This is a genomic window from Pontibacter diazotrophicus (genome assembly GCF_003367245.1).
Classification (GTDB): domain Bacteria; phylum Bacteroidota; class Bacteroidia; order Cytophagales; family Hymenobacteraceae; genus Pontibacter; species Pontibacter diazotrophicus.
In genome coordinates, this window is the sequence record NZ_QRGR01000005.1 from 173,015 (window position 1) to 265,393 (window position 92,379).

85 protein-coding genes (1 of these 85 running past the window's edge) are annotated in these 92,379 nt (G+C 48.7%); 56 read left to right on the forward strand and 29 right to left on the reverse strand.

Translation table 11 applies throughout. The features are described 5' to 3' along the window. The 7 genes from DXT99_RS05835 to DXT99_RS05865 all read left to right on the forward strand — a co-directional run. On the forward strand, nt 1-957 hold the final stretch of the coding sequence (locus DXT99_RS05835; RefSeq protein WP_115564599.1) for a ThuA domain-containing protein. Its footprint begins 2,472 nt before the window's first position; 957 of the gene's 3,429 nt are visible here — the last part of the coding sequence; its start codon lies off the left edge, out of view; its stop codon occupies nt 955-957. A 150-nt stretch (nt 958-1,107) separates the two neighbouring features. Then, entirely contained in the window at nt 1,108-1,887 is a 780-nt protein-coding gene (locus DXT99_RS05840; RefSeq protein WP_246000466.1) for a glucose 1-dehydrogenase, read from the forward strand. A 65-nt stretch (nt 1,888-1,952) separates the two neighbouring features. Continuing rightward, nucleotides 1,953-2,591: a DsbA family protein gene (locus DXT99_RS05845; RefSeq protein ID WP_115564688.1), complete on the forward strand. Its 639-nt coding sequence runs from the start codon at nt 1,953-1,955 to the stop codon at nt 2,589-2,591. A gap of 189 nt (nt 2,592-2,780) precedes the next feature. Continuing rightward, nucleotides 2,781-3,140 carry a DUF1801 domain-containing protein gene (locus DXT99_RS05850; protein ID WP_115564601.1) on the forward strand — a complete coding sequence of 120 codons (360 nt, stop codon included), beginning with the start codon at nt 2,781-2,783 and terminating at the stop codon, nt 3,138-3,140. A gap of 386 nt (nt 3,141-3,526) precedes the next feature. Beyond that, nucleotides 3,527-4,198, forward strand: coding sequence for a response regulator transcription factor (locus tag DXT99_RS05855; RefSeq protein ID WP_115564602.1), 672 nt, complete (start codon nt 3,527-3,529; stop codon nt 4,196-4,198). A 9-nt stretch (nt 4,199-4,207) separates the two neighbouring features. Then, complete coding sequence (locus tag DXT99_RS05860) at nt 4,208-5,590, forward strand: sensor histidine kinase (protein WP_115564603.1); 1,383 nt, start codon at nt 4,208-4,210, stop codon at nt 5,588-5,590. A gap of 146 nt (nt 5,591-5,736) precedes the next feature. Continuing rightward, nucleotides 5,737-7,302 (forward strand): SulP family inorganic anion transporter, encoded by a 1,566-nt coding sequence (locus tag DXT99_RS05865; protein ID WP_115564604.1) that lies wholly within the window; start codon nt 5,737-5,739, stop codon nt 7,300-7,302. Between the two features lie 180 nt (nt 7,303-7,482). Here the strand turns inward: DXT99_RS05865 and DXT99_RS05870 are convergent, their stop codons facing one another. Together DXT99_RS05870 and DXT99_RS05875 are read right to left on the reverse strand one after the other, a co-directional pair. Then, nucleotides 7,483-8,094, reverse strand: a complete 612-nt coding sequence (locus DXT99_RS05870; RefSeq protein WP_115564605.1) for a porin family protein — start codon at nt 8,092-8,094, stop codon at nt 7,483-7,485. 219 nt (nt 8,095-8,313) lie between these two features. Beyond that, complete coding sequence (locus tag DXT99_RS05875) at nt 8,314-9,291, reverse strand: SWFGD domain-containing protein (RefSeq protein ID WP_115564606.1); 978 nt, start codon at nt 9,289-9,291, stop codon at nt 8,314-8,316. Nucleotides 9,292-9,802: 511 nt separating this feature from the next. Here DXT99_RS05875 and DXT99_RS05880 point away from each other — a divergent pair. Then, on the forward strand, nt 9,803-10,204 hold the full coding sequence (locus DXT99_RS05880; protein WP_115564607.1) for a hypothetical protein: 402 nt from the start codon (nt 9,803-9,805) through the stop codon (nt 10,202-10,204). A gap of 116 nt (nt 10,205-10,320) precedes the next feature. Here the strand turns inward: DXT99_RS05880 and DXT99_RS05885 are convergent, their stop codons facing one another. Next, nucleotides 10,321-12,774, reverse strand: coding sequence for a type IA DNA topoisomerase (locus DXT99_RS05885; protein ID WP_115564608.1), 2,454 nt, complete (start codon nt 12,772-12,774; stop codon nt 10,321-10,323). Nucleotides 12,775-13,012: 238 nt separating this feature from the next. Here DXT99_RS05885 and DXT99_RS05890 point away from each other — a divergent pair, with 238 nt between their 5' ends. From DXT99_RS05890 to DXT99_RS05940, 11 genes are all read left to right on the forward strand, one after another. Further along, nucleotides 13,013-13,843 (forward strand): metallophosphoesterase family protein, encoded by an 831-nt coding sequence (locus DXT99_RS05890; protein ID WP_115564609.1) that lies wholly within the window; start codon nt 13,013-13,015, stop codon nt 13,841-13,843. 9 nt (nt 13,844-13,852) lie between these two features. Continuing rightward, nucleotides 13,853-14,461 carry a hypothetical protein gene (locus tag DXT99_RS05895; protein ID WP_115564610.1) on the forward strand — a complete coding sequence of 203 codons (609 nt, stop codon included), beginning with the start codon at nt 13,853-13,855 and terminating at the stop codon, nt 14,459-14,461. Nucleotides 14,462-14,566: 105 nt separating this feature from the next. Next, a complete protein-coding gene (locus DXT99_RS05900; protein ID WP_115564611.1) occupies nt 14,567-14,788 on the forward strand; it encodes a DUF2905 domain-containing protein in 222 nt (73 codons plus the stop codon). A gap of 155 nt (nt 14,789-14,943) precedes the next feature. Further along, the gene (locus DXT99_RS05905; protein WP_115564612.1) at nt 14,944-15,708 is read left to right on the forward strand and encodes a YdcF family protein; all 765 of its coding nucleotides are present in this window, start codon (nt 14,944-14,946) and stop codon (nt 15,706-15,708) included. 125 nt (nt 15,709-15,833) lie between these two features. Continuing rightward, entirely contained in the window at nt 15,834-16,553 is a 720-nt protein-coding gene (locus DXT99_RS05910; protein WP_181885041.1) for a TIGR04282 family arsenosugar biosynthesis glycosyltransferase, read from the forward strand. Between the two features lie 194 nt (nt 16,554-16,747). Further along, the gene (locus tag DXT99_RS05915; protein WP_115564614.1) at nt 16,748-17,083 is read left to right on the forward strand and encodes an arsenosugar biosynthesis-associated peroxidase-like protein; all 336 of its coding nucleotides are present in this window, start codon (nt 16,748-16,750) and stop codon (nt 17,081-17,083) included. A gap of 3 nt (nt 17,084-17,086) precedes the next feature. Further along, on the forward strand, nt 17,087-18,154 hold the full coding sequence (arsS, locus tag DXT99_RS05920) for an arsenosugar biosynthesis radical SAM (seleno)protein ArsS (RefSeq protein WP_115564615.1): 1,068 nt from the start codon (nt 17,087-17,089) through the stop codon (nt 18,152-18,154). A 121-nt stretch (nt 18,155-18,275) separates the two neighbouring features. After that, nucleotides 18,276-18,788 (forward strand): rhodanese-like domain-containing protein, encoded by a 513-nt coding sequence (locus DXT99_RS05925; protein WP_115564616.1) that lies wholly within the window; start codon nt 18,276-18,278, stop codon nt 18,786-18,788. Further along, nucleotides 18,781-19,377 (forward strand): TIGR04282 family arsenosugar biosynthesis glycosyltransferase, encoded by a 597-nt coding sequence (locus DXT99_RS05930; protein WP_115564617.1) that lies wholly within the window; start codon nt 18,781-18,783, stop codon nt 19,375-19,377. Before DXT99_RS05925 ends, DXT99_RS05930 begins: the two co-directional genes overlap by 8 nt. Nucleotides 19,378-19,840: 463 nt before the next feature. Continuing rightward, nucleotides 19,841-20,521: a DUF2461 domain-containing protein gene (locus tag DXT99_RS05935; protein ID WP_115564618.1), complete on the forward strand. Its 681-nt coding sequence runs from the start codon at nt 19,841-19,843 to the stop codon at nt 20,519-20,521. A gap of 83 nt (nt 20,522-20,604) precedes the next feature. After that, nucleotides 20,605-21,288, forward strand: coding sequence for a DUF4919 domain-containing protein (locus DXT99_RS05940; RefSeq protein WP_115564619.1), 684 nt, complete (start codon nt 20,605-20,607; stop codon nt 21,286-21,288). A 75-nt stretch (nt 21,289-21,363) separates the two neighbouring features. Here DXT99_RS05940 and DXT99_RS05945 read toward each other — a convergent pair whose 3' ends face one another. From DXT99_RS05945 to DXT99_RS05955, 3 genes are read right to left on the reverse strand one after another with little or no spacing between them, the layout of a single operon-like run. After that, on the reverse strand, nt 21,364-22,722 hold the full coding sequence (locus DXT99_RS05945; RefSeq protein WP_115564620.1) for a glycosyltransferase 87 family protein: 1,359 nt from the start codon (nt 22,720-22,722) through the stop codon (nt 21,364-21,366). Between the two features lie 3 nt (nt 22,723-22,725). After that, the gene (locus DXT99_RS05950; protein ID WP_246000467.1) at nt 22,726-24,198 is read right to left on the reverse strand and encodes a cellulose synthase family protein; all 1,473 of its coding nucleotides are present in this window, start codon (nt 24,196-24,198) and stop codon (nt 22,726-22,728) included. Between the two features lie 15 nt (nt 24,199-24,213). Then, complete coding sequence (locus DXT99_RS05955; RefSeq protein WP_115564622.1) at nt 24,214-24,906, reverse strand: glycosyltransferase family 2 protein; 693 nt, start codon at nt 24,904-24,906, stop codon at nt 24,214-24,216. Nucleotides 24,907-25,040: 134 nt separating this feature from the next. On the opposite strand from DXT99_RS05955, the gene DXT99_RS05960 reads away from it, so the two are divergent. Further along, the gene (locus tag DXT99_RS05960) at nt 25,041-25,544 is read left to right on the forward strand and encodes a peroxiredoxin (RefSeq protein WP_115564623.1); all 504 of its coding nucleotides are present in this window, start codon (nt 25,041-25,043) and stop codon (nt 25,542-25,544) included. A 69-nt stretch (nt 25,545-25,613) separates the two neighbouring features. Here DXT99_RS05960 and DXT99_RS05965 read toward each other — a convergent pair whose 3' ends face one another. The 5 genes from DXT99_RS05965 to DXT99_RS05985 all read right to left on the reverse strand — a co-directional run bounded on the left by DXT99_RS05965 (nt 25,614) and on the right by DXT99_RS05985 (nt 30,386). Continuing rightward, a complete protein-coding gene (locus DXT99_RS05965) occupies nt 25,614-26,183 on the reverse strand; it encodes a hypothetical protein (protein WP_115564624.1) in 570 nt (189 codons plus the stop codon). A 57-nt stretch (nt 26,184-26,240) separates the two neighbouring features. After that, nucleotides 26,241-27,203, reverse strand: a complete 963-nt coding sequence (locus DXT99_RS05970; RefSeq protein ID WP_115564625.1) for an alpha/beta fold hydrolase — start codon at nt 27,201-27,203, stop codon at nt 26,241-26,243. A gap of 11 nt (nt 27,204-27,214) precedes the next feature. Continuing rightward, entirely contained in the window at nt 27,215-28,264 is a 1,050-nt protein-coding gene (locus DXT99_RS05975; protein WP_181885042.1) for a patatin-like phospholipase family protein, read from the reverse strand. Nucleotides 28,265-28,363: 99 nt separating this feature from the next. After that, a complete protein-coding gene (locus tag DXT99_RS05980) occupies nt 28,364-28,600 on the reverse strand; it encodes a hypothetical protein (protein ID WP_115564627.1) in 237 nt (78 codons plus the stop codon). Nucleotides 28,601-28,994: 394 nt separating this feature from the next. Further along, nucleotides 28,995-30,386, reverse strand: a complete 1,392-nt coding sequence (locus tag DXT99_RS05985) for a neutral/alkaline non-lysosomal ceramidase N-terminal domain-containing protein (protein ID WP_246000469.1) — start codon at nt 30,384-30,386, stop codon at nt 28,995-28,997. A 406-nt stretch (nt 30,387-30,792) separates the two neighbouring features. On the opposite strand from DXT99_RS05985, the gene DXT99_RS05990 reads away from it, so the two are divergent. The 6 genes from DXT99_RS05990 (at nt 30,793) to DXT99_RS06015 (ending at nt 38,562) form a co-directional block, all read left to right on the forward strand. After that, the gene (locus DXT99_RS05990) at nt 30,793-33,054 is read left to right on the forward strand and encodes a Tex family protein (protein ID WP_115564629.1); all 2,262 of its coding nucleotides are present in this window, start codon (nt 30,793-30,795) and stop codon (nt 33,052-33,054) included. 405 nt (nt 33,055-33,459) lie between these two features. Then, complete coding sequence (locus DXT99_RS05995) at nt 33,460-34,623, forward strand: PQQ-dependent sugar dehydrogenase (protein ID WP_181885043.1); 1,164 nt, start codon at nt 33,460-33,462, stop codon at nt 34,621-34,623. A gap of 197 nt (nt 34,624-34,820) precedes the next feature. Beyond that, nucleotides 34,821-35,489: a porin family protein gene (locus DXT99_RS06000; protein ID WP_115564631.1), complete on the forward strand. Its 669-nt coding sequence runs from the start codon at nt 34,821-34,823 to the stop codon at nt 35,487-35,489. Nucleotides 35,490-35,633: 144 nt separating this feature from the next. Next, nucleotides 35,634-36,383, forward strand: a complete 750-nt coding sequence (locus DXT99_RS06005) for an SRPBCC family protein (RefSeq protein ID WP_115564632.1) — start codon at nt 35,634-35,636, stop codon at nt 36,381-36,383. Nucleotides 36,384-36,426: 43 nt separating this feature from the next. Beyond that, nucleotides 36,427-37,596 carry a zinc-dependent alcohol dehydrogenase gene (locus DXT99_RS06010; protein WP_115564633.1) on the forward strand — a complete coding sequence of 390 codons (1,170 nt, stop codon included), beginning with the start codon at nt 36,427-36,429 and terminating at the stop codon, nt 37,594-37,596. A 372-nt stretch (nt 37,597-37,968) separates the two neighbouring features. Beyond that, nucleotides 37,969-38,562 carry a hypothetical protein gene (locus tag DXT99_RS06015; protein WP_115564634.1) on the forward strand — a complete coding sequence of 198 codons (594 nt, stop codon included), beginning with the start codon at nt 37,969-37,971 and terminating at the stop codon, nt 38,560-38,562. 243 nt (nt 38,563-38,805) lie between these two features. Here DXT99_RS06015 and DXT99_RS06020 read toward each other — a convergent pair whose 3' ends face one another. Together DXT99_RS06020 and DXT99_RS06025 are read right to left on the reverse strand one after the other, a co-directional pair. Further along, nucleotides 38,806-39,339 (reverse strand): hypothetical protein, encoded by a 534-nt coding sequence (locus tag DXT99_RS06020; protein WP_147294177.1) that lies wholly within the window; start codon nt 39,337-39,339, stop codon nt 38,806-38,808. Between the two features lie 26 nt (nt 39,340-39,365). Further along, the gene (locus DXT99_RS06025; protein ID WP_115564636.1) at nt 39,366-40,781 is read right to left on the reverse strand and encodes a sodium:solute symporter family protein; all 1,416 of its coding nucleotides are present in this window, start codon (nt 40,779-40,781) and stop codon (nt 39,366-39,368) included. 200 nt (nt 40,782-40,981) lie between these two features. On the opposite strand from DXT99_RS06025, the gene DXT99_RS06030 reads away from it, so the two are divergent. The 8 genes from DXT99_RS06030 (at nt 40,982) to DXT99_RS06065 (ending at nt 47,615) form a co-directional block, all read left to right on the forward strand. Then, nucleotides 40,982-41,926: a M48 family metalloprotease gene (locus DXT99_RS06030; RefSeq protein ID WP_115564637.1), complete on the forward strand. Its 945-nt coding sequence runs from the start codon at nt 40,982-40,984 to the stop codon at nt 41,924-41,926. A gap of 122 nt (nt 41,927-42,048) precedes the next feature. After that, entirely contained in the window at nt 42,049-42,759 is a 711-nt protein-coding gene (locus DXT99_RS06035; RefSeq protein ID WP_115564638.1) for a head GIN domain-containing protein, read from the forward strand. A 19-nt stretch (nt 42,760-42,778) separates the two neighbouring features. Next, nucleotides 42,779-43,360, forward strand: a complete 582-nt coding sequence (locus tag DXT99_RS06040) for a hypothetical protein (protein WP_115564639.1) — start codon at nt 42,779-42,781, stop codon at nt 43,358-43,360. 275 nt (nt 43,361-43,635) lie between these two features. Then, the gene (locus tag DXT99_RS06045; RefSeq protein WP_115564640.1) at nt 43,636-43,848 is read left to right on the forward strand and encodes a hypothetical protein; all 213 of its coding nucleotides are present in this window, start codon (nt 43,636-43,638) and stop codon (nt 43,846-43,848) included. Between the two features lie 58 nt (nt 43,849-43,906). Beyond that, nucleotides 43,907-44,821, forward strand: coding sequence for a M28 family peptidase (locus DXT99_RS06050; RefSeq protein ID WP_115564641.1), 915 nt, complete (start codon nt 43,907-43,909; stop codon nt 44,819-44,821). A gap of 379 nt (nt 44,822-45,200) precedes the next feature. Continuing rightward, nucleotides 45,201-45,887 (forward strand): outer membrane beta-barrel protein, encoded by a 687-nt coding sequence (locus DXT99_RS06055; protein ID WP_115564642.1) that lies wholly within the window; start codon nt 45,201-45,203, stop codon nt 45,885-45,887. A gap of 124 nt (nt 45,888-46,011) precedes the next feature. Next, the gene (locus tag DXT99_RS06060; protein ID WP_115564643.1) at nt 46,012-47,034 is read left to right on the forward strand and encodes an SDR family NAD(P)-dependent oxidoreductase; all 1,023 of its coding nucleotides are present in this window, start codon (nt 46,012-46,014) and stop codon (nt 47,032-47,034) included. A gap of 65 nt (nt 47,035-47,099) precedes the next feature. Beyond that, nucleotides 47,100-47,615: an NUDIX domain-containing protein gene (locus DXT99_RS06065; RefSeq protein ID WP_115564644.1), complete on the forward strand. Its 516-nt coding sequence runs from the start codon at nt 47,100-47,102 to the stop codon at nt 47,613-47,615. 68 nt (nt 47,616-47,683) lie between these two features. On the opposite strand, the gene DXT99_RS06070 is transcribed toward DXT99_RS06065, so the two are convergent. Continuing rightward, nucleotides 47,684-48,397, reverse strand: a complete 714-nt coding sequence (locus DXT99_RS06070; protein ID WP_115564645.1) for a hypothetical protein — start codon at nt 48,395-48,397, stop codon at nt 47,684-47,686. 62 nt (nt 48,398-48,459) lie between these two features. Then, nucleotides 48,460-50,334 carry a glycoside hydrolase family 3 protein gene (locus tag DXT99_RS06075; RefSeq protein WP_115564646.1) on the reverse strand — a complete coding sequence of 625 codons (1,875 nt, stop codon included), beginning with the start codon at nt 50,332-50,334 and terminating at the stop codon, nt 48,460-48,462. Nucleotides 50,335-50,611: 277 nt separating this feature from the next. Here DXT99_RS06075 and DXT99_RS06080 point away from each other — a divergent pair, with 277 nt between their 5' ends. From DXT99_RS06080 to DXT99_RS06095, 4 genes are all read left to right on the forward strand, one after another. Next, the gene (locus tag DXT99_RS06080; protein WP_115564647.1) at nt 50,612-51,442 is read left to right on the forward strand and encodes a rhomboid family intramembrane serine protease; all 831 of its coding nucleotides are present in this window, start codon (nt 50,612-50,614) and stop codon (nt 51,440-51,442) included. Further along, a complete protein-coding gene (locus DXT99_RS06085) occupies nt 51,435-52,286 on the forward strand; it encodes a TVP38/TMEM64 family protein (RefSeq protein WP_115564648.1) in 852 nt (283 codons plus the stop codon). Before DXT99_RS06080 ends, DXT99_RS06085 begins: the two co-directional genes overlap by 8 nt. 408 nt (nt 52,287-52,694) lie before the next feature. After that, complete coding sequence (locus DXT99_RS06090; protein ID WP_115564649.1) at nt 52,695-53,222, forward strand: RlpA-like double-psi beta-barrel domain-containing protein; 528 nt, start codon at nt 52,695-52,697, stop codon at nt 53,220-53,222. A 326-nt stretch (nt 53,223-53,548) separates the two neighbouring features. Beyond that, complete coding sequence (locus tag DXT99_RS06095; RefSeq protein WP_115564650.1) at nt 53,549-54,115, forward strand: HD domain-containing protein; 567 nt, start codon at nt 53,549-53,551, stop codon at nt 54,113-54,115. A 160-nt stretch (nt 54,116-54,275) separates the two neighbouring features. Here the strand turns inward: DXT99_RS06095 and DXT99_RS26820 are convergent, their stop codons facing one another. Next, complete coding sequence (locus DXT99_RS26820) at nt 54,276-54,503, reverse strand: hypothetical protein (RefSeq protein WP_147294178.1); 228 nt, start codon at nt 54,501-54,503, stop codon at nt 54,276-54,278. 22 nt (nt 54,504-54,525) lie between these two features. On the opposite strand from DXT99_RS26820, the gene DXT99_RS06100 reads away from it, so the two are divergent. Then, complete coding sequence (locus tag DXT99_RS06100) at nt 54,526-55,107, forward strand: nitroreductase family protein (protein ID WP_115564651.1); 582 nt, start codon at nt 54,526-54,528, stop codon at nt 55,105-55,107. Between the two features lie 64 nt (nt 55,108-55,171). Here the strand turns inward: DXT99_RS06100 and DXT99_RS06105 are convergent, their stop codons facing one another. Then, nucleotides 55,172-55,864 carry a TIGR02117 family protein gene (locus tag DXT99_RS06105; protein WP_115564652.1) on the reverse strand — a complete coding sequence of 231 codons (693 nt, stop codon included), beginning with the start codon at nt 55,862-55,864 and terminating at the stop codon, nt 55,172-55,174. Between the two features lie 209 nt (nt 55,865-56,073). Between DXT99_RS06105 and DXT99_RS06110 the strand changes: the two genes are divergently transcribed. The 4 genes from DXT99_RS06110 (at nt 56,074) to DXT99_RS06125 (ending at nt 62,733) form a co-directional block, all read left to right on the forward strand. Continuing rightward, on the forward strand, nt 56,074-58,632 hold the full coding sequence (locus tag DXT99_RS06110) for a M14 family zinc carboxypeptidase (RefSeq protein WP_115564653.1): 2,559 nt from the start codon (nt 56,074-56,076) through the stop codon (nt 58,630-58,632). A gap of 172 nt (nt 58,633-58,804) precedes the next feature. Then, a complete protein-coding gene (locus DXT99_RS06115; protein ID WP_115564654.1) occupies nt 58,805-59,341 on the forward strand; it encodes a DinB family protein in 537 nt (178 codons plus the stop codon). Nucleotides 59,342-59,526: 185 nt separating this feature from the next. Continuing rightward, the gene (locus DXT99_RS06120; protein ID WP_115564655.1) at nt 59,527-61,086 is read left to right on the forward strand and encodes an FG-GAP repeat domain-containing protein; all 1,560 of its coding nucleotides are present in this window, start codon (nt 59,527-59,529) and stop codon (nt 61,084-61,086) included. 207 nt (nt 61,087-61,293) lie between these two features. After that, nucleotides 61,294-62,733, forward strand: coding sequence for an SLC13 family permease (locus DXT99_RS06125; protein WP_115564656.1), 1,440 nt, complete (start codon nt 61,294-61,296; stop codon nt 62,731-62,733). 582 nt (nt 62,734-63,315) lie between these two features. On the opposite strand, the gene priA is transcribed toward DXT99_RS06125, so the two are convergent. Beyond that, nucleotides 63,316-65,847 (reverse strand): replication restart helicase PriA, encoded by a 2,532-nt coding sequence (gene priA / locus DXT99_RS06135; RefSeq protein ID WP_115564658.1) that lies wholly within the window; start codon nt 65,845-65,847, stop codon nt 63,316-63,318. A 302-nt stretch (nt 65,848-66,149) separates the two neighbouring features. Between priA and DXT99_RS06140 the strand changes: the two genes are divergently transcribed. After that, nucleotides 66,150-66,932 (forward strand): endonuclease/exonuclease/phosphatase family protein, encoded by a 783-nt coding sequence (locus DXT99_RS06140; RefSeq protein WP_246000471.1) that lies wholly within the window; start codon nt 66,150-66,152, stop codon nt 66,930-66,932. Nucleotides 66,933-66,981: 49 nt separating this feature from the next. On the opposite strand, the gene DXT99_RS06145 is transcribed toward DXT99_RS06140, so the two are convergent. From DXT99_RS06145 to DXT99_RS06165, 5 genes are all read right to left on the reverse strand, one after another. Further along, nucleotides 66,982-67,968: an ABC transporter ATP-binding protein gene (locus DXT99_RS06145; RefSeq protein WP_115564660.1), complete on the reverse strand. Its 987-nt coding sequence runs from the start codon at nt 67,966-67,968 to the stop codon at nt 66,982-66,984. A 125-nt stretch (nt 67,969-68,093) separates the two neighbouring features. Beyond that, complete coding sequence (locus DXT99_RS06150; protein ID WP_220273353.1) at nt 68,094-68,354, reverse strand: type II toxin-antitoxin system PemK/MazF family toxin; 261 nt, start codon at nt 68,352-68,354, stop codon at nt 68,094-68,096. Then, nucleotides 68,347-68,580, reverse strand: a complete 234-nt coding sequence (locus DXT99_RS06155) for a hypothetical protein (protein WP_115564661.1) — start codon at nt 68,578-68,580, stop codon at nt 68,347-68,349. The genes DXT99_RS06150 and DXT99_RS06155 overlap by 8 nt, the downstream gene beginning before the upstream one ends. Nucleotides 68,581-68,770: 190 nt before the next feature. Then, nucleotides 68,771-70,075: a M20/M25/M40 family metallo-hydrolase gene (locus DXT99_RS06160; protein ID WP_115564662.1), complete on the reverse strand. Its 1,305-nt coding sequence runs from the start codon at nt 70,073-70,075 to the stop codon at nt 68,771-68,773. A 127-nt stretch (nt 70,076-70,202) separates the two neighbouring features. Continuing rightward, complete coding sequence (locus DXT99_RS06165) at nt 70,203-70,766, reverse strand: GNAT family N-acetyltransferase (protein WP_115564689.1); 564 nt, start codon at nt 70,764-70,766, stop codon at nt 70,203-70,205. 358 nt (nt 70,767-71,124) lie between these two features. On the opposite strand from DXT99_RS06165, the gene DXT99_RS06175 reads away from it, so the two are divergent. Next, nucleotides 71,125-71,655: an RBBP9/YdeN family alpha/beta hydrolase gene (locus DXT99_RS06175; protein WP_115564664.1), complete on the forward strand. Its 531-nt coding sequence runs from the start codon at nt 71,125-71,127 to the stop codon at nt 71,653-71,655. A 108-nt stretch (nt 71,656-71,763) separates the two neighbouring features. Here the strand turns inward: DXT99_RS06175 and DXT99_RS06180 are convergent, their stop codons facing one another. From DXT99_RS06180 to fabG, 4 genes are all read right to left on the reverse strand, one after another. Continuing rightward, nucleotides 71,764-72,438: a pseudouridine synthase gene (locus DXT99_RS06180; protein WP_115564665.1), complete on the reverse strand. Its 675-nt coding sequence runs from the start codon at nt 72,436-72,438 to the stop codon at nt 71,764-71,766. 28 nt (nt 72,439-72,466) lie between these two features. Beyond that, entirely contained in the window at nt 72,467-73,075 is a 609-nt protein-coding gene (locus DXT99_RS06185; protein WP_115564666.1) for a GNAT family N-acetyltransferase, read from the reverse strand. A gap of 83 nt (nt 73,076-73,158) precedes the next feature. After that, nucleotides 73,159-75,243, reverse strand: a complete 2,085-nt coding sequence (locus DXT99_RS06190) for a VWA domain-containing protein (RefSeq protein WP_115564667.1) — start codon at nt 75,241-75,243, stop codon at nt 73,159-73,161. Nucleotides 75,244-75,543: 300 nt separating this feature from the next. Continuing rightward, a complete protein-coding gene (fabG, locus tag DXT99_RS06195; RefSeq protein ID WP_115564668.1) occupies nt 75,544-76,290 on the reverse strand; it encodes a 3-oxoacyl-[acyl-carrier-protein] reductase in 747 nt (248 codons plus the stop codon). 373 nt (nt 76,291-76,663) lie between these two features. Between fabG and DXT99_RS06200 the strand changes: the two genes are divergently transcribed. Then, nucleotides 76,664-77,908 (forward strand): peptidoglycan DD-metalloendopeptidase family protein, encoded by a 1,245-nt coding sequence (locus DXT99_RS06200; protein ID WP_246000472.1) that lies wholly within the window; start codon nt 76,664-76,666, stop codon nt 77,906-77,908. Between the two features lie 64 nt (nt 77,909-77,972). Here the strand turns inward: DXT99_RS06200 and DXT99_RS06205 are convergent, their stop codons facing one another. Beyond that, nucleotides 77,973-78,500, reverse strand: coding sequence for a tetratricopeptide repeat protein (locus DXT99_RS06205; RefSeq protein ID WP_246000478.1), 528 nt, complete (start codon nt 78,498-78,500; stop codon nt 77,973-77,975). Between the two features lie 286 nt (nt 78,501-78,786). Here DXT99_RS06205 and lpdA point away from each other — a divergent pair, with 286 nt between their 5' ends. The 9 genes from lpdA (at nt 78,787) to DXT99_RS06250 (ending at nt 90,046) form a co-directional block, all read left to right on the forward strand. Continuing rightward, entirely contained in the window at nt 78,787-80,181 is a 1,395-nt protein-coding gene (gene lpdA / locus DXT99_RS06210; protein WP_115564671.1) for a dihydrolipoyl dehydrogenase, read from the forward strand. 466 nt (nt 80,182-80,647) lie between these two features. After that, a complete protein-coding gene (locus DXT99_RS06215; protein ID WP_115564672.1) occupies nt 80,648-81,760 on the forward strand; it encodes a fatty acid desaturase family protein in 1,113 nt (370 codons plus the stop codon). 185 nt (nt 81,761-81,945) lie between these two features. Next, nucleotides 81,946-83,064 carry a fatty acid desaturase family protein gene (locus DXT99_RS06220; protein ID WP_115564673.1) on the forward strand — a complete coding sequence of 373 codons (1,119 nt, stop codon included), beginning with the start codon at nt 81,946-81,948 and terminating at the stop codon, nt 83,062-83,064. A 285-nt stretch (nt 83,065-83,349) separates the two neighbouring features. Then, nucleotides 83,350-83,871, forward strand: a complete 522-nt coding sequence (locus tag DXT99_RS06225) for a GNAT family N-acetyltransferase (protein ID WP_115564674.1) — start codon at nt 83,350-83,352, stop codon at nt 83,869-83,871. An 86-nt stretch (nt 83,872-83,957) separates the two neighbouring features. Then, nucleotides 83,958-84,941 (forward strand): YpdA family putative bacillithiol disulfide reductase, encoded by a 984-nt coding sequence (locus DXT99_RS06230; protein WP_115564675.1) that lies wholly within the window; start codon nt 83,958-83,960, stop codon nt 84,939-84,941. Nucleotides 84,942-85,123: 182 nt separating this feature from the next. Then, on the forward strand, nt 85,124-85,768 hold the full coding sequence (locus tag DXT99_RS06235; RefSeq protein WP_115564676.1) for an NAD(P)-dependent oxidoreductase: 645 nt from the start codon (nt 85,124-85,126) through the stop codon (nt 85,766-85,768). A 499-nt stretch (nt 85,769-86,267) separates the two neighbouring features. After that, entirely contained in the window at nt 86,268-87,596 is a 1,329-nt protein-coding gene (locus DXT99_RS06240) for a DEAD/DEAH box helicase (protein ID WP_115564677.1), read from the forward strand. A gap of 198 nt (nt 87,597-87,794) precedes the next feature. Continuing rightward, nucleotides 87,795-88,901 carry an AI-2E family transporter gene (locus DXT99_RS06245; RefSeq protein WP_115564678.1) on the forward strand — a complete coding sequence of 369 codons (1,107 nt, stop codon included), beginning with the start codon at nt 87,795-87,797 and terminating at the stop codon, nt 88,899-88,901. Between the two features lie 137 nt (nt 88,902-89,038). Continuing rightward, nucleotides 89,039-90,046, forward strand: a complete 1,008-nt coding sequence (locus DXT99_RS06250) for an MBL fold metallo-hydrolase (protein WP_115564679.1) — start codon at nt 89,039-89,041, stop codon at nt 90,044-90,046. An 83-nt stretch (nt 90,047-90,129) separates the two neighbouring features. On the opposite strand, the gene DXT99_RS06255 is transcribed toward DXT99_RS06250, so the two are convergent. Further along, complete coding sequence (locus DXT99_RS06255; protein ID WP_115564680.1) at nt 90,130-91,056, reverse strand: DMT family transporter; 927 nt, start codon at nt 91,054-91,056, stop codon at nt 90,130-90,132. Between the two features lie 71 nt (nt 91,057-91,127). Here DXT99_RS06255 and DXT99_RS06260 point away from each other — a divergent pair, with 71 nt between their 5' ends. Further along, complete coding sequence (locus tag DXT99_RS06260; RefSeq protein ID WP_115564681.1) at nt 91,128-92,288, forward strand: AI-2E family transporter; 1,161 nt, start codon at nt 91,128-91,130, stop codon at nt 92,286-92,288. Nucleotides 92,289-92,379: the final 91 nt, after the last annotated feature.

The window sequence follows — 92,379 nt, forward strand, 5'->3', positions numbered from 1 at the left end:
AAAGTAACTGACGAAGACGGCACAGTAGACGAGAGCAACCTGTTCGTTTCTGCGGATTATGTAGAAGGCACAGACATGGCGGGGGCCTCTATGGGCCACCAGGTGGTGTCGGCAGAGATGCTGGGTAAAAACCTAATGCTGAGTTCTGACTGTAAAGCGTGCCATGCGGTAAATGAGAAATCTATCGGGCCGACATACATGCAGGTAGCGCAGAAATACCAGAAAGACAGGGATGCCATGCAGCACCTGACAAATAAGATCATCAAAGGTGGAAGCGGTGTATGGGGCGAGGCAGCGATGCCGGCTCACCCGAACATGCCTTCATCAGATGCAAAACAGATTGTGCAGTGGATACTGTCGTTGGGTAACACCGCAAATGCACGTAAGTCGCTGCCGGCAAGCGGGCAGGTCGTGCCAAAGCTAGACCCGCAGCAGAAAGACAATACCGTGCTGAAACTTGTTGCTACTTACACCGACCAAGGTGGTACAGGCATTAAGCCATTGGCCGGTACTGACGCCGTCTACCTCAGAAACAATGCGATGGATGCGGCTGACTTCGCTTCTGTCAATGGGTTCAATAAGGTTGAATTCGAAGGCGCTACTTACCTGATTTTCCCGGGCACCACAGGCTGGGTGAAAGGAGAAAAGTTAGACCTGACAAATATCGGCAGCATCGAACTCACAGCCATCGGCAACGGCGAGGAAAGCCAATACACTGTGGAAGTGAGATTGGACAAGCCGGACGGTACTAAAATAGGAGAAGGACAAATCAGCCTGGCCGGTGAAAGACAGGTAACTCCTGCCACGATATCCTTACAAAATGTACCTGCTAACAAGCAGCAGGATGTGTACATTGTGGTGAAACATGCCGGTGGTGAAACAGGCCAGAATCATGTGTTGAAGACGGTAAAGTTTGTACCTAAGTCAGGTACAGAAACAGCCATGAGCAAAAGATAGGTTTCTTACGCTACCATTATTTAAAAGAGGCTCCCTTGGTAAGGGAGCCTCTTTTTTTTTGAAGAATCGGCCAGGCACAAAGGTGGTTCTGCACCTGATAGAGTAACAGGTAAGGTGCTTCTGCCCGTATTCATTAGAAACTTTATGATTATGAAAGATTATTATACCTCTAAAGTAGTGCTTATCACCGGCGGCGGGCAGGGCATCGGTCTTGGCATGGCGCAGGCTTTTGCTGAGGCAGGCGCAAAGGTTATTATAGCAGACGCAGATGCGGAAGCAGGGCAGGAGGCGCTGGCCCGGCTGAAGCAACAGGATTTGCAGGTAACGTTTATACCCTGCGATGTAGCCCTGGAAGAGCAGGTGCAGGACCTGATGAAGCAGGTAAGTAAGGAATATGGGGTGTTGGATGCCCTGACCAATAATGCAGGTATCGCCGATCCTTTTGTGAAGCCACTGCAGGAAATGCCAATAGATGTCTTTGACCGGGTGTTGGCCGTGAACCTGCGGGGGCCGCTATTATGTAGCAAGTATGCACTGCCCCTGCTGCAGAAAGCAGCACACCCTGCCATTCTGAATATTTCCAGTACCCGTGCCTTTATGTCAGAGCCCAACACCTTTCCATATTCCGCCTCTAAAGGTGGGTTAGAGGCACTCACACATTCCTTAGCTGTAAGCTTAACAGCGGAGCGCGTTCGGGTGAATGCCATTGCGCCTGGCTGGATTGAAGTAGGAGAGTGGGAAAAAGAAAGGCAGCGGTACACGCCGCAGCATAGCAAAGAAGACAAAGAGCAGCACCCGGTCGGTCGGGTGGGCATGCCCGAAGACATAGCAGAAGCCGCCCTGTTCCTTTGCTCCGACAAAGCGGGGTTTATTACTGGGCAAAGCCTCACGATTGATGGCGGCATGACCGTGAAGATGATCTATAAGTAATTTAAAACTCTTAGCTGGCCCCTGCGGTAAAAGAAGAGTCAGTAATAGAGTCAGTAATTATGCCTATGGTAAACGCTCCACATGCTCCTGTTTTATTATATGTAACCAACCCTATGTGCCCCTGGTGCTATGGATTTACACCGGTTGTGCGCCGCCTGCGGGCGCTCTGGCACGGCAGACTGAACGTAAAGGTTCTGCTGGGCGACATGTGGGCCCATACCACTGAACCCCTACAGCAGGAAGAGAAGAGTAAGCTTGCAGTAAGCTGGCACCAGATACAGGAACACACATTTCAGCCTTTCGATTATCGCTTCTTCAGGCAACGGGACTATGTATACAACACAGAGCCTGCCTGCCGCGCGCTGCTGTGCGTGCGTTTGTTGCGGCCCGCACTCCTGCTGGAGGTGCTACGGGCTTTTCACTCTGCCTTTTTCGTGGATGGCCAGGACCTGAAAGACACGGGAGTGTTAGTCCGTCTTGTTGGCCTGTTCGGGATCAGGGAAAACCTTTTTCTAGCCCTTTTTGAGTCGGAGGAAATTATGCAGCAGATGGAGGAGGAGTTCAGCTATGTAGATAGCATTGGGGCTACTACTTTCCCAAGCGCCCTGGTGCAGACAGGGCAGGGAATAGAGAAAATTGCGCATGGCTATATGGCCTTAGATCAGTTAGAGCAGCGCCTGTTGCAGGTGCTGGAGCAATCTTAAACGATTTTGCTGCCTTACCAGCCATAATATGCTGTTCTGCAGCCTAATGGGGAATTCTTAAAAGAAAGTATTATCTAAATATTCTAATAAAAAAATATACAAAACCTAAACTTTATAGGAGGTTATGGTGTATATATTAAAATATTAGTATATTTAAGATATTATCTCCTACAAGAGACATACACCTATATGAGAAGCAGAGCGACAACCAATCAAGTAGACGAGTACATCGAATCCCTGACACCTGAAAAACAGGAATTGGCAAAAGAAGTCCGGCGCATTATCACTTCATCTGTGGCCCACCTGGAGGAGGCTGTACGATGGGACTGTGCCTGCTATTTTTTCTATGGTCCAGTTTGTTACATTGCCTCCTCCCGCAGTGGTATCCATTTCGGCTTTTTCCGTGGTAAAGAGCTTTCTGATCCAAAACGCCGCCTTGTAAGCCGCAACGGCCAGCACCCACACGTAAAGGTGCGCTCTTTACAGGATATTGATAAGGCTTATTTTGGTGACCTTATCCGCGAGGCGGTACAACTAAACCAGAACTAATCCTTTTTACTAACTCTTCAGGCTACAAGCGTTTTTTCAGAATAGCAGTGCTGTCTTTCATGAGATAGTGCTGCTATTTTGTTTTATATAATTTGAATAAAACCTCATGCCACTCCTTTTTGCTCACAGAAGTTTCTTTGGAGTCTCTATCTGCTGCATTTTATGTCAGGTGCTTTACATTTACCTGATATGTCGTTCGGGCATAGGGCTTAAAGCCTTATAACTGCCCTCGTCTTCCTTCTCTACATCCATCAAAAAGTGAATGAATACGCAGTGTTATCTTGCTGCTGTTGTTTTGATGTTGTGTTGTACCTTTACGGATAACGTTAATGTCGTTTTACTTTCGTAACATAACACTCAGAACAAATTCCGGTTGACACCTGGCTATGAGAATACTGCTGATAGAAGATGAACCCAAAGTAGCCTCCTTCATAAAGAAAGGCCTCGAAGAGCAGACGTATGAGGTAGACCAGGCTTATGACGGTACTTTCGGGGTAAAGCTGGCACTGCAGAACGACTACGACCTGGTGATACTGGATGTTATCCTGCCTAATATGAACGGGCTTGACGTGTGCCGTGAGATTCGTAAACAGAATAGAAGCGTCTGCATTTTGATGCTGACAGCATTAGGAAGCACGGATGACAAAATTGATGGCCTGGATGCCGGTGCGGATGACTACCTGACCAAGCCCTTTGAATTTAAGGAGCTACTGGCCCGCATCAGGGCACTGTCCCGCCGTGGTACGGAAAGCTTGCCCGGTGAAAAACTGCGCATAGCTGATTTGGAAATGGATGTGGTGAAAAAGACAGTGCACCGGGCGGAAAGGCCTGTTAACCTCACGGCACGAGAATTTTCGCTGCTGTATTACCTGTTGCGAAACCAGGGCAGGGTGGTGTCGCGGGTAGATATAACAGAGCAGGTGTGGGAAACATCCTTCGACACAGGCAGCAATGTAATAGACGTGTATATTAACTTTCTGCGTAAGAAGATAGACAAAGGCCACCCCACCAAGCTAATCCATACCCTGGTAGGCATGGGGTATGTGCTGAAGGAATAGGAAGACCAAATGAAAATCAGAACCAAGCTTACGCTGCAGTTTGCCAGTATCTTAGCCCTGATACTTCTCCTGTTCTCGCTGGTCGTCTATTATTTTACCTCGCTGTACCGGCAAGACGATTTTTACAACCGCATCGACCGCAGGGCCTCTATTGTGGCCAGCCACCTTCTGAAGGCAGATGAAGCAGACCCCAGGCAACGCCGCAGCAATGAAATTAACTACTACCAGGAACTTCCTTACGAGGCTATCCGGATTTTCAGGGCTAACGGCGACCCGGTTTTTGCCAAGGGAGACGGCTTCCTTGGGGTAACTCCGAAGCGGCTGGAAAAAATAAAACAGCAGAAGAGGGTACAGTATGAGCAGGGGGTGCGACAGGTGGTAGGTGTTTATTACCCCGACAATCAGGGCGAGTTTATAGTGTTAGCCTCTTCTGTGGATGCGTACAGCCTGCGCATGCTCGAACACCTGGAGGTAATCCTGATTGTGGGCTTTTTGGGTTCGATGGTGCTGGTGCTGGTGGCTGGCTGGGTCTTCTCGAAACAGGCCATGCAACCGATTACAGAAATAGTACGGGAGGTAGAGCGTGTGAGCGTAAAGGACCTGCACCTGCGTCTGAGCAAGGCAGACGGCAAAGATGAGGTATCGGAACTGGCACAGACATTCAATAAGATGCTGGACCGCCTGGAACTCGCTTTTGAGATGCAGCGCACCTTTGTGTCCAACGCCTCCCATGAACTACGCACTCCCCTTACCGTGATGATGGGGGAGCTGGAGGTAGCCCTGATGAAGCCCCGGGAGCAGGAGGAGTACCAGCGCGTGCTACAGTCTGCCCTGGAAGATGCACGCCTGCTGGCCGAACTCCTGAACGGGCTGCTGCACATCGCACAGGCGAGTGTAGATCCCTCTAAGATAGAGAAAACCTACCTTCGCTTTGACGAATTGGTTTGGATGGCCCGGGACCAGGCCCTGAAGCGGCAGCCTGATGCCCGCATCAACATTGATTTTGCTAACTTCCCTGATGATGAGGACCGTCTTCTGGTAAAAGGAAACGAAGCACTACTGCTCATCGCTGTACTGAACGTGCTGGAAAACGCCATTAAGTTTAGTCCATCGGGTAAAGTGGCGACAGGTCGTATTGTAGTGCAGAAGCAGGAAGTTTGGCTGGAGGTAACGGACCGCGGTATTGGTATTTCTGAAGAAGACTTGAAACATGTTTTCGTTCCCTTCTTCCGGGCTGAGAATGTACGCAGTATCACAGGGCACGGTATCGGGCTGCCATTGGCAGAGCGGATTTTAAAGCTGCACCACGGTACCATCATCGTAAATTCAAAAGTGCACGAGGGCACCGAGGTAATCATAAAGCTCCCGCAGGCATACCTGTTTATTCCCTAGCACTTCGTTTTAATCTCGTTTTAATCTGATTTTAATTTCAGCTTAATGTTGAAATTGTAAGTTTATAAATTCATCAGGTGAAGTGTGAGCAATGCGCCCGCCCCTGATGTGGAATGGACCTAAAATCAGAATTTTCCGAGCTTACAATGAAAAGAGACCCTAATGATTTAACAGCCAACTTAAGCAAGGATATACCCGCTGGTTTAGTTGTGTTTCTTGTTGCACTCCCGCTTTGTTTAGGTATAGCCCTGGCGTCGGGTGCGCCGCTTTTCTCCGGCCTTATTACCGGTATTGTGGGTGGCGTTGTGGTAGCCTGGCTGAGTGGGTCTAACCTGGCTGTGAGCGGACCTGCTGCAGGTCTGACAGTTATCGTACTGAATGGACTTGAAACACTGGGTACGTTTGAGGCCTTCCTGCTGGCAGTGGTTATTTCCGGTATTCTACAGTTGGTATTAGGATTTGTGAAAGCCGGGGTAATTGGTCTTTATTTTCCTTCTTCTGTTATCAAGGGGATGCTTGCCGCTATCGGTCTTATTCTTATTCTGAAGCAGATTCCGCATTTTATGGGTGCTGACGAAGACTTTTTCGGTGAAATGAATTTCTTTCAACCGGATGGCCGCAACACCTTCTCTGAAATTGGTTATGCTTTCTCCTCCATACAAACAGGAGCTTTAATTGTGGGCATCATCTCTCTGGCTATATTGATTGGTTGGGATAACGAAAAGCTAAAACGCTTTAAGTTCTTTAAATTTGTGCCTGGAGCCTTGGTTGTGGTATTGCTTTCTATATTGATAAATGCCATATTCATCAATTACTTTCCAGAACTGGCTATTGCAGATTCGCACCTCGTGAGCATTCCAATCATGGAAAGCACTCAGGAGTTACAAAACGAGCTAAGTATGCCTGATTTCGGAGCTTTCGCTAATCTTGATGTATATGTTGTTGCTTTCACATTAGCCATTGTAGCCAGCCTCGAAACGCTGTTGAGTATAGAGGCGATAGATAAACTGGACCCGCATAAGCGCCGAAGCGATCTAAACCGCGAGTTAAAAGCGCAGGGTGTGGGTAACATAGTGGCTGGTATGATTGGTGGCTTACCAATGACTGCTGTAATTGTGCGCGGTACTGCAAACGTGTCCTCAGGTGCTCAGACAAGGGTTTCATCTTTTGTGCATGGCGTGTTCCTTGTACTGGCGGTATTTTTCTTAGCAGGCTTCCTGAACCAGGTGCCACTTTCTGCCCTGGCTGCGGTGCTGTTGGTAGTGGGGTATAAACTTACCAAGCCTGTGCTTTATAAGAACCAGATTAAACTGGGCCACGAGCAGTTTGTACCTTTCATTGTTACAATTCTTGCCATACTCTTCACTGACTTGCTGATTGGCATCTGTATAGGTCTGGCAGTGGGTATATTCTACATTCTGAAAGCAAATTACAATTCTCCATACTTCTTCCAGAAGGAGGAGTCTGCAAACCGTGATATCATCCGCATAAAATTGAGCGAGCACGTGTCATTTTTGAATAAAGCAAGCATTATCATGACGCTGGATCAATTGCCTCACAACTGTCACGTTATCATCGATGGTGAGAAAACAGAGTATATTGATTATGATGTGCTGGAGGCAATTCAGGAGTTCAAAAAGACAGCGCATGAGCGCGACATCGTTGTTGAGGTATTTAATGTCAAAGAGGTGAGTGTGATGGAGATGCACTAAACCCAATGCTGGTTGAACTTCTTTTTTTGCAGCCAATGTATGAAGGTCAGGCAGCTTTGCAAATGAGATTATGATTTGTACTGCATAATGTGCTGAATTAAATCGTTGACAGATTAACTATAAAACAAGAGGCCCCTGCCAAAAGCAGGGGCCTCTTGTTTTATAGTATTTTTTGAAAGTTTAGCGGCCTACAAAGTAGCTCAACATCAGGCCGAAGCCAGCGTTACGGCGCTCTCTGCCAGCAAACGGACCTTCATCATCAACTTTCTTAAGCCCTCCGTTATATCTTAGCTCCAGGCCAAGCCCATTGTCTGCACGGTAACCGATACCTGCTGCATAGCCAAAGTCTATTGTATAAGGATGGTCTGTGATGTCTGTTTTAGAGGAAGTGGTGGTGCTTCCGGAGGTAACTTCACGCACCTGGCTAGCTTTAGCGATGAAGGATGCCTGTGGGCCTAAATCAAAAAACAGACCACCGGCAGAAACGTGAAACAAAACAGGCACGTCAACATAATTCAGCCGGAAAGACTCTTCTACTTCGTTGCTGCCGGATTTGGAAGCCGTTTTTGCACCCTTCGCTGTATACAGGGCCTCTAACTGGACGCCTATCAGATCGGTGATATGCCGCTGAAGCACCAGACCTGCCGTATATCCTACACGATACTCATAATCCCGGGTATCGTTGCCTGTAAATGTTGTGTAGGTTGCGCCCGCTTTTACGCCAAGGCTTTGCGTGTATCCTGTGGTTGCCGCCAGCGCCAGCACGAAAAGCAGCGTTATCTTTTTCATCATCTTTAAATTCTAGTTTTTTAATAAGGTTGATTTAGTTTCTACCCGGAAAAAGGTAAAATTTCTATATATGGCTGCTAATATAGAAAACATAGCTTAAGTTTCAGCACAAATAAAAACCCCGCTGCAAATAACAGCGGGGTTTCTTGTGGAGTTACATCCACTATCCTCAGGTAGTACTATCCTTGGAAGCCGTAAGAATGCGGCCGCCTATAGGAGTCTCTACCATTCATAGTCTCTGCGAGAAGATGATCCGTAAGAGTAGGGAGGTCCGTTATAGGTGTTTCCTGTTGCAGTGCTCCCATAATTGTCGCTGCCGTAATCGCGGCTGCGGTCACGGGCTTCATCCCTTCTTCTTCTGCGTTCGGCTTCATCATCGCCAAACCATGACTTCACCTCGTCACCGGCTTTGTTAAAGAAACCACGGTCATCGTCTCTATTTCTGCCGTAGTCGTTTCTGTTGTTGTTAGATGAATAACGGTTTCTGTCATTGTCTGATGAATAGCGGTCTCTGTCAGAAGATCCGTAGGATGAGCCATAGTTTGATGTGGTATAGCCTGTGCCATAACCAGCATTATTACCCATAGAAGAGCCAGAACCATATCCTGTGGCACCTGATGATCCGGAACGGTAACTATTGGAAGACCCATAGTCATTATCAGAACCATAACGTCCTGAGTAACTTGAACCTGAGTCATATCCTCTTCCGGAAGAGCCATAGTTTCGGTTTCTGTAGTTATCGTTATCGTCGTCGCCTGTTACTCTGTCCCAGGCATTCGATACTTTATTTTTAGTGTTGTCCCAGAAGTTGTCATTATCCTGGCGGTTTCTGTCATTACCATAGCGGTTACTGGAGCCATAATTAGATGAACCCCAATCAGAACCGGAACGGCCTCTGTCACTACCATAGCGGTTGCCCATTGAACCGGAGCCATAATTATAATTATCGTCAGAATTACGGAATTCTCCTGAGCGGCCGAAGTTGGAATTGGAAGTAGAACCTCCAAAGCCAGAGTTAGAAAAAGTATCCCGGCCTGAGCCTAATCCGCTGTTGTCGCGGCTGGTATTTATGCGCGAGCTACCGCGGTCCTGGTTTGTTATATCATAGTCATTAGAGTAATAGTTCCTTGCGGATCCCCTTGTTTGAGACCTGTCGTTACTGTTGTACGGGTTATAGCCCGAGTTTTCATAGCTTCTCATGGTTTATAGGTTTTAAGTTAAAAAAAATTAAATATCGGATGCCGCAAAATGCAACATTCGACATGTTTTTTTACGGCTATAAACGCTATAAGTTATCAACTGCGCACCTGCCTGGAGGCAAGACTGCATCACATTTCCCATATAAGAGCGCTGTTTATACGGCGTTTTTTCAGTACAATCAGTGCCCCCTTTTATGCCTGCTTGAATGGGTTTGATAAAAATTATATAATTGCATTTTAATTTATAATTTTTATTGCAGTTTTATCGTTGTATCAGGCATGTAGCCGTGTATGTGTTTGATGTGCAATGTTGTAAGCCAGTTTTTAATAATTATGTTCGGCTATATAATATATTAAGAATTGTAAATTTTTATGAAGGAACTCTTTGACTTTCAAACAATGTTTTTAAACTTGCATCATGCTTCCGGTGAGGGTCCCGCCGGAGGTTAGAGTCAAAGGAGTACAAATTTTTGCTACCGCCAAAGGTAGTTTTACAACTTTTAGCCAATATTATGAAATTTAAAACAATGCTAGCCTCTATGGCAGCCGTTTGTATGCTAACGGCGTGTGAGGATTTGTTCGAGGACGGAAGCTTGCAGCCAGATGGATCTGTTCCAAGCTTAAAGGTCAACAGTCCCACTAAAAACCCTACTGTTACAGCTGCACAAGGTCTGCAGGTTTATGTAACTGTAGTAGACAAGGATAAAGTAAATAATATCGACTTTGCAGTGCTCGGTGCTGGTGGTGAAAAGCCACTGATTGACTTCAGCAAAAAACCTAACAAATCTGTTGTAGAGTTTGATACACTGGTATCATTAAAAGGCATAGTGCCTGGTGATTATACCCTGAAGATAAGTGCCAAAGACATGCGCACGAACTTAACAGAACAAGAGGTTAAGTTTACTGTTGAGTAAACAGGAATCTGTTTATGAGGAGCGGCAACTGTAGCATTACAGTTGCCGCTTTTTTATGATTGTAGATACCCTGTAAGGGAATTAGAAAAGTGCCAGTAGAGAAGCGTCAGTTAATGTCAAAACTGGTAAACCACCTGCCATTGCTCATTCAGTTTTAAGGCGGCATCAAAAGGCTCCCCGGTTTTCTCAGAGGTGAAGCCTTTTATCTTTGGTGTTTTACCTTTTAGAAGGAGAGCAGCTATTTGCTTGTCTGTTAATTGCCTGCCGCCCATTTCGAACGGTACCAGGAAACGGCATCCTTCCCGGAAGCGGCTGCAACCATAGGCTGTGTTGCCTTTTAGTAATTTGCCTTGTTTGCAGCGCGGGCACTGTTCGAACGGATCTGCTGCAGGTGTCTTCTCTACTTTTTCCAGCACCAGTTGCATTGCTTTGTCTAATTTCAAAACCGCATCAAAGCTCTCGCCCTGTTCATCTTTGAAGCCTTTTATAGCAGGCGTTTTGCCTTTGCTGAGTAAAGCCTGCACCTGCTTCTCCGTTAGTTCCTTGCCTTGCTGCTCAATCGGGATGAGAAAACGGCAACCCTCCTTATAACGGATGCAGCCGTACGCTTTGGAGCCCTTGAGAATATGACCTTCTTTGCAGGCGGGGCAGGAGCCAAGACCGGCCGCTGCCGGAGCAGTTTCTTTCACTGTCTTTGAAGCCGCCGCCGCTTTCTTCTGGGGCTTCACCTGTTTCGTATCCTCCTGCTGTGGCTCCAGGGTAACGGTGGCGGCATGGTCGTACTTTACCTCCTGCACCAGGCTGATAACGAACTCCTGCAGTTCCTGCAGAAAGGCTTCTGCCTTAAATTCGCCGCCTTCTATCTGGCGCAGCTTGCGCTCCCATTGGCCCGTCATCTCCGCCGATTTCAGCGTCTGGTTTCGGATTACGCCAATCAGGTCGATACCCATTTGCGTGGGTACAATCTTCTTTTTCTCCTTGCGGATATACTGGCGCTTGTAAAGGGTTTCAATAATGGCGGCCCGGGTAGAGGGGCGGCCGATGCCGTTTTCCTTCAGCGCCTCTTTCAGCTCATCGTCTTCCACCTGACGGCCGGCTGTTTCCATGGCCCGTAGCAGTGTCGCCTCTGTGTACTCCTTCGGCGGGTTTGTCATCTTCTTTTCCAGCAACGGCTCGTGCGGACCGTGTTCCCCTTTTTCGAAATTGGGCAGCACTCCGGCAGCTTCCTCTTCTTCTTTGCTCTCACCTTCTTTGCCTGCAGGTGCATCCGAAGACTTTACATCATCGGCTCCGTACAGCACACGCCAGCCTGGCTCCAGAATCTGCTTGCCCCGCACCCGGAAGGTGTAGCCTGCTGATTCGGCCATCACGGTGGTGTTGCTCACGATACAATCCGGGTAAAAAGCGGCGATGAATCGGCGCGTGATGATATCGTACACATCCGCCTCCCGGCCATACAGGCTTCCAGCCGATGCGCCGGTAGGGATAATGGCGTGGTGGTCGGTTACTTTATTGTTGTTGAAAACTTTTTTCGTTTTCCGGATTTTGCTTTGCAGCAGCGGTGCCACCTCCTGGCTGTAGTTGCTCAGGCCCTGCAGGATGCCCGGAATCTTGGGGTAAATGTCATCCGGCAGGAAAGTAGTATCCACGCGGGGATAGGAGACCACCTTTTTCTCATACAGGCTCTGTACCGTCTTCAGCGTCTCATCCGCGGACAGGCTTAGCTTGTTGTTGCACTCAATCTGCAGCGAGGTCAGGTCAAACAGTTTGGGTGGGGACTCGGTACCTTTCTTTATCTCTACATCCGTTATGGTCAGTTCTGCCTGCCGTATGGCATCCAGTATCTTCTGCGCCTCTTCCTCTTTCTGAAAGCGGCCGTTGGTGCTGGAGAAAGTCGTGTCGCGGTAAACCGTCTTGAGTTCCCAGAAAGGCTGCGGCACAAAGTTGGCAATTTCGTGGTGGCGGTTTACCAGCATGGCCAGCGTAGGCGTCTGCACTCTGCCTATCGACAGCATCTGTTTGCCGTTTGCGTACTTCAAGGTAAAGAGGCGGGTGGCGTTCAGGCCCAGCAGCCAATCGCCGATGGCGCGGCTCTTGCCGGCCTGGTACAGCGAGTCAAACTCAGAACCGTCGCGCAGCCCTGCAAAGCCCTGCCGGATGGCATCTTCGGTGAGTGAGGAGATCCAGAGGCGCTTGAACGGTTTGCGGTAGTTTGCCTCCGTAAGTACCCAGCGCTGAATAACTTCACCCTCCTGGCCGGCATCCCCGCAGTTAATAACCTCCTCCGCTTTTTCCAGGAGTCTCTTGATGATATTGAACTGCTGCTCTACGCCTTTGTTTTTGATGAGCTTGATGCCGTAGCGTTCAGGCAGCATCGGCAGGTCATACATGCTCCAGCGCTTCCACTCGGGGCGGTAGTCGTCTGGCTCACGCAGGGTGCAGAAGTGGCCGAAGGTCCAGGTTACCTGATAGCCGTTGCCTTCATAATAGCCGTCCTTTTTCGATTTTGCGCCTAGTACCATGGCTATCTCACGGGCTACACTCGGTTTCTCAGCAATGCAAACTTTCAAGTAAATCAGAATTTAGTGGTTCCTACAGAAGTCAAATTTAACGCTTTTGGCGCTTAAATCCGAGTGGAAGGAGACGCCTCTGTTTTAAACAAAAAGGTAAGACGGAGGTTGGCGCAGAAAGAAAACGCATAGAAGGTATCGCTGTTATTACGTATGCAGGTATAATGATATGCAGATGTCAATAAATAATTGTTAAAACTTTATCTTTACTTTAAAGTATAGTGCCGGGTAGCAAACCATGTCAATTAACAAAACAAACTTATCTGCCAGGGTAGCCCTTGCTGCAGTCTTTTTACTAGTGCTTGCGCTTGTCTTGCAGTCTTGCAGCAAGTTTGAATACAGCCCTTATGAGGTGCGGCTGAAGGAGGATGAAAAGCATATCAACCAACGGAATGTAGCGCGCATAGAGGCGCTTGACATAGGCTCAGCCGATACGCTGCGGTTTATCCTGACGTCCGATACGCAGGGTTTCTATCAGTCCAACGAGGACATCGTGCACCACATCAATGGCCGCCGTGATGTGGATTTTGTGCTGATAAGCGGTGACCTGACAGATTTCGGATTACAGAAGGAGTTTGTGCTGGTGCATGATAGCTTCAAGAAACTGAAGGTGCCGTACATTGCTGTAATTGGAAACCATGATGCCATTGATAACGGCAAGCAGGTGTATAGGGCCATGTATGGTGATTTTGACTTTAGCTTTGCGGTTGGAGGAAGAAAATTCATTCTGCTGAACACGAATAACCTCGAATTTAAAAAACAGGCGCCTGACCTGGAGTGGCTGCAAAAGGAGCTTGCTCAAAGCACAGGCTATGACCACACGTTTGTTGTGTCGCATATATCGCCTACCAGCTTTGGTTTTGGTAAGGAAAAGGCGCAGCGTTATGGGGATCTGTTAAGCCAGCACAAGGTAAGCTATTCCCTTCACGGCCACGACCATAACTTCAAGCATTACTTTCCTTTTGATGAAAGTGTCCCTTACCTGCATACCGGCACCACAGATCAGCGGGAGTACATAGTATTCACAGTGGTAGCCGATACAGTTACCTTTGAGCGTGTTAAATTCTAGCGTCCTCCTATGAAAACAAAACTACTGCTATGGGTGCTGTTCATGCTGCTGTTTGCACTTCCATTTCATTCTAAAAGTCAGGGAACTGATAGCCTTGCCCCTAAGAGATGGTACCAGCCTGATGGGGTGGTGCTGCAGTATGCAGGCAATATGGGGTTCTTATCTTTTGGGCCCAGTTACAGTTTAGCTAAAAATAAGTTAAACGTAGAACTGCTATATGGTTTTGTGCCTAAACATGACGCGGAGGAGGTTCTACATCTGCTGACCCTGAAAGGTGTGTACCTGCCAATCAAAGAAGTAAAGTTAAACAAAGACTATACCCTTACACCCCTGCGTGTCGGCTTAGGGGCCAGCTATTATTTTAATGATCAGTTCCCGCTTACCTGGAAAGATGGAATACCTGCAGGCTATTACTGGTGGTCGAGTGGTGTGCGTGTGCTGGGCTTTGCCGGGGCAGGCATCAACCGCAACTTCGGCAATGACAAAACAATAAAAAGGTTAAGCCTGTACAGCGAGATCGGTACCTACGATCTCATCTTAACCTCCTGGGTAAAAGACGAGCGCCTGACATTATGGGAGATTGCAAACCTGTCGTTAGGTGCTCGGGTAAAGTTTTAAGTGCCAAAGGAGAGAAGGTTACAACAGGAGGGGAAGTAGCGTTTTTCAGGGTTCAATGCGTGTACAGCATCCGAAAAAAAACTTAACATTAAAGAGCAACAGACCATGCAGCCAATCGGGAAAACTATTGTCATTATAGGTGTGCTAGTGGTTGTGGTAGGGCTGGTTATATGGCTGGCTGGCGATAAGTTCAGCTGGTTTGGCCACCTGCCCGGCGACATACGCGTAGAGAAGAAAAATATGCGCTTCTACGCCCCTATCACTAGTATGATTCTGCTCAGCATCCTGCTTTCGCTCCTGATGTGGTTGTTCCGGAAATTCTTTTAGCCGCGTGCTTTTTATGCTTAGGCCATAATGCCTAAATTGCCTTCGCCAAAGGAGTTCCTATTCTGATGAAATTAAGCTGCACAAAGATGTAATTGCCATCCTGACGATGGGGCTTTTTTTCTTATTGCTTTGGCTTTTCTCTTAAACGCAGGGCAATGTTTTTCATCCTTTCCAAGACACTACACTTCTTTCTGATGCCCTTTATCTGGGTACTCGTCCTTTTACTGCTGGCGGTGTTCCTGAAATCTTTTAGGTGGAGACGCATCAGTCTGCTGGCAGCAGTGGGAATACTCCTTGTCTTCTCTAATCCTTTTCTGGCGAATGAAGCCTGGCGGGCATGGGAGGTAAAGGCCACTCCGGTAAGTGAACTGGAGCATTATGACCTAGCCGTTATCCTGACCGGCGTAACAGCTTACAGAGAGGATATTCCGGACAGAATTCATACGCATAAAGGAGCTGACAGATTCCTGCACCCCTTGCAGCTCTATCGTATGGGTAAGGTGGATGCGTTTCTGATTACGGGCGGTAGCGGGCGCGTATTGGCGGGGGCTGTGCCAGAAGCAGAGCAGGTGGAGAAAGTGCTGCTGATGGCTGGTGTGCCAGAGGAGGATATCAGGACAGAAGGTAACAGCCGCAACACCCGTGAGAACGCTGCGAATACAGCCGCGCTTGTCGCGCAAAACCCGGAATGGCAAAATCTGCTGCTGGTGACCTCTGCCTTCCATATGCGCAGGTCGGCGGGCTGCTTTGATAAAGCAGGTGTCAATACCACTTCCTTCAGCACTGACTTTTATGCTTCTGAGCGGCGCTTTACACCAGACGAAACCATTATCCCGAGCATCCACGCCTTCAGCAACTGGCACCTGCTCATACATGAAATGACAGGCTTTGTAGTCTATAAAATTTTGGGCTATTGCTAAGGTGATTTTATACCTATAAGCGTATTGGTTTTAATGTATTTAGGAGAACTCTGTTCCAGCTTTCGCGAATATTGCAACTAAATGTACTGTAGCAGGTAAAAGAAGATATATAGTAGCCACTGTTGTTGAGTACACCCTCCGATACCGCCATCCTTCTGTTTGCACATGCAGCGGAGCATGAAGTGAAATCTAAAACTTTTTCTTCGTGGCACAGCGTGCATGTAAACCAAAAAATTGCGAAAGTCCTGCTAAAGCACACGCTCAGGACAATCAAAAAGTCTGGTATACCGTGCCTTACTGTCTACACAGAGCAGCAGAAGGGGAGGACTTTTGGCGAACGTTTAGCCAATGCTTTCCAGGATGCCTTTCAGGCGGGGTATCAGCGGGTGATATGCGTGGGAAGTGATTGCCCTACCCTGTCTCCGGCCGACCTTCAACAGGCAAAAGCTGCCTTACAAGGGCATCGTATGGTGGTAGGCCCCGCCTCCGACGGAGGAGCCTATCTTATCGGGCTGCACATCGATAACTTTAATCCTGAGGCCTTTGCAATGCTTAACTGGCAAACGGAGCAGGTCATGCAGGAACTGTCTATATACGTTTTCCGGCAGGAGGCTCGCCTGGATGCTTTTGAGCTGTTGCAGGAGAAAGCAGATATTGACACGAAGGAAGACCTGAGTCTTATCCTGCAACAGCTGCCAGTTCTGAACAGGCTTAAAAGGCAGATACTTTTCATATTAACAAAAAAAGCAGCAAAAGAGCATGTGCTCCGGGGTTTACTTCAGCATCGTTTAGGTAAGCACCTCCATAACCTGCTGTTGCGGGCACCTCCATTCCAACCGCTATAACACGCACTGTTTTTCTGAACAATGCAGCACCTGACAGGTTGCTGCTGTAGGCGCTTTTGCACTTGCAGCCAAGGTTGTAAGAGGCAAAGCGTATTCATTTTACCTCATCAGCTAATAATAATATAAATGGCAGGAGCAATCTTTTTGCTACTGACCTGCTACTATGTTTTCTAAATTATATAAAATAACATATCATGGATAAGACTTACTACAACCCGGCTGATCTATCGAAGTTTGGCAATATTTCAGAATTGCAGCCGGAAATGGGGCGCAAGTTCTTCGACTACTATGGCGAGGTGTTTAAAGAAGGTGCTCTGACGGAACGTGAGAAGGCGCTGATTGCCCTTGCTGTGTCGCATGCGGTGCAGTGCCCTTATTGCATCGACGCCTACAGCACCGATTGCCTGGAGAAAGGAGCCGATGAAAACCAGATGATGGAGGCCGTGCATGTGGCGGCAGCCATAAAGGGCGGTGCGGCCCTGGTGCACGGGGTGCAGATGATGAACAAGATTAAAGAGCTCTCGATGTAGCCTATGGGATCTACCGTAAAATCACTCAAAGGGCGGCAGCATGAGCTGTCTGATTCTTTATTTCAACTGAATGTGCTGCAGGCGCCAACACAGCACGGGGAGCAGTTTCCTGCTTTTGCCAGGCGCCTGCAGGAGCACGACCTTTACCCGCTGAAGCCCACAGGTACTACCATCCTGCAGGTGAACATGGGCAAAATGTGTAACCAGACCTGCAAGCACTGCCATGTAGATGCCGGCCCGGACCGCAAAGAAATCATGACGCGGGAAACTATGCAACTATGCCTGGATGCGCTGCAGCAGTCACCTGGCATAACCACTGTGGACCTGACAGGCGGTGCCCCGGAGATGAACCCGGACTTCCGCTGGTTTGTGGAGGAACTATTCAAACTGGGGCGGCAGGTGATGGTGCGCTGTAACCTCACCATTATACTGGCCAATAAAAAGTATCACGACCTGCCGGAGTTCTTTAAAAAGCATGGGGTGCATGTGGTGTCCTCATTGCCTTACTTTCAGGCTTCGCGCACGGATGCCCAACGAGGCGATGGCGTGTTCGAGAAGTCCATCAAGGCACTGCAGATGCTCAACGGGGTCGGGTATGGGCAGGAGGGCAGTGACCTGCTCCTGGACCTGGTGTATAATCCATCCGGGGCTTTCCTGCCGAGTGCGCAGGCATCGCTGGAGGCGGAGTTTAAGCGTAGGCTGCGCAGCGGCTACAGCATCGAGTTCCACAACCTGTTCTGTATTACTAACCTGCCGGTGAGCCGCTTCCTTGATTACCTGGTGCAGAGCGGCAACTACGACAGCTACATGGAGAAACTGGTGAACGCGTTCAACCCAGTGGCGGCAGCGGGTGTGATGTGCCGCAATACCATCTCTGTTGGCTGGGACGGCTACCTCTACGACTGTGACTTCAACCAGATGCTGGAGCTGAAGGTGGAGCAGGGTTCTCCCCAGCACATCCGCGATTTTGACGCGGCAGCCCTGGATGAGAGAAACGTCGTACTGAACCAACATTGCTATGGCTGCACAGCCGGAGCCGGCTCAAGTTGCGGTGGCGAAACGGTGAAGTAAAAGTCGTTATTTGTTATTTGTTGTTCGTGAAGAATGAAGCAGTCATACTGAAGCAGTCATTAAATCTATTTCGTCCTTTGTCTTTCATCCAACAATCCTTTGTCCTTTTGCCCTGAAATAAATGAAGAAACTATACCTGGCGTCGGCTACGGTGTGGCTGCTGATTCTGCAAGCCTGCGGGCAAACAACAGGCAGTGCCTATGCCCTTATGTTAAAAGGTTTGTACAGCCATACAATACCGCAGCTAAAGCCGGAGCAGTTGTATCAGCAACTACAAAAAGCAGAAAACAAACCGCTTTTGCTCGACACCCGCACTGCAGCGGAGCATAAGGTGAGTCATTTGAACGGTGCCAGGTTCATTGCCTACGAAAACTTTAGTCTTTCTCTGCTGAAGGATGTACCGAAAGATACGCCCATCATTGTATACTGCTCCGTTGGTTACCGCAGCGAAAAGATAGGGGAGCAGCTGCAGCAGGCGGGCTTCAACAACGTGCACAACCTGTACGGGGGTATTTTTGAATGGATAAACCAGGAATACCCGGTTTACAACAAAGCGGGCCAAACAAACAAGGTACATGCTTATTCCAGCACATGGGGCATTTGGCTGGAGAAAGGAGAGAAAGTATATGAATGATAAAAAGCTGTTAATGCTGTTTGTGCGCAATCCGGAGCTGGGCAAAGTAAAAACTAGGCTGGCAGCATCCGTAGGACCAGAGAAGGCCCTGGAAGTTTACCTGCAGTTGCTGCAGCACACTCGTAAAGTTACCAGTGAGATCCCTGTGGAGAAACTGGTGTATTATTCTGATACCGTGGACACAAACGACCTGTGGCCCAATGAGGAGTACCAGAAGCGGGTGCAGCCGCCAGGCGATTTAGGAGAGAAAATGGAAGCTGCTTTTGCCGCTGCTTTTGAGGAAGGACATACTGCTGTGGTGATTATTGGCAGCGATTGCCTGCAACTGACGCCTGAAATCGTTTTGCAGGCATACCATAAGCTGGAGCAGCATGACGTGGTGATTGGCCCTGCGTTGGACGGTGGCTATTACCTGCTGGGTATGAAAAGGCTGCACCCCGGGCTCTTCCGAAACAAACGCTGGAGCACGGAGCATGTTTTTCCGGATACACTCCAGGATGTGGAGCGCCTGCAACTTTCCCACGCTCTCTTGCCCCGCCTTTCTGATGTGGATTACGTGGAAGACTTGGATACGCGCTTCCTGGACTGATGCTGGGACTTTGCCTTGGCTTCACCTGTCCTGCAGTATAAAATTGTCAGGAGATTTATAATAGCCCTATTCTTTTTACAAATAGGCTACCGTTACGCCTAAGGCAAGTCCCAGCGGGACGCACTGTTGATAGCCAATATGGGATAGGAACACCTATAGCTCCAGAGGAGCGGCCTGTTCAATATCTATTACAGACCGCTCCTCTGGAGCTATATCAATTGAAGCCTGATTTCTATCGACAGTGCGTCCCGCTGGGACTATAACTGAACAATCAATTTTGTGTGGAATAATATATTACTAACATGCCCTGTTTTCTGCTTCATCGGAGCAAACAAACAGCCGATAAAAGTAGTTAAATGTTTTTGCCTCAATTTGCAGGTATGGTATCGCGTATGGGCGCAACAGGCCATGCCTGTACTAGTAGGGGCATAACCAACCAGTACAAAAGAAGTATATACATTCCATGTCATCTATTATACAGAAATCTACCCTACAATTTTTAGCGGAGCTAGCAGCACATAACACCCGTGAGTGGTTTGCGGAGCACAAAAGTCGTTATGAAGATGCCCGCAAAAACTATATCAGCTTCCTGGATGAAATGCTACAGGAAATGCAGCATTTTGAACCGGCAGCACGCGGGCAAAGAGGCAAAGATCTGGTGTTCCGGATTTACCGCGACGTACGCTTCTCAAAAGACAAAAGGCCTTACAAAGACCACTTCGGAGCTTATGTGGCGGAGGGTGGAAGGAAATCGACTTTACCGGGTTATTACCTGCACCTGGCGGGTAACAACAACTCATTTGTTGCCGGAGGACTCTGGATGCCGCCGGCCGATCAGCTAAAGGCAGTGCGGCAGGAGATTGACTACAATTTAGACGCATTCAAAGGCATCGTCGAGTCTACGGATTTCAAGAATCGCTTCGGAGAATTGCAGGGGGAGCAACTTAAAACCACGCCCAAAGGCTATGACAGAGAGAACCCTGCCATTGATTACCTGCGCCACAAAAGCTGGAATGCCATAATGCCTTTACCGGATAACGTGGTGCTACAGGATAACTTTATGCAGGTGGTGCTGGACGCTTTTCAGGCCCTGAAACCCTTCAACGATTTCCTGATGCAGCCGCTGCAGGATGTGGAAGAGTAGAAAAACTAAATAAAATTTTATTTTCTCTATATATTGTTTAGATTGTGTAACACAAGCTCACGTTCCACTAAAAGAATAGAGAAATGAAACAGGTCCTGCTTATTCTTTTTATACTTCTTAGTATGCTCAGTGGGTATGCGCAAAGTTTCTATTTTGAGAAGCCGGATTATAAAGAAATAGAAAAAGCCATAAAGGTTAAAGGCTCTGACTACTATTACTCTGCGCTGATGGAGCGGTATCACCGGGCAGATACAACCATGACCTTAGAAGAGAAGAGGCACCTGTACTATGGCTATTCTTTTCAGCCAAAGTATTCGCCTTACGACACGCCGGATTTTGCTGACAGCCTGCGCGCAGTACTACAGAAAGACCAACATAGTGATTCAGAACTGAAGCGCATCGTGAAGTATGCTGACTTACTTTTAGCTGATAACCCGTTTGATTTAAGAGCTATCAACTACCAGCTATACGCCCTAGAAAAGCTTGAAAAGCAGGAAGCCTTCAGGAAAAGATTAAACCAAATGAATATAACCATAGAAGCCCTTTTAAGCTCAGGTGATGGCCTGAAAAAAGAGTCTGCTTTCTATGTTATTTATACTACGCACGAATACGACCTGCTCGACATTCTGGGCTTTCAGTTTGGAGGGCAGCAAAGTTTAATCGAGCATTATGATTACCTGAAGGTAGCAGAAAACCCAAGTCAGGTAGAAGGCATGTACTTCGATGTCAGCCCGTGTTTGAACTCGCTGAATAAAATGTTCAAGTAGCCCTGCACTGCAGGCAGTTGGAGCCTGCTTCTTTGCATGTGTCACTAGGCACAGTTTCCCTTTATCGAGTCAAAGCTAAGCTTTACCTGTTTTATCACGCACTTCCTCTTCTGTTATTAAGTGCCGCTTGCGCTGCCGGTAGAGGTAGAGTTCTACAAGTAGCCAAAGAAAAACGAGCGTATACTCCAGCATGATGAGTCCCATGTTTTCGGTGTTAGAAGTAGTTTGGTAAGCGGCATACGACAGAATGGCCAGACCCGACCATACCACGGCAAAGCGAAAGCGGCTCATGGTAGTAAGCGCCAGGAGCGTAGTAAGGTACCAGGGGTGCACCGTGGTAGCCAGGAATAGATAGATAGTAAGAGCGGCTGCCATGTAGCCCACAAGCCTGCGGATGGAGCCCAGCCTTCTTTTAGCGGCTAACCAAACAATAATGAGCAGAGTAGCCAGAGAAAGCAAAGGTCCCAGTATCCAGATGATATTAAAGCCGGCAAGTTTATACCCGATCCAGCGCAGGAGGAAATAGATGCTGGCGTTGAACTCGAACTTTTGAAAATACAGGTCCAGGCTCTGGAAAATATGCCGGATCACCTCCATGGACAGGAGCGGGTAAAACACTGCTACGACTGTTCCCCCTGCAGCTCCACCGAACAGCAGGAATTTTCTCGGGCCCAGCCTGCGGAGCAGGAAAGGCAGAAACATGAGCGGCACTAGTTTGGTGCCGATGGCCAGGCCAAAGGCAATGCCTGAAAATACATAGCGCTGGTAATAGAGCTGGAGCAGAGAGAGAAGCAGAAAGAAGATTATTAGCGCTTCAAAATGTAGGTTGCCCACCAGCTCCAGTATTACCAGCGGATTAAGGGCATACAGCAGCACGTGCTTATCCGGGAGGGCCATTTTACGAAGCAGCCGCAGCAGCAACAGCATACTTCCTGCCTCTGCCAATAATAGCACCACCCGCATCACCACCACACTGGCCCACAGGTTGTTAGGGAAGAGCTCAGCAGAAACCCAGAAAACAGCTTGTGAAACAGGCGGATAAATACTGTAGTAGTGGGGGGAATTCAGCTGCTGGTATAGTGCTGTGGTGAGACCGGCCACAGGCGGCGCATCACCGGAAATAAATGACTGCGGCAGGTGCAGGTAAGGATTTACACCAGCGGCTAACAACCTGCCATCCCATATAAAGCGGAAATAGTCATCTGACAGTGCCGGGGCAGCAAAAAGGAACAAGAGCCTGAACACGACCGCTGCCCCAATGCCGTACCAAACAGGGAAGCGGGAGTTGATTAGGTAGAGGTAACAGCCAAAAGCCACTGCAAATAGCACCAACAACTGTGTGAAATCAGTGCGTGGCGTAGTATAGGCCAAAGCCAGATAAGCCAGTGCCGAAATCCCTGTTACGATGTATGTAGCTGTGTTACTCTTCGTCATACTTTAAGCACGTCTGCTATGAAAGAGAGAGTAAAAGAACACGGTGCCAAACCCGAAGGCCAGCATGATATGGAAAGGCAGTTGCCCATAATCCTGTAACCGGAAAGCCGCGCCAATCCCAAATGTAAAATAAAGCGCCAGCAACCCCTCCAGTATGGTGAGCGGGCTCATACTTTTCATGCCATACCCCTGTTTTCGCCACGAGTCCTTGGCGTTCCTAATGTTGTATTTCGGCGTCCGGACAAAAGGTGTTTTTTTGCCAAAGTATCCTTCCAGCACGGCAATGCTGTTGTGCAGCGAAAGCCCCATCGAGATGGACAGGAACAGGATAAATTCAGGCACAAACCGCACCGTGGTGCGCCAGGCGGAGGCGCTGTGGGCATCGTGTGCTGTCCAGTAAAAAGCAATTAGCGCAGCTAAGCTCAGTAACAGGGCATACCCCAGCTTAAAAAAAGGTGCTAGTTCCGGTGCATTATTTTTGAGGAACAGCACAGGCACACTTAAAATTGCCGTGAGCAGCACACAAACAAAGATGGCGCTGTTAAGTAGATGAAAGAAGGCGTGCAGCTTTGTAGAAAGAGATACATTAGAGCGCATCACCCGGCCTAAATGTTTACGTGCGGTTTCTGCAGCTCCTTTTGTCCAGCGGAACTGCTGCGATTTTAGCGCACCCATGGCGGCGGGTAATTCTGCCGGTGCCTCCACGTCTTCTAAATAAAGAAATTGCCAGCCCCGTAGCTGCGCCCGGTAGCTGAGGTCGAGGTCTTCGGTCAGGGTGTCAGCCTGCCAGCCCCCGGTATCCAGGATACAAGCCTTCCGCCAGACACCCGCCGTGCCGTTGAAATTCATGAAGTGGCCCCCGCTGTTGCGCCCTGTCTGCTCCACGGTGAAATGCGCATTCAGCCCGAAAGCTTGTAGCCTCGTCAGCAGGGAATAATCGCTGTTCAGGTGGCTCCAGCGGGTTTGCACCACACCTATCTGCGGATTGGTGAAAGCGGGGATTGTCTGCTTCAGGAAATCAGGTTTGGGTAAGAAATCCGCATCAAAAATGGCAATGTATTCTCCTGTCGCCTTTGCCAGCCCGTGCTGTAAGGCTCCGGCTTTATACCCGGTGCGTTCAACCCTGCGGATGTGCTGTATGTTCAGGTGCGGGTAGACTTTGAGTTTGTCTTCGATAATCGCCGTTGTATCATCCGTAGAGTCATCGAGGATTTGAATCTGCAGGCGGTTGTGGGGGTAATCGAAGGCTGCCACTGCCTCCAGCAGGCGAGCCACCACATACCGCTCATTGTAAACGGGTAGCTGTACGGTTACGGCTGGCCAGTTCTGCTGCTGCGTGTAAGGTGCTCTTTGGTGTTTGCGGCGGCTCCTGCGGCGCAACCAATAGAGAATTGTCAGGTGCAGTTGTGCCATGCTATAGCAGAAGATGAAGGTAAGGCATAGCGCATACACAACCAACATCAATCCTTCTGCCATACTCATACCTGGGTTTTATAGATATTTAAATATAGTCAGAATGATTTTATAACCTGCCATCACAGTGCCCTTTACAGTGCCGGATACTTTAGAGGTGCCTATTCGCTTGCGGTAAGTTACAGGTACTTCGGTGTAACGGATCTTTTGCCTGGCCGCTTTCGCCTGCATTTCTACTGTCCAGCCATAGGTGCGGTCGCGCATAGAGAGCGCCAGCAGCGTATCCAGTTTAATAGCCCTGAAAGGACCCAGATCGGTAAAGCGGGCGCTATAGAACAAACGCAGCAGGGAAGTCGCAAGCCAGTTCCCAAAAATCTGCTGGGGCAGCATGGCACCCGCTGCCCGCTTACCCAAAGCCCTGGAACCAATCACCATCTCTGCCTGCCCCTCCACAATGGGTTGCACCAGCTGTGGCATCTCCTCCGGATAATCGGAAAAATCACCGTCCAGGAAAACAATGATATCAGGGCGGCCAGTAGCGGGTTTGGCAGCGGCATAGGCTATTCCTTTGAGGCATGCGTTTCCGTATCCCGGCGTTGGTTCCTCCAGCACGGTAGCACCGGCAGCGGCGGCTACTTCGGCTGTGCGGTCACTGGAATTGTTGTTGACCACAATCACCTCCTCTGCAAAACCTGCTGGTATAGCCTGCAGTACTTTGGCAATAGATCGCTCCTCGTTATAAGCAGGAATGATAACGTTGATTCGGGGCATAATTTGTTTGTGGGCACAAAGATGTTCAAATTCTTTTTCTGATGCTATTATTGGTTTCCTTCTTTGGAGTTCTGCCATAACATAAGTTACCTTTGCAGCCTGAATTTCTGCATGAAGTTTGTTGTTAGTTAGTTATGATACTTGAAGCACTTATAAATGAGGACGCGGTGAAGGAGGGAGATAAGGCTCCTGACTTTGAACTGCAAAGGCAGGATGGTGGTTTGTTCCGCCTGCATGACCTGCTGAAGGAGAAGAACGTGGTGCTATACTTTTACCCAAAAGACAGTACCCCAGGCTGTACAAAGCAGGCCTGCGAATTCCGCAACCAGTATGAAGTATTTAAAGAGTATGACGCTGAAGTGGTTGGGGTGAGTTCTGACAGCCTGCAGTCGCACAAAAAGTTTGAGCGGGTGCATCACCTGCCTTTTACCCTGCTCAGCGACAAAGGTGGCCAGATACGGAGTATCTATGGGGTGCCGCGCCAACTGGGTGTGTTTCCCGGGCGAGTGACCTATATCATAGATAAATCAAAAACGGTTCGCGCTATCTACAAGTCTATGTCTAAGCCACTGGAGCACATCAGTACAGCGATAGAGGTATTGCGTAGCATCAACGAAGAACAAGACTCTCCAAAGTAAACGGATGTTTCACCATCAAGTAAAAGGCCTCCTGTGATATCAGGAAGCCTTTTTTAATTTATAAGCTTATCAGGAAGGCCTCTGTTGCAGTACTCTGCCGTCGTTGAATTCTATACTCAAAAAGCCAAATTCTTTATTGTACAGAATGCGCCTTACACCTCCATCGTCGGTGCTGTTTGTTATTACCTCATACACATTGTTGTATGCTCTTCCATTTATCTCATGGCTTTCAAAGGTTGGTGGCGCCTCATTATTTATTTCCCAAATACCATGGTCGGCTACACTCAGTTCTACCTGCAGGTTGTCAGGTTGGCGCAGGATGCGCGTGCTTAGCGCGGGCTCTACACCCGCTACATCTTCCATTAAGGTTCTAATCTGCACATTAAAGCTTCCAATGCATTCGTCTGTGGCGGTAAATCCCTCGCCTGGGAACTCCTGGGCAAAAATGCCGGAGCGGGTATATACAACAGGTTCACCTGTATTGGTTTCAAACATGATGCTGTCATTTTGTCTGTAAACAAGCCACTCTGCATCTGCCGCGGTTGGCTGGTTAAGGGTTACTTCGCCGCACTTTTCGCAGGATGTGAGCACGGCGGTTGCCAGGAGTAATACAAAAAAGTAACGGAGGCTTATCTTCATCTTTTTATGAGTACAATTATTTTTTAAATGCTGAATGGTTTTTATGAAAGAGCCGGCTTATGTAGCTTCCCTACTATGACTCTGCTTTTCCTCTGTTAGTTGCACCTGCCCGAACTTCCTGAACCACTTTACAACCATAGGAAAATGATCGCGCACCGCATCCTTGTGCGTCAGGATGTCGATATGGTCATAGTCGTGCAGATGGCCGTTGGCCTTTCCCAATACCCGGAAAGCGGCTTGTTCGCTCCCTGTTTCCAGCAGTAGTTTTTCTACATCCACCGGGTTGCCCAGCACATTGTCTTTGGCACCGGCCAGATAAAGCGTAGGCGGCACCTCCATTTGCTGCAGCGCTGCGGCATAATCGAACTTGTCGTGCCAGTGGAGCCAGGGCTTTTTTACCACCCAATCGTTTGTTTGCCGGTGGGTGAGGCGGGTTTCACGGTCGGAGCCCATCTTTAGCTTTTCAGCTGGCAGAGCACCCGTTACAGCCACGGCTGTTTTGGCTACCCAGTTCCACATCACGTCTATCATAAAGAACTTCTTTGGGCTCCAGATGCTGATGCGGCGCTTGCTTGCGAAGAAGGCCATCGCCTGCACCTTTACCGGCACAGTGGGGCGTGCCAGGTAGGCCAGCATGAGCACGCCGCCCCATGAGTGCGCCCCCCAAAATTGTGGCACATCCCCCTTCAGTTCTTTTATCTTGCTAATAAACGCTGGAAAGTCTTCTTCTAAGGTATGGGTTAAGCCAAAATCTGAATCACCGGAAATGGAGGGCTTGCTTTTGCCCCGGCCCCGCAGGTCAGCCACAAACACATCGTAGCCCTGCTGCGCCAGAAAAGGAGCAAAGCCTTTTCCAGACTTAGAATAAAAAATGCGCCCGTTTTCGATGGAGCCATGCACCAGCAGCACCGGCGGCCCCTGCTTGTTTATGCTGAAGCGTTTCAGGTGCAGGGTATCGGTGGCGGTAACAGGTATATAAATGGATGCTGTTTGCAGGTGAGAACTAGCAGTTTCTGCCATGTAGGGGAATTTTAATTAGGATACATAAACGCCTGAACGCCTTTCTGGCCGCTTTTGAGCAGGGCTGTTTTATCATCTTCAGTTAGTTTACGCACACGGGGACTATAGCCGGCTGTGCTCACGGAGATAGTGCGTGCCCAGTCATGTGACGTTAGTCCCTGCCGGTTCAGGTTCTCTTTCACGATAGCATAAAAGGCGCCCATATAGTCTCCAAACTTATCAATTTTATAAGGTGCAAGACCTGCCTGTTTCCTGTCATAAGCAATTTGCTCGTCGCGGTCCAGGCGCAGGCCCAGCGTTTGCGGGTTGTGGAACCTGCCGGCGGCATCGTAGTTCTCCGGTCGTGGCTGCGATTCGTGCAGGTATTCCTCCTTGTCAAATACGTCCAGCGGAAAGTTCGCCAGCACACCACCGTCTACCAGCACATCCACATCCTGCCCTTTCTTTGGCTTTGTTACCACCTTGCCCTGCTGGTCGAGCAATACCGCGCGGTAGTATAAAGGCACCGACATAGAAATGCGCACCGCGTGTTTTACCTGAATGTCAGGGTAAGTTTCGTGTGAGAAAACGACCGTGCACTGGTCTGTCAGGTTGGTTCCGGTCACATACAAATCACGGAAGTTCTTTTGCGGGTTTAATGCATGCAGTTCTGCGAAGGTGATGTCAGCGTTGCCTGTTTTCGCTTTCAGTTGTTCTCCCAGCCACTCTGTAAATTTGTCGCCCCGATACCAGCCGTATTGTTTAAACAGGCGGTTGGTGCCGCCGAAGAAAATGAACCTGCCGTCGTTAAACTGCTGCACCGGCGTGCGGAAGGTAATGTCAGTGATCTCATCGGGGGTATAGCCTACTGCCAGCAGGGCAGCCTGTATGGCTCCGGCCGATGTGCCTGCCACCCGTTTGATGCCCGGTAAGATGTTTTCCTCTTCCAGTGCCTTTAAGGCACCACCATAGGCAATACCGCGTATGCCGCCTCCCTCTAATGCCAGGTTATAATATTGGGTTTGACCAGAAACAGCTGTGCCAACCAGCAGGCAAAGTAACAGCAGAATATTTTTTATCATGAAAGGCATCACCTTGAGGTTCTGTTATCTTCAAAGATAAAAAAATAGCCGCTATACCTTAGCCGGAGGTTGGCACTTTTATTTCGTATTATGAAGTGCTTAATTTCTTCTGACCGGAATTGGCTGTGGTTTCAGTTTTGGTCTTAGCACCAGCCAGGCCAGGGTGCCAAAGATGGTACCGGAAAAGAAGGCAATTGCTGTAATGAGCAGTCCGTTCACTCCCCGCTGCTCTGCATCATGATACACCCATGTCAGGATAAACACGAGCAGCATCATGTACACGCCTATAATTGTTAAGAAAATAAAATTTGGTAAATCTATCGGTATCAGTTCCATATCTCTTTTGCTGTTTTGTACTAAATCGAAAGTGTAAATCACTTACCTATAGTAATATAAACTGTTATAGCGGGAGTAATGTTTATGATTTTATCAAGAATGGCATTGCAATATTAATTATAATCAGGAAGTTGGTTGCATTTTACTGGCCATACAGCCGTGCAAGCAGCAACAGTAAATTGTATTGCCGCAGAGATGTGGTATTTCGGAGGTATTAAATGCTAAATAGATTTAAAATTGCACGCTTCAAAAAGCAGTGTCACAGACAAAAAGAGGCTACCTGTTTCAGGCAGCCTCTTTTCATGTATGGTATATTCTGGTGGGATAAGTGTATAGATGCTACGGGTACTTTTAAATCACCAAGGCATTGCCATATACTTTTGCTGATATAAATTTAATTTATCTCTGTAGGCGGTAAAGCAGGGCCAGCAGTAGCATGCTGGCGCAGCAGTAGTTGAAGCATCTCCGTTAGATAGTTTCCACTGTGGGGACCGTAGAAACTCATACTCCGGGTTTCATACTTATCCAGGTTGTAGTGTTCTGCTGGCGTAACATAGCCAATATAGCCTCCATTAAAACTGGTGGCGATAACCTCTAAACCCTCCTTTGCAGCGGCAGACTCCAACTCGTCCATAAATTCACCGGAATAATCAGCAGGGGCACCTACCAGCACAATGTCGCCTAACTGAAGGCTGGTAACATAAGCCGGGTGCTTCCCAAACAACCAGTTGAACAGCATGGGTGCCAGGCGCAGGTTTTCAGAGATGCGCCACTGTGGCTCCGGTAACAACAGGGGGACTCGGTTATAGCCAAGCGTATAAATATAGTCAGTTTCTACCTGGTGCAAATCATGCCGCAGGATAGTAGCGAGACGTTCTCCCACTTCCTCCATACCCCCAAAGGGAGCCTCCTGAAAGTGAACAGCACTGTGGCTGCCTACAGCGCCTGCCGAAAAAGCGGCAAATTCTATTCTTTCCTCCAGGGCGTCTACCAGCACGCCGGGATAGTCGCGGGAGAGGATGGGCTGCATAGAGGGGAGGGTAGTGGGATGCGCCGAGAAAAAAGAAAGCACGGCAGTAGTGCCATCCGGGCGCTCAAACTTCAGGAAGCGCAGTTCTGTGTCCCTGTCTTCCCTTGATTTGGTGAGGCGGTTTCTAACCATACTGGCCGCATTGGCGCTGCCGTATCCTACACGGGTGGGGGTGAGGTTCTGCCGCGCCAGCTGTATACTTTGCACTATCTGCTGCGTCAGTTGCTGTACAATTTCTTTTTCAAACTCTCCTGATAGAAGCTTCACGCCAATTTTCCGGCCCCAGCCACCAAAGCTGGTATGGCTGTGGGTGGCAGAAAGGTATACCTGCTCCGGCTTCAGGCCCAGTGTCGGGTATTGCTTCTCCAGTTCCTGCAGCACCAGCATGGGTACTATCAGCAGGTCCAGGGAAACGAAATAGGCTTCTGTCTGGCCGTTATCAAAAGCGAAGGTGCGTACCCAGGCGGTATCGTGCACTTCCTCATAGTCCATGCCCAGCCGTTTGCCGTAGCCCGCGAGTGGCGCAGGTGCAGGCGGCGTGATGTTTACTTTTGCCCAGCCAACCTCCAGCGTGTCGCCGGTTGTGATGGTGGCCGGGTGGCTGTTCAGGCTGGCAAGCGTCTCCTGGTAATAGTCAGTTTGCTGGTAAGGCGTACGGTCTATGCGCTGTACCATGCAGGCAGGCAACAATAGGAGCAATAACAGCCAGTACCAGCTTCGGGAGGTTTTCTTTTTAGATGCAGTGGCAGTGTTCAATCCTGCGTAGTTTATGAATTGGGTGATTTTATGAATGCGGTATTTTGCTAAGGCAGTATGGCTAAACAACATATAACCGATTTGTGTTAGCAAATGCTTCAAATATTTTACAATGCTACAATCTCATCAGGTTAATCTTTCTAGTTATGGCAATATACTTTAAATTTGACGTTTCTATAACCTAGGTAATTCAGCACATGTTCAGGAGAGCGACAGCAGGGCAGGGACTATATCTTCCTTTCTTCAGGCATATCAGCAGGAATGCGGCATAGATTTCAGGATGCTGCTTCTCTTACTTTACTTAAATAGCAGTACCCTGATGTCAGTTTATTCTATGCAGCAAGTCCTGTGCCTTCTCTCATGAGACCTGTGCGTCTTTCAATTGTCTTTAGTATCTAAAAAATATATGGAACAGAACATTGACCATCTTTTAAAGGTCGCCTCCGAACTTACCATCACCATCAAGCAAGTGGAAGCTACGTCCACTTTGTTAGATGAGGGAGCGACAGTACCTTTTATTTCCCGTTACCGCAAAGAAGTGACCGGCTCACTGGACGAAGTGCAGATTGCCGCTATCCGCGACAGGATGGAGCAACTGCGCGAGCTGGACAAGCGCCGCGAGAGTATCCTCAAATCCATCCGCGACCAGGAGAAGCTGACGCCGGAGCTGGAGGCACGTATAATGGCTGCCGAAACAATGGCCGCCCTGGAAGACATCTACCTGCCTTATAAGCCGAAGCGCCGCACCCGTGCCACCATCGCCCGCGAGAAAGGGCTGGAGCCGCTGGCCGAGCGTATTTTCCAGCAGGAGAACTTCGATGTAACCGCGGAGGCTGCCAACTACATCTCTGAAGAAAAAGAGGTAAAAGATGAAGCCGAAGCGTTGGCCGGTGCCCGTGATATTATGGCCGAGTGGATGAACGAGAATGCCGAGGCACGTGCTGCTATGCGACAGCTCTTCGAGAAGAAGGGGGTATTTAAAAGCCGCGTGATGATGGGCAAGGAGGAAGAAGGCCAGAAGTTCAAGGATTATTTTGAGTGGGATGAGGCGATTGAGAAAGCCCCTTCGCACCGCATACTAGCCATGCGCCGCGGCGAGTCCGAAATGGTGCTGATGCTGAGTGCGCAACCGGAGGAGGAAGCTGCCCTGGCGAAGCTGGAGGATATGTTTGTGAAAGGCAATAACGCTGCGGCAGAGCAGGTGCGTCTGGCAGCGAAAGATTCTTACAAGCGCCTGCTCAAGCTGAGCATGGAAACAGAAGTTCGGCTTAGCTCTAAGAAGCGTGCCGACGAGGAAGCCATTCGTGTGTTTGCCGATAACCTGCGCCAGTTGTTATTATCCTCCCCGCTGGGTCAGAAAACAGTATTGGCGCTGGACCCTGGCTTCAGAACCGGCTGCAAGCTGGTGGTGCTGGACAAGCAAGGCAAGTTGCTGCACAACGAGACGGTTTACCCACACACCGGCCAGCACAAGGCGCAGGAAGCAGGGCAGAACGTGAAGTACTTGGTTGATAAGTTTAATGTAGAAGCCCTCGCCATCGGAAATGGTACGGCCAGCCGCGAGACAGAAACGTTTGTGAATAACCTCAACCTGCCCAAAACTGTACAGGTGGTGATGGTGAATGAAAGCGGTGCATCCATCTATTCTGCTTCGGACGTTGCCCGCGAGGAATTCCCTGATCAGGATGTGACGGTGCGTGGTGCCGTGTCTATCGGGCGCCGCTTGATGGATCCGCTGGCAGAGCTGGTGAAAATAGATCCCAAATCGATTGGCGTTGGCCAGTACCAGCACGACGTGGACCAGTCTGCCCTGAAGCACACACTGGATGATGTGGTGATGAGCTGCGTGAACGCTGTGGGTGTGGAAGTAAACACCGCCAGCAAGCAGTTGCTGACCTATGTGTCGGGTCTTGGCCCGGCGCTGGCGCAGAACATTGTAGAGTACCGTAACCAGAACGGACCTTTCCGCACGCGCACGGAGTTGAAAAAAGTAGCCCGCTTAGGTGATAAAGCTTTCGAGCAGGCAGCAGGATTCCTGCGTATCCGCGATGCAAAGAACCCGCTGGACGCTTCTGCGGTGCACCCGGAAAGTTACCCGATTGTGGAGCAGATGGCAAAAGATCTGGGCGTAACGGTGCAGGACCTGATTAAGAATGACGAGCTTCGCAAGAAAATTGAGCTGAAGAAGTATGTAACCGACACAGTAGGTTTGCCAACGTTGAAGGATATTGTGAGCGAACTGGCAAAACCAGGCCGTGACCCACGCGAGACTTTTGAGGCATTTAGCTTTACAGAAGGCGTGAATGAAATGAGAGATCTCCGTACCGGTATGAAACTGCCAGGTATCGTGACCAACATTACCGCCTTCGGTGCTTTCGTAGACATTGGGGTGCACCAGGACGGACTTGTACACGTGAGCCACCTGTCTGACCGCTTCATAAGCAACCCGCACGATGCCGTGAAAGTGGGGCAGAAGGTAGAGGTAACCGTGCTGGAGGTGGATGAGAACCGCAAGCGTATCTCACTAAGCATGAAAAGTGATCCTGCTGCTGCCAAACCAGCAGGTGGTGGTGGTGCTAGAAAAGGCGACGCCAGAAAAGAAAAGGAGGCCGAGCCGATGAATGATTTCCAGGCGAAGCTTGCCCAACTGAAAGGCAGGTTCAAGTAAAAGCAATCACATTTAAATAGAGAAGGGCCCTGTACGTAATTCGTGCAGGGCCTTTTGCTTTCCTAAATTGGTATCTCCTCACTGGCGCATGTTTTCAAACTTGTGTCCAAAAATGATATCGAGCCTGTAATTCGACTGGGCAGGGACTCAAAAATGTATATAAGAGCGAGGGCGTTTAAGCAAAGTGTGGCACTGCAGCTTATTACCCCGAAGAAAAGACTTCTTCGAAGGGAGACTTTCTCATAGTACCTATACTTAACATCAGTTACACATAAACAGCAGTAAACTATACAGTGGTTTTACATCCACCATCTTTTGCTTTAACATGCCCTAACACACCCATTGCCACTGCGATGCCGTATGATTTGCTATACAATTCTGTTAAAAAATCAAATGAGCACCTATATGCGATTATTTAATTTAAACCACCTGCTGGTCATGCTGTTGCTGCTAGGCTGTGCACAACCTGCCGACGCGCAGTATGAGCTGCAGGAGGCATACCCCAATGTTGAGTTCGATGGCCCGGTAGAGGCGGTTTGGGTGAACGAGGGCCAAGGCCGCTTGTATGTGGTTGATCAGGAGGGGAGAATCTTCTGGCTTCCGGGCAGCGAGAATGCCGCTACAAAACAAAACCTTTTCCTCGATATCTCCGACAGGGTAGTGTCAGGGGGAGAGATGGGCTTGCTTGGCCTGACATTTCACCCCGATTTCCAGAACAACGGCTACTTCTACGTCAACTATACCTCCGGCAGCCCGCTAGAGACCAGGATATCTCGGTTTAAAGCAGCGGCAGGTAACACGGGGCAGGTTGACCCAGGTAGCGAAACAATACTCCTGACGTACCGGCAGCCTTACCGCAACCACAACGGGGGCAAAGTAACATTTGGGCCAGACGGCTATTTATACATAGCAGTAGGCGATGGCGGCAGTGGCGGCGATCCGCAGAACAATTCCCAGGACAGGTCGAAACTGCTTGGCAAGATTCTCCGCATCGACGTAAATAACACCTCGGGCAACCGCAACTATGGCATTCCGGCTGATAACCCATTCGCCAATAACACGCAAGGCTACCGGGAGGAAATCTACGCCTACGGCCTTCGCAACCCCTGGAAGATTTCCTTTGATGAGGAAACCGGCCGCCTATGGGCAGCGGATGTGGGGCAGAACAGGATAGAGGAAATAGACATCATCGAGAACGGTGGTAACTATGGCTGGCGGGTAATGGAAGGGTCAGACTGTTTTAACCCAAAATCCAACTGCGACGAAACAGGTCTTATTAAACCTGTGCATGAGTATACGCATGCTGATGGTGTTTCTATTACAGGCGGCTTTGTATACCGGGGAACGGCAATGCCGGAGCTGCAGGGCAAATACATCTACGCAGATTATGTCAGCGGCAAGGTATGGGCCTTAACAGTAAACCAGAATGGCACAAAGGCTGACAATACCTTGCTTCTTACCACCGGCTTTCCTGTTTCTTCTTTCGGGCAGGATCAGAACAATGAGCTGTTGGTGCTCAGTTATGGCAGTGAGGGCAAGTTGTACCGGCTGCATCGGCAGGTGCAATAACAGAGTAGCAGTATAAGAGCAAACAATTACAAGCAACAGGCCCGGTTATACTTTAGCCGGGCCTGTTGCTTGTAATTGTTTCAGAAAAATAGCGCAACTGTAAGTATGGCGCTGTTGTTACAGTTTTAACAGGTAAGAAATTTATAGATATTTTATTATATATAATTATTTGTTATAACTTCGGAAAAAGATATAACATGAAAACAAACTTATTTATAATTGCAGCAGCGGCATTAGGCTTTTCTTTTGCTGCCGAAGCACAGACCATAGCTGTAGGTCCCCGTGCGGGAGTCAATATTGCCACACAATCGCTTCCGGATTTTGAAAACGATGATGCAAAAGAACAGGCAAAAGAAGCAATTGATTACTATACAGGCACTCAGTTTGGTGCTGTGTTGAACTATGGCATAAACGATATGTTCTCGCTGCAGCCTGAACTGCTGTATGTGCAGAAAGGCTACCAATTCGATATGTCAGCATTTGAAGGTGGTGTTTTTCCAAGTGGTAATCATACCATTTACAGGAAACACAATTACCTGGAGATTCCTGTATTGGCTAAGGTATCTATTGGTGAGGGCCCCTTTAGGGGATTTGCCACTGCTGGTCCAACATTAAGCTACTTAATGAGTGGCAAAATAGTGGCAGATGGAGACAACTATGAAATTGACTTTCACGGACAAGTGAATCGCTTCGAGCTAGGTGCAAGTGTAGGTATCGGTGTTAGCTACGATATGGGCCCGGGAGCGCTTAACTTTGATGTGCGCTATGGTCATGGATTTACAAATATAGACAAAAACAGAGGGGGCGGTAGCGTGAAGAACAGAGGCTTTGGTATTTCGCTGGCCTACCTGTTTAGAGTAAAATAATTACATACTTCAACAACTTAAAGCGTTTCAGACTCATGCCTGGAACGCTTTTTTATGTATAAAGAAGTGAATGCTGTAATTTAAATAGTAATAAAAGCAACTTCAATAGTAAATGAATGCGTATCCATTAGAAAAACAAAAGATATGGATACTTACAAATCAAAAATGTCTGATGTGCTTGATACGCAGCATATCCTGCCGCCAGCCACTGGATCCAGCCACATGAACGTAGGAACAACAGAGCGTATCGCTTCTGTGGTGGGAGGTGCTTTGATGGCCTACTATGGCTTGCGCAAGCCTAATTTTGGTGGTTTGATCCTGGCTGCAGCCGGGGGCGCTTTGCTCTACAGAGGCTCTACGGGCTATTGCCCCATGAACAGCATGGTTGGTCGTGATACGGCAGACGAGCAGGACATTTCCATCGATATTACCCGCAGCCTCACTATCAACAGGCCCCGCAGCGAAGTATACCAGTTCTGGCGCCAGCTCGAAAACCTGCCGCAGTTTATGCAGCACCTGCAGGATGTCCGCCAGCAGGGCCCGAAACGCTCCCATTGGGTTGCCAGGATACCAAAAGGCGTGGGTACAGTGGAGTGGGATGCAGACGTTGTTCAGGAGGAAACGGATACACTTATTGCCTGGCGCTCGCTGCCTGGCTCTGATGTGGATAACGCCGGGGAGGTTCGGTTTATGGATGCACCTGCCGAAAGAGGCACCGTTGTGCAGGCCACTATTTCCTACAGGCCACCTGCTGGTGCAGTGGGAGGGCAATTAGCCAAACTGCTGAACCCTGCCTTTGAGCAGATGGTGAAGAACGACCTGCACCGCTTTAAGCAACTCATGGAGACAGGAGAAGTGACCACCACTGAAGGCCAGCCAGCAGGAGCGCGCTAAGAAAGCGCGGTGATTTATATTCTATCAATCTAAAAATAAAACTATGAAAGCACTTTGTTGGAACGGCATCAACGACCTTCGGGTAGAACGTGTGCCAGATCCGTCTATCTTGAATCCGGGCGATGCCATTGTGAGAGTAACTATGTCGTCGGTTTGCGGGTCTGACCTGCACCTGCTCGATGGCTATGTACCCACAATGAAAGCGGGGGATATTATCGGGCATGAGTTTATGGGAGAAGTAGTAGAGGTTGGCCCCGGCGTAAAGAAATTAGTGAAAGGCGACCGCGTGGTTGTAGGATCGGTGCTGGGCTGTGGCGGCTGCGAATTCTGCCAGACAGACCAGTGGTCGCTTTGCGATAACTCAAACCCAAACCCGGAGATCCTGGAAAAAGCCTACGGCTACTCCGGTGCAGGTATCTTTGGCTATTCCCATGCCTTTGGCGGCTATGCCGGCAGCCATGCAGAGTATATCCGGGTGCCTTATGCGGATAACGGTGCCTTTAAGGTGCCGGAAGGCGTAACAGACGATGCCGCTGTCTTCACCTCCGATGCCTTCCCGACCGGGTTTATGGCAGCAGACATGTGCGGTATAGAGCCCGGCGATACGGTAGTGGTATGGGGTGCTGGCGGTGTAGGCCAGATGGCGATGCAGAGTGCCTGGCTCTTAGGTGCCGGACGCGTTATCGCCATCGACCGGTTCAGGGATCGACTGGCAAAAGCCAAACAGTTTGCCAAAGCGGAAACACTGAACTACGAAGAGGTGGACATACTGGAGGCGCTGAAAGAAATGACCGGCGGGCGTGGGCCGGACCGCTGTATCGATGCCGTGGGCATGGAGGCACACACCACCGGTGTGGAGCAGTACTACGACAAAGCCAAACAGACACTTCGCCTGCAGACAGGTAGACCAGCAGTCCTGCGACAAGCCATCATGGCCTGCCGAAAAGGCGGTACGGTATCCATCGTGGGGGTATATGGTGGCCTGCTCGATAAATTCCCCATGGGAGCAGCTATGAACAAGGCGCTAACATTAAGAATGGGGCAGATGTTTGCGCAGAAGTACATTCCGCAGCTCTTAGACAGGGTTGCGGCTGGTGAGGTAGACCCTTCCTACATGCTCACACATAAGTGGGGCCTGGACCATAGCCCTGAAGGATATAAGATGTTCAAGGAGAAAACAGACGATTGCATGCGGGTGGTGTTCACACCCTAAGTAATTGATTGAGAATCGGGCCTAAGAAAGCAGCCGTTATTATTCAGAAGACGAAACAACGGCATAATTTCTACGCTTTCAGTAAATCCTGGCCATAAAAAGGAGTCATCCGCACAGATGGCTCCTTTTGCTTTATGCCAGAATATAGCATGTGCGGAACCGTCTCCTGACCTGGCGCGGGAATCTATCCCGTGACGTATAGTGGGTAAGAGTCTCCAGACTCGCTTTCACAAAACTGTACCTTGTCATCTACCAGGGGGAGGAGAGAAGGCAGAACAAAAGAAGGTATAAATCTTTTCTCCTGATATTGGTGATCCATTCTTTGGATGGTGCGTAATTTGCTTAGTAAGAGGGGAGTTAAAGATTAGGAGGATGAGAAAATACAGTTTTATCTACAGCCTGCTTCTGGCAGTGGTTGTGCTGTTTTCTGGATGCAAGCAGGCCAGCGATTTAAAGGCATTTACAGAAGCAAACTATAGCTTGCAAGAGGTGCACGACCTGCAACTGAACGGTGTGGACGTAATGAAGAAGCGCGGACCGAATGACTTTACCACCAGCGAAGGCGACAGTCTGTTAGCGTCTATCTCAAACAATACGCTGCGTGCCAGCACCACCTTATACCTGCAGGTACAAATGCAGGAGCCGGAAGAGGTGCGGCAAATGACCATTACAGAAATGAAGTGGCAACTGCTGGTGGATGGCGAAGAAACGCTGCAGGGCGTAGTGCAGGAGCCCATGCACCTGCACGATGGCCTGAACGAGCTCCCGATTCAGACGTCAGTCCTAATGTCAGAGGCAGAAGGTATGCGAAACTACGAAGGCCTTTCCAAACTGATGACGCTGCTTTCCCAGAAAAGGGACCTGCGCCAGAACTTAATCTTCCAGATAAAGCCCACTGTGCAGACGCCGGTAGGGGAGGTGGAACTGCCGAAATATATTACAGTGTCCGGACCCAGGAGTAGTTAGTATATAGGATTAAGGGAGTAACTTTTTATTCCTGTTTAAAAGAAAGTAGGTTAGATGTGCAATAGCCGATAGAGTAGAAGAGTTGCATAGCCCTTACGAACTACTGATGACCTCCTGTCGAATCGTATGGGGCAGATAATTTAGAGAAGTAAAAGAATAGTCCCTGCAATTGCTTTTTTCCTTCTCTAATCTAGAAATTATTATTAACAGAAAAAAAGGTAGCTAGCAACGGTAACTAAAGCCTCAGAAACTGGCCCTACCCTCCGATGAAGTAACAGCAGAAACCGCTGCAGTACGAAAAACCGTAGCCTCCGTATCCAGAAACCAGGCATGAGCACTTGGGACATCCCCGAAAAACTGCATTTCAAAAGGAAATACGTCTCTGGCTTTGTCCATCATGTCTTCCAGAATGATTTTGCTGTGCAGGTCCTTCGGTTCAATAATCGCCATTTTCCTGATGCAGGAACCTTTTGCAAGCAAGGGGGCAGATACTTCATTCGCCCATATCTGGTCTGCTGGCGTAATGATTCCGCCCTCCCGGTTGTTCACCAGCCAGAAGAGCAACTGCTCTTTTATGGCAATTTCGGTAGCGAGGGAGAGGCCTTGGCGGTAAATATCACTTGGTACAACGCCAGAAGCCTGTAACACGATAAATTTAAGGGAAGTATTGGAGTATACTTTGAGTTCTGGTGTGTCGAGATAAACAGTTGTTTCCTGAGTTGTTTCCAATTGCTGTAGGCGGATGTTGACAAAGTGGCAACAAGATACTGCTTTCATGCTTAACCTGCAAAAGCCAGGTGCTATCAAAAAGCTCCTGGCTCAGCCATACTCTTGTGCCTTTCTTTCATTGCACTTTTCTGACCCACAACCTGCCCCAGCAACAAACCAGCTATACTTCCAGCCAGTCCATACAGCATTGGGTTCACCTCGGGTTCAAAGTATAGCGCCAGCAGCCATACGCCCATTCCGGCCAGCATAGAACCAATTGCAGCAGCCGAATTTGTTTTGCTCCAGAACATGCCCGCCACCAGCGGCACAAAAAGACTCACCAGGCTCAGCGCCGACGATTCGCTCACCAACTCATAGATATTGCTGCGCAGCAGCGCCATCGACAGCGAAACAGCCGCCACCACTAACACACTGAAACGGGAGAGGCGCAGTAGCTGGGTATCCGTCACGTTTTTAAGCAGCGGGCGCAGCATGTTCTCACTCATAATAGAAGCAGGAGCCAGAATGCCGCCGCTGGCCGTGCTGATAATGGCGGAAATAAGTGCTCCGAAGAAAAGTACTTTTACGAGCATTGACGACGACCGCAGGATAAGCCCCGGCACCAGCAACTGTGCGTCCTGCTGCATTAGTCCGGGGTACAGATGTTTAGCATAGAGGGCCAGCAGCAGCGGTATAAAAGCCACCGTCAGGTACAGGAACCCGGCACTAACGGAAGCCGCCACCGCCACCCGCTCCGATTTAGCCGACATCACCCGCTGAAATACATCCTGCTGCGGAATAGAGCCAAGCCCGATGGTAATCCAGAGGCCGAAGTAATTGAGCCAGCTGACAGCGCCACGCTCATCGGGTACAAAACGGAAGAAGTTATCCGGCAGCCCTGCTGTTACCTCCTGCAGCGGTACCTGTCGCAGCAGGTCCCAGCAGATAAATATCAAACCGCCGATGATCATCACCGTTTGTACAAAGTCGGTGATGGACACAGACCACATACCGCCCAGAAAGGTATAGCCGATAACGATGCCGCTGCCTATCAGGATGCCCGCTACGGTGGAAATGCCAAACACCTGGTTCATCACAATACCTAATGCCACCATCTGCGCCGCAATCCAGCCGAAGTAGGAGATAACCATGAAGAAGGCGGCAATCTGCTCGGTGGTTTTGTTGAAGCGTATGCGGTAATAGTCGCCCAGTGTGAGCAGGTTCATGCGGTAAATCCGCTTAGCGAAGAAAAGCCCCACCAGCACCAGGCACAGCGCGGCTCCAAACGGATCTTCGATGACACCGAGTAAGCCATGCGACGCAAATTCAGAGGAGGCACCCAGCAACGTTTCGGAACCAAACCAGGTTGCGAACACAACGGTAGTGGAAATGTAAAACGGCAACCGGCGGCCTGCCAGCAGGAAATCAGTGGTGTTGTGCACACGGCGCGAGGCCCAGTAGCCAATGCCAATGTTAAAGAGCAGGTAGAGCAGCACAAACAGGACGAGCATAGCAAAAGGATTTTCCTGCTAAAATAGAAAGGAATGCTGAAAGAGAGGGAAACCCTGAGATCCGGAGCCGGGAAAATACATTAAAAAGGGGATTAGTGGATTAGAGGAACATTTTGGCAAAGTACTTGCTATTAAAATATCAGCTGCGAATTACCGTTTTACATTTACAGCGCACGTACTTTATTCAAGAAAACCAACCTATGATAAACATAAAGAAATTTGCCGTAATGATGGGCCTGGTGCTAGCTCCGGTTTTGGGACAGGTAGCCACTGCCGCTACCGTTGCTGCTCCGGTTACTGATGTTACAGCCCCTGCTGATACCCGCGACATTGTGCAGGAAATTATTAATGTGGTGGGGCTGAAACCCCGCTTCGAACTTAGAGCCGCAGATATAGACAATGCCGCTGCTGTCGTTTATAACGGCAAGCGCTACATCCTGTACAGCGACAGCTTTTTGTCTAAAATCAACAACGCTGTACATACCGACTGGGGTGGCGTAAGTATCCTGGCACACGAAATTGGGCATCACCTGAACGGGCATACTATGTCCAGAAGCGGTAGCAACCCGGAAGATGAACTGGAGGCTGATGAGTTCTCAGGTTTTGTGCTGCGCAAAATGGGCGCAAGTATGGCTGATGCGCAGGCCGCTATTGACCTGCTTTCAGAAGAAGAAAACTCCAGGACACATCCTGGCAAAAGATACCGTTTAGCAGCCATCAGCAAAGGCTGGAAAAGCGCAAACGACCAACTGCTGGCAAGTGCCCAGGGGCCACAGCCAGACCAGCGTGCAATTGTGCCGCGTACAAGACCGGCAGCAGAACGCCAGATAGCTTCTGCACAACAGCAACGGCCTGCTGCCACACAGCGTCAGGCAGCAAGTACGCAGCGTGTGTCGATGGATAGCCGAAGTGTGCTGACCCGTGTGAACTTTACCAAAGCTCCCCGTGAGCAGTTTTATGTGACCACAAGGCTGAACCTGGTGCATATGACGGAAGACGGTGTAAGAGTGATTGGGAAGCTGGCTAAAACAAACAACCCAGATTACCCTTACTATTTCCAGAGCAAGATGATGGATACTGTCTTTGTAACCGAAGAAGGTTATCTGGTGAACAAGCGGGGACAACGTGTAGGGCACCTCTCTTAAACCCTCTTTTATAATTTAAGGCCACACCTACTAAGAGGTGTGGCTTTTTGTTTTATGGGTTATATGTATTTTTTTCGATATATTGCTACTTAAACCATTTTTTTGCCTAAAATAGTAGCGCTATGCAATATTCAAGGTTACTTCTCCTCCTGCTGCTTTCCCCATTATTCATTTCCTGCGATGGCGGAGGAATGTGCCTGAAAGGTGAAGGAGACGTAGAAACACGCTCTGTGGATGTAGCGGCTTTGGAAGGGATACGTGTTGGGGGCAGTTCGCGGGTGTTTATACGGAAAGGTTCTCCGCAGCGGGTAGAGGTGAAGGGGCAGCCTAATGTGCTGGATGAACTGCAAACAGAAGTTCGGAATGGTGTCTGGGAAATTGACTTTAACCGCTGTTTGCGTGACCATGAGCCAGTGCAGGTATACCTTACCACACCAGAACTTAACACAGCAAGCGTAGGAGGCTCCGGTTATGTGGAACTGGAGGATGTGTTTGAAAGCGACGAGTTTGATGCCAGCGTTTCCGGCTCTGGTGACATAAAGCTGCGGCTGGCGGCTAACCGCCTGAAGTCCCGCATTAGTGGCTCTGGCACAATTACTGCAGCTGGAGTAGCAAGCCGGCACGATGTATCCATCTCCGGGTCTGGCAGAAACAATAGCTTTGATCTGACCACAAGGGAGGCTGACGTAGACATCTCCGGCTCCGGTAGGGCAGAGCTGAATGTTGAAGATCGGCTGGATGTTGATATCAGTGGCAGTGGGCGCGTATATCATCAGGGTAATCCGTCTATCAATGCCGATGTTTCCGGATCTGGTAAGGTTGTCAGAAAATAAAGAAGAAAGAAAATAGAGTATGATAAGGAAGTACGGAAATTATGCGCTGGTGCTGGCCCTGTTGGTGTTCAGCTTTGCGTGTAAAACCAAGAATGACGTAGAGGCATTTAAGGAGGCAGAGTACAGCCTGCAAAGTGTGGACAGGGTAGAAGTAAATGGCGTGAATCTGCTACAGAAGAAAAGCCCGCAGGATTTCTCTTTCAGTGAGGCAGCAAAGTTGTTTTCGGCTTTTTCTGACAATAACCTGAATGCCACCTCAACCCTTGGCCTGAATGTAGCCCTGGGCGAAGGCCAGGAGGATCGCACTATGACGGTAACGCAGCTCAAGTGGCAGTTGCTGGTTGATGACCAACAGGCGATGAGTGGCCTGGTGAGTGAGCCTGTAGAGTTAAGGAATGGCTTAAACACCGTTACACTGCGTTCTCCCCTGAAACTGACAGAAGAAAATGGCCACCCTAACCTGAATAACCTGCTGCAACTGGCAACGCTCCTGAACCAGGATAAAACAGCCCGTCCGAAAGTAACGTTGCAGATAAAGCCTACCATCCAGACGTCCTTAGGTCCAATCGAGCTCCCTTCTTACATCAACATAAAAGAGTAGCAAAAAGCCAGACATTAGTGCCGGCTTTCTTATATGCTGTAATTGTGCTTTAGAGGTATCAGTATGTTTAGCTTCCTAAAGAAACAGATAGTGTAACAAATTTCCACAGAGTAGATTGTGTATTACGGATGTGCTCTTATAAATCTTTACTGCTTTCCTGTCTTTCAGGAGGGTAAAAATCAGAGTAACATTATTTTAGATATACCGTAGCTGGCATGCTCCTTGTATAAGTTAGATCATCTATTTTAGTTAAAGGTTATAACGAAAGCAAGAAGATGAAAGATAACGCAAAGCAATATAATGGCACTCAGGTACAGTCGAATGTGCCCCGGACTTTTATACGCCAGGGTTGGATTCCTACCGTCGTACAAATACAAAATAAAGAAAATAGAAACTGGCAGATGGAGCATCAGCCGATGCAGCACCAGAGGCTAGGCAGCAGAAACATAAGAAGAAAGCAGAACTGGGTAGCCTGGCCACAAATCTAAGGCGAAGCTTATGGCAAATACAGCCACTAATACTACTTTAGAGTTTTAGAGAACAATTATGAAAAAAATCCTTGCCCTGTCTATTATAGTTGCCATGCCCCTGTTAAGTGTGGCACAGCGCCCAAAACTGAATAAAGAACAGCTGTTAAAAGATGTAGAAGTGCTTTCTTCAGACACATTAGAAGGGCGCCTGAGCGGCACAGAAGGCAATAAAATGGCACAGGCGTATATTCAGCAGCGCTTTAAGCAGATAGGCCTTACGCCGTTCGGGCAGGATTATAAGCAGCACTTCCGGCTGGAGTCGAAGCGGCTGGTGGTGGAGCAGGCAACTAACCTAGTGGGCTATATCCTGGGAAAGTCAGATAAAGCCATTGTTGTGACCGCACATTACGACCATGTGGGGCAACGGGATGGAGAAATCTATAATGGCGCCGATGACAATGCCTCCGGCGTTGGGGCCTTGCTGGCCGCTGCTTCGCATTTTTCTAAAAGCAGACCGGAGCATACCCTGATTTTTGTGGCGCTTGATGGGGAAGAACTAGGCTTGCAGGGGGCAAATGCTTTTCTGGAGACCCCACCCGTGCCTCTGCAAAACATGCTGCTGAATGTGAACATGGACATGCTGAGCATTAATGACAAGGGAGAGCTTTATGCCAGCGGTGCCTATAACAACCCGCAGCTAAAGCCATACCTGGAGCAGGTGAAGCCGCAGCCGCAGGCAAAACTGCTGCTGGGCCACGACCAGCCCGAGCAGGGCCACGATGACTGGACCTCGCAGTCTGACCATTACCAGTTTCATAAGCGGAACATACCCTATGTATACTTCGGTGTAGAAGACCATCCGCATTATCATAAACCCACAGATGATTATGTGAACGTTAACACAAAGTTTTACCCGGATGCTGCAGCCCTCGTGATTGATTTTATCAGCCTGATGGATGCTAATTTAGATAAGCTGGCACTCCGTAAGTAGAAGAGAAACATAAAAGGCAGGCATCTGCTCTTTCAGGAGATTGGATGTCTGCCTTTACTATTTGCTGAGCGATATATAATTAAAGTATAGTTGCCTGGAGCTACCCAGGAAGTCTGTGTCCGGAAGAGCGGCGGGTTAGTTTTTACTATTAAGGTTCTAAAGGATAATGAGTTAACCTCTGCCTTCCTGTTTGAGTATAAAGGCAGATAATTTTTACCTCCGAATTGAGTTAAACGTAAAGGTAAATATAAAGATAAGTTCAGCGGGACAATACGCTTACATACACAATCCACCCTTACCTATGAATAGTAAATTTTACCCTTTTCTCTTATTATGCTGCTTAACGCTATTTAGCCTGAGTACTGCTGAAGCCCAGACTATGTTGAATAAGAGGAGAGCAGTTAGCAAAGTGCCTGAAAAGCGTGGTATAATTCTTTCTATGGGCGGTGGTTTGGCTGCTGTCAGAAGTGATATATGTGGCAGGCCAGAATGCAACACGTTCGGACCGAACGTAAGTGTGGGGGCGCTTTATTACCTGACGTCTTACCTGGGTGTTAGCGGCAACATCGATTATTTGCGCTTAGGTGCAACGGAACGCTCTCCGCTTCGTCCTCTAAATGTTTCCTTTCGGTCCGAAGTGGTTGAAGTGACAGGAACTGTAGTGATTAACCTGTTGGACAGCTACGCTGGCAGCGCAGGCTACCGCTCCTTGCGTAAGCGCTTTCTGGTGCCTTATATTCGGGCTGGCGCTGGTTTAATATATTATACAGCTACCTCGTACCCGGGCCAGGGCAGGTTAAACGACTCACAGATTACTTATGAACCGGCGCGCAAGTATCCTGCCATTGCCGCTGTCATTCCCTTCGGAGGAGGTTTGCGCTTTCGCCTTAACGACGAGTTCAGCATCGCACCCGAGCTCATTTACCACATCACCACCACCGACTATTTAGATAATATCGATCCAGAGCTGGGAAACCCTAATGGGAGGGATGACCATTATGGCATTGCCGCCGTGAAAGTGCTTTACACACCCGTGCTCCGTAACAAGCTCTTCTCCCGTAAATAGCACGGGAAGCAGCTTCTTCAACAACTTTAGTTTTAACTACTCTGCTTTGGCTGCCGTAGAGAAAAGGCAGGAGCCGCTGCCTTTGCGGGGGTGGCCTTCCTGACTACATCTAAACAACCTCAAAATGAAAGCAGACAACAAAAACAAGCTGTGGTGGCTGGCAGCTGGTGCAGGCGCCCTGATGGCAGCGAGAGCCGTTATAAGAAAACTAGGTGCCTACGATTTTAATCATAAAGTAGTACTCATTACGGGTGGTTCGAGAGGCCTTGGCCTGGTGATGGCACGGCAGCTGGCTGCAGAAGGTGCCCGACTGGTGCTCTGCGCCCGCGACGAGTTTGAACTGGAAGATGCCCGCATGGAACTGGCAGGCAATGGTGCTGATGTGCTGGTGCAGAAATGCGACGTAACGGTGGCGCAGGAAGTAAACGATATGATTACGAATGTGCAGAACGAATTCGGCCCTATTGATGTGCTCATCAACAACGCGGGCATTATAAATGCTGGTCCGGTAACCGAAATGACTTTGCATGATTTTGATGAAGCAATCAACATATACTACTGGGGCCCTATACATACCATTATGGCGGTGTTGCCTGGTATGAAAGCGCGCGGCGGAGGCCTTATCCTAAATATATCTTCTATAGGCGGTAAGATGGGTGTGCCGCATCTTGTACCATACAGTGCCGGCAAGTTTGCGCTGACGGGGCTGTCGGAAGGGCTGCGGGCCGAGCTGATGAAGTATAACATAAATGTAACCGTTGCTACACCAGGTCTGATACAGACAGGAAGCCCGCGCCATGCCTTTATAAAGGGCCAGCATAAAAAGGAATATGCGCTTTTCAAAATAATGGATTCCAGCCCGTTGACTTCTATGAGTGCTGAGGCGACGGCCAAAAAAATACTGGATGCCCTGCGCTTCGGGGATGCGCAGGTAACTACTACACTGCCTGCTAAACTTGGTGCTATGCTGCACGGCCTGTCACCGGAACTGATGACGAATATATTTGGCATGGTGAACAAATTCCTGCCAGGCGAAGGTGGCATTGGGAAGAATAGGGCGAAAGGCTACGAGAGCGAAACAGACCTGTCGATGTCACCGTTGACGGAGCGGACGCAGCAGGCAGCACAGCGCAACAACGAGTTGTAGCTTTGATAATCTTATATGTTTAAAATACTGTCAGAGCCATACCCTTGGCAAGACACAGGAAAACGATGGAAATCAAGAAAAGAGAAAGAGCCTACGACGGCTACTTTAAAATCAATAAACTAACTGTAGAGCAGGAAGGGCAGACGTTTACAAGGGAGCAGTTTAATCGCGGAAATGCTGTATGTGCCCTGGTTTATGATACCGAAGCACAGAAATACATACTTACAAAGCAGTTCCGGATAGGGGCTGAGTCGGAGTTGGTAGAAATTGTGGCAGGTATGATAGATGAAGGAGAGGCGCCGGAGCAAAGCATCAGAAGAGAGATAGAAGAGGAAATCGGCTACCATGTGAACAAGCTGGAGCACCTGTATACTTTTTACTCTTCACCGGGTGGCGCAACAGAAAAAGTAACGTTGTTCTATGCAGAGGTGTCGGAGCAGCACGCAAAGGGTGGCGGAAGCGCGCATGAGAACGAGTACATAGAGATAGTGCGGTACGAAGCGCAGGAACTGGTGAATTTAGAGACTTATGATGCTAAAACCATTATCGCGCAGCAATGGCTAAAACTGCAACAGCAATAAGAAGCTAACACTTCAAAATATAAAAAGCTGGCTCTATGCCAGCTTTTTATATTTTGAAGTGTTAGGGATTACCTCTCAGTGTTGCCCTGCAACATATCCATTGTGTCGGCGCTTCCCTCCAGTGCCAGGTACTCGGCCTGTAAAGTGCGAATCTTTAATCTATCGCTGGTTCGCAGCTGGCCTTCCAGTTGGCGGCGGCGCTGGTTAAGCTGGCTATACACATAGTCTACGTAGTCCCAGTCGTCCTGTGACCAGTTGCGGCGCTTGGCTCTTACTTCACCCATAAAGGTGAGGTATGCCTCCCGGATGTTCTCAGGCTGAATGTTGTTTAAGTTGTCATACTCATCCAGAAGCTGGTCCTGCCACTGATTTACTTTAGCTGGGTCGAGCGGTTGTTGCTGGCGGCGTTCCTGCCGGTCTTCCCAACGCTCGTAACGGCTCTGTAACGTTTTGAACTCTTCTTTCGATTGTTCCGAAAGGCTGTCAAACTTCTGCTCCAGCCTCGTGTTGCGTTCGCGTAGCTCTTCCCGGACCTGCGGCCATTCGCTACGAATAGCGGTGTCTCCCCGTTCCGTCTGCCTGTTTAACCAGGCCCTGAACTCCTCCAGTTCATCTTCCGCTGTGTTACCGGTTTTTATTACCCGGGCTGTGTCTTCACTTTCTGCTGTATCCACGGTTATCTCTTCCGTTGTTTCGACCTCCCGGCGGCTTTCGCAACTCCAGAGGGCAAAGCTTAAGCAGAGTATAGCTGTATATCTTAATGTTGGTTTTAAAGTATCCATAGTTTTTCGAGTAAAAGAAAAATTCTTCTGACTTATGTACGAAAAGAGCTTCTTTTAGATAGTTAACGGATAGCTATGGGATTTAGCGCCGGGATAATCGGTTTATCTTTGCTGATGCCGTCGCCATAGGAGTAAAACTCATTCACGGTAACAGGTAGCTTACCCCGTGCCGGTATTTTGCCGAAGATGAGCTTTGCAGCTGCCTCCTGCGCATGGAAGTGTGGCTGGTAAGCCAGTATCAGGCCCTGGCTTTTTTCAATGCCCGGAAACTGGTTCAGCGCATAGGCATTATCGAAGAGTGTGACAACAGCCTTGTTGGAGCTTGCCAGTTGTTGCACCAACTCCACCGCCGCTTTGGAATAGCCCAGGTTATTGCTCGGCCGGATGCTCGGGCCGTACAGTCCTACCAGCACCACATCATACTGCCGTAGTTTCTGCCAAAGTTTCCTGGTTTCCTTTGCCTTGGCTTTCCGCGAGATAATAAAATCAGTGGTCGTGGCGCGTTCCTTCACTTCCCGCTGAAAAGCCATCGTACGCCTGGCTCCGATAGCGACAGTAGCAATACGAAGGCCGCGCTTTTGCCTCAGCGGTACTATATTCTTCTTATTGTTCAGCAGGGTTAAGGCTGCTTCGGCAATGGCACGGTTTGTACTGTCGGCTGCCGCAGGGTTCAGGTCCTGGTACAGGTTGTTGAGGTCAATGGGGGTATAGTTATCCAGGCCTACCCATTGTTTGGCTGTTAGTACGCGCTTGCAACGGCGGTCTATTTCATCCTGGGTAATTTCGCCGCGGCCAATGGCTGCCTGTATCGCTTTGATGGCTCTGGGTACACTGTTCAGGCGTTCTATTACATCGTTGCCAGCCACGAGGGCACGTGCTTCCGCCACACCGGGCTCAAAATACTTGGTCACACCTTTCATCACCATCGCATCAGTAAAAATGAGCCCTTTGAATCCCAGTTCCTCTTTTAGCAGCCCTGTTACAATAGGTTCAGATAAGGTGGAGGGTAGGTTGGCGCTGGAATCAAGCTGCGGGATGTGCATGTGGGCCACCATCACGCCACCCACTCCCTGGTTGATCAGCTCCTGAAACGGGTACAGCTCCATGGAGTCCAGGCGCTCCCGGTTAAATGGAATAACAGGCAGGTCAAGGTGCGAGTCTACATCCGTATCGCCGTGCCCCGGAAAGTGTTTGGCCACGGCAATGATATCGTTTTCCTGCATGCCGCGCGTAAAAGCCAGGCTTTTTGCCGTTACATCCAGCCGGTTTTCCCCAAAGGAGCGGTAGCTGATAATCGGGTTGTTAGGGTTATTATTGATATCGGCAACAGGGGCGAAGTTTACATGCATGCCGAGCCGCCTGAACTCATTGGCCACCTGTGCTCCCATACTATGAATCAGGCCATTGTCGGCCACGGCACCCAGCATTTGCTGGAACGGGTACTGTACCGTGCTGTCGAGCCGCATCCCAACCCCTGTTTCGGCATCCATTGAGATCAGTAAGGGCACTTTAGAGGCTGCCTGGTACTTGTTCGTGAGGATGGCCTGTCGCACCGGCCCTCCCTGAAAGAAGATAATTCCCCCTACCTTGTACCGCTCTACTAAGTTCAGCACATCAGCCTCGTATTTAGGCCCCTGATCCGAAAATGCCTCTATCACGATTAGCTGTGCAATGCGCTCTTCAGGGGTCAAGGTGTTGAAAACAGAATCGACCCAGTAAGAGGAGGAGTCCTGCAAGGCGGTAATCAGGGAAGTTGGTCGCACATACGCTTCCCGCTCTGCAGGTCGTTCTACAGGGAAGAATGCGCGCTGCTCCTCAGCATATGTCTGTTGGCCGGTATCTGCACTTTCGCAGGCAAACAGCAACAGCGGTAGCAATGCCAGCGTTAGCCAGCATAACCTACGTTTAGCAGGATATAATAAATCAAACCTATACATCTTAACTCTTTAACGCCAGTTGCTCCTATTTAACTCCACCTGTTACTACTATCTTTTACAATGTATTGTATTGGTACTGCTTGTATTGATACTGCGCTTAAAGCTAAAACTAAAACAAGTGCGTTGGACAACAACGCCCATTTTAAGCGTACAAAAAGCCAATACAGTACGTAAGATTACAGTAATAGGTAAAGTGAATTGTACTGTTTTTTGTTCATTAACTTTATCTTTCAGAAAAATACCGGAGTTGTTACACTCCTTCATTTATTAATTTTCTATGCCAACACTTCTATCTGAAAGAGATACCTATGATGATTTGCAGGATCAGGAGGTGCATTTCGGCTACAGCTTTTTGCCCGGCATTTTGTTTGTGGCGCTTATGGCACTTATTAGTCTGTTGAGTTACCTGACAAATGCCAGCCTGAGCTGGCTTGGGGTACTGCCGCGTAGTTTCTTTGGATTGATTGGCGTGGTAACAGGGCCGCTCATTCACAGTGGCCTGCTGCACCTGCTCTCCAACGCTTTTCCGCTGGTGCTGTTGTCTGGGTTCATCCTCTTTCTGCACCGCCGGACAGCTCCACGGGTTATACTCCTGATATATGTGCTGAGCGGCATCCTGACATGGTTCATTGGCCGGCAGGCGTATCATATAGGAGCGAGTGGGGTAGTATATGGGCTGGCGGGCTTCCTGCTGTTTAAAGGTTTCCTGCAGCAGAACCGCAGCTCCATGGCGGTTTCGCTGGCAGTGCTCTTTTTGTATAGCGGCCTGTTTTACGGACTGTTCCCGAACGAGGAGCATGTGTCGTGGGAGGGGCATATAGCCGGTCTGATAGCCGGTCTGGTAGCGGCCATTGTATACTCGGAAGGCAATAAGCAGCCAGCAGACCAGAAACCCATAGAACCTGGAATTGTACAGCGGCATATGAGCAATACCATGGGAGCACACTACCACTATTTTGGGATTCATTATGCGGTCCGGGAGCAGAAGAAGCAAACAATCACTTATACGTATATCCTTAATGCTGCAACAGGTGCTGCAAATATGCCAACCAAGCGTGCTGCTGTTTCGTCTAACAAATGGAAATCAGGGATCAAGAAGCATGACTGAAGAGGAAAAAAAATTTCAAGACAACCTTAAAAAAGTGGCGTCGCAGCATACAAACGGACACAGACGGGGAGACTATAAACATCCACAACCGGAGAAGGAGCCTGTTAAAGAGGATAAGGACAAGCAGGAAGGTGAGGGCAAGCACCAAGGTAACGATGAGGATGAGTTTAAGCAGAGCAAGTGGCCACTGGTTATTACAGGTATACTCATTGCGGCACTGATAGCCTCTTATTTTATTTTCCCGGGCTTTCAGCAGGAGGTGAATAATGGGTGGGATGTGCTGACAAGTGGTGATGAGCAGCGCATCTCAGAATGGGTAAGCCAGTTTGGATTCTGGGGCCCCTTCTTTATTATACTAGCCATGGTGGCCCAGATGTTCCTGCTGGTCATTAATGCAGTGGCCCTTATGCTGGTAGCCATTATTGCTTACGGATCCTTCTGGGGATCTATTATAGCCATTGCGGCAGTGGTGGTAGCCTCTACCATCGGCTACTGGATAGGGCATGCCTTGGGAGAGGCTGGCGTTAGCAAACTGATTGGCCGTAAAACAGAGAAGAAAGTAATTAAATTTGTCGATGATTATGGTATTTGGGCTGTTGTCATAGCCCGCATATCCCCTTTCCTGTCGAATGATGCAGTTAGCTTTGTGGCAGGACTGGCCCGAATGGGGTATTTTAAATTTATTGCGGCCACACTGGCAGGCATTGTGCCCCTCACTATTCTGCTTGCCTGGCTCGGGGAGAACAACGAGCGTTTAAGGACAGGTTTGATATGGGTCTCTGTTGTCAGCCTCGCTGCTTTTATAGGATACATTGTCTACGATAAGTATATCAAGAAGAAGTAAAGAGGGCGTACAAGCCTGAATATAAATCGCGCCTGATCAGTATATCTCCTTTTATTCTTTCTCATTTGCCCTCATTACGCGTCAGGCTATGGCTATCACCTCTATTAAAAAAGGTGATAGGAGCTTGTATGTGTTCCACAGATATAGCCGTAAATTAGGCTATACTTTATACCCAAACCTACCCAACTGCTTTCACTTTTATATAGGATTAATCTGAAGCAGGGGCTTCTATATAGGATTGTTCTATTGTATGGTTTATATAAAATATTATTAAAATAATAATGTAGGGTGATAATGCTTAAAAAGCCATTCTGAGGCATCTGTCACGGCATAATATAACCATTCTTTTTTCCTGTCGTTAAAGCGGGTTGTTGATATAAAAATCGATGTTCCACGAAAAGGATAAATATGTTTAGAACAAAATTACTCGCCGCTTTATTCTCTATTGTGTTGGCTGTGGCTGAAGAATTTTCCTTCTTTAACGAGGCATCCTCTGCACCGAAAATCGAAGAAAATGAGCAAAAGCTCACATGGCATTTAAAAGCACCCGAACGCACAGTCACAGAAATTGAAGTACCAGTAACAGAGGAACCACCGCTTGAAACTTTCACTGTTTCCGCCTCCATTTATCATCCTGTTCCAGGCCAGACGGATTCTACACCATTCATCACCGCAGATGGCTCCCGTATTAACAAGAACAATCCTAAGAAGCACCGCTGGATAGCTGTTTCCCGCGACCTGCACAGCCGTTGGGGTGGAGATATCCACTTCGGCGATTCACTTCAGATTACCGGAGTCTCCGACGAACTGGATGGCTTATATATAGTGCGTGATGTAATGAACCAGCGCATCCGCAACCAAATAGATATACTGGTGGGGGAGAAGGATAAAGTCATGGGCTTCTGGAAGGATGTTGAGATAGCTAAGCTTAATTAGATTTCAGCAGTACGTATTCCTAACTAACTGTCTGCTTTCCCGTAACACCAGAAATACGTATGCGCTGCCAGCCATGTATGGATTTGCTTTGTCAATCATTTTACGGCCACCTGCCACATTTTTCTATAGATTGGGGCACCTGTAGCGAAAAAGCAAAGTAACAGGAGCAAAAAAGGTAAAGGCCCTGCAGCAGGAGAGGAACTGCAGGCGGGGCTGGATGAACAGGATGAGCATTTGCCACATCACCCCATCAGAAGATAACTGCAAATTTGACGGCTTTAGAAGATTGCTTAATTTTGGTTTTTACAGACTGAATAATCCTGCGCATGACACACGAAGAAGCCGTAGAAATACTAAACAGCATGACTAAGAGCGAAAGCCTCCTGCGCCACGCCCGCACAGTGGAGCTGGTGATGCAGGCCTACGCCACTAAGTTAGGAGAGGATGAAAATAAATGGGCAATTGCAGGCCTGCTTCACGATGCTGATTATGAAGCTCATCCGGATCAACACCCCAATGTAATTGTAAACCTGTTGCGGGAGCAGCATGAGGAGGAAATAGCACACGCTATCTCGGCGCATTACACCCACTGGGGAGTAGGCTACGATACCTTACTGGACAAAGCCTTGATTGCCTGCGATGAGATTACGGGTTTTGTAGTGGCCTGTGCGCAGGTAAGGCCCGACCGCCTGCAGGGCCTGGAGGTAAAGTCGGTGATAAAGAAGCTGAAGCAGAAAAGCTTTGCGGCCTCCGTAGACCGGGAGGAAGTTCGGAAAGGAGCTGAGTTATTCGGGGTAGACCTGGCCGAGCATATCGGCTTTATCATTCAGGTGCTACAGCAGCACCAGGAGGAACTCGCGCTTCAGCCCCAGGCCAGCAGCACACAAAATTAATGAGCAGGGGCAGCTACTGATTTAGTTACAGTAGCTGCCCCTTTTGCTTTGCATGTCCCGGATTTATATATCCGCTGCTGTAGCAAAGTCTGCTCGTTTCTGTACCTGTTAAGCCTTTGTTCCTTCATCATTTGCTTATGTATCGATTCTGAGGGAGGTACTATTTTGTCGTACTGCCATTTCCTGAGAAGCTACCAACCTTGACTATCATCCCTGTTTCTCCGGCCTTACCAGCTTGTTTCCATACTTCTCTTCCCGAGGTAATAAAAGCGGAACAAATACTATAAAAGTGATGTTGTGTTTGTACATTAAATGTATATACATTTAATTTGTGTTCCAGTACCGTATAAGGAAAAGAGGCGTCAGCATTTTGCGCTTTTGTTTTCAATGAAATTTAAAGAGATAAAACTATGATATCAACAGAGAAGAAAATTGCAATACATAACCTGATTGAGGAGCGTTGGAGCCCCCGCGCTTTTGAAAACAAATCAGTAGGCGAAGAGCAACTGAAAGCGCTCTTCGAGGCAGCACGCTGGGCACCATCTGCCATGAACGAGCAGCCATGGCGTTTTATATACGCCGTTAAAGAAGATAAAGAAAATTTCGATCGCCTGTTCAGTTGCCTGGTAGAGGGAAACAGCTGGGCTGAAAATGCATCTGCCCTGTTCATTAGCGTGGCTAAAAAGAACTACGATTATAATGGTAACCCCAACAGCGTTGCGCTGCACGACTTAGGGCTGGCCACTGGAAACCTGTTGTTACAGGCCACTGATTTAGGATTGCACGTGCACCTGATGGGAGGCTTTAAGGCAGATAAAGCACGCGAGGTACTGGGAATACCTGAAGGCTTTGAGCCTGTGTCAATGGGTGCTGTCGGCTATGCAGGTGATCCGGAAACCCTCCCTGAAAATTTGAAAGCACGGGAGGTGGCCCCCCGTAAGCGTAAGCCCCTGAATGAAATTGCTTTTAAAGGAGAATGGGAGCAGAAGTAAAGATAAAGAGTAGTGTTTTGTGATTGTGTAAGAGCGCCCCGGCAAATGTCAGGGCGTTTCTGTTTTAGCGCAGGTGCCGCATCACCGCAAAGGGCAGTGGTGCCCATAAAGCGGCTTCTATACCCGCTGCTTTCAGCCCCTGGTTTACCCAATTGTTACAGTTCTTGAGGATATAGAATTTACCGTGTGCCTCGTAAAAAGTGTCCAGGCCTGTATAGCCTGAGTTTGGAATATGCTTGTACTGCCCGCTCTCCTGCTGAAAGGAGGCATCAATGTACTGCACCAGGTCCTGGTAATCTTCCGCAGAAAGCAGAACGGGCTGCTGCCGTTTAGTGGGCGTTAATTGGGACGCAATATACTCCACATGCATGGCCGATGGAGTAGGCCAAAGTGTAGCACGTAAAGCCACGCCAAGTGTCAGGTCACTCCATTCAGGTGTTTCCATGTAGAATTGGCGGTCGCCCCAGCCAAAGGCCAGGTACTGATAACTGCTGTCAGCGCTTTCGAAGTGGTGCAGTGGAATTTTATTCCGCCAGTCGATGGTGGGAGTTACAACAGGCACCACAATATCAGTGTGCACCCCGTTGGAGGTAACATAAATCTCTACAGGGGCGGCAGGTGGCGACTGGGCAACACTGCTGTTCACGGGTATGCTGCTCAGTACAAAGGCTGAAAAAATGAAAAGCACGGCCAGGCCAGCCACTGTAGCTATAAACCACAGCACAAAAGACAAGATTCTGATGATTACACGCTTCATACTATATCATACGGCGGGTATCACTGAAAATTTACCAGGAATAAACAGCATAGCCTGTAGCGGTTACAGCAGAGCGCTTATTTGCCATACTCAGCAATTTTGCGGAAATTGTACTTCTTTTCAACTAAACGCCTGTTTAGGCTTTATTTTGTCACCTTTGATAACAAAGTTTAACAGGCTCTTAAAAAACTCATATACTTAAAAACAACATGATGAACACGCTAAAGCGAAACATCGCTTTGTTGCTGGTGCTGCTTTGTATGCAGGTGGCTGTGGCGCAGGAGCGCCTGCAGTCCCCCGAGCAATTTTTGGGCTACCAGCTAGGCAAACAGTTTACAACTCAGAACCGCATTTTAGATTATGTGAACTACCTCGCTGCACAGGCGCCAAACCGCATGAAAGTGCAGCAGTACGGGCAGACCTACGAAGGGCGTCCGCTGATGCTGGCCTACGTCGCCTCCGATGAAAACCTGCCGCGCCTGGAGCAGATCCGGGAAAACAACCTGCGCCAGGCAGGAGTGCAGAGCGGGCAGGTACAGGGAGAGCAGCCTGCCATTGTGTGGCTGAGCTACAACATACATGGAAACGAATCGGTGAGCTCTGAGGCAGTGATGCAGGTACTTTACGACCTGGCAGATCCAAGCAACGCGCAAACGAAGCAGTGGCTGCAGAACACGATCGTGATTCTGGACCCGATGGTGAACCCGGATGGCCGCGAGCGTTACGTGCAGTGGTACAAGCAGGCCTCCAACCAGGGAGGCAATGCCTCGCCTTATGCCTGGGAACATTATGAGCCGTGGCCAGGTGGCAGACCCAATCACTATTACTTTGACCTGAACCGCGACTGGGCCTGGCAGACACAGATTGAGTCGAAACAGCGCCTGAAGGAGTACAACAACTGGCTGCCACAGGTACACGCCGACTTCCACGAGATGGGGGCAGAGTCTCCGTACTATTTCTCGCCAGCGGCAAAGCCATTTCACGAGAGCATCACGCCATGGCAGCGCCAGTTCCAGAACACCATTGGTGACTACAACCGCCAGTACTTCGACAAAAACAACTGGCTCTACTTTACCCGCGAAAACTTCGACCTGTTTTACCCCAGCTACGGCGATACATACCCCACCTATAACGGTGCCATTGGTATGACCTATGAGCAGGGTGGATCGGGCCGTGCCGGTCTGGCCTATCAGAAGCAGGATGGTGACACCCTCACGTTGGTTGACCGCATTGCCCATCACGTTGCAGCCAGCCATGCCACCATCCAGGCCTCCTCTGAGAAGGCCGACCAGCTGAAGCAGGAGTTTCAGAAGTATTACCAGAATAACCTGAATAACCCTGCTGGCGAGTACAAAGCTTTTGTGCTAAAAGCAGACGGCAGAAGTGCTGCTAACCTGAAATCACTGACGGATTACATGGGTCGTCAGGGAATTCAGTACGGCTATACCAGCAAGAACACCACTGCGCGTGGTTTTAACTACAGCAACGGGAAAGACGAAAGAGTAAATATTGGTACAAATGATGTGGTCATCAGCATGTATCAGCCAAAGTCAACCCTCGTAAAAGTGTTGTTTGAGCCAAATGCTAGATTGGAGGATTCCCTTACCTATGACATCACCTCCTGGTCTTTGCCTTACGCGTACAACGTGCAGGCGTACGCCCTGCGAAACAGGATTAACGTGAACACCAGCAATGCGGCGGCAGCTCCGGCTGCGGCGGCTATCACTATCGAGCGCCCTTATGCATACCTGGCCCGCTGGAATAACCTGCAGGACCTGAAGTTCCTGACAGAACTAATGAAGGAGGATATAAAGGTGCGGCAGGCAGAGAAAGCTTTTGAGACGGATGGGCAGCGGTACGAGCCGGGTACACTCATCATTACCCGCACCGGCAACGAACGTATGGGCGATAAACTGGATGCCACTGTACAGGCACTGGCGAAGCAGTACGATGTAACTCTGAGTGCCACAGGCACTGGTTTTGTGAGCAGCGGCGCGGACTTCGGTTCCGGAAGCGTGCGTTACCTGCAGATGCCGAAGGTTGCCTTACTCTCGGGTGAGGGAATTTCTCCTTATGGGTTTGGTGAAGTATGGCATTACTTCGAGCAGCAGATTGGCTATCCGGTTACGGTGCTGAACACTTCCTATTTCAGTAATATACCACTCAACGAATTCGACGTGCTCATCCTGCCAAATGGCAGTTACAGCCAGGTGCTGAATGAGGAGACGCTGGAGAATGTGAGAGAGTGGGTAAGTGCCGGTGGTAAACTCATTGCCATGGAAGCTGCCGCTGGTTTTTTAGCTGGTAAAAAAGGCTTTAACCTGAAGAAGAAAAGCCAGGAAGTAGCTAGCGAGGACAAAAGCAAGGCAAAAGACGAAAACCCATACAAGAACTTGCGCACCTACGCCAACCGCGAACGTGAAGCGCTGGAAGGAGAGGTGCAGGGCAGTATTTTCAGGGTAGACTTAGATAAAACACACCCGCTGGCGTTTGGCTACGGCGATACTTATTTCGGACTTATCCGTTCTGCGGATACGTTCAGCTTCCTGGAAAACGGCTGGAATGTAGGGGTGCTGAAGAAGGATAACTACACCACCGGTTTTGTAGGATCTAAAAGCAAAGAGAAGCTGCAGGATGCGCTGATTCTGGGAACGCAGGATATGGGCCGCGGCCAAGTGGTTTACCTTGCTGATAACCCCTTGTTCCGTGGGTTTTGGCAGGGCGGCAAACTCATGTTCGGAAACGCTGTATTCCTGGTAGGGCAATAAGAGAAGAAGTTAAGCAAAGTGCTTTGATTCGCTTGCTTACTTCATACTGATGAAGGGATTTGAAAAGCCCCCTGCTCCAAACCTGGTGCAGGGGGCTTTTTCTTTGGGGCTGGCGCTTGCTAAGGTATATATTCGTACCTTGCACAGCATCTAATCTTAGTGTTTCTGAAGTATGCAAACGCAACATATTATCACTTATCCATCACCAGAAGAGCACAACGGTTTTCTGAGTAACTATGTACAGCAGGCTAAAACCGATGACCTGATTGAGGGGCTCACTGCCAGCTATGTGTTTATCACGGGTATGGTGCAGGGGCTTACGGATGAGCAATTACTGTTTCGTTATGCGCCGGGCAAGTGGAGCATAAAAGAGGTGATGGTGCATATGGTGGATACAGAGCGTATCTTCTCGTACCGTGCCCTCCGATTTGCCCGCCAGGACAAAACCGAACTGCCGGGCTTTGATCAGGACCAGTATGTGCTACCCGCCAAAGCTGACGCCCGCGACATCAACTCCATCATAGCAGAATATACTTCTTTGCGTACGGCCACCATCGAGCTTTTCAAGAGCTTTGACGAAGAGGCGCTGCAGCAAAGAGGAGTTGCCAGCGGGTTGGAAGTAAGTGTGCGTGCGCTGGGCTATATTATACTGGGCCACGAGGTACACCACCAAAAGATTATACGGGAGCGGTATCTGAAAGCAGTGTAGTTGTTTCTATGAAAACCTAAACCAGTGACTCATTTTTTTAAAACACTGAACAGTAATAGTTTATAAAGGGCGGTCAAGGTATTAGCTTGTAAAGCAGAGTTTAAACACATAAATTTTATTCCGTGTTTAAACTCTGCTTCTTTTATTCAGTCAAAGTTCCAAAGCTGCTAAAACCTGACTGAAACATGCCTACTACGCTCCCTCGTTCCCGAAAAGCAAAGCACTACCTAATAGCAGCGCTGTGTTTGTTTGTGCTTATTGCTGTTACCATCTATATTACCGCGACTAACTTACGACCCATCAGTTGGACGGCCCACTTCGAAGGGATCGGTACAGGTTCTTCTCCCCGATTAGTTGACCTGAACAATGATGGGGTGCTGGATGTGGTGATAGGGGCAGGGGGCGCAGAGAACCAGCCAAGCGATACAGCAGTTATTGCCATGGATGGGGCTACGGGCAATTTGCTATGGCACGTAGCTGGCCGAAACCAGGTGGTGGGTTCGGCGCTTTTTTATGATGTTACAGCCGATGGTGTACCGGACGTGTTTATAGGCGGCCGCACTGCGGAACTGTTAGCCGTAAACGGAGCGAATGGGGAGGTGCTGTGGCGATTCTTTCCGTATGACAGCACCATCAACCCTGCTGATTCCGGTATCTATAACTTCTATAATCCGCAGCTTATTCCGGATCAGGATAAGGATGGTAAAGAAGATCTGCTTATCTCAAACGGCGGGGACTATACCGTAAAAGCCCATGACCCAAGGAGGCCGGTAGGCAAGCTGATGGTGATCAGCAGCAGAAGCGGCCAAATCATATCGGAAGTGGAGGTGCCGGATGGTAAGGAAACGTATATGTCTGTTGTGAAGGTGAGCCTGAAAAACAATGAAACAGAGGATGTTATTTTTGGAACTGGTGGCGAAACAGTGGGCGGTAACCTCTACCGGACAACACTACAGGACATACTTAAAGGAGACATCTCATCATCAGTGGTTCTGGCTACTGGTAAAAACAAAGGCTTTATTGCCCCGCCTGCCCTGGTAGATCTAACCGGAGATGATGTGTTCGACATTGTTGTGAATTCGGTTGATGGACGCACCATGGCTATCAACGGGGCAAATGATTTGCTGCTGTGGAGCGTGAGGGTGCCTGACACAGAAATTTACTCCAGCCCGGCCATTGGTTATTTTAACCAGGATGAGGTACCCGATGTTTTTACAAACTATGGTATCGGGGTGTGGCCCATGATTAAACGATCTACCCAGCGGATGATAGACGGCAAATCAGGGAAAGTGCTCGCCACTGACACCGCAGGAATCTTCTCTTATGCTTCACCGGTTGTGGCTGATTTTAATAACGACGGATTTGATGATGTGCTACTGAGTGTCAACAGCCTGATTCGTCTCAACCTGTACGATCCTAGCAAGCGCCATATCAGCCAGTTAATGGTTTTCGATTTTCATGATAATGTGACATACCAGGTAGGAGATACTTTGCTTGGGAGCAATGTAGCCAGTACACCCTGGATAGGGGATATGGACGGAGATGGCAAGATGGAGATAGTGAACACCACCATCGAATTGAACGGACAACGCAACGACATCGATAGGCCTACAAACCTGCGGGTGTTCCACGTAAAAACGCCTTATACTGTTAATAAAGATATAAAATGGGGCGGCTATATGGGCAGCAACTATGATGGCATTTTCAGAAGTGAACAAAAGGCAGCCAGCATAACGGCGAACTGATCTAAGCTTTGTCTTCATCATACATGCCGACGGCTAATGAACGCAGTTGCCTAAAAGGCAGCGGTTCAGCAGCTATTCTGTACAGAAACTCTACTGTAGTGCATGGATAATACTTTATGAACCTGCCTGAACAGAAAAGCACAATCTTTTAGCAGAAGTATCCTTATATTGTCATTTTATAATGATACATGAAGCGGCACGCTCCCGATGCATTTGACCCGTAGAAACATTGGCTTAATAGTAGCTCCCGTGCTGGCTTTGGCCGTGTGGTGGCTAACACCGGTTCTTACTTATGAGGCCCGTACCGTGGCTACCATCATGGCCTTTTGCCTCGTTTTCTGGATGACGGAGGTAATACCGCTCTCCATGACGGCCTTTCTTGGTGTGCTCCTCGCCGTGATGTTAGGAATTGCTGAAATCGCGACAGCCTTCCAGAACTTAGGGCACCCCATTATCCTGCTCTTTATCGGGAGCTTTCTGCTGGCCCGCTCCATGACGCGCCACGGCCTGGACAAGCGCATTGCGCTGTTCATACTATCCCGGCCTTTTTTCCAGAAAAGCCTTTTCCGGTTGTTCCTGGGTTTCTCCTTTATTTCTTTCCTGCTCTCGATGTGGGTGAGCAACTCAGTGACCGTGGCCATGCTCCTGCCACTTATGCTCGGCGTAACGCAGCTGGTGTGCCAGCCGGAGCAGGGCAGGAACTCAGCTGCCTTCTTTTTATTAGGAATTGCCTACAGTGCTTCTATTGGCGGTATCAGCACCATTATCGGTTCACCGCCTAACCTGATAGGAGTGAATTACCTGGCGCAGCAAGGCGTTATCGTCGATTTTCTGCAGTGGATGTTGCTGGCGCTGCCCATCTCCATAAGCATGTATGGACTGATGGTGCTGTATATGCGCTATTTCTTAAGCAAGAGCAGTTACGATCAGGCGGTGGTGCAGGCGTATGTGGCAGAACACCAGCAGCAGCACCAGAAGCTAAAGCAAGGCGAGAAAGTGACCATGGGCGTGTTCCTCGTGGCCGTTATTCTCTGGCTGGCACCGGGCGTGTTTAATCTATTGGGGCTGGAGGAGGCTTATACGTTTATGAGCACCTACTTCGCCGAAAGCACTGTGGCCGTACTGGCGGCGCTGCTGCTCTTTCTCATACCGCCGGGGCAGGAGAATAACGGAGAAGGTACACTGACGGCAGAAGATTTGGTAAAAATTGACTGGGATACCATTTTGCTTTTTGGCGGCGGTATGGCCTTGGGTCAATTGGTGGTAACTTCAGGGCTGGCAGACGTGATTGGCCGCAGCATTACGACTGTCATAGACCCTGAGAACCAGGTGCTGCTGGTGTTTGTACTGATAACACTGGTGCTGCTACTGACAGAGGTTAGCTCGAATACCGCTATTGCTATTACCTTCGTGCCCATTATAATCGGGGTGCTGCAGGGGCTGGATTTACCGCTGCTTTACCCGGTACTGGGTGTGGTGGTGGCGTGTAGCCTTGCTTTTATGCTACCGGTTGCCACTCCTCCAAACGCCATTGTATATGGCAGCAAGCAGGTTTCTATCGGCGAAATGGCCCGTACAGGATTGGTGCTTAATCTTTTTGGAGCTGTTATTACTACGGTGTGGGTGCTGGTTTATATGTCCCTGTAATGGCAGGAGAGTCAGATTAGTACAAATTAGCTAACTTCCGCTATTGTAATCTAATTTAAAAAGCATTTTATTATCCATCAAATAAAATTCTCCTTAGGCCATTATGCGAAACCGCAGATCATACCGTATTGTCGTAACTATTGCCTGCTTTGTATTTGCAGGTATGAATGCCTATAGAATCTTACAGGGATACTACACCTGGATAGATGTATTTCTGCTGATTATCTTTTTAATTTTTGGAGTGACTTATTCGTACATCCTTTTCCGGCAAGATAGAGAAAGCTGAGGGAGAGTACTGAACGGACTGAAAATGTCCAAAACGGGAAAACCTGAGAGTCTACACTGTTCCTTCTGAACAATCAGACCCTCAGGTTTTCAACTTTTAGCCAAAGGTATCTCTCTATACGGAATAGGTTAAGTTGTGGTTTGTGGTTTTTGAAAATAATTAAATTTATTTTTTTGCCTCTGACAGTCAGTTGTTTTAATTCTCAAAACAAGCATTGTTAAGCGTTCTGTACTTTCGTCTGCCGCTTTACGGGCTTGTATGATAGTTCCGGAGCATGCACCAGAACTCAACCTTTACTACATTGGATCAACATCGGCTACAATACGAATATTCTTGAAGACAGGCAGGAGCCTGAGGTTAAAAATGGCTTGTGCCAACTGGTCTTTCGCGGCCTTCAGGTTCGTGTTTGCGCGCGGTAGCTTAATATGTATCTCGTTCAGAAACAGGTTTCGGATTTTGAAGATGTAGGGCACCTCCGGCCCCAGTACCTGCTGTTTACCCAAACGGTCCACGAGGTCCTTGGCCAGTACAATGGCGGCATTCTCAGAAGTCTCTTCTTCAGCATGCTTCACTGTAATCCGGATCATGCGCACAAATGGCGGATAGCCGAAACGCAGTCGCTCCTCTATCTCGTGCTCGTAGAGGCTCTCGTAATCATTGTTGCGCACTTTCCGGAAAATGGGCTGCAGCGGGTCGCGCGTCTGTATAAGCACAGTACCGGGTTTGCCTTTTCTGCCGGCGCGGCCACTTACCTGCACAAACAACTGGTACGCCCGCTCGTGTGCCCGGTAATCAGGGAAATTAATAACCGTGTCTGCATTCAGTATACCCACCAGGCTCACGTTCTCAAAGTCAAGGCCTTTGGTGACCATCTGCGTGCCCACCAGCACATTTGTCTTTCCGTTTTCGAAGTCAGCTATGATTTGCTGATAGCTGTTCTTTGTTTTAGTAGTATCCAGGTCCATGCGCTGTACCTCTGCCTTTGGCAGGAGCAGCTTTAGCTCGTCTTCTACCTTTTCCGTACCGAAGCCCATGCTTTTGAGGGTGGTAGCGCCGCAGGCGGGGCAGTCGTGGGGCATGCGTTCGTGGTAGCCGCAGTAGTGGCAGCGCAGCTCGTTGTTATACTTGTGATAAGAGAGGCTCACGGCGCAGAACTTGCACTTCGGTATCCAGGAGCACTCGTCGCAGGAGATGAAGGGGGCATAACCCCGGCGGTTCTGAAAAAGAATTACCTGCTCCTCGCGCTGCAGCCGCTCTTCAATAGCTGTCAGCAATTGGCTCGAGAAGTGGCTGTTCATAGCTTTTCGCCGTTGTGCATCGCGGATGTCTATTAGCTCTATGTCTGGTAACTGGGCTTGTCCAAAGCGCTTGCTCATGGTTACCAATCCCCAACGGCCGGTTTTGCAGTTATAGTAACTCTCAATGGATGGCGTAGCAGAGCCAAGCAACGTCTTCGTACCTTGCAGATTTGCCATCACCAGGGCTGTTTCGCGGGCATTGTAACGCGGCGCCGGGTCATACTGCTTATAGCTGGCCTCATGCTCCTCATCCACAATTATCAGCGACAGGTTATGAAAGGGCAGAAAGATGGAGGAGCGCACGCCCACCACCACCTGAAAGCGCCCCGACAGGATGCCCTGCCACACCTCGGCCCGTTCGTTGTCGGAGAACTTGGAATGGTACACACCCAGCTTCTCACCGAATACTTTCAGCAGGCGCGTCACAATCTGGGCGGTCAGCGCAATTTCCGGCAGCAGGTACAGTACCTGGCCACCGGCTTCCAGTGCGTGCTTTATCAGGTCGATGTATACTTCGGTTTTACCACTGCCCGTTACACCATGCAGCAGCACCGTGTCTTTTTCCTTGAACAGGCCCAGAATTTCATCTTTCGCCTGCAACTGGTGCTCTGATAATGCCATCGGCAGCTGTTGCTGCAGATTATCTATCGGGAAGCGCGACACAATCTGATCGAATTGCTCCAGCACGCCTTTTTTTATCAGCGTGTTGATGGAGGAGGCAGAAAGGTGGGGGTTTTTAGAGAGCTCACTTTTCTCAAGGCCTTTGTAATTCAGGTTAATGTCCTGGTGTACCGGTACCTTTTGGAGGTAGTTCAGGAGGATGTCCAGTTGCTTGGGCTGAGGGGTGAGCTGGTTAAATAGCTCCTCCAGCATGCCCTCTTCCTGCACAAAATGCTCTGTCAGGCGCACCTTCTTCACCACCTTCGGCGAGAATTTATCGCTGACCTGCTCATAAATAATAATTGCCTCTTTCTGAATCAGCGATTTGATGAACTTATGGTAGCTTTTCAGTTGCAACAGGTTGCCAACTTCTGTGAACGTAAGCGCCTGGTTATGCTGCAGGGCAAATATGATTTTCTCCTCCTGGGGCGCAAAGATAATTTCGTCCTCTTCGGGGTTATACTGCGGGTGCAGTTGTATCCGCGACTCACTGCTCAGCTTCAGTGCCGAGGGCAGCCCGGCGTTAATCACTTCACCCAGGGTGCACATGTAGTAGTCGGCGATCCACTTAAAGAGCTTGAGCTGCGGCCCCGTCACTATCGGGGTGTCATCGAGCACATCCAGCACATACTTAGCTTGGTAATCGGCGGGGGCATTCTCGTGGATGTCCGCTACAATACAGCTCAGCACCCTTTTTCCTCCAAACTGCACAATTACCCGCGCACCCACCATCACGCTGTCGTTCATTTCGAACGGGATGCGGTAGGTGTACAGCTTTGGCAAGGGCAACGGCAAAATTACATCGGCAAACAGGGTGACACGATCCGTAGCCGGCTCCGGCGGGTAATTAAAGTTTAAAAGCTCTGACAAGGGTGGTTTATACTTTAGCTAAAGACAAAGGTCGTAAAATTTTGATGATTATGAAGCATCTGCTCTGGCTCATATAGTCTAGCGTTTGCCATGAATGCTATTGGCAGACAGATAATCCAGGGCTGAACAGGATAGGGAATCAATTTGAAATGACTATATTTATTCTGATAAGCGGGAGAGGTGTTTCTTTGCCTCCCGTAAGAAAAAGAAAACAAATTCAGGTTATGTTAGGGAAAACTTTATTCATCCTGAGCCTACTGTCGCTGTGCTGTGGCAGCAGTGTGCTTGCACAATCCAAATCAATGCGTGTAGCAACCTATAACATCCGTTACGACAACCCCAACGACGCCCCCAATACCTGGGCAAAGCGCCTCCCTGTGATGGCGAACCAAATCCAGTACCACGACTTCGATATCTTCGGAACGCAGGAGGTGCTGTTTAACCAGCTAAAAGATTTGGCTGAAGCGTTGCCTGCATACGCTCATATAGGAGTGGGAAGAGATGATGGCAAAGAGAAAGGAGAGTTTGCTGCCGTTTACTATAACAAAGACAGGTTTACACTGCAGCAGCAGGGACATTTCTGGCTCTCTGAAACGCCTGAAAAGCCAAGCAAAGGGTGGGATGCTGCTATTCCCCGCATTTGTACCTGGGGCCAGTTCCGGGAACAGGAAACCGGGTTCTCTTTTTACTTTTTTAACGTGCACTTTGACCACATGGGAGAGCAGGCACGCAAGGAGAGTGTGAATCTAATAGTACGGAGAATCAGGCAGATAGCAGGGAACTCGCCCGTTATACTTGCCGGCGACTTTAATTTCAGCCAGAAAGATGAAAAGTACACTACCCTGAACACCTCCGGTATACTGAAAGATGCTTTTCAACTGGCAGATTTACGCTATGCACCCAGAGGTACCTTCAACGGTTTTGACGCTGACCGAAACTCCGATGAAAGAATCGACCACATCTGGCTTAGTTCAGGTTTCAAAGTTAACCGCTATGGCATTCTGACAGACACCTACGGCGACGGAAAGTTTCCATCCGATCATTTCCCGGTAGTGGCAGAGATAGAGTATAGTGTAAAGAGGTAGGAGTGCAAATAGCTAAAAGGAGAGGGTACGGAAGTTTGAAAAGCTTTCCTTACATATACCAGACACTGTCCGGTGACAGCGAGAGATGTACTGTGTCGCCTTTTGCAACATTGGCTTCAGCAGCTTTTGTAGTTACCGTCAAATCTCCTGAAAGCAAGATTTCTATATCGTAGTAGCTGCCATAGAAGGTTACTTTGTTTACCTTTCCCTGAAGGGAACGACTCTCTTCCGCTCCTATTCTAAAACTCTCAGGGCGAATAAGCATCTGTTTGTTGTTTGGCTTTATGCCTGGGAGTTTAGAGAAGGCTGCTGCCTGTGCAGGAGGTATGAGGTTGTAGCTTCCGAACAGGGCGGCTACATACTCGTTCACTGGCTGCCTGTAAATCTGCTCTGGTGTTCCTTTCTGCAGCATCTGTCCATTCTTCATCACCAGTATTTCATCTGCCCACGAGAGCGTATCCAGCGGGTCATGAGACGTTAGAATGCAGGTAATTTCCAGTCGTTCTCCTATTTCGCGGATAACGGATTTAAGTATGTTTTTATGCACGGCATCGAGGTTGGAGTATGGTTCGTCGAGCAGTAATAGTTTGGGAGATGAGATGAGCAATTTAGCCAGGGCAATCCGTTGTTTCTCGCCTCCTGATAAGTGATCTGTCCGTCGCGACAGCAAGTGATTGATCCGGCATATCCCGTACAAGGTTTCCGCGTCTTCTGCTGGCAGAGTGTTGGCATAACGCAGTACCTGCTCCACTCTCAGTGATTTAGGCAGTTCAAAGTGCTGCGATAAGTAAGAGATACCCGGGTGCCCCGGCACTAACTTGTCCAGCGGCCCAATTACCTTTTTACCCTCAAATAGCACTTCGCCAGCACTAGGCTGCACGAGCCCGGTAATGATTTTCAGCAGCGTACTTTTGCCCGCGCCAGTCTCTCCTGCAATGGCTGTTTTCTGGAATTCTTCCTGGCTAAAGCTGATGTCTTGTAAAGTGAAATCCCCTTTTTCCTGTATAGATATGCCTGATACTTTTAATAAACTCATTTAATTGGAGGGGATATAAAGATGGTTTGGGTAATTTGACTGTTACTGTAATTCAAATAGTGCTTTGAGTTTGTGTTCGATTTCAACCTGATATTTTGGAGGTATAATACCTAATTGCCTTTGTATTATATTTTTGGTATGGTTACCATTCTGTGCAATTTAATTACTGAATCGACAGACAGTCCTGTTAAATAAAAGTCATTGTCTTCTTTGTATATGAGTAGGTCTGATGCCTCAAGTGACTTCTGTATTTGGCTGCTTATGAAAGCTATGATTACATGCTCATAAATCCCTATTGCTTCCGTCAGGCAAACGGCTGGCCTTACTTTAGTTCCGCTGAAATCATCAAATGGGAAGGGGAACAGAACAATCTTTCCCTTAGTCATGAGAAGGTTTTCCGTCTGTTAATGAATATATATTCTCTTGTTCTTCATGCAAAAAGTCAAAAACTGGATTGTTAGTCATTGCTGCTAACCATTGCTTGTCCTCCAATTCTTCGTCTTCAGACACGAGAATAATTACTTTGACTTTCTTGTCCCTCACTTTTAGGGGATGGTCCAAACGTAAAACTCCTTTATTATCTATTTCCCCTGTAACCTCAATGGCTTTCATGACGAACCTCCTGCTTTTATGTTGTTGCTAGCTATCTTATTTATACTTTCTTAACTTCTTTATGTTTGAAACTGCGTGTTTAGCTAGCTCTATAAATACTCCCATATTAACAAAACGCTGGCAATCTGATTGTCTATTAGTTTAAGAACAGAGCAGTCTGTATTGTGAACTTAACCTCCTGAACGCGGACCTACTGCCGTACCTGCGACTTATCCACGCGCGTCGGCGTATCTTCACCGCTCACTACTCCTTCTGAAGCGAGGGCAATGGCTTTTATCATATTGGTGAGGTGTTCCATGTCCAGCTGCGACACCTCGTCTTTGACGGTATGGTAGGTTTTATCCTTGTCAATTTGTACTGAGGATATGGTATGCGCCGGAACGCCCAAGCGGGCGAGGGTGGCGTTGTCAGAGCGGTAGAAAAGGTTCTGCTCGGGGTATGGGTCCGGGTGAATGCTGTAGGTGGTGCCCTGCAGGCGCTGCTGCATCAGGGTGCCCAGGTTAGAGCGCTCGAAACCGGTGAGGTAGGCGCTGTTTGCACCAAATTGTGAGGGCTTGCCCACCATTTCGATGTTGAACATCGCCACAATCTGGTCCGGGTTCAGTTGCTCAGAAAAGTATTTGGAACCAAAGCCGCCCATCTCTTCTGCCGTAAAAGCCACAAACAGCAGCGAGCGCTCCGGTTGCGGTTGCTGCTTGTAATAGTCTGCAAGCATCATCATGGCAGTTGTGCCTGCCGCATCGTCGTCAGCACCGTTGGCAATGCTGTCTCCAGCCACCGGTTCTTGGATGCCGATGTGGTCGTAGTGGCCCGAGAACACCACATACTCGTCTTTTCGTTTGCCCTCTATCATGCCGCCAACGTTGGTGAGCTGCAGCTGCTCTATTTTATTTTCAACCTCCACCTCATACTTTGTAGCTTTTGCCTGGTCTGTTAAAACAAACACTTTGCTTGCGCTTTGGCCAAGTTCTTTTTTCACGCTGCCGCTGCTCACATAGTGCTGGTAGCGGCTAAAGAGGTCTTTGTGCTTCGGGTGCACCAGTACCAGCACATCCTGGGTTGCATTGTTTAACTCACTTAAAACTGCTCTGAAATCATCCTGCGCGCCAACTGTCATTACCTTCTGCTTTCCATTATTTGTCCACTCCAACTCTTTATTATCGGTGATGGCAAACACTAATTCCGGCTTTACATCTTTTCCATTTAGCTTAACTTCCTGCTCCTGTGGTAAAACACGGTACATGCTGAACGTTTGCTTGAAATCGTCCTCCCCAGGTAAAGGCTTTAAACCAACACGCTGAAACTCGTTCTGAATAAAGTCGGCGGCTTTTTCAATTCCGGGTGTAAAAGAGGCGCGGCCCTGCATAGCATCAGCGCTTAGGGTGCTGACAATGCGGGTAGTTTCATCTTGTGTGATAGGCGCTAAATCCTGTGCAGGGGCTGTAGCCGTAAAACCACATGCAAGTAAAAGCAGGGCAAGTTTTATGTTAGTCATCTTTGATGTTACTGAATACAATAGAAAATGGAGACACAGAACAAAACCGGTGTCAGTCAAAAATACTTATTATGCTGTCAACTTTCGTGCCGTTACACCTTGATTCGTAGAGGAATGCAAACAGGAATTAGCTTTGTTGCTGCCATTCACGCAGTAGCAGGCTGTATATCTCCAGGTCATGAAAGTGCCCGTTCAGGTATTCCCCGTCCCGCTGCACACCTTCCATTTTGAAGCCTAATTTCTGTGGGATTCTGCTGCTCTTCGTGTTGCCAACCCCAACCTTAATCTGGATACGGTTCATGCCCATTTCCTCGAAAGCGTATTGCAGCAGGGCTTTGCAGGAGCGGCGCATAATGCCTTTGCCCTGCAGTGCGCCGGATAGCCAGTAGCCGATTTCTATTTTGCGGTTTACATGGTCAATCCCTTTGAAACCAATGATGCCCGCTATGCTTTTCTGATACAGGATCACATACACTTCCTCGGAAGTGTTCTTACTGTCTGTAACCGCTCTCAAATACGCCTTTGTGTCGAGCACCGACATGCTGTAATCGATAAAGGGGAGCCACTCGCGCAGGTATGCCCGGTGGGTGTCGATGAGGTGGTACAGGAAAGGGGCGTCTTCCACCGTAGCCAGGCGCAGGTAAAGGTCTGTGTCTACGGGAATGTGTGTGGTATGAGGGCTTATTTTCATAGGCAGGTAGTAAATCAACTTCTAATTAACAGTCTTAGTAGCTGTTTTGCAAAAAATAGACTATATATGGTTAAAAATATGCTGGTACACATCAAATTTTTGTGACTTATCAGGCATAAGTTCACGAGGATAAAGGCTTTACTTGCTTCAAATATCTTGCTACTAAAATGGCAGGCGCCATGCATGCCTTTCTTCGTTTTCATCGTAGTATTAACGAGTCTGGATACTCTCACCCACTGTACGTCGAATGAATGAATTCCTGCGCCAGGTCGGGAGTAGGTGTAGAAGAATAGTAGAACACCCATCGTGATTTTAAAAAAGCTATACTCACTCAATCATCAAGAATAAACAGAAGTATATGACACCGACCATACTTATAGTACCCGGCCTGGGAAGTTCTGGCCCCGAGCATTGGCAAACACTGTGGGGGCAGCAGCACCCGGAATTTGAGCGGGTAGCGCAGCGCGATTGGGACACTCCTGTTTGCAGTGAATGGGTTGCTACACTGGATGAAGCCGTCATGCAGCACGAGCCGGCGCATGTGGTGCTCGTAGCACACAGCCTAGCTTGCGCTACGGTAGCAATCTGGGCGAAGCAATACAGGCGATCCATTAAAGCTGCCTTGCTGGTGGCGCCCGCTGATACCGAAGCCGCAGATTTCCCGGAAGGAACCACAGGTTTCGCACTTATTCCAATGGAGCAGCTTCCGTTTCAGAGTATCGTAGTAGCCAGCACCAACGACCCTTATGTAACTGAAGCGCGTGCCATGCAACTGGCGCAGGCCTGGGGCAGCGAGTTTGTCAGCATCGGGGAAGCCGGGCACATCAATTCCGACTCCGGGTTTGGTGAATGGGAGGAAGGGCTAACCTTGCTGAAGAAGTTATGGTAGCTTTGCGCTGCTTTTATACAGTGAAATCTTCAGGTTGTCTCAACAGTAGGAGAGTTGTATGGGAATTCAAGATATACTTCCCTATCGTTGAGATGACAAATACATATCTCAGTTAATCTGCTTTCTGAAGCCGCTTTGGCCGCCGCGTTTACCTTTGCCACTTCCAGGACCTCTGCCTCTGCTGCCGCCACTGCTGCTGGTTTTTGGGCTGCCTTTGGTGGCGGCTTTTAGCTGCGTTACTTCCTCCGGCGTTAGCTCCCGGTACTCACCGGGCTGCAAACCACCGAGGTTTAAGGGGCCGATAGAGGTACGGATGAGGCGCAGCGTAGGGAAATCAACGGCGGCTGTCATGCGGCGTACCTGCCGGTTCATTCCCTGCGATATCTTTATTTCCAGCCAGGATGTGGGGATGTTCTTCCGGAAACGAACAGGTTTGGATCGCTCCCATACCTGCGGCTCCTCTTCTAAATGCCGTACTTTGGCAGGCGCTGTTTTCGTCTCTTTTATACGCACTCCAAGGCGCAGCCTTGTCAGCGCTTCCTGCGGTGGGATACCCTCCACCTGCACCAGGTATGTTTTCTCTACTTTAAACTGTGGATCGGAGAGGCGGTGCTGCAGCGATTTGTCATCGGTGAGCAACACGAGGCCTTCACTATCATAATCCAGGCGCCCCACAGGATAAATGTCTGCTACTTTCACATAGTCTCTTAGTGTTACGCGGTCTGCTTCGTCTGTGAATTGCGTCAGCACTTCAAACGGCTTATTGAGAATGATGTATTTCAAATCTGAGTAATTGAGTAATAATGTATGTTCATGATGTAGCCTTTGCATCTGAGGCTTCTTGTTTCACCCAGTTGGCCTTGAGTTCTTCGAACTCCGGAAGCAGCAGGGAGAATATTTGAGAGTCCTGTAATTCGCCATTTACCATATAATGGTTCCGGAGATGACCTTCCTTTTTAAATTCATACCGGTTTAGAAGTTGTAGAGACGGTATATTATGCGGCGATACCAGTGCCTCCACCCTGTAAAGGTTCATTTTTTCAAACCCGAAAGAAAGCACCGCTCTCAAGGCTTCTGTCATCAACCCTTTGTTTTTATGCGCCTCGCTTGTTAGGGTATAGCCTATTTCTGCTCTTCTATGTGCCCTTATCCAGGTATGGAAGTCGCAGCGGCCTATTACCTGCCCGTTTTCTTTGTAAAGCAAGTGGAAATGCTTGAATGTAGTGTAATAGGTTGTTGTTCCTTCGTCAAACCTTCTTTTTGCTTCTTTAAACTCCGTATCAGAACTTAAACCGAGGTAGTCCTTAATTTCCCGCTCAGTATAAGCCCTGAAAAGCTGGGCATACATCTTAGGCGTGAGCTCCCTGAGGTACAGTCGCTCTGTTGCCAGTATGGTAGGGGAAAAGTCTATTGTCAGCATCTTTCAATAAGGTTTGTCAACGCTGTGCAAACCAGCAGAAACAATCAACAATTTAACAATCAAGGCATTCAGCAATCAAAGCACTAGTAACTGCCGTTAAATTTCCGCACAAACCACTCGATGCAAACGAATCCTAGCAACAGGAAGAACAGCCATTTCAGGTCTACCAGGTCGCTCAGTTCCTCTGAACTGTAGATAACATCTTTGTGGTCGGAGCTGAGAATGTCCTGCTCCAGTTGCTGCAGCTGGCTCGGGTAATAAAGTTTGGAGTTGGTGTTGCTGGCCAGCTGGTAAAGCAGGGTATGGTCGGCCACGGCATTGAGCGCCTCCAGTTGCAGTTCCTCCACAACGAATTCCCCTTTGTCCTGCTGTTGCTGCCCGTTTATACTTGCCGAAGCAGTATAGGTATAGCGGCCACCTGGCAGGGTGCCAATATTTACGCCCGCCTGGTTTTCGCCGTTGGCAAAGTTAAAACTTTTTGTTTCGTCGTCCTCATTCGTGATTCGGAGCGTGATGTTCTGGCCATAGATAGGTTCCAGCGCCTCGTTATAGGCCTCTGCATTAAAGCGGATTTCGTCGGAGCTGGTATATTCTTCCTGGGTTGGGTATACGTTCAGGCGCTTCTTGTTGCGGGGTGCACTCAGCAGCTGTATCAGGTTCGTGATGAGCTTATCATAAACCTCCGGCTGCTCGTTGTTGGCCGACTCCATGATACGCCATTGCCAGGTGCCGGAGGCGAGAAGGGTGGCGTTGCGACTGTCGCCTGCCGTTTGCACTGCCAATAGCGGCTTATCCGTGCGTACGCGGCCTACCTGTTGGTACAACACTACCTCTGTGTTTGGCGCCAGCCGTACATCCCCAAAAGGAACACTGGCAGGAGGGTACTGCTGCAGCCGATCGCCGGCAGCCTCCGGTAAATTGAACGTGGTAAAGTTCCCACTGACTACAGCCGTTACTTCATCCGACTGCCCACTGGTGCTGATATTCACACCTGCGTTCAGGCGATTATAGTTGTTGAGGTCGCTTTGCGGCCCCAGGATGTAGAGGGCAGGCACCTTTTTCTGGCGCACCAGGTTAAGAGCGGCCTCGCCACCTGGCACGCGTCCGGGCAGTTGGTGCAGTACGGCTACATCGTAGTCCTCCTGTTTTAGCTCTGTGAGGCCGGGTATAAACAGCTCCGTCTCATAGTTCTGGTTTGTTTCAATGGCAGCCCGAATGGCTTTAATGTCCGGGTGCGGAGCGGCGGCGGCCACGAGTACTTTTATCTTTCCCTTCACCACATCAATGTAAGCATGCTTGGTGTTGTTAAGGGTAGTGAATTCTCCTTGCAGCGGCTGTACCTGTACCTCGTAATGGCGCTTTCCCAAGCCACCTGCTAATACCTGAAACGGTACCTGTTGTATAGGTTGCTCCGGTTTCAGGGTAACGTTTTTACGCTCGATGGTTTTGCCATTCTCGCTTAAGGTAACTGTTGCCGCAGTGCCACCGAAACCCTCCTGTTGCAGCTCTACCTCCAGCGGAAAGCGGTTGCCACTGTAGTTTACCTTGTTGTAGCGAAGTGAGGCAATCAGCACGTCTCTCTTTGGGATGGTGTCACCTACTGCCACAGGGTATAGTGTAAAGTTATAATTAGCGTAGCCGGGGGAGATGCCCTGGTTCACGATACCGTCTGATAGCAGCACCACGCCCGCCAGGTTCTGCCCGGTATAATCCTCCTGCACCCCCGATAGCAGTTGGCTCAGGTTAGTTGTCTCGGCACCATAATTTACCTCTGTTATGTTCTGAGGGCTTTGATCCGCCGCCGCCAGTGTACGCACCTCTGTGTTGTAACCTTCATCCTGAAGTCTCTCGCGTATAGCCTGCAGGCCCTGCGTAGCCTGTTGCAGCTGCACAGAGTCAGAGAAAAGCGAGACAGACTGTGAGTTGTCTACCGCAAAAACGATGGTAGGAGGCACCGTGGTGTTGGCTACGTAACGCACCAGCGGCCCCAGTAGCAGAAAGCATAGGAAGCTGACCACCACAAAGCGCAGGGCTGCCAGCATATAGTTAATGGACTTCGGCCACGGCGTACGCTTGCTGTACAGCAACCAGGCGTACAACAGCCCCACCACTATGCAGGCCAGTATCAACCAGGGAGAATAAGTGGTAACAAGTCTGAATGAATTCAATACTTAGAATTATGAATTATAAATGATGAATTATTGAGTGCATGCTGCAGGTGCTTCTGTTTTAGAGCAAATTCACCTACAGGACAACACTTACTGTTGTTGTGTGTTTCTCACCAACAAAACATGTTGGTAAATAACGCTCCAAGGCAGGTTTTAGTAAATTCTGCTACTAAAGATAAAACAAAAAGACCAATGCTACTAACGCAAAAGTCGTAGCATTGGTCTTTCTAATAATTATAAATTACAAATTATTAATTATGAATTACATCATAAGCATGATTCGTAAGGCAGAATTCATTCTTAAGTCAGCATGCCGCCATCTACCTGCAGCACCTGTCCGCTGATGTAGGAAGACTGGTCGGAGGCTAAGAACACTGCCGCGTTGGCTACATCCTCCGGCGAGCCGCCGCGCTTCAGCGGAATTGCCTTTCGCCACTCGTCTACCACTTTCTGGTCCAGATCACCAGTCATTTCTGTTTCTATAAAGCCCGGGGCGATGGCATTGCTTCGGATGTTGCGGGAACCCAGTTCCAGCGCCACAGATTTCGTGAAGCCGATGATACCAGCTTTGGAGGCGGCATAGTTTGCCTGGCCTGCGTTTCCTTTAATGCCTACCACAGACGTAATGTTGATAAGGGAACCGCTCTTGGCGCGCATCATGTGTTTGGTGGCCGCCTTGGTCACGTTGAAAACAGACTTCAGGTTGGTGTTTATTACCGCGTCCCACTGCTCTTCGTTCATGCGCATCAGCAAACCGTCGCGCGTAATGCCGGCGTTGTTCACCACAATGTCCAGCTTGCCGAACTCCTTCACCACGTCCTCTACCAGTTGCTCTGCCTGGGCTGTGTCGGCGGCATCAGATCGGTAGCCTTTCGCTTTGCCACCGTTCGCGGACAGTTCCTGCTCTAAAGCCTGGCCTTTTTCTACACTCGATAGGTAGGTGAACGCTACCTGTGCGCCCATTTCTACAAACTTCTGCGCAATGGCGCGCCCTATTCCTTTGGAGGCTCCGGTTACCAGAGCTACTTTTCCTTCTAATACTTTCATAGGGGCCAAAGTTAGAAAAAAAATAGAATTTAGAAGGCAGTGAATAAAAACCGGGATGTGGATAAGGAAAGTGGCTGGCTTCTAAATGTTTAATCCAGAAATGATGCAGCTGAAAGACTGGATTGGCAGTAGCTTTTATTGCAAACCAGTGCTATATTGGTTTGTCTAAATATATTGTAACATATTTAGAATCTGAATATTGTCTATTGCTATGTTTTTATTTGTAATGGTTTAAGCCTATTTTCGTGTCGATTATTCACCAAAGGTATATGTGATGTTCAATAGCAACAAGGGGCTTGCCACCCTCATCGCTTTATTAGTATTGATTTTTTTTTCGGCGGAATACGCGCTGCAATTCAGTACTGAAAGCCTGATGGCTCAACCACAAGAGGTCCTTCCGGAGTCAGAAATAGAAGAAGAAGTGGAAGAAGAGGAAGAAGAAAAAGGACCTGCCCCTATTGTATATGGAATCCCGACCGATTCTCTTGAGATTGTAGAGGCGGAAATCAAGAGGGGGGAAAGCCTTTCAGAGATTCTTTCACACTACAACATTACACCGGCCCAGGTAGACCAGCTGGCCAAAAAATCAAAAGGCATTTTCAATGTGCGTGGTATTGCCGCCAACCGTAGTTATACCCTTCTTCACGCCTTAGACTCGGCGCAAACGGCGCAGTACTTCATCTATGAGCCAAACAATATAGAGTACATCGTTTACGACCTGCGCTGTGAGATGACCGTGACAAAGGTGGAGCGGGAGATGGAGGTGCTGGAGCGTACACTAGCCGGAGAAATAAAAAGTTCACTCTTTGAGTCTATAGTAGCAGCAGGCGGTTCGCCGCAGTTGGTGAACAAGTTCGCTGATATTTACGCCTGGCGCCTTAACCTGAACCGCATTCAGCCGGGCGATAAGTTTAAACTGATTTATGATGAGAAGGTGGTGAACGGCACCACCATTGGCTTCAGCAACTTGAAAGCAGCCTTTTTTGAACATCGGGGAGAGCCGCTTTACGCCATTGGCTTCGACCAGGGCGACGGCGTCAGCTATTATGACCAGGAAGGGAAAAGTCTGAAGAAAGCTTTCCTGAAAGAGCCTCTGGAGTATAGCCGCATCAGCTCCCGTTTCTCAAAGCGCCGGTTCCACCCGGTACAGAAGCGCTACAAAGCACATTTAGGCACAGACTTCGCTGCCCCGCGCGGTACTCCTATCCGCACGGTGGGCGATGGCGTGGTGCTGGAAGCGCGTTATACCCGTGGCAATGGCTACTATGTAAAAATCAAGCATAACAAGACCTATACCACACAGTACCTGCACATGTCTAAATTCGCGAAGGGAATGCGTGCCGGGAAGCGGGTGAAGCAGGGGCAAACCATTGGCTATGTAGGCAGTACAGGCCTGGCTACAGGGCCGCACCTGTGTTACCGCTTCTGGAAAAACGGCAAGCAGGTGGATGCACTGAGTGCCAAATTACCCCTGGCAAACCCTATCACGAAGAAACACCGTTCTGAATTTGAGGAGATAAAAGAGGAAACGGTGAAAAGAATGGAAGCAATAGAACTGTCCAACGCGAAGCAGGATATGCTGGCAACTAATGAGGCCAAAAAACCGGAGGATGCTTAAGGAGCTTGTTGTGAGTATTTTAGTTTAGGATAAAGGCGCTGTTAAGGCGCCTTTATTGTTCATTTTACTTGCAGTACTTCTTCAAATACACCTCCGCATCTCTTAAACCCAGGGACCTGGCTTTTGCCCAATCGGCGCAGGCACCGGCTTTATCACCTAAGTTATACTTAGGTACGCCGCTGTTGTAGTAGGCCTCGGCATATTTCGCGTTCAGGGAAACAGCCTTTGTGTAGTCGTTGATGGCGCCGCGGTAGTCTTTCAGCCCATAGCGCGTGAGGCCGCGATTGTTGTAGGCCCTGGCATCTTTCGGGTTAAGTTCTATCCCTTCGTTAAAGTCCAGCAGGGCGGCACGGTAGTCTTTCAGGTTATAGCGGGAGAGGCCCCGGCTTAAATAAGCTTTTGTATAGGCAGGCTCTGCTGCAATGGCTTTGTTGAAATCCTGTATAGCATCGTGGTAGTGCTGCAGGCGGTCTTTTACTATTCCTCTGTTAGTGAGCGTAACCGCATGGTTCGGGTCTTGCTTCAGCACCTGGTCGTAATCTTTGATGGCCTCCGCATACCTGGCAGCTTTGAAATTATTGTTCCCATTCACAAAATAGTCTTTGGCTGTGTTTTGAGCGAACGATGAAAAAGAAGCCAGAGAAAGGAGTAAGAGACTTAAAGTTTTTTCATGCGATGCTAGAATTTATGCGTTAAAGCTGCAAAGAACCGCAGATTGGCAGATTTCTGAAAGAGATTTCTAAGTTATATAGTGTTTTCGCTGTATCTTCCCATCCTGTACTTCCTATTATGCCAAAACCGGAGCAGGTAAGACATCGGGTTTTGCAGTATGGGTATTTAAGATTATTTTTGTTCATCAACTTATATAAAAAGAGACTATGGCATCAAAATACGATTTAGTAGTGGTTGGTAGTGGCCCGGGCGGTTATGTGGCAGCAATTCGCGCCTCGCAGCTGGGTATGAAAGTAGGTGTTATCGAGCGCGAGTCGCTGGGTGGTATCTGCTTGAACTGGGGTTGTATCCCGACCAAGGCATTGCTAAAGAGCGCAAGCGTTTTTGAATATATTAACCATGCTGCTGATTACGGCATTACCGTGGGGGATGCTTCTGTAGACTTCGGTGCTGTTATTAAGCGTAGCCGTGGCGTAGCTGACGGTATGAGCAAAGGCATCCAGTTCCTGTTCCGCAAAAACAAGATTGATGCGATAATGGGTACCGGTAAAGTAACGGGCAAAGGAAAAGTAGAGGTAACCAACGCCGACGGTAAAAAGGAAACAATAGAGGCGACAAACATCATTCTGGCAACAGGCGCACGTTCCCGTGAGCTTCCAAACCTGCCTATCGACGGTAAGAAGATCATCGGTTATCGCCAGGCGATGTCGCTTGAGAAGCTTCCTGAGTCGATGGTAGTGGTTGGCTCTGGTGCCATTGGAGTAGAGTTTGCATACTTCTATAACTCCATGGGTACAAAAGTAACCGTGGTGGAGTACCTGCCGAACATTGTACCTGTGGAGGACGAAGAAGTATCCCGACAGCTCGCTAAATCTTTCAAAAAGTCTGGTATCGATATCATGACAGATTCGTCTGTAGAGTCGGTTGATACCAGCGGCAAGCTTTGCAAGGTGAAAGTGAAAACGGCCAAAGGCGAACAGACCCTGGAAGCAGAAATAGTGCTTTCGGCGGTAGGTATCCAGACAAACCTGGAGAACATTGGCATAGAAGAACTCGGCATCAAAGTAGACAAAGGCCGTGTAGTAGTAGATGATTTCTACAAAACGTCAGTAGATGGCATTTACGCGATTGGTGACATCGTTCCTGGTCCGGCACTGGCGCACGTTGCTTCTGCAGAAGGTATCATCTGCGTGGAGAAATTAGCGGGCCATCACCCGGAGCCATTGAACTATGGCAACATCCCGGGCTGTACGTACTGCTCTCCTGAAATCGCCTCTGTTGGTTTAACGGAGAAAGCGGCCCGTGAGCAAGGCCTGGATATCAAAGTTGGCAAGTTCCCGTTCTCTGCGTCTGGTAAGGCCAGTGCAGGAGGTGTGAAAGACGGCTTTGTAAAAGTTATTTTCGATGCCAAATACGGTGAGTTCTTAGGAGCCCACATGATTGGCGCGAACGTGACGGAAATGATTGCAGAGGTAGTTGTTTCGCGCAAGCTGGAGACGACTGGTCACGAAATCATCAAGTCGGTGCACCCGCACCCGACTATGAGCGAGGCCATTATGGAAGCGGCAGCAGCAGCTTACGATGAGGTAATCCACCTGTAGGAGTTTATACAGCAATGTTTAAAAGAGGCTGGTCGAAAATTCGACCAGCCTCTTTTTTGTTTTAGCAGTTTAGGACTGATGCTTTATTTGTCTGTATTTATAGTACTTATACTCTTCCGAAATATAAACAACATTGCCTGGCACGAGCCCCGGGTTTGATGCTTTCTGTGGGGCTAACAGGACAATAGTAACCCGAAAATTGCTTTAGAGAGGATATTTTTTTATTTGATGCAATTCTGTACTACTATTTATATGATGCCAGAATTATACGAACTTTAAGCGTGATACGTATTATTAGGTAACTGTAAGTGAGGTTTATCAGTATTAGTTACTAATTTTGTCCTCCTAATAGGGACTATTTCTGAACTTATCGCTAGCTGTATTCCTTTTACTATAGTACCCGCAATTCACCCTTTTGCTCTTTCAGCTCTGTGTGAGTTCATTATCTGTCACACAAATTCCCTGTATGAAGTTAAAAGGCAAAATAAAATTCGTACCCAAAGATAAAAATCTTTTTTTCGCGACTTTACGCAAAAGAGTAGATGCCTACTTTGTCCAAAACAACATTTCTAAAACTGCCAACACCGCGATGGTGGTGAAGAGCGTAGTGCTGCTACTCTGTTATATAGTTCCTTTTATTGCCATTCTAGTTTTTCAGCCAGAACTCTCCGTGAGCTTGCTGCTTTGGTTTGTAATGGGTTTAGGGGTGGCAGGCATTGGCATGAGTGTGATGCATGATGCCAACCACGGCGCATTTTCGGGCAGCAAAAGAGTGAACTTTCTGATGGGGCACACCCTCAACCTGGTAGGTGGCTCTGCCTTTAACTGGAAGTTGCAGCACAATATCCTGCACCATACTTACACCAATGTGGTGGAGATGGATGAGGATATACAGGACAGGCTGGTGTTACGTTTCTCTCCCCACTCAAAAGTAAAGTTTTTTCATCAACTGCAGTGGGTGTATGCGTTCGTTTTTTACGGGCTATTAACGCTATACTGGGTAATTGCAAAAGACTTTGTGCAGTATGGCCTCTTTATTAAGAATGGTGTAAACGCAAACACCGCCTCTGAAAACAGGAAATGGCTCCTGAAGCTCATCACCATGAAGGTGCTATACTTCTTCGTAATGTTTGCGGTGCCTACGCTGTTCTTCGGAATTCCGTTTATGCAGGTGCTGCTGGGCTTTCTGCTGATGCACTTTGTTGCGGGCATTATACTTACGGTGGTGTTTCAGCTGGCGCATACCGTGGAGGGCACCAGCCACCCGAGGCCGGATGAGAACGGCAACATCGAGAACGACTGGGCCATTCACCAGATGAATACGACTGTCAATTTTTCGCGCCACAACAAGTTGTTGTCGTGGTATGTAGGGGGCCTTAACTTTCAGGTGGAGCATCATCTTTTCCCGCGTGTCTGCCATGTGCATTATCCGGCCATTGCAGAAATCGTCAAAGAAACAGCAGCGGAGTTTGATATACCTTATCTCGAGAATGAAACGTTTGGGCAGGCCGTGCGCTCACACATCGCCACGCTATACCGCTTCGGCAGGCTGCCTGATATGAACGAGGCAATTGGCTGATTCGAAACTTAATGCAACAGTGGAAGCTGCATTTCGCTGTTTAAATAAACAAATGGGACTGGATGCTGTTTGCATATTTCAGACAGTTTTTCATCTGCATTTTATTACCAGCATACCGGGCATTTCCTCCGGAGAACCTGTTTCTCTAAGGATGCATCCGTTTTATAAATTATCAAGCATATCAAATGAAGTTAAAAGGCAAAGTTAAATTCGTCAACAAAGACAAAAGCCTGTTTTTTCCCACGCTGCGCAAACGTGTAGACGCTTATTTCAAAGAAAACAACTTACCCAAGTCAGGTAATTATAACATATTAACCAAGAGTATTATACTCCTCTTAATCTATCTGGTGCCCTTTGCACTGCTGCTTGCCTTTACACCCGGCCTGGGTATTAGCCTAGGGCTGTGGTTTATCATGGGAATAGGTGTAGCAGGTGTGGCGATGAGCGTGATGCACGACGCCAACCACGGCGCTTTCTCTAAAAGCAAAACGATAAATTACCTGATGGCACACTCTGTGAACCTGTTAGGTGGTTCTGCCTTTAACTGGAGGCTGCAGCATAACATTCTGCACCATACTTATACTAATGTGGTGGAGATGGACGAGGATATAGACGACATGGTGTTCATGCGTTTCTCACCGCACACCAACATGAGGTTCTACCATAAGCTGCAGTGGGTGTATGCGTTTATGTTTTATGGCCTGCTCACACTGTATTGGGTAGTTCTGAAAGACTTTGTACAGTTTTTCCAGTTTATAAGGAATGGTGTGAACGCGAATTCTAAAGCACAGAACAGAGTGGCTTTTATGAAGATTGTGGCGTTTAAGGTGCTGTATTTCTTCTCTATTCTGGTGGCTCCGACGCTTTTGTTTGGTATTCCTTTCCTGGAGGTGCTACTTGGTTTTCTGCTGATGCACTTTGTGGCTGGCGTTATCCTTTCTACTGTGTTCCAGCTGGCGCATACAGTGGAGGGCACAAGTTATCCATTGCCTAATGAGAGTGGTGTCATCGAGAATGACTGGGCTATCCACCAGCTGAATACAACGGCTAACTTCGCCCGTAAGAGCAAACTGCTCTCCTGGTACGTAGGTGGCCTTAATTTTCAGGTGGAGCACCACCTGTTCCCGCGTATCTGCCACGTGCATTATCCGGCTATTGCAGAAATCGTTAAAGAAACTACTGCTGAGTATGGCATCCCTTACCTGGAAAGTGAAACGCTCGCGCAGGCAATACGCTCTCATGTAAACACCCTGCACCGCTTTGGCAGATTGCAGTTGCCCAACCTGAACGAGGTAATGGCATAAGCGACAGCATTAATATTTTTAAAACGGCGGAAAGTTAATTTTCCGCCGTTTTTGCTTTACGCGGCATACTTTGCTTGACTTATGTTCTCTTAGCGTGTTGCCTGTAACAGAGTTATTGGCACCAGACGCTCGCAGGAGCTGCGCACGCTGCGAGGTCTTTTGAGTTGGCTGCTTCACTAATCCTGTTCATCAAAAGAATCCCGTAAATCCTGGGGGTAGGGGCCCTCGATATGATTCTGACAATGGGGTGCTTTTAAGTACTTTTGTGAAAAGCAGCTGAATTATATGAACAAACTCAAAATCACCCCCTGCACAGCAGCAGATTTACATACGCTCCAGGACATCGCCATTAACGCCTACGGCGACCATTACCTTTACCTCTGGTATGATGGAGGCATGTGGTACATTGACAAAAGCTTCGGCGAAGCTGCCCTCAAAAAAGAATTGGAAGACCCGAACGCCGCTCTTTTTCTGATTTACACTGAGAAGGAATTGGTTGGTTTCCTGAAGCTGAATATAGATAAAGCCTTAGAAGGTGAGAGCGCAGAAGAGAGCCTGGAGTTGGAAAAAATTTACCTCACCAAAGCCGCATCGGGGAAAGGTATAGGCCGGCAGGTGGTGGACTTTGCGGTAGCTTTTGCCCGAGAAAAAAACAAGCGCCTTGTCTGGCTGAAAGCGATGGACAGCAGCAAATCAGTGAATTTTTATGAGCAGAACGGCTTTAAGAAGTGTGGCACCTATACCCTGGACTTCTCTGAAATGAAGCCGGAGTACCGTGGTATGTACATCATGAAGCGGGAGCTTTAGCTAGCACTACCAGTACTTTGAACCTCGCAAGGCTAATCATGTTGTAAACTTTACGTATAACACAAGCTTATCAAGCACAAGCAGCATTGGACACATCAACACTAGACATACTGATTATCGGAGCCGGCCCAATTGGACTGGCCTGCGGACTGGAAGCGCAAAAGGCGGGGCTCAGCTACCTGATAATTGAAAAAGGCACCCTTGTTAATTCGCTTTACAATTACCCCCTGAACATGACCTTTTTCTCCACTTCTGAAAAGCTGGAGATTGGGGGGATTCCATTTGTCTCTGTTCATCCGAAGCCTAACCGGATGGAGGCGATGGAGTATTACCGCCGTGTAGCTGATTCCCAAAACCTGAACGTGCACCTTTTTGAGGGAGTAGAGCATATGGAGTCGGAGGGGGAGGCATACCGTATCCGGACGAGCAAGGGGGAATATGTTGCCCGGCACGTAATCATCGCAGTGGGCTTTTACGGTATCCCGAATATGCTAAACATACCGGGAGAGGAACTGCCCAAGGTGCGCCATTACTATCTCGATCCGCATTATTATTATCGGCAGAAGGTGGTGGTGGTAGGGGCTAATAACTCATCGGCAGATGCTGCCCTGGAAACCTGGCGCAAGGGGGCCGAAGTAACGATGGTGGTACGCCAGCCGGAGTTGGGACGCATAAAATACTGGACAAAACCCGACCTGGAGAACCGCATCAAGGAAGGCTCTATAAAATGCTATTTCTCCTCCAGCCTCACCGAGATTAGAGAGCGGGAAGTGGACATTCAGACACCAGAGGGCAAAGTCACCATAGAAAATGATTTTGTGCTGGCCATGACCGGCTATCAGCCCGACTTTAGCTTTTTACAAAAGATTGGAGTTAAGCTGTCGGAAGATGAAAAGCGCTACCCGCAGTATGACACCGAGAGCATGGAAACGAACCTACCGAACGTTTATTTAGCCGGTGTAATTTGCGGCGGCATGGATACGCACGTGTGGTTTATTGAAAATTCACGCGAGCACGCCATTAAAATTGTGAAGCATATTGCCCGGGAGCAGGATGTGGAGAAGGCTTAGCCTGTTAAGCTTCAAAGTTATTGCTGCCTGATAGCTTCCCTTTCTGTTGCAACTTTGTACTCCATTATAAGTTTAAATAGACACTGGCATAACGAAGTTCTGTCTGCCAGAGCATCAGCAGGCAGTTCGGCGACTATGCTGCAATCTTTTTGTCATGATATTTACCTTATAACGCGTACAATATGAAAATTGCCATTATAGGAGCCAGCGGCAACATCGGCTCCAGAATTACACAGGAAGCATTAACCAGAGGCCATGACGTAACAGCCATTGTAAGGCACCCGGAGAAGGTGGCGAAAGAGAGCGTGAGCCTCGAAGTAAAGCAGGGTGATGTAGAAGACGTGGAGCAGACAGCTGCCCTGATAAAAGGCCATGACGCCCTGGTGGTATCCCACAGCCCGGGCTGGGGACCTGATACAGATTTTCACAAGTATGTGGAGGTAGCAGAGAAGGTGCTGCAAGCAGCGAAAAAAGCAGGGGTGAAACGTGTGCTGAACGTGGGGGGCGCAGGAAGCCTTTACACAGAGGGTGGCGTACAACTGGTAGACACGCCTGATTTTCCGGAGGCCTGGAAAGGAGGAGCATTGGCTCAGCGCGATTCCCTGAAGGTATACCAGGAAGAACAGGAACTGGACTGGACTTTTTTTAGCCCTGCCATCATTATTGAGCCAGGGGAGCGCACCGGCAAGTTCCGCTACGACACAGAGAACCCGGTAACGAATGAAAGAGGCGAAAGCAAAATTTCAAGACAAGACTTTGCCGTAGCCGTGTTAGATGAACTGGAGGACCCACAGTTCATCCGCCAACGCTTCACCATCGGCTATTAAATTTGCTTTATAGGGCAGCGACGGCTTTTGGTGCTGCTCGGAAACAGGACGAGAGCAGGTATGCTTTTTAACTGACGTTACTTACAGTCCCAGAGGGACGACATGTTAATAGATAACATTTTCAACACTTACGAGCTCCAGCGGAGCGGCCTGTTACCATAACTTTAAAAGGCATCTCCGCTGGAGCTCGTAAGTTTTTTAACAACCATCTATCTACACACAGGTGGTACGCCGGGACTAATACTACATTTCATCAGCCTAAGACCCAGTTTAGGATGCACTCTGAAAAAGATATATAGGAAGTGACACCTTATCGACGTACCTTTGGATTCTTCAGCTGCTATTAGAACTATATTGCTCTTTTATAAGTTGATGTAATAACACAGGTCGGGAATGGCCAAGAGACTGCTACAGCCTCGCATTATAAATCAGATTCCGGCCATCTCACCGCTAAGGTAGCACATATGGTGCTGCGCGGTTTCTTTTGAAAAACCAATTAATGACATTCGAGAATTTAAATTTGATAGAGCCTATCCTTAAAGCTCTTAAAACAGAAGGATATACCCAACCAACACCCATCCAGGAAAAATCAATTCCGCTTATACTTCAGAAAAGAGACCTTTTAGGATGTGCCCAGACAGGAACCGGTAAAACGGCGGCCTTCTCTATTCCAATTTTGCAGTTGCTTTCTGAAAACAAAGCCCAGCAGGATAGAGGCCCACGCAAGATCAGAGCAATGATTCTGACGCCAACCCGTGAACTAGCCCTGCAGATTGCCGACAGCCTGACCTCTTATGGCAGACATACCGGCCTGAAAAATACAGTGATTTTCGGTGGTGTGTCGCAGCGTGCGCAGACAGATGCATTGCGTGCCGGTGTTGATATACTGGTAGCCACTCCAGGCCGTTTACTCGACCTGATGGCACAGAAGTACGTGCACCTGAACAACATTGAGATGTTTGTGCTGGACGAAGCAGACCGCATGCTCGACATGGGCTTTGTGAATGATGTACGGAAGGTGCTGAAAGTATTGCCTGAGAAAAAGCAGTCGTTGTTTTTCTCGGCTACGATGGCGCCTGAAATCCTGAAGCTGGCGAACACTATTCTGGTGGACCCTGCGCAGGTAGAGGTTACACCGGTGTCGTCTACTGCCAACACTATCAAGCAGGCGGTATACTATGTAAAGAAATCAGACAAGAAAAATTTATTGCTTCACCTGTTGAAAGATGGTGAAATAGACCGTGCCCTTGTGTTTACCCGCACCAAGCATGGTGCTGACAGGGTAGCCAAAGACATGAGCAAAGCCGGTGTGCAGGCAGAGGCGATTCACGGAAATAAGTCGCAGAATGCGCGTGTGCGTGCCCTTGATAACTTCAAGAAAAGCCAGACGCGTGTATTGGTGGCAACGGACATCGCAGCCCGTGGTATTGATGTGGACGACCTGTCGCATGTAATTAACTACGAATTGCCGAACGAGCCGGAAACTTACGTGCACCGCATTGGCCGTACAGGCCGTGCCGGAGCAAGTGGTGTGGCCCTGTCGTTTTGTGATGCCGAAGAAACATCCTACCTGGTAAGTATTCAGAAGCTGATTTCTAAGTCGGTGCCAGTGATTGATAACCATCCGTACCCAATGACGGCGAAGGATTTTGCCGAGGCAGCCAGCACAGTAGCGCAGAAAAAGCGTGGTGGTGGTAACGGTGGCAGAAGAACCGGAGGTTCAAATGCAGGCAGAAGTGGCGGCGCAGGTTCACCGAGGCCAGCCAGCAGTAATAACGGCGGCGGTAATACACGCTGGGGAAATAAGCCAAAAGTAAGAAGCATCTAATGATTGAATTATAAAATGGAAATCCTGCCGGTATAGCACCGGCAGGATTTTTTGTTTTCAGTAGCAGGGCTTGCAGGATGAGAAAATTAGCCCGAGTATGGCTGTAGCTTGTAGTTTTAAAACTAAACCTCAAATTATCGTATGAAGGGTAATTGCTTATAATTGCCCTGCAAAATTCAGAGACGACGTTTGAATGATATGAACTACAGCAAACTCAAACAGATAAATGCCATACTCCTTTGTCTGATAGCTGTGTTTGCCATTCTTTATGTTGGAGCTGATTTTTTAGTCGCTTTTACCTTCGCTATTTTCATCACCATGCTCATGATTCCGGTAGCGGACAAACTGGAGGAGTGGGGAATAGGAAGAACACTGGCCTCCCTTATCAGTACCTTCATTGTCTTTGCTGTAGTAAGTGGGCTTTCCTACCTGATGTTCTTTCAGCTAAGGAATCTTGCCGATGATTTGCCTGATATCCGGAACGAGTCGGAGCAGCTCTTGTCGCGGCTGCAAGGTTTCGTGTCTTCCATAACCGGGATTTCTCGTCAGGAGCAGGTGCAGTTTCTGCAGCAACGCTCAGATGACTTACTCGGCGCACTGGAGACTGAAGTGACGCAATTTCTCGGCAATTTTCTGGAGACTTTCCTGAAGTTTCTCCTGGTGCTGATATACATGTTCCTCCTTCTTTTATATCGGGACCGGTTTGCAGATGTGGTGCTGATGTATACGTCAGGAGAGAAGGAGGAGAAGGCAAAAAGTGTGCTATCAAAAACCAGCCATGTAGCACATCAATACCTCTGGGGGCGTATTAAAGTAATGGCCCTGCTGGCGATCATGTACATCATCGCTTTTATCGCCTTCGACATCCGCTATCCTGTTTTACTGACTGCTTTTGGGGCTCTGGTGACCATCATACCGTATATAGGGCCGCTTGTAAGTGGGATTTTACCTGTTTTCGTGGCCATACTTTATATTGAAGATCCAACTGTTCTTCTGCTGTTTGCTTTAACTGTGCTGGTTATACAGTTGATTGAAAGCTATGTTTTTGAGCCTGTTATTATTGGGTCAGAGGTACAGCTTAATCCCTTAACCGTTATTATTGCCATCATCATCGGTAACATGGTCTGGGGTTTGCCCGGCATGATCCTTTTTGTACCCATCTTCGCCATTTTCAAAATTCTTTCAGATAGAGTGAATAGCCTAAGGCCTGTCGGCTACCTAATCGGCACCAGTAAATCCGGGTCAGGGATCGGTTTGATTGATAGGGCGAAGGATTTTTTTAAAAACATTGTGAAAAGCAAATAACATACTTGGGTAATGGCTTGTGGAAGTAGGTAGACCATGTAAAATAGGCGAGTTACCTAACCGCGAAAAAAGCCGGCAAAACCGAAATATAATAAATCAAGTATATTGAGCTGGTAAAGAAGAAAACCAGACATATCATGAGAAGACCACAGCAGGCAGCCGCCTCCCGCTATGAAAATGGCAAATTCCTGAATACATCCCTCACGAAAGTACTTCAGAAAGAAAACATGCTGAACACCCTGCAGCGGTATGCCAAACGCTCGAAAGGAGCTGCTAAACCTCCCTTCAAGGTACCTGTACATTATCTGGCATCTGCTGATTTTGAGCGGGAGCCGTCAGAACAACTGCGGGTGAACTGGCTTGGGCACGCCTCTCTGATACTCGAACTGGGCAAGCGCCGCTATCTCATCGACCCTGTACTGAGTGAGCGTGCTTCTCCTGTGCCATTTGCAGGGCCAAAGCGCATCCATCCTGCACCCTTAACGGCAGTAGACATTCACAACGTTGATGCCGTTATTATCTCCCACGACCATTACGACCATCTCGACTACCACACCATCCATGCGCTTCGCGACAAAGTGCCGCTATTTTATGTGCCGCTGAAAGTGAAGAAGCTGCTGGTAGACTGGGGGGTGCCGCCGCTGAATATTGTGGAACTGGACTGGTGGCAGCAGGTGCAGGATGGCGACAACCTACTAGTCGCCACACCCGCTCGTCACTTCTCTGGCAGGTGGCTCTTTGACCGTAACAGTACGCTTTGGGTATCGTGGTGCATTGTTGGTAAAAATGAGCGTGTGTTTTACAGTGGAGATTCCGGACCTATGCAGGAGTTTACGGATATAGGAGCAGCCTACGGCCCATTCGACCTTACCATTATGCCTATCGGTGCCTATGACGTTAACTGGGCAGACATCCACACGAACTCTGAAGAGGCAGTACAGGCACACCATCAGGTGCAAGGTAAAAGACTATTGCCTGTGCACTGGGCTACCTTCGACCTGGCTATTCACCGTTGGGGAGAACCGATAGAGCGTTTACACCAGGCGGCTGCCCTGCAGGGGGTGCCCATTCTTGTGCCGGAAGTAGGGCAGTGGGTAAACAATGCGAGTAGCTTTATCAGCAGAGTATGGTGGAAAGGGAGGTAAAGTATGCAGCACGATACATGTATCAGGTAGCACGACAATAAACTTTTGGCATGCTGCTGAAACAAGTGAATAGTTACAGAATACTATGCCTGTTCACTTGCCTCAGAGATGGGCGCCTCTTTGCCTACATTCTGCCGTGTGCGGCTTACGAGGTATACCCCTGAAAAAATAAGCAACGCATACAGGCCTTTCTGTAGCGTAAACTCATCTTTCCCAAAGCCTGTGGCAATCAGGATAGCCAGCACCGGTTGCAGGTAAATATAAGCACCCACCAAAGAGGGGTTGGCATAGCGCAGGGCCCAGGTGTTTAGCAGGTAAGCCAGTATGGTAACCGCTAACACCATAAACACGATAGCAAGCCAGATAGAGGTGGGGAAGGAACCATAATCCGGCGTAAGGAGCTGGTGCCAGCCAAAAGGCACCACGATAACAGCCCCCACCGCAAAAATACGGCTGACAATGGTAACAGCCTTGTACTTCTGCATCAGTGGTTTTACAAGCACGAGGTACATACCAAAGGAGACAGCATTCAGGATAATCAGCAAATCACCAAAAATATTTCCAGATACACTTTCGCTGCGTGAAGTATTAATGAGGAGCAGGGCACCCAGGCAAGCCAGTACAATGCCGCTCACCTTGCGAAAACTGACACTTTCTCTCAGTAGTATCGCCGAGAAGAGGAGCACTGCCACCGGGCTGATCACCATCAGCAGGGCAGCATTAATAGGCACTGTTAAGTTAAGGCCGGCAAAAAAGCAGAGTTGATTTATGGCAATACCCGTTACACCACAGGCAATAGAACGCAGGTTATCGGCCCGTCCCACGATTTTCTCCTTCACCACCATCCTCGAAAATATACCGAAGAACAGCGCCGCTGACACTACCCGGATGACTATCAGCCCAAAAGGGCCAACATAAAAAGGCATTACTTCTTTGGCGATGCTGTAGTTGCTCCCATAAATAAGCGCCACCAGAAAGAGCGCCGCATGCACCTGCACTTGTTTACTCATGGCGCAAAGGTAAGTGCTTATTTCTTTTGTATCGTATAAGAGGCAGTACTTACAGCTTAACCTTACCAAATATGAATTACAAGAATGATTTGCCGCTTACAGTCAGGAGGGCAATCGAATTAATGGGTGTGTTTTTTCTGGGATGGATCATTGTGCTGGGCAGAGACTTGCTGGCCCCACTGCTGATGGCCTTTTTCCTGAGTATTATGCTGCTGCCGCTCTACCGGTTTTTCAGGAGAAAAAAGTTTCCGGAAACGGTTGCTATCGGCACCACCTTGCTGGCACTGGTGCTGGTGGTGGGGCTTATTGTCTGGTTCTTCTCGTTTCAAATCAGAAACCTGATATCAGATTTTCCTGTTATTCAGGCAAATGTCACGCAACATCTACTTTCCCTTAGTGCCTGGGTAGAGGAAATTTCGCCGGTGTCAACAGAAGAGCAGACAAGCTTTATCAGCGAACAAAGCAGCAGGATTCTGGGCTATCTCGGTAATATGCTCAGCGGGGCTGCCCTTTCCATTACGGGTATGTTTGTTTTCCTGGGTTTAGTGCCCATTTATATATTCCTGTTGCTTTTCTACAAGAACCTCCTGCTGCGCTTTGTGTTTTTCTGGTTCCCTGAAGACCAACACAATAACGTGGAGGAGACGATGCGGGAGATGGAAGTTATCATTAAAAGTTACCTCTTTGGCCTCTTAATCCAGGTAACATATATGACAGTGCTGCTGGGCGGTATCCTGATGATTATCGGCATCAAACATGCCTTGCTGATTGGAGTAATATTCGCTTTTCTGAACCTGATACCTTATGTAGGCGCTCTGCTTGGTAACATTATCGGTGTGCTACTGACGCTTGCTTCCTCCTCTGAGTTGTGGCCTATTCTCACGGTGCTGGGCGTGATAGCAGCCGTACAATTTCTGGACAACAATATTCTGATGCCGCGCGTTGTGGGGTCAAAAGTGAGAATAAATGCTCTGGCAACCATTGTGGGTGTGATAGTGGGCGGTGAAATTGCGGGGGTAATCGGCATGTTCCTGTCGCTGCCGATTATTGCAGTGCTTAAGGTAATCTTCGACAGAACAGAGAAGTTTAAGCAGTGGGCAATTCTGTTAGGCGACGAAAGACCGTCTGAAAGCCCCATGCATGAACCTGCGCTGCGCGAGGATAATGAGCTTGTGGAGCGGCAACTGGAAGAGGAAAACGATATAGAACCAACGAGAAAGCGGGGAAGATAAGCTCTAATCAAAAAGCGCAGCTGGTACCATCAGTACCAGCTGCGCTTTTTGATGAACTCCAGCGGAAACTATCTCTCCGAGAGCTGAGTGT

What these genes read in the sequence shown, in the direction of transcription:
- DXT99_RS05840 (WP_246000466.1), top strand. Translation starts at nt 1,108, where the DNA reads ATGAAAGATTATTATACCTCTAAAGTAGTGCTTATCACCGGCGGCGGG.
- DXT99_RS05845 (WP_115564688.1), top strand. Translation starts at nt 1,953, where the DNA reads ATGGTAAACGCTCCACATGCTCCTGTTTTATTATATGTAACCAACCCT.
- DXT99_RS05850 (WP_115564601.1), top strand. Translation starts at nt 2,781, where the DNA reads ATGAGAAGCAGAGCGACAACCAATCAAGTAGACGAGTACATCGAATCC.
- DXT99_RS05855 (WP_115564602.1), top strand. Translation starts at nt 3,527, where the DNA reads ATGAGAATACTGCTGATAGAAGATGAACCCAAAGTAGCCTCCTTCATA.
- DXT99_RS05860 (WP_115564603.1), top strand. Translation starts at nt 4,208, where the DNA reads ATGAAAATCAGAACCAAGCTTACGCTGCAGTTTGCCAGTATCTTAGCC.
- DXT99_RS05865 (WP_115564604.1), top strand. Translation starts at nt 5,737, where the DNA reads ATGAAAAGAGACCCTAATGATTTAACAGCCAACTTAAGCAAGGATATA.
- DXT99_RS05870 (WP_115564605.1), bottom strand. Translation starts at nt 8,094, where the DNA reads ATGATGAAAAAGATAACGCTGCTTTTCGTGCTGGCGCTGGCGGCAACC.
- DXT99_RS05875 (WP_115564606.1), bottom strand. Translation starts at nt 9,291, where the DNA reads ATGAGAAGCTATGAAAACTCGGGCTATAACCCGTACAACAGTAACGAC.
- DXT99_RS05880 (WP_115564607.1), top strand. Translation starts at nt 9,803, where the DNA reads ATGAAATTTAAAACAATGCTAGCCTCTATGGCAGCCGTTTGTATGCTA.
- DXT99_RS05890 (WP_115564609.1), top strand. Translation starts at nt 13,013, where the DNA reads ATGTCAATTAACAAAACAAACTTATCTGCCAGGGTAGCCCTTGCTGCA.
- DXT99_RS05895 (WP_115564610.1), top strand. Translation starts at nt 13,853, where the DNA reads ATGAAAACAAAACTACTGCTATGGGTGCTGTTCATGCTGCTGTTTGCA.
- DXT99_RS05900 (WP_115564611.1), top strand. Translation starts at nt 14,567, where the DNA reads ATGCAGCCAATCGGGAAAACTATTGTCATTATAGGTGTGCTAGTGGTT.
- DXT99_RS05905 (WP_115564612.1), top strand. Translation starts at nt 14,944, where the DNA reads ATGTTTTTCATCCTTTCCAAGACACTACACTTCTTTCTGATGCCCTTT.
- DXT99_RS05915 (WP_115564614.1), top strand. Translation starts at nt 16,748, where the DNA reads ATGGATAAGACTTACTACAACCCGGCTGATCTATCGAAGTTTGGCAAT.
- arsS (WP_115564615.1), top strand. Translation starts at nt 17,087, where the DNA reads ATGGGATCTACCGTAAAATCACTCAAAGGGCGGCAGCATGAGCTGTCT.
- DXT99_RS05925 (WP_115564616.1), top strand. Translation starts at nt 18,276, where the DNA reads ATGAAGAAACTATACCTGGCGTCGGCTACGGTGTGGCTGCTGATTCTG.
- DXT99_RS05930 (WP_115564617.1), top strand. Translation starts at nt 18,781, where the DNA reads ATGAATGATAAAAAGCTGTTAATGCTGTTTGTGCGCAATCCGGAGCTG.
- DXT99_RS05935 (WP_115564618.1), top strand. Translation starts at nt 19,841, where the DNA reads ATGTCATCTATTATACAGAAATCTACCCTACAATTTTTAGCGGAGCTA.
- DXT99_RS05940 (WP_115564619.1), top strand. Translation starts at nt 20,605, where the DNA reads ATGAAACAGGTCCTGCTTATTCTTTTTATACTTCTTAGTATGCTCAGT.
- DXT99_RS05945 (WP_115564620.1), bottom strand. Translation starts at nt 22,722, where the DNA reads ATGACGAAGAGTAACACAGCTACATACATCGTAACAGGGATTTCGGCA.
- DXT99_RS05950 (WP_246000467.1), bottom strand. Translation starts at nt 24,198, where the DNA reads ATGGCAGAAGGATTGATGTTGGTTGTGTATGCGCTATGCCTTACCTTC.
- DXT99_RS05955 (WP_115564622.1), bottom strand. Translation starts at nt 24,906, where the DNA reads ATGCCCCGAATCAACGTTATCATTCCTGCTTATAACGAGGAGCGATCT.
- DXT99_RS05960 (WP_115564623.1), top strand. Translation starts at nt 25,041, where the DNA reads ATGATACTTGAAGCACTTATAAATGAGGACGCGGTGAAGGAGGGAGAT.
- DXT99_RS05965 (WP_115564624.1), bottom strand. Translation starts at nt 26,183, where the DNA reads ATGAAGATAAGCCTCCGTTACTTTTTTGTATTACTCCTGGCAACCGCC.
- DXT99_RS05970 (WP_115564625.1), bottom strand. Translation starts at nt 27,203, where the DNA reads ATGGCAGAAACTGCTAGTTCTCACCTGCAAACAGCATCCATTTATATA.
- DXT99_RS05975 (WP_181885042.1), bottom strand. Translation starts at nt 28,264, where the DNA reads ATGATAAAAAATATTCTGCTGTTACTTTGCCTGCTGGTTGGCACAGCT.
- DXT99_RS05980 (WP_115564627.1), bottom strand. Translation starts at nt 28,600, where the DNA reads ATGGAACTGATACCGATAGATTTACCAAATTTTATTTTCTTAACAATT.
- DXT99_RS05990 (WP_115564629.1), top strand. Translation starts at nt 30,793, where the DNA reads ATGGAACAGAACATTGACCATCTTTTAAAGGTCGCCTCCGAACTTACC.
- DXT99_RS05995 (WP_181885043.1), top strand. Translation starts at nt 33,460, where the DNA reads ATGCGATTATTTAATTTAAACCACCTGCTGGTCATGCTGTTGCTGCTA.
- DXT99_RS06000 (WP_115564631.1), top strand. Translation starts at nt 34,821, where the DNA reads ATGAAAACAAACTTATTTATAATTGCAGCAGCGGCATTAGGCTTTTCT.
- DXT99_RS06005 (WP_115564632.1), top strand. Translation starts at nt 35,634, where the DNA reads ATGGATACTTACAAATCAAAAATGTCTGATGTGCTTGATACGCAGCAT.
- DXT99_RS06010 (WP_115564633.1), top strand. Translation starts at nt 36,427, where the DNA reads ATGAAAGCACTTTGTTGGAACGGCATCAACGACCTTCGGGTAGAACGT.
- DXT99_RS06015 (WP_115564634.1), top strand. Translation starts at nt 37,969, where the DNA reads ATGAGAAAATACAGTTTTATCTACAGCCTGCTTCTGGCAGTGGTTGTG.
- DXT99_RS06020 (WP_147294177.1), bottom strand. Translation starts at nt 39,339, where the DNA reads ATGAAAGCAGTATCTTGTTGCCACTTTGTCAACATCCGCCTACAGCAA.
- DXT99_RS06025 (WP_115564636.1), bottom strand. Translation starts at nt 40,781, where the DNA reads ATGCTCGTCCTGTTTGTGCTGCTCTACCTGCTCTTTAACATTGGCATT.
- DXT99_RS06030 (WP_115564637.1), top strand. Translation starts at nt 40,982, where the DNA reads ATGATAAACATAAAGAAATTTGCCGTAATGATGGGCCTGGTGCTAGCT.
- DXT99_RS06035 (WP_115564638.1), top strand. Translation starts at nt 42,049, where the DNA reads ATGCAATATTCAAGGTTACTTCTCCTCCTGCTGCTTTCCCCATTATTC.
- DXT99_RS06040 (WP_115564639.1), top strand. Translation starts at nt 42,779, where the DNA reads ATGATAAGGAAGTACGGAAATTATGCGCTGGTGCTGGCCCTGTTGGTG.
- DXT99_RS06045 (WP_115564640.1), top strand. Translation starts at nt 43,636, where the DNA reads ATGAAAGATAACGCAAAGCAATATAATGGCACTCAGGTACAGTCGAAT.
- DXT99_RS06050 (WP_115564641.1), top strand. Translation starts at nt 43,907, where the DNA reads ATGAAAAAAATCCTTGCCCTGTCTATTATAGTTGCCATGCCCCTGTTA.
- DXT99_RS06055 (WP_115564642.1), top strand. Translation starts at nt 45,201, where the DNA reads ATGTTGAATAAGAGGAGAGCAGTTAGCAAAGTGCCTGAAAAGCGTGGT.
- DXT99_RS06060 (WP_115564643.1), top strand. Translation starts at nt 46,012, where the DNA reads ATGAAAGCAGACAACAAAAACAAGCTGTGGTGGCTGGCAGCTGGTGCA.
- DXT99_RS06065 (WP_115564644.1), top strand. Translation starts at nt 47,100, where the DNA reads ATGGAAATCAAGAAAAGAGAAAGAGCCTACGACGGCTACTTTAAAATC.
- DXT99_RS06070 (WP_115564645.1), bottom strand. Translation starts at nt 48,397, where the DNA reads ATGGATACTTTAAAACCAACATTAAGATATACAGCTATACTCTGCTTA.
- DXT99_RS06075 (WP_115564646.1), bottom strand. Translation starts at nt 50,334, where the DNA reads ATGTATAGGTTTGATTTATTATATCCTGCTAAACGTAGGTTATGCTGG.
- DXT99_RS06080 (WP_115564647.1), top strand. Translation starts at nt 50,612, where the DNA reads ATGCCAACACTTCTATCTGAAAGAGATACCTATGATGATTTGCAGGAT.
- DXT99_RS06085 (WP_115564648.1), top strand. Translation starts at nt 51,435, where the DNA reads ATGACTGAAGAGGAAAAAAAATTTCAAGACAACCTTAAAAAAGTGGCG.
- DXT99_RS06090 (WP_115564649.1), top strand. Translation starts at nt 52,695, where the DNA reads ATGTTTAGAACAAAATTACTCGCCGCTTTATTCTCTATTGTGTTGGCT.
- DXT99_RS06095 (WP_115564650.1), top strand. Translation starts at nt 53,549, where the DNA reads ATGACACACGAAGAAGCCGTAGAAATACTAAACAGCATGACTAAGAGC.
- DXT99_RS06100 (WP_115564651.1), top strand. Translation starts at nt 54,526, where the DNA reads ATGATATCAACAGAGAAGAAAATTGCAATACATAACCTGATTGAGGAG.
- DXT99_RS06105 (WP_115564652.1), bottom strand. Translation starts at nt 55,864, where the DNA reads ATGAAGCGTGTAATCATCAGAATCTTGTCTTTTGTGCTGTGGTTTATA.
- DXT99_RS06110 (WP_115564653.1), top strand. Translation starts at nt 56,074, where the DNA reads ATGATGAACACGCTAAAGCGAAACATCGCTTTGTTGCTGGTGCTGCTT.
- DXT99_RS06115 (WP_115564654.1), top strand. Translation starts at nt 58,805, where the DNA reads ATGCAAACGCAACATATTATCACTTATCCATCACCAGAAGAGCACAAC.
- DXT99_RS06120 (WP_115564655.1), top strand. Translation starts at nt 59,527, where the DNA reads ATGCCTACTACGCTCCCTCGTTCCCGAAAAGCAAAGCACTACCTAATA.
- DXT99_RS06125 (WP_115564656.1), top strand. Translation starts at nt 61,294, where the DNA reads ATGCATTTGACCCGTAGAAACATTGGCTTAATAGTAGCTCCCGTGCTG.
- DXT99_RS06140 (WP_246000471.1), top strand. Translation starts at nt 66,150, where the DNA reads ATGCGTGTAGCAACCTATAACATCCGTTACGACAACCCCAACGACGCC.
- DXT99_RS06145 (WP_115564660.1), bottom strand. Translation starts at nt 67,968, where the DNA reads ATGAGTTTATTAAAAGTATCAGGCATATCTATACAGGAAAAAGGGGAT.
- DXT99_RS06150 (WP_220273353.1), bottom strand. Translation starts at nt 68,354, where the DNA reads ATGACTAAGGGAAAGATTGTTCTGTTCCCCTTCCCATTTGATGATTTC.
- DXT99_RS06155 (WP_115564661.1), bottom strand. Translation starts at nt 68,580, where the DNA reads ATGAAAGCCATTGAGGTTACAGGGGAAATAGATAATAAAGGAGTTTTA.
- DXT99_RS06160 (WP_115564662.1), bottom strand. Translation starts at nt 70,075, where the DNA reads ATGACTAACATAAAACTTGCCCTGCTTTTACTTGCATGTGGTTTTACG.
- DXT99_RS06165 (WP_115564689.1), bottom strand. Translation starts at nt 70,766, where the DNA reads ATGAAAATAAGCCCTCATACCACACACATTCCCGTAGACACAGACCTT.
- DXT99_RS06175 (WP_115564664.1), top strand. Translation starts at nt 71,125, where the DNA reads ATGACACCGACCATACTTATAGTACCCGGCCTGGGAAGTTCTGGCCCC.
- DXT99_RS06185 (WP_115564666.1), bottom strand. Translation starts at nt 73,075, where the DNA reads ATGCTGACAATAGACTTTTCCCCTACCATACTGGCAACAGAGCGACTG.
- fabG (WP_115564668.1), bottom strand. Translation starts at nt 76,290, where the DNA reads ATGAAAGTATTAGAAGGAAAAGTAGCTCTGGTAACCGGAGCCTCCAAA.
- DXT99_RS06200 (WP_246000472.1), top strand. Translation starts at nt 76,664, where the DNA reads ATGGCTCAACCACAAGAGGTCCTTCCGGAGTCAGAAATAGAAGAAGAA.
- lpdA (WP_115564671.1), top strand. Translation starts at nt 78,787, where the DNA reads ATGGCATCAAAATACGATTTAGTAGTGGTTGGTAGTGGCCCGGGCGGT.
- DXT99_RS06215 (WP_115564672.1), top strand. Translation starts at nt 80,648, where the DNA reads ATGAAGTTAAAAGGCAAAATAAAATTCGTACCCAAAGATAAAAATCTT.
- DXT99_RS06220 (WP_115564673.1), top strand. Translation starts at nt 81,946, where the DNA reads ATGAAGTTAAAAGGCAAAGTTAAATTCGTCAACAAAGACAAAAGCCTG.
- DXT99_RS06225 (WP_115564674.1), top strand. Translation starts at nt 83,350, where the DNA reads ATGAACAAACTCAAAATCACCCCCTGCACAGCAGCAGATTTACATACG.
- DXT99_RS06235 (WP_115564676.1), top strand. Translation starts at nt 85,124, where the DNA reads ATGAAAATTGCCATTATAGGAGCCAGCGGCAACATCGGCTCCAGAATT.
- DXT99_RS06240 (WP_115564677.1), top strand. Translation starts at nt 86,268, where the DNA reads ATGACATTCGAGAATTTAAATTTGATAGAGCCTATCCTTAAAGCTCTT.
- DXT99_RS06245 (WP_115564678.1), top strand. Translation starts at nt 87,795, where the DNA reads ATGAACTACAGCAAACTCAAACAGATAAATGCCATACTCCTTTGTCTG.
- DXT99_RS06250 (WP_115564679.1), top strand. Translation starts at nt 89,039, where the DNA reads ATGAGAAGACCACAGCAGGCAGCCGCCTCCCGCTATGAAAATGGCAAA.
- DXT99_RS06255 (WP_115564680.1), bottom strand. Translation starts at nt 91,056, where the DNA reads ATGAGTAAACAAGTGCAGGTGCATGCGGCGCTCTTTCTGGTGGCGCTT.
- DXT99_RS06260 (WP_115564681.1), top strand. Translation starts at nt 91,128, where the DNA reads ATGAATTACAAGAATGATTTGCCGCTTACAGTCAGGAGGGCAATCGAA.